Consider the following 111,711-nt stretch of genomic DNA (forward strand, 5'->3'; position numbering starts at 1 on the left):
GGCGGCGGTTCTGCCGAGAAGCCCTTCTCTCCGCCACGATCCAGAAGTGGCAGGCACCGCGATCCGAAACCGAGGGGTGATGGCCTTCACGTGGTCATCAGACGATGACAATGTGCGGCTAGTCATTCAGCCAACAGGACCCTCGCGAAGCCGGAACATTTCTGTCCAGCGTCGCAATGTGTCGAGATCTAGAAAATATCCTGTAAACAAAACCACCCGACCGCCGCGCAATGTGTGCGCTTTTATCCTGCCATCAAGCTCCCTCGCTCCGTCGGGAATAAACGAGATCACGTCACATCGCTGCGATACTATGACAGAGCTGCAGAAAACGCTCCATAGGCGCCGAGCGCTACCAGCTGTTCGTCAAGCTCTCCAGAAATGCGCTGCCAGACTGCTGCAGGGGCCGCCAAATGCACCGCGAGCTCGCCGCGCATAGCCTCGCTTGACGCGAAGCCGCTGTCGGTGAGGCGCAACCAAACCGCGTAGGACCAGCTATCCCGTCGCGGATAAGCTGCAAAAGAACAGCGGCCAAACCGCGTTGAAGCCGCAGCGATCTTGCACAGGAGTTGCGGTAAGTGAGGCCTATTCCGGCGCTGACGGCTTGCGGAAGCGCACACCGGCGCCGCCGCCGTTTTCCGGAATGAACTCAATGCCGGCGGCTTCGAGCGCCGCCTGAAGACGCTCAACTGTTGTCGCTTTCAATGCCTCGCCGCGTTCGAAACGGGTCACGGTTTGTGTGGAAACGGCAGCCTGGTTCGCCAAATCGCGCACGCCCAAACCGAGAGCGGCGCGAGCCATTTTGCATTGCGCAGCATTCATATGAATCACGACACTGTAGTGATTTTTGATTGCTGTTGATTCATGTCGTCGCTATCCTTCTGCGCCTTAGGCGGCCGGACACGTGTTTGCCCCACGTATCCGGCCTGACCACAACCAAGCTGCGTGGAGCTCGGATCATGGCTGATTCTGAGATTAGCATGAGTCTGTCCCGACCATCCCGGAGGGACCTTCTCTCTGCCGCCCTCGCGATGGTCGGCGGCTCTTCCTTCAACAGTTCGGCTGCAGCCGCACCGCAGGATGGCGGCACGACAGATGCCGCCATCGGTGCGTGGAAGGCGTGGCGCGCAGCGCATCGGCGCACGCTCGCTCTGTGCCGGAAACAGCAACGTCTGGAGTCCGAACTCGCGCGGACGATCGGCTTTCCGCAGGTGGTTCTGGCTGCAGCCGAACTGCCGTCACCGGTGCGCATCAACTCCCTGCGGCAGTTCGACGAGCTTGCGGCCGGTCTGCCGTCGCTGTGTGTTCGGCGCGATGAAGTCGCAACCGCCCTGCGCATACATCAGCACCGTTGGGACGACGCGGATCGCGCCATCGGCTACTCCGTCGCCCGGCAGGAAGAGGCGGCGGCCTCCGCCGATGAAGAGCGACTGACTGCAATGCTCTTTGCCGCAGACGCGACGTCTCTGCGTGGCCTCTCAGCAAAACTTGACGTTCTGATCGCAATCGGAGCCGATGGCGCTGAGGGGCGGGATTTCCCGTGGCCGGAGCTGCGGCACCTCCGCAGGGATGTTGCGCGATTGGTGCAGTTGCAAACGCAAAGGGAAGCCACCGTTACTGCTTAGCAATGCTCACGATGCCAGCGGCGTAGCGCGGCGGACGCTTGAACGCCCCTTCGGAGCAACGGCGCGCCGACTTTGGTTGACGCGCCTCACCATCATCGATCGCGTGGATCATCCCTTGGGCGGGCGCTCGAGAGCAGTTTCGGTTTAGTCCATCGCGCTCTTCGGCAGCGGGCCGAAAGCCATGGCAGTTCCCTGGCGGGGCCTGTCTCCGCTTATTCCCACCTTATCGCGGCTAGATGCGCAGAAGCGTGGCGGCCCTTCAGCTCAGGTGGGCTTCGGTCACGCAGTCATCGTACTGCATCTAACGTGAGCGAAAATATCACAAACGCACAATTTATTTGCATTGATATGCTTATAATTAAGTCAGCAATGAAATTGACGACGCGGACGTCATCAACAATGATGCGCCATCAGCAGTATTGCTGAGAAAATCCCCCAAAATTGGCCACTCAACGCAGGTGAGAACCTGCGTCTAGGGCTATTCGACCGAGGCGTTGCTTGCGCCGCGATCGCAGAGGTGTGCCTCCATGCCGGTTTCCAGCCTTGTCCGCGTCGCCTGCATCCAGATGGAACCGCGTTTCGGCGACACGGGCGCCAATGTTGCGCATTCGCTCGGCCTCATCGCCTGCGCGGCCGATGGCGGGGCGAAGCTCATCGTGCTGCCGGAACTCGCCAATACCGGCTATGTGTTCGAAACCCGCGAGGAAGCCTTCGCGCTGGCCGAGACCATTCCCGACGGGCCGACCTGCCAGGCCTGGGCGGCCATCGCCGCCGAGCGGGGCCTCCACATCGTCGCCGGCATCACCGAGCGCGAGGGCACGGCCCTCTACAACAGCGCGGTGGTGATCGGCCCCGACGGGCATATCGGCACCTATCGCAAGATGCATCTGTGGGGCAACGAGAACCTGTTCTTCGAGCCCGGCAATAACGGCTTCCCGGTGTTCCAGACCCCGCTGGGGCGGATCGGCGTCGCCATCTGCTACGATGGCTGGTTCCCCGAGACCTACCGGCTGCAGGCACTGCAGGGCGCCGACATCATTTGCGTGCCCACCAACTGGGTGCCGATCCCCGGCCAGGCGGAGGGGCGCGAGGCGATGGCCAACATCCTCGCCATGGGCGCCGCCCATTCCAACTCGCTCTACATCGCCTGCGCCGACCGCATCGGCACCGAGCGCGGCCAGCCCTTCGAGGGGCAGAGCCTCATCATCAGCTACACCGGCTGGCCCGCCGCCGGCCCGGCCAGCCGCGACGGGGAGGAAATCGTCTCCGCCGAGATCGACCTCGGCGCCGCTCGCCGCGCCCGCAACTGGAACGCCTTCAACCAAGTGCTGCGCGACCGCCGCACCGATGTCTATGCCGAGATGCTCGGCTCCGACATTTCCCGGGGCTGGTACTGAGCCCCGCTTGCCCTCCACCACCGAAGAACAACCCATAACCTTCCGGAGAAAGCCTATGTCCCGTAGCTCCCTGCTGATGGCCGGCGTGTTCGCCACCGGCCTGCTTGCCGGCCCGGCGCTCGCCGCCGACGACATCATCACCATCGGCATCCCCGTCGGCCTGTCCGGCGCCAATTCGGTGGTCGCGCCCTCCGTCGTACAGGCTTCGGAGTTGGCGGTTGAGGAGATCAACGCCAAGGGGGGCATCCTCGGCAAGAAGGTGGTGCTCGAAGTCGCCGATGACGCCTCCGGTGCGGCCGGCGCGCAGAAGGCTTATGACTCACTGATCTTTCAGAAAAAGGTAGATGCGATCGTTGCAATGGAGACCTCGGCCGCCCGCAATGCCGGCCTGCCAATCGTCAACCGCGGCAAAATCCCCTATATTTACACATCGTTTTACGAAGGGCGCTCCTGCAATCCCTACATGTATATCAATGCGTGGGTGCCTGAGCAGCAGGTTGCCCCGATTGTAGATTTCTTCAACAAGGAAGGTGCCAAGACCTATTTCCTGATCGGCTCGGACTACGCTTTCGGGCGCGGCATGCTGGCCTTCACCAAGGAATATATCGAGAAGACCGGCGGCAAGATCGTCGGCGACGAATACGCCCCGATGGACGCCACCGACTGGACCGCCATCCTCGCCAAGGTGAAGGCCGCCAATCCCGACGCCATCATCACCTCCACCGCCGGCGGCGCGCCGAATGTGACGCTGACCAAGCAGCTGCGCGCGGCGGGCATCAAGTCGCTCTATGGCAACCTCGCCGTGGATGAGGGCACCGCCAAGTCCATGGGCCCGGATGCCGAGGGCATCTACATCGCCGGCTCCTACTTCACCAATATCGACACCCCGGCCAACAAGGCCTTCCTCGCCGCGATGGAGAAGAAGTTCGGCGCGGAGCTGAGGACGCCGAATGAACTCTCGGTGCCGCAGTATGAAGCGGTCTACGCCTACAAGGCGGCGGTAGAAAAGGCCGGCACGACCGAGGCCGCCAAGGTGATCCCGGCGCTGGCCGAGGTCGCGGTGGAAGGCCCGCGCGGCACCATCGTCATGAACAAGCAGCGCCACGCGCCGCTGACCATGTATCTCGGCCAGGTGAAGGGCGACGGCTCGGTCTCGATCATGTCGACCTTCAAGGACGTCGATCCCGGCGACCAGTGCCCGAAGCTGAAGTGAGCGTGCGCCCCTTCGCCTTACGGGTCCCGATGCGACGCGTCACTCCCGCTGTAGGGGCAGAGTGACGCCAAGCGCCCGGTGAGAGGCGGCGGCTTCCGTGCCCGCCCGCCGCCTCTCACGCCCACCGATCTGGGATGCCGGGCTCCGTGCGCACCGTCATCCCGCCGTGCCTCCAACTCCAAGGACCCTCGCATGATCGGCCAGACGCTGGACATCGTGACGACCGCCGCCATCCTCTATGCGGTGGCGACCGGGCTGCTGCTCGTGTTCGGCGTCATGAAGATCATCAATTTCGCCCATGGGGGACTGATGACGCTCGGCGGCTATGCCGCGCTCGTCACCACCCAGGCGGGGCTCAATCCCTGGCTCGCCGTCCCCATCGCCGCTCTGTTCGGCGGCGTGGTCGGCATGGCGATCGAGCGCTTCGTCGTGCGCCCGCTCTATAACCGCCCGCTCGACGCCATTCTCGCCACCTGGGGCCTATCGATCATCATCGGGCAGCTCATCACCATCGCCTTCGGCCGCGGCGTGCAGTTCGCGGAATCGCCGCTGAACGGCACGCTCGATCTGTGGGGCGAGAGCTATTCCGCCTACCGTCTCGCGCTCGTCGGCATTGCCGCCGTGCTCGGCATCGGCCTCACCGCGCTGCTCCAGGGCACGCGGCTGGGGCTGGAGACACGCGCGGTGATCATGAACGAGGATCTGGCGCGCGGGCTCGGCATCAATAGCGGGCTGGTGCGCTTCATCACTTTCACCCTCGGCTCGGCGCTGGCCGGTATCGCCGGCGCGCTCATCACGCCGCTGTCGAGCGTCGACCCTTCCATGGGCGTGCCCTGGCTCGTCAACGCCTTCATGCTGGTGCTGGTGTCGGGCGCCTCCCTGGTCAGCCTGCTCTTCGCCTGCCTGGTGCTGGGCGGGGCGCAGGTGCTGGTCGCCACCCATTTCAGCCCGGTTCTCGGAGGCCTGACCATCGCCGTGCTCGCCGCCATCATCCTGCGCATTCGGCCTCAGGGGTTCGCCCGTGACTGAAGCGCGCCGCCTCTCCCTCATCCTCGTCGTCGCCCTGCTCGCACTCGCGGCGATCTTCGCCGGGCCGTATGTGCTCGACACCTATTCGGTGAACGTGCTCACCCGCTCACTGCTCTATGCCGTGGTGGCGCTGACGGTGGACCTGCTCTGGGGATTTCTGGGCATCCTCACCTTTGGCCAGTCGGTGTTCTTCGCCTGCGGCGCCTATGCCGCCGGCCTCGTCTTCACCCATATGGATTTCTCCACCTCTAACGCCTTTCTGGCGCTGGGGCTCGGCGTCGGCGGCGCGCTGCTGGTGGCGGCCATCGTCGGCTGGCTCGCCTTCTGGCACGGCGCATCGGCGCTTTATGCCTCGGTCATCACCCTGGTCCTGCCCATCGTGGCGACGCAGCTGCTCTATTCCGGCGGTACCTTCACCGGCTCGTCGAGCGGGCTGTCCGGCTTCATGAGCTTCGACCTGTCGATGGAGGCGTGGTTCTGGCTATCCGGCAGCTTCCTGGTCGGGGTGACGACGCTCGCCTATATCTTCGTGAAGAGCGATGCCGGCCGGCTGCTGGTGGCGGTGCGCGAGAACGAGCAGCGCTGCAAATATCTCGGCCTCGACACCTCACGGCTGAAGATCCTGGTCTATCTCGCCTGCGCCGCCATCGCGGCGGTCGCCGGCTACATCTATGCCGGCTATGCGATGGTGGTGGCGCCCGAGCTTGCCGGCTTCGTCTTCGGCACCGAGCTGGTCATCTGGACCGCGCTGGGCGGGCGCGGCACGCTGCTCGGCCCGGTGTTCGGCGCGCTGATCGTCGATTACGAGAGCGCCCAGCTCGCCGGCGACTATCCCTTCGTCTGGCAGCTCATCATCGGCGCGCTGTTCGTAATTGTCATCGTCGCCTTCCCGCGCGGCCTGCTGCCTGTGGTGTTCGACCTTCCCCGCAAGCTGCTCGGCCTCCTTCGCCCGCGCGTCGCGACGCCTGCCGCCAGCGTGACGCTCTCCACCCTCGACCTCGCCGATACCCAGGGCGTCGAGCCCGGCGAGGGGCCAGCTTTGGCGGTGGCCGGCGTGGTCAAGCGCTTCGGCAGCCTCACCGTGCTGGAGGGGATCGACTTCGAGGCCCGCGCCGGCGAACTGGTCAGCCTTGTCGGCCCCAATGGCGCCGGCAAGACCACGCTGATGCGCTGCATCGCCGACGGTGCCGAGCGCACCGCCGGCACCATCGCGGTCAACGGCTACGACATCGGCCGCAAGCCGCCGGAGGCCTGCGTCGCGCTGGGCGTCGGCCGCAAGTTCCAGATGGCGAATGTGTTCGAGACGCTGACCGTCGCGCAGTGCCTGCAGATCGCCCGCGTGCGCCACGCGCGGCCCTCGCTGTGGTGCCGGGCCCGCGACCTGCCGTTGCCGGAAGCGGCGATGCACGTCATCGCCACCACGGGGCTCGACAAGCAGCTCTCCACCCCCGCGCATCTGCTCTCGCATGGCATGAAGCAGGCGCTGGAACTCTCCATGGTGCTGGCGCTGGAACCGCGCGTGCTGCTGCTCGACGAGCCGACCGCCGGCCTCACCAAGACCGAGCGGATGCAGATCGGCGCCATCCTGATCGACCTGGCCAGGAAGCAGGGCCTGTGCGTGCTGTTGGTGGAACACGATCTCGACTTCGTGCGGGAGATTTCCTCGCGCGTCATCGTCCTTCACCAGGGCCGCATCGTACTGGACGGCTCGGTGGAGGAGGTGGTGGCCTCCGAGCTGGTCAAGCAGGTCTATGCCGGCTCCGGCCATGCCGGCATCGACCACGAGACGGCGCCCGCCCCGAGCCAGGAGATGCGGGCATGAGCGCGCTTTCCGTCGACAATCTCTCCAGCGGCTATGCCGGTGCGGTGGTGCTACGCGAGGTCAGCCTTTCTCTCGCGCCGGGCGAAATCCTCGCCGTGCTCGGCAAGAACGGCATGGGCAAGTCCACCCTGCTGAAAGCAGTAATGGGTTTCCTGCCGAAGATGACCGGCACGGTGGCCATATCCGGCAGCGAGGCGACGCGCCTCTCCCCGCACCGCGTCGCCCGCCTCGGCGTTGGCTATGTGGCGCAGGAAAAGGCGCTGTTCCAGGACATGAGCGTGGAGGAAAACCTCCGCCTCGCCGTGCGGCGGCCCGACTTCGAGGCGGCGCTCGCCGAGGTGGAGGCCTCCTTCCCCTTCCTGCTGCAACGCCTCAAGCAGCGCGCCGGCACGCTCTCGGGCGGCGAACAGAAAATGCTGCTGATGGCCCGCTCGCTGGCCACGGGAGCGAAGCTGCTGCTGGTGGACGAGATCACCGAGGGGCTCCAGCCCTCGGTGATCGACCGCCTGGCCGGCGTCATCCGCAGCGCCCGCGACCGCCACGGCACCACCATGCTCTTGGTCGAGCAGCATCTGCCCTTCGCCCTAGCGGTGGCCGATCGCTGGGCGGTGCTGGATCGCGGCGAGATCGCCGAGATGGGCGCCGCCTCCGAGCCCGACGCCCGGGCTCGGGTGCTGAAGCATTTGAGCGTGTGAGGACCCGTCATGTATCTGACAGCAAGAGAACAGGAGCGGCTGCTTGTTTTCCTCGCCGCCCAGCTGGCGCAGCGTCGGCGCGACAGCGGCCTGCCCCTGAACATGCCGGAAGCGCGGGCACTCATAGCCGATGCAGTGTTCGAAGGCGCCCGAAACGGGAGATCGGTGTCGGAACTCATGTCGCTTGGCAGGTCGATCCTGTCGGAATCGGACGTAATGGAGGGGGTCAGGGAACTCGTCGACACTCTGATGGTCGAACCCTTCTTGCCCGACGGACAGAAGCTCGTCTGCGTACATGATCCCATTACGGCCGACGGCATGGGCAAGGTGGATGCCTTCACCAATCGGTGGCGCCTCGCCGCCGATGCCATCGAGATCAACCTCGGCAGGGCGAGCATTTCAACCCTTGTGAGGAGCCTCGCCGACCGGCCGATCCAGGTAGGATCGCATTTCCATTTCTTCGAGGTCAATCAGGCGCTCGAATTCGATCGCCGCCGTGCCTTCGGCTTCCGGCTGGACATTCCCGCTGGAACCACCATCCGCTTCGAACCAGGCGACGAGAAGACCGTCGACCTCGTGACCATTGGCGGCCGTCGAGAGGTCCACGGACTCAATAGGCTGACCGAAGGCTCGCTCGACGATCCGGCTATTCGCGAGCGCGCTTTCGAACGCGCGGCGGCGCGCGGCTATCGGGGAATATAGGATGGCTCAGTCGTTGACCCGACGCCATTACCTGGAGCTCTACGGACCGACGACCGGCGATCGCGTCCGGCTCGGGGACACCGAGCTGTGGGCGGAAGTCGAGACGGACCTGACCCATTACGGCGACGAACTTGTCTTCGGCGCCGGCAAGACCATGCGGGCGGGCAGCGGATGTGACGGGGCGCTGTGCGCCTCCGAAGGTGTGCTCGACCTCGTCATCACCAATGCGCTGATCATCGATCCCGTGGTCGGGATCATCAAGGCAGATATCGGGATCAAGGACGGCCGGATCGCCGGGATCGGCAAGGCAGGTGATCCGCGGATCATGAACGGCGTCTCTGCTGAACTGATCGTCGGTGTGAACACCGACGTTCGGGCGGCCGAAGGGCTTATCGTGACGGCCGGCGGAATCGACTGCCACGTCCACTTCATCGATCCCGGCCAGTGTCAGGAGGCGCTCTCCGCCGGAGTGACGACCCTGATGGGCGGAGGGCTGGGGCCTACCACGGTCCCCATCGCCTCCACCGGAACAGTCAATCTCGGCCTGATGCTTCAGGCCTCCGAAGCCTTTCCACTGAACTTCGGATTCTTCGGCAAGGCGGCCTCCGATGTTGCTGCGCCGCTCGTCGAACAGCTTGCCGCAGGTGCGGCAGGTCTCAAGATCCACGAGGATTGGGGCGCGACGACTGCGGCTATCGACAGCGCGCTCGATGCGGCCGACCAAGGCGCGGTGCAGATCCAGCTCCACACGGACACGCTCAACGAGTTCGGCTTTCTGGAGCAGAGCCTCGAAGCCATCGGCGGGCGCACCGTCCACGCCTATCACGTCGAGGGAGCGGGCGGCGGCCACGCGCCGGACATCATACGGGTCTGCTCGCACCCGAATGTTCTTCCCTCGTCGACCAATCCAACCAATCCGTTCACGGTCAATACGTTCGAAGAGCACTTCGACATGGCCATGACGAGCCACCACCTCAATCCGAGGGTGGTGGAGGATGTGGCATTCGCGGAATCGCGGATCCGCAAGGAGACCATCGGCGCGGAGGATGTCCTGCACGATATCGGCGCCATCAGCGCGCTCGGCTCGGATTCGCAGGGCATGGGCCGCATCGGCGAGACCATCGCCCGAACCTGGCAGCTCGCCTCAATCATGCAGCAGACGCGCGGAGCTTTGCCCGTGGACGCAGGCAGCGGCAACGACAACGGGCGGATCAAGCGCTACATCGCCAAATACACCATCAATCCGGCCAAGATTTTTGGCATCGATCACGAGGTCGGGTCAATCGAGCGGGGCAAGCTGGCCGATCTTGTCTTCTGGAAGCCCGCACTGTTCGGCGTCAAGCCGGAGCTGGTGCTCAAATCCGGCTTTCCTGCATGGGCGGTGACGGGAGAGGCGAACGCCTCGCTGCTGGTCTGCGAACCGCTCCTCTATCGGCCGCAATGGGGTGCGTTCGGCCGGGCCGCGCGAAGCCTTTCGATACGGTTTCTCAGTCCACTGGCCTTGGAGGCCGGCCTGCCGCAGCGGCTTGGACTGGAGTCGCGTTGTGTCGCAACCCGCTCCACGCGCGGTCTGACCAAATACGACATGGTCCACAATGACTCGCTCCCGGAGATAACTGTGGATGCTGACACCTACCGTGTCTCCATCGACGGTGAGACCTGTGTGTCCAGTCCTGCCAGGACCGTGCCCCTCGGCTCCCTATACATGTTGAAGTAACCATGCAGAGACAGGCTATACGCATCGGCATCGGCGGCCCGGTCGGGAGCGGAAAGACCCGCCTCGTGGAAAGGTTACTGCCGCTGGTCCAGGCCGCCGGCCTGAAGGTAGCGGTCATCACCAATGACCTTGTGACGCTGGAAGACGCGGAGCGGATTCAGAAGGGCGGCCTGATTGATCCCCGCCTTGTCGTGGGCGTGGAAACCGGCGCGTGTCCGCATACAGCGATCCGCGAGGACCCTTCTGTGAACATCGAGGCGGCCGATCGGCTTGAACGCCAAAATCCACTCGATCTCATTCTGATCGAGAGCGGTGGAGACAATCTGGCATCGTCGTTTTCCCGGGAACTCGTCGACTACTGGATCTTCGTGATCGATTGCGGGGCGGGTGACGATATTCCGCGGAAGCGCGGGCTGGGCTGCCTTCAGGCGGACCTTCTGGTTGTGAACAAGATCGACATCGCCCCTCATGTAGATGCCGATCTCGATCGTATTCGAGCGGACGTGGCGATGATCCGGCCGGAGAGGCCGAGCCTGTTCACCAATTTGAGGGATGCTGCGGGAGCAGAAGCCGTTTTCGATCATCTCCAGCGCTCCCTGCTCTTCCATGCGCCCATATGACCGACGAGGCAACAACCGACGGATGGCTGCATCTCGACTTCGCTCGCACCGGCTGCGGGCAGACCGAGATCATCGGTCGGGACCAACGTTTTCCCCTTCACGTCACGTCGCCGTTGCGCCTGGATCCGGCAGTGCCGGACATGGCGTTCGTCTATGTGCACAATCCCAGTGGCGGCGTATTCGAAGCGGATCGGCTCATCGTCGAGCTACGACTGCGCCGCCATGCGCGGGTGCATGTTTCGACGCCGTCAGCGACCAAGATTTTTGGCGCCGAGGGTGGTGTGAGTGCAAGCCAGCGAATGACGATCGATATGGAGGAGGGGGCCTATCTGGAATATGTGCCCGATCCTGTCATTCCGCTGAAAATGGCCTGCTACGAGCAATATACGCTTATGAGGATGGCGACGGGCGCGACGGCCGTGCTGAGCGAAATCGTCGCCTGCGGGCGCTTCGCGGCGGGCGAGGTATTCGCCTATTCGCGGCTGCACTTCCGCACGACTGTCGAGATAGACGGCGTGCCGACGTGCAAGGACGCGTTCGAACTTGTGCCCGACAGCATGCCGCTCGGCGGGCCGGGGCTGTTCGCCGAACACCGCTTCATCGCCACAGTGTTGGTGCTTGCCCCCGGCACGCTGCCAGCGACCCTGGACCGGAGCCTTGATGATGCGGCTCGCTCCGTTGCCGGCGTCTATGGCGCGGCGTCGATCCTGCCGAAGGGCGCCGGTGTCATTGTGCGGGCGCTGTGCCGCACGCCATCTGCCGCCCGAGAGGTCGTCGATCTCGCCTGGGGCGAAGCCCGACGGTCGCTGCTCGGCCATCCGCCCCCTCCGATCCGCAAATGAGGAAAAGCCATGAGGCAAGTAAACGCCATCATCGGACACTTCGATGATCCCGGGTTCCGCGGCCGGGCGCGTGAAGTCGTGCTGCTCGATGCCGACAATGCCATGCGTCGCCGCCAGCTTGCTCTTTCCGAGGCCGGAAGCGAGGTCGCCATCGACCTTCCTCATGGCAGCTATCTCCGTCATGGCGCTGTGCTGGCCGACGACGGCGAGACCATCCTCGTGGTCGAGCGCAAGCCACAGCCGGTGATGGCGATCCGACTGAGCGCCCTGGACACCTCATCGCTGATCACTGCTGCAGCGCGCATCGGCCATTGCTTCGGCAACCAGCATGCACCCATTGAGGTGAGCGGCGGATCGATCTTTGTCCCGGTCACAACTTCGCCAACAGTCATGGCAGCGGCGGTCGAACGCCTCGGCCTTGAAGGGGTGACGTTCAGCTTTGTCGGCGTTCCGCTCGGCCTCGATCGGCCGCTGGCGACCGGGCACGCGCACTGAGATGCCCCCCTCGCCGCAGCAACTGCTGGCCGTGATGCAGCTCTCTGATAGCGGACTGCCAATCGGTCGCTTCGCCCATTCGGGCGGCCTCGAAGCGTGGCTGCATCCCCGCGGGGATGTCTGCGAAGGCGACCTCATCCGGTGGATCGAGACGAGCCTGCGGTACGCAGCAGCCCGGACGGACGGCGTAGCAGCGGCGCATGCTCACCGGTCGGCCGAATGTGGCGATGTTGCCGGCATGCTCCGCGTGGATGCCGAGTTGGGCACCTGCAAGCTGAGCGAGACGGCCCGGCGTATGTCGACCAGTTGCGGCCGCCAGCTGGCGGTCCTCGCTCCTCAGTTGTTCGATAATGGACCCGTGGCGGAATTTTGCGCCTCCATCCGCGCCGAGCGTTCCTCCGGTCATCTTGCGGTCGTGTTCGGCGCTGTGGCTGCGGCTTCGGGATTGACGGCGGAGCAGACGGTGTTGATGGAGGTCAGGAGCGTCGTCAGCCTGCATCTCTCAGCCGCGGTCCGCCTGGGGCGTCTTACCGCATCGCGGGCGCAGGTTGTTCAGCGCCTTCTGGAGCCTGCGGTGATCGTGGCCGTACAGGATGCGCTGAGCCGCGACCTGGATGCCATGAGTTCCAGTTCCTTCGAAATCGAAATCGCGATGATGGCGGTGCGTCGGCTCGACGGACGGATGTTCGCGACATGAGACACTCAGCCCCTGCGCAGCATCTCGATGACCGGAACTGCTTTTCCGGCGAGTATGTTCTCCGCGACGCTCGCCGCGGTGACGCGGCCTTCCATGGCGGCGCGCCGGATCGCCTGATGGCACGCTTCAAGTGTGCCGAAGCCCGAGGCGGAAAGAGCTTCGGCGGCGCGATCGATCAACCGCCGCGAGCGCAACGTTTCCTCGATCTTGTCGGTCTTCGCCTTCTGTCGCTGGCTGAAACGATGAAGCGAGCGGGTCAGCAGCAGTGTCGACAGGATACCGAAAGCTCGGATCGGCTTGGTGACGATTCCGTGGGCGTTCGAGTCCAGAAGGCTGCGCACGACGACCGGACTTTCGTATTGGAGGATCGCGATCAGCGCGACATCCGGCCAGTCGGGGAGCTGCTCTCCCGTCTCGGAGAGAAGGCAAAGCGCGATGTCGGTTTCGCGTGTCGGATGCGTCGGGATCGGCCAGTCGGCATAGACCGTGCAGCCTATGCGCCGGATGTGAAGCATCAACTCTTCGCGGTCGCCATCGGCCGGATGGAAGACCGCAACCCGAAGCGACCGCAATTCCCGGATCATGATTTGAGAGAAGCTCATCGGTGCGGCTCATTCACACCGTTCGGGCGCTTCATAATAGACAAGGTAGGGGTCGGGCTTGACCGGTTCTGGCGCCTCCTCGACGATCCTAAAATCGGCACGACCGGTCGTGACCGCGATACGCGGCCGGATATAGGTGTGGCTGTTGTCCGGATCGACGGTGATCAGTCCTTCGGGGGCCAGATAGTGCTGCCCCAGCACCGCCGCCCGCACCCGTTCCGGATCCGTCGTGCCTGCATCGGCAAGCGCCTTCGCGAACAGATGGACGGTCGAATAGGCCGCCTCGGCCGGGCCGTCGGCCGGCCGCGCGCTGCCGTACCGCGCGCGGTAGCGCTCCACGAAGCGGAGATTCTCGGCGGTCTTCAGCGATTCGAAATAGGGCGCGCAGACCAGGTGACCGGCTCCCACCGGCGTGCGCATGGCGCGCAGATGCACCTCGCTGGTGGTCAGCGCCGCGATCGGCATACGGCGCGCGTCGAGGCCGGCTTCATTATGCGAGTCGTACAGATGGGACGTCCCCGGCCCGATCACGGTCGAGAAGATGACGTCGGCATCCGCCTCGGCCGCGCACGCTACCGCCTCGGCATAGGTCTCGTATCCCGCGCTCAGGGGAACGTAGTGCTCGCCGAGGATGGTGCCGCCCACATCCTCGACGATGTCGCGTATCACGCGGTTGGATTCCCGCGGGAAAAGATAGTCCGAGCCGATGAGAAAGAACCTCTTCCCGACATGGCGGAAGAGGTAGTTGGCCAAAGGAAGGTGCGTCTGGTTGATGGTTGGGCCCGTGTAGATGATGTTGGGCGAATATTCAAAACCTTCATAAACTACCGAGTACCACAGCAGGCCGCCTCGGCGCTCGATCCATGGGAGGACCGCCTTTCGGCTGAACGAGGACGAGCAGCCGAAGATGTTGGCCGCCCCTTCCTCCAGTATCAGGTTGGCGGCGAGCCGTGCATAGGCCGTGGGATCGGACGCCGGGTCCTTGATGATCGGCTGGATCGCCCGCCCCCCCACGCCGCCTGCGTCGTTGATCTCGTCTATCGCCAGCAGCGTTCCCTGCAACTGCGAAATTTCCGACATCGACGTCACACCGGAATGAGAAAAAAGTACGCCTACCGGCCAGCCTTCCAATTCGACCTCCATCAGCCCGCTTCGGCCCTGCCTTCAGCCGCCAAGCGACCCTCCCCGCCATATAGCCCAATCCTTCCGAAACACAAAAAGAAAGTTAAATAAAATGGCCGCTTCAGAAAATACTCTAAATATAGGACTGGATTGGGAAGTCGATCTTATTGATCCTCCATGTTCATTTGGAGGCTGGAATACTGGGCGCGTCGTCCAAAACATATTCGAAAGCTTGATTGAGGATGATCTCGAAGGTGAGATCGGTGCCACCACGGCACTCATACCTGCACTCGCCGAGCGGGTAACGGTCTCGCCGGACGGCCTCACCTATCGTTTCGATTTGCGGCAAGGCGTCCGCTTCCACGATGGAGCCGCCTTCGATGCCGAGGCGGTGCGCCTGAACTTCGCCAGGATGCGGGACACTCTCAGTCCGGTCTATTCGCCGATCGCCGCCAATTACAACCGGATCGGCATCGAGTGGATCGACGCGATCAAACTGGTCGACCCCTTCACCGTGGACATCGAGCTCGGCAAGCCGTTCCCGGACTTTCTCCGCTACATGACCCAGGAGGATGCGCCCGGGGCGCAGGTGTTCGTCAGCCCTGCGGCGCTGGAGACGTTCGGGCCGGACCTGTCGGACCGCGCGCCGGGAACCGGGCCGTTCATCTTCGAAGAGCGCTTTCAGACATCTCGCGGCAGCGGAGTCACGCTGCGCCGAAACGATGCTTATTGGGGCGAGGTGGCAAAGCTGGAAAAGCTGCGCTTCCTTCCGTTTCCTGATGCGACCGAGCGCTTGACCGCCCTGCTCGACGGCACGGTCGACCTCGCCTATGGCCTCGACGGAGCCGATCTGGAGGACCTGCAGCAGCGCGGCTTCGTCGTGCATTCGGGCAGCGTTCCCTATGTCTGGTACCTGATCTTCAACATGAGCGATCCGGTGCTGGCGGACCGGCGCGTGCGTCAAGCCATCGCCCATGCCTTCGATCGGGAAGCGCTGAGCGACGAGGTGTTCAGAGGACAGACCCGTACGGCGAAGGGAATTCTACCTCCTGCGTCTCCGGCCTATGATCCAGAGTACGTCGATCCGTACCCCTACGACCTCGACCAGGCACGAAGGCTCCTCGCACAGGCGGCTCCACCCCCGGATTGGGCCCTGCGAGTCATGTTTGCGACGGCAGGCTCGGCCCAGCTCCAGCCCACTGCAATCATTGGTCGATTGGCCTCAGACCTCGCCAAGGTCGGCATAAATCTAGAGCTGTGTCCGCACGAGGATTGGGTTGAGTACTGCAAGCACTGGCAAAACGGTATGCCCGCCGGGGTAGGGATATCCGAGATGAGTTGGGGTATGTCCTGCGACGTCTGGCTTGATCAGGTTCTACATTCGCGGAACGTCTCCCCTCATGGGGTCAATGCAGGATACTGCCGTATATACGAGCTTGATTCACTGCTAGAGGCTGCCCGTCATGAGCGCGAAGATGCCGAACGGACGAGGCTTTACCGTTGCGCAAATGAGCTCGTCATGCGTGAATTGCCAGTGCTGCCGGTGCTCACCGTTAATACCGGAACGGTTGTGCACAGCCCTCGAGTATCCGGCTTTCGCTATGCCAGACAGAATTGGCATTCATTTCGCAATGTAAGCCTTTCTGGTGCCATCCGCAGGCCGCCACCCTGATGGAATGGCCGAGTCGGAGACATGGATTTACGAAAGGTCTCGACGAAGGCCAGGCTCGCGTTCTCCATCAGTCGCCAGCGATCAGCGACCTGTGTCGCTGCTGAAGGCGCCCTGGCCGCGGCCAGGGCATAGCGCCGCCCCGGTCCCGGGTAATGATGGGGCCCGTGGCTGTTGGTAAAGCCGTGTCTGCACAGCCGGATCGGCAACAATCCGCCGATCACGCTCCTGAATGGCTCTCCGGCGCCCGTGCCGGCATGAGGCTTAAACCCGGAATTTTCCAGCTCTGGCTGGCCCAAATTCGGGTTGCACCTGAGCCGATTGGCTCTTTCTGCTTGCGAATGCGGGGAGGGGGCGGTTCGGAGTCCAGCGCCGACGCCTTGTCTCGCTCGTCGCTTTGGAGCTTGTCGGCCAACTAAATAAGCGGAATCTCAATCATATACGTGTTCGCAGTTTCACCTTGGTCGGCGCGCCGCTTCCGTAAAAACTGGTCACCGCGGCCACAGCCGCGCCGCTCATCACCAGACGCTCCAAAACATCGCGCCGGGCGTGCCGTTCGGTTCGTGCAGCCGGCGCTTCCATTCCATATCGGCAAGATAGCGTTCGCGGTTGATAAACGGCACTGTCGTGAGGCGCGTCAGCGGCGCGCAGATCATCGCGGCGCTGTGTGAAGCCAAAGGCGTTCCTGCCGCCCCTGCGTGGAACCGGATGAAGAAGGCCGAGCTGGCGGCGCTGGCTGCCCGCGAGGGGCAAGGTACGCGGCTGGCTGCCGGACGTGCTGCGTGTGCGGTGAGCGACCTTGAAAACGCGACTTGAGCTGCAACGGGCCGCGGCATCCCGGCGCGGTCCGTTCCCTGATCGGAGTCCGGCAAGGCGGCAGGAAAGCTGTACGGGTTCTCGCGGGACGCTTCGATCGTCCGGCGAAGCCGCTAACAATCCACAGCTTGTCCCGGTCGGCGAAAGGTTGGCGCATCCGAAACTCATGAAATCATGATATTACGACTACATGAGTACGCAAGACAGGATCGCTTCTGCTGTTATGGCAAAGGACCAAACCCGGGGGCAAGGACGGGCGAAGGCGGCTCCCATGGAATCGCCGCAGAAGGACGTGCCGCTCCAGGTCATGGTCCCTACGCCGGTCCGCCGCCAGCTCGCTCTTCTCTGCGCCGAGCGGGGCGAATCGATGAGGACGATCGTCCTGCGGGGCTTGCGGACCCTTGGCGTTGAAATCGACGAGGCAGAACTCGTCGATCGACGCGGAAGGCGCCGGGGATAGCGTTATGGCCCGCAGCGATCTTCTCATAAGCCTCGTGAAGGCCGGTGTCACGGGCGATAACCGGACCCTGCGGCGGACCGTCGAAGCGATTGTCGCCGAAGAGCGGGCCAAGCAACACAATGTGTTGGCGGACCGCCTGGAAAAAGTTGTGGAGATGCCACCTGTGAACGGTATGGCCAACGTCCCGCGCCTCCCCGTCGAGCCCAATGGCCGCGGCGCGCGGGAATTCATCATGGAAATTTCGCCGCGGCGCCGTCTGGACGAGCTTGTGCTGCCCGATCTTACGAAGCTGGCGGCATCACAACTGATCGAAGAGCAGCAGCGCGCCTCACTGCTGCGCTCCCACTCGCTTGAGCCGCGCCATCGCGTGCTTTTGGTGGGCCCACCGGGGAACGGTAAGACCACGCTGGCGGAAGCCATCGCTGAAAGCCTCGCCGTGCCGTTTTTCGTGGTGCGCTATGAGGCGATGATCGGCAGCTTTCTCGGGGAGACCGCCGCGCGGCTTCGGCGGGTTTTTGACTATGCACGGACGACGCCCTGCGTGCTGTTTTTCGACGAGTTCGACGCCGTCGGCAAGGAGAGGGGCGACACGCATGAAACCGGCGAAATCAAGCGGGTTGTGACTTCGCTCTTGATGCAAATCGACGATCTTCCCAGCTATGTCGTGGTCCTGGCTGCGACCAACCACGCGGAGCTTCTGGACCGCGCGGTCTGGCGGCGGTTCCAGCTGCGCTTGACGCTGCCCGCGCCGACGCAAAAGCAGCTCGCATCCTTCCTGTCTGCGAAGGCGCAGCGCCTTGAGCTAAAGCTCGGCGTCAGCACCGAGCAGATCGCCAAGACGTTGGGGCGCGTCAGCTATAGCGAGGCCGAAGAATTCTTCGCGGACGTGCTCCGTCGCCGGGTCCTGTCAGGGGACGGGCAGAGCGTGGTGGAAACAGTGCGTGAACAGATGAAAATCTGGATCGAGCGCGCCGGCAGGGGCACACACCGAAGCAAGGTTGAGAGCGATGCCGGATCGTCCTCTTCTTAATCTTCCGGCGCCTGAACCTTTTACGATGCGCGGACGCGGCGGCGGCGGGGCGAGCATCAGTCGCCCCTCGCGGGACCGGCAGCGGGAGCGCATTGATCCGCGCTTTGAACGTCTCAGCCGCCTGATCGATGATCCGCAGCGCATCCTGGAGCTAACCGGCGATCCCGCTTCCATCGCGCCGGAGCGGGCGATCGTTTTCGAAGTCGAAGGAGCCCTTGAGGACTTTTACGCGCAGGCGCGCGCTCTCGGCTTCGAGTATCTGGGAGATTACGAGGACGATTTCGATCCCAGCGACGATTTCTTTGACGAAGATCATCCGGATAAGATTCTCGGCGGGCGCGTCTATCTGGCTATGCCGGACGTTCAGGCGCTCCGGGAGCTGCTGAGCCTGTGGAACCGCTTCAAGACCGGTCAGCGGATGCCGAACGGACGGGGCGCGTGGCGCGAACTGTTCTCCCGGCTCATCGATGTCCGCGCGTGGGGACCCCAAGACCGGATTCCGCTGGAGACGGTGCGGGCGTTTGAGGAGGAACTGGAGCGCGACCCGGGCGCGCCGGTTCGCTTTGAAGTGGAACTCTGGTTTCATAGCAATGAAGCCCGGCGGGCCCAGGCGCTTGACCGGCTTACGGCAGAGCTCGCCGGCGCCGGCGGGTCGCTGATCGATCACGTCGTGGTGCCGGAGATTCATTACGACGCGGCGCTTGTCGATCTCCCCGCGGCGTCGGTGAGAGACCTTCTGGACAATCCCGATGTCGGCCTCGCCCGCGCCGACGAGGTGATGTTCCTGCGTCCGCAGTCTGTAGCGCGGGCGCCCGCGAGCGAGAATGATGGCGAAGACGGGCCCGCCGCTATTGACGCGCCCGTCTTCGTGTCGAACGAGCCCGTCGCTGCGCTTCTTGACGGCCTGCCCGTCGAAAACCACGCGCGGCTTGCCGGACGCCTGCGGGTCGATGATCCGGAAGGGCTTGCCGCGATATATCCGGTGGCGCAGCGCGAGCACGGCACCGAGATGGCCTCCCTCATCCTGCACGGCGATCTCAATCACGGGGAAGCGCCGCTGCCGCGGCCGCTTTATGTCCGGCCCGTGTTCCAGCCTACCGGCAATGGCGAACGCACGCCCTACGACCGGCTTCTCGTCGATGTCATTCATCAGGCCGTGCGCCGCATCAAGGCGGGGGATGGAGACGAGCCGGCAGCGGCGCCGCAGGTCGTCCTGATCAACCTTTCGCTTGCGGACGAAAAGCGCCCCTTCGCCCGCATCATGAGCCCCCTGGGCCGCCTGCTCGATTATCTGAGCTGGCGGTACGGTGTGCTGTTTCTCGTCAGCGCCGGGAATATCACCGACCGTTTGCCGATCGACGGATATGCCACGTGGGGAGACTTCGAAGACGCCACGCCCGAGGATCGTGAAAGGGCAGTGTTCGCGTCCTTGAACGCGCAAAAGAGCCAGCGCACCTTGCTGTCTCCGGCTGAGGCGATGAACGCCCTGACCATCGGGCGGCGCACGCGGGATCGGCGTTCAACGGCACCCTTGCGGCAGGGCGCATCGATCCGTTCACGACGGACGACGTCGCCAACATCATTTCCGCGATGGGGCTGGGCTTCAAGAAAGTCGTCAAGCCCGAGCTGCTTTTCAGCGGCGGCCGGGCGCCCGTGACGATGGTCGCTTCCGGAGAACAGCTAGAGGTCAGGCCGGTCAACGCCGGCGCCCGGCAGTTCGGATTGAAGGCGGCCAAGCCGTCGCCTGCGGGAGCCACCAACTACGAAGATTTCACCTGGGGCACGAGCGCGGCAACGGCGCTTGCCACCCGTGCGGCACATCGCATCCACGATGCGCTGATGGACCGCGCGGGCGGCTCGATGCATGCTGACGCCACCATTGATCAGCTCCCTCTGCTGCTGAAGGCATTGATGGTCCACGGCGCGCGCTGGAGCAACAAAGGCGCCATGCTGGACGGGTTTTTCGGTCCCCAGGGACAGGGTTCTCATCTGGCGCGCCGGGACGACATCGCGCGGATTCTCGGCTATGGCGTCCCGGATATCCAGCGAGTTATCGACTGCACGGAAAACAGGGCAACCCTGCTCGGCGCCGGATCAATTAGCGCCGACAGTGCCGTGCTGTACCGGATACCGCTGCCTGACGGCCTCGACGGCGTCCGGGCCCTGCGCTCGCTCACCACAACGCTGGCCTGGTTTTCGCCGATGAACCCGCGCCACCAGGGTTATCGCATGGCGGCGCTCGATATCAGTGCCGCAGGGGACGACAGGTATTGGATGGCCGATTCTCGCGATTCCGCACAGCCGACCGATAAGGCCATCGTTCGGGGAACGGTCTGTCACGAACGCCGGACAGGGGAAGACGCGCGCGTGTTCGTTGACGACGGACATCTGCTGCTGAGGGTTTCTTGCCGTGCTCCTGCGGGCGTGCTCGCCGGCCCTGTTCCCTATGCCTTGGCCGTCAGCTTTGAAGTTGCTGTAGGGGCCGGAATCCAGGTCTACGAACAAGTGCGGGCCCGGCTGGCCGTGCCCGTACGGGCGGGCGCCCCTAGCTGACGGGGCTATGAGATAGCAGGAGCCGAGGCGAAGAGCGGGTATCGACAACGCAGTCCCCAGGGGCGCGACCGTCGCGATATTCCACAGAGGAACCCAGATGAGAGAGTGGGCGCATGGCGGACGAGACCAAGCTGCTGGAATTGATTGCCGTCTGCGACGACCCCCGAAAGCTGCGCGTATGGATCGAAAACGCGCGCAAGGAACGGCGCGCCGATATCGAAGCCGCCGCCTTTCGCCGGCTGGTGGCGATCCTTCCGAAGGAAAAGCCCGGGACGGTAGAGCACGATTTTTGGAGGACCATCCACGCCTTCGAGCATGTCCTGAGCGAGGAACGCGGCAAGACCACGCGGCTTGCGAGGACGCGGCAGAAAGTGGCGCGCGTCGGCGAAATCGCGACGCTGACGGACTGGGCGACCAGCACCAAGAGCACGGACGGCTTCGACATGCTGCTGGAACGCAAGATGCCGGAGCTCACAGGAGAGGCCATCGTGCTGCGGCACGCAGAGCGGTTCGACACTGCGGTCGTGGAGGCCGCGCGCCGGCGCCTTGAAGGGGCGGGCATCGATGTAGCGTCCCTGCCTGCCAGCGTTTTCTAACCAGGGCGCATCCCTTACGGGCCGGGCTCTACGATGCTGCGGCGCAGCTGTGCGGAGCCGTCCCATCTCCGGCCCATGCGGGTGACGATCCCTTGCGCGAAGAAGAAGCTCTGGAACCCATCACCAAAGCAGGAGCTTTCGTCCAGATCGCCGTCGCCCTCATCGGGTGAGGCGACGGACGGCTCCAGACGAAGCAGGCTTTGCCGGGACATGGCAAACTGCGCAAACGTTGAGCCCGAGGCTCATTTTGTACGCTGAAGGACGCGGTAGATATCCTCATACGTGAAGGCCGTGCTGCGGCCGATCAGGAAGGATGGGGCGAACCTCTCGATAAGGCCTTGGCCTGGGTCGAGAATCGCCCTGATATCTCTCCGTATCTGCTTTAGCTGCGCACTTGTCCGGTCAGCGATTCGATCCCGTTCCAGAATGGCTGTGACCATTCATCCTGACGGCGTTCGCGCGCCTTGCCCCGGCAATGCGTGCGGATGTAACGCACCGGCGCTTGCAGGAATATGTAGAGCGCCGTCGTGCACCCACCCACAAAGACGAGCCGGGCACGGAGCTCATCGCCGAGAGCGACGGCCACGGCTTTCAACATCTCCTTGAATTGGCCTTGAACCGTCATCCCAGCCTCTGTGCGAGCAGATCGGCGGCCAGCTTGGCTTCGCGCTGATTGCCCAACCTGATGGCGTCGATGAGCGCGAGATAGGCGTAGAGACGTTCGTCCTTCTCAGCTGCTTCCGGCACGCTCTTAAACAATGGCTCGATCGATTGGCCCATTTCCTTTCCGTGGGCATACGGCCACACGCTTAAGAGGGTGCCGGCGCTATGCAGGGATTCCCTGAGGATCGGTGCGGCGAATGCCGTGGGCAAACCACGCTGCATGGCGCCGGGCACCGCAGGAAAGACGAACTTCAAGCCATGAACAATGAACTCGCGCAGGCCGCGCCGGTTTGGCTTTGGACGGCCGGTCTTTCGGTCTTTGGTCGCGATGCCGGATGCAATGCTGCGGTTGATGGAGGCGCTGACTTCGGTCTTGCTGATCCCGAGCGCCGCCTCGATGGCGCGCACGGAATAAGGATCCTCTCCCAGAGTCGATCCATGGCGAGCAACTTGTGAATCGCTATATTGCCCGTCGTCCTCCAAGCTTGCCAGCTTGAGCAGGACGACCACATCCTGGCTCTTCATCATCAGTCGGCACCCGTCCCTTGTCCTAGGACAGAGGACAGAGGACAGAGGACAGAGGACAGAGGATCACGGTCAGCGTTCCGGTGTCAACGGGATTGGCGGTTCTCAGCTCTCCTCGTCAGCCTCAACTTCTTCCCCAAGCTCCTCGTCGTCCGGCTCACCTGCCATTAGCCCGAGCGGGATATCCCCCGCCAGCAGCATCTCCTTGCTGAGCAGGCCGGCATCCTCGAGCGCTTCCATATCGGGAAGATCGCGCAACGTGTCGAAGCCGAAATGCGACAGGAATTCCCTGGTCGTCACATAGGTGTAGGGTGCGCCGGGATGCGGCGAGCGCGGACCGGCGGCGATGAAGCCGAGCCGGCGCAGATGACCGATGGTGTCGCGACTGATCTCCCGGCCGAAGAATTTTCCCAGCTCGCCGCGGGTGATCGGCTGGAAGTAGCCGATGCACAGCAGCACCAGCGCCTCGGACTGCGACAGCGGCTTGGCCTCGCTGGTGCCGAGGCCGGTGGCCACCTTGATCGCCTCAGCAAAGCTCTTGCGGGTGCGGTGCTGCCAGCCGCCGGCGACGGCCACCAGTTCATAGGGCCGGCCGCGCAGCTCGGCGCGAATGTCGTCGATGAGATGATCGAGGCTGCAGTCGCGGCCGACCACTTTTGCCAGCACCTCGCGGGTCACTGGCTCGGGCGAGGCGAAGATCACCGCCTCGACTCGCCCCATCCATTCGCGCCAACGCAGCTCCGGCGGCAGCTGCTTGAGCTCGGCGTCGAAGCTCACCGGGGTTGTCGCACGCCGCGCCATCTCAAAGACCGTAGAGCTTGAAGCTGGAGCGGCCGGTGAGCTCGCGCACCGCGCCCAGCGCCTCGAGGCGTTCGAACAGCCGCCGCGCGCCCCAGCGCGAGAGCTTTGCCGTCGCCAGCGTGCCTGGCACCGCATCGTCGTCGAGCAGCCGGGCGATCGCCTCCCCTGCCCCCTTGGCGCGCAGTTTTGGGGCGACCGCCTGCAGTCGGCCGGCGCGCGGCACGATCTCGGCGGCACAACGCAGGGCTCGCGCCGCGCCCTGCGCCACGGCGAGGCAGACGGCGGCGTCGAAACCGGCGTCATTCGAACGAAGGCGCCCTCCCCGGCCGGCACCGCGGAAGGCGGCGCCGTGCGCCTCGGCCATCAATAGCGGCACCGGCAGCGGCCAGCGCAACCGCAGCGCCACCACCTGGTCGGCCAGCCACCAGCCGAGCAGGCCGGCATTCGGCGCCGTGGTGTCGACGGCTCGGAGGATCGCCGCGGCGACGAGCGGCGCGGGACGACCGCCGCTGAGCTGGCGGTCGATCTCTTCCGGAAGAGAGGCCAACCCTTCACCCCGGCTGATGCCCAGCAGCGCACCGGTCGATTGAAGGACTGTTGCATCGACGCCCGGGGAGCGCTCGGCGAGGCGCCGCCAGGCGGCCAGCAGCCGGCCGGCGGGACCCGGATCGCCATCGGCGGGGCGCAGCATCCAGGCATCGCGCAGCGCCGCCTCGTCCTCGGCACGACCCGACTGGCGCACCGCCGCGGCGGCGCAGCTCAGCGCCAGCCGCGCGCGCCAGGCGCCGGCCCAGGGCGGGTTCGATCGCACCAGATTATCGAGGGACGTCAACGCTCCGCCGGCGAGAAACGCCGCCTCGACCGGGTCGGTCACCGGGCCGCGCGGGACCGCCCAGCCGGGGACAGTTGGCACGGCGAGCGGCGTCGGAGAGAGCGGAATCGGCGCAAGATCCATGACGGAAGCCTAGCCGCGTTGTGCGCTTTCGTCTAGGTTATCGAGCATCAACCGCACAACCTGTCGTCGAATAATAATGTCCGATAATGTTGCATTATCGGTCGTATTGCTCTTTATAGAGGAGATGATCGATGACGTTTGTCAGCAGACCGGAATTCGTGAGACTCGGCCGCCGTCGAGCCGTTTTTTGAAGCGGTTTTCGTGAGACAGCCTGCCAGATCCAGAGCTGGGCGCGTTGCTAACAGACTGAAATCGTTGGTTTCCAGACGCCTTTCCCAGCCAGAGGCGCGCCTTGTTACGCAGTCTCACGATTTCCGGTTTGGATGGACATTGTCTCGGGAATACCGCCCCGATCAGCGCGGAAGCCCGGCCAAGCGCGGCTCGCACATCTTGAAGACAGCCTGCTGTTCGGTGGACGTCGCCGGATGCGGACGCAGACCCCATTCCATCGACCTCGTCAGGAGGCCGCTGAGGCCGATCGAACGGGTTGGGCGAGGCAAGGGTCGGAAAACGGCTAGTGGCCGCCTGCGGGCTTCTGAGCGGCCTTGGCGGGCCTCCAGCTTTTTTGGGGGATCAGGAGAGCGCTTGAACCCGTTGATGGCTGAAACGGGCACCTGTCACCGCTCTTCCGGCCTCCCCGCTGTGCCTGGTGCAGGGAGCGGCACGTCCGACAGCGTAGCGGATTGCCGCCGGCCATCCGTCGATCAGCGCCATTACCTTCTTTCGGCCGAACTCGTCGGAAACCTCCAGGACACGAACGATCGCGCCGATCGGATTCTTCAGAACCCGGGCAACGCCGATGGCAAGCGCGTACCGCTCCGCCCGTGGCGCACTCGGCAGATCGGCGATGGTTGAAGACAGACGCTGATCGCTGATCGGCACCGCAGTCCTGAATTCCGGCACCACGACACTCAGAACCGGGCGCCGGCAGGGTCGCGACAGAACGGAAGGATCGCGCTGATGCGGGATCGGCAAGTGCGCGAGTTCCCACGGTTCCGGAGGCGACGATTTCCGAGACGGCAAAAGCAGCAGCGACAGCACCGAGCCGACAGGAATCGCGGCAATCTCCCTCTCCATTGCCCATTGAAGCAGGACTTCCGCACCCCGACGGCCTGATGCTTCATCGCCGAGCGCGCTGACGCCGCTCATTTCGCCGCCGAATAGTGGCTCACGGTGCCGATCGCACCAGAACGCAAAGGCAAACGACCAGCCTCTCAGACGCTGCGGTCGTTGCGTGCCGCGCGAGCAGGCCGGGCAAATCTCTCTGGAGCTGGGTCGAAGCAGGCTGCGATAGCGCGGCGGTGCGCCACGGAAGGTCATGGCGAACAGACGTTCGGCCGAACTGTTCGTCGCGACTGCGATGCGCTCCATGTCGGCCTGCACAGGCTCGAACTCAAGCTGCAATGCCGGACGAACGCAACCAATATGCGCTTGCAGCTCGTCCAGGGACACCAGATAGACGTCGGCGATCCGCTCCAGCCAGGAACTCAGCCGCTCGTCTCGAAAGGGCGGCGGCACGATCGGCAGCGGCGCCCTCCCCTCCCCCGTCACGGTTTAGGCCGCGGCGAAGGTCGCCGGCGCGGCGACACGATGATCGAGGATCGCAGTCGGCGTGATCCGCTCGGTTCCCGAGAGGATGGCATCCGTGGCGAGCTCGATCACCATCCGGAAGATCGATGCCGTGATGCCGCCATTGGCTTCGACAAGCCGCTTGAGCGCGCTGTCCGTCATCTCGGACGGCAGGCGCAGCGGCAAGGAGTAGAGGAGACCGCCGATCAGGCCATGGAAGTCGGCATCGTGCCGCCACGGCGGCAAGCCGTACGGCTCAAAGCGGCTGTTGAGGTGGGCATCGCCCCGGATCGCATCACGCGCCTCGTGCGAGCCAAGGCAGATCAGGGGAATCCGCAGTTCGTTACCGAGGAAGCGCAGCAGATTGAGCATTCGGCGCTGTTCCCGGTAGGTGCCCGCAATCAGATTCTGAACCTCGTCAATGATCAGCATGCGTGGCGCGGTTTCCTGAAGCAGCCGCAGCGCCTGCGTTTCGAGCTGTCCGAGTGTGGCACGGGTTGGCGGCGGCGCGCCAATCACCGACAGAAGGCGATGATAAAACCGCCCCTCATCCGGGGAGGGGACCATCTGCACGACGATGACAGGCCGGTGATGGATTCCGCTGCGCTCATCGAACCGAGGCGGATGAGCGCGCACGAACTTCTCGATAATCATCGTCTTGCCCATGCCCGAGGCGCCGAAGATCAGCAGGTTGGGCATGCGGGCGCGCTTGGGAAACAACAGCAGCTCTTCGAGCTTGTCGAGCGCCTGGCGGGCACGCGGATAGTCGATCCATCGATCCACCCGGATGTGCTCGATGCGCTCCCGCGCGGGCAGATCGGCATAGGCCTGAACGGCGGGATCGAGATGCGGATAAGCCGTCATTCCCATACCTCCACCGGGAAATGCGGCAAGGCGATCACCGGCTCGTCCGCCGGCGCGCTTGCCGGAAGCGCTGGCCTTGCCTGCAGATGAGCGCGCCGCGCGCGCAGCCTGCGGGCTTGTGTGGTGTCCCGGGTTGCCTGTTCGACCAGGGCACGCTGCGCAGCGATCGTCTGGAAGATCGTTTCCTCATCGATCTCCCGGCGGCCGCGCGCCCGCTGCACGCGCAGCGCCGCCTTCTGCTCCCACAGCGTGATGGCCGGGCGTCCAGGGTTGCGCGTGGGCGCCATCAGATAGTTCCCACCCAGCTTGACGAAGACCCGATGCAGATCCCGCGGATCGTACTTGACGAGAACCTTGTCGCTGCTCCGGCCGATCCAGGGGGCAAAGCCGTCCGACCAGTAGCAGATGTTGTTGATGTGGATGCCGGTTCGCCGCAGTACACGCGGCTCAAATGGTAGAAAGTCGATCAGGAAGGCGAGCGGATCGCGCACCTGCCGCGGAGGGCGCCCGGATATGGCCTCGTGCCAGGCCGCACCGGGCGGCCGGCCGATACCGCGGTGCAGATCGGAATGGTAGGCGATGATTTCCAGCGCCAGCCAGGCCTCGAGCTCGCGCATGGTCATCACGGCGCGCGCCTCGGGATCATAGTCGCCGCGGTCCAGCACATTGGAAAAATGCGTGCCGGGCAGCAGATGGACCGCCCCCATCATCGTGCCGATCAGGCGCTCGACGTGCCCCCCGAAACGCGGTGTTCCCGGCGGACGGTAGGAGATGGCAATATTGTGGTCGTCGCAGCCCCTCTTGAAGGCGCGCGCGTGGAATTCAGCGCCGTTATCGACATGAATGCACTCGGGCAGGCCGCTCGTCGGCCAATCCAGCGAAATCCCCCGACCCTGCAGCCAGCGGGTCTTGTCGATGATCACGTGCGTCAAGCAAAGCGCCACCGACGTCACCGACGGCGCCTCCAGAGACAGGTAAAAGCCCAGCACCATCCGGGTACAGACATCGATCGCGATGGTGAGGATCGGTCGACCGATCGGCTGCCTCTCGATCGGGTCGACCACCGTCACGTCGACCTTCGTATGATCGATCTGGACGATCTGCAGCGGATGCTGCGCTGAAAGCTCGCCGGGTAGTGCCAGGAACTGCGCGTCGGCCCGGGCCTTGCCCTCGCGACGGCGCGTCATAGCTTCCGTATCGAACGTCGCAAGGTATCCTTTCAGGCGTCTGATTGAGGGCGGCGCCAACTCGCTCACCCGGCAATCGGCCGAGATTCGCTTCCACAGGCGCGTCAACGTGGGCTTCTCGGGTGTGGCGTAGAATGTCGTGATGTTGCGGTCGACGATCGCCTTCAGGGCAGGATCAAAGGCGTCGATTCCGGCACGCCGCCCTGGCTTTCGACTAATGAGCGCAGTGGCGCGCTCCTCCGTCCGGTACCGCTTTAGCCACCGTAATAAGGTCGCGCGACTGACGGCAAGCTCCGCCATAGCGTCCGCGACATCAGCTGCACTCGGGCGTTGTGGCATCCGTCGTAGAACATCTGCATACCTGAGCGCGTTCTGCCATTCCTGTTCGTCGAGCTGGTCGCGTTCCATGCCTATTCACGCGGATGGTCGATCAATCTAGTCTCACCATAACTGAATCGCGTGACGGTTCCGTCTCAGCAGATCCGACTCGGTCTCACAAATTCTGAATCGGCTAACCCATTGAAAATAAGCGATCGCCAGTCTCATGAAAAACCGTCGGCTGACACCCGCGAATGGCCATCGGCCGGGCCCAGGGCCGCGAGAATCCGCGTCCGCAGGTGTCGTGCATTTCATCACGGCATCGCGTATTAGGTAGAATATCGCCAATCAGGAACCTGGGCATAACGAATGGCTCTGAGCATCAAGGATCCCGAGACGGAGCGCTTGGCGCGCGACCTCGCCGCGCGTACCGGCGAGACGATCACCGTCGCCACCCGCCGGGCGCTTGAAGAGCGCCTCCGCCGAGTGGGATCCAACGCCCGCAAGGCGGCCCTGCTGGAGGACCTGGCGGCGATCCAGCGGCGCTGGAACGCCCTGCCCGTCCTCGACACCCGCAGCCCCGACGAGATCATCGGCTACGACGAGAACGGGCTCCCCTCCTGATGGTCATCGACACCTCCGTGCTCGCCGCGATCGCCTTCAACGAGCCGGAGGCGGCTCGCTTCCGCGCGCAGATCGCCGATGATCCCATACGGCTGATCTCAGCCGCCACGGTCCTCGAGGCGGCGATGGTGATCGAGATCCGTCTTGGCGAGGCCGCCGGCGCCGATCTCGACCTGTTCCTGCACAAGGCCGAGGTCGAGATCGTTGCGGTGAGCACCGAGCATGCCGATCAGGCCCGCCGGGCCTGGCGCCGCTATGGCAAGGGTCGCCATCCGGCCGGCCTCAACTTCGGCGACTGCTTCTCCTATGCCCTCGCCGCGCTCAGCGGCGAGCCGCTGCTATTCAAGGGGAATGACTTTTCACAGACGGACATCAAGGTGGCCTGAGGATGACCGACGGCGCCTCCACCGAACAACCGCTGGAAAACGGAACGCCGGCGCCGCCGGCCCTGGTCCCCTCCCCTGCCCTTCCCGCGCATTTGGAGCGGCTCACGGAGCGCGCGCGCGACTACGTCGATGCGGCGAGCTCGGCGAACACCCGCCGGGCCTACGGCTCCGACTGGAAGCACTTCTCGGCCTGGTGCCGTCGGCAAGGCCTTGAGGTTACCCCGCCCTCCCCTCAGGTCGTCGGCCTCTACATTACCGCCTGCGCCTCCGGCGCCGTTATCCCCGGGGGCAAGCCCAACGCGGTCTCGACCATCGAGCGCCGGCTGTCGGCGATCGGGTGGCACTACACCCAGCGCGGCACGCCGCTCGACCGGAGCGATCGGCACATCGCCACCGTGCTCGCCGGCATCCGCAACACCCACGCGTCCCCGCCCCGGCAGAAGGAAGCGGTGCTGCCCGAGGACGTCATCGCCATGCTCGAGACGCTGGATCGCGGCACGCTGAGGGGATTGCGCGATCGCGCCATGCTGCTCATCGGCTTCGCCGGCGGCTTGCGGCGCTCCGAGATCGTCGCGCTCAATATTGGCCGCGATCAGACCGAGGACGGCCACGGCTGGGTCGAGATCCTCGACAAGGGCATGCTGGTCAGCCTGCGCGGCAAGAATGGCTGGCGCGAGGTCGAGATCGGTCGCGGCTCCTCCGATTCAACCTGCCCGGTCGTCGCGCTGCAGACCTGGCTCAGGCTGGCGAAGATCGGCCATGGGCCGCTGTTTCGCCGCGTGACCGGCCAGGGCAAGGACGTCGGTCCGGATCGTCTCACCGACCGGCAGGTCGCCCGCCTCGTCAAGCGTACCGCGCTCGCCGCCGGCGTGCGCGCCGATCTCAGCGAAGGCGAACGGGAGGAGAAGTTCGCGGGCCATTCGCTCCGAGCCGGCCTCGCGTCCTCGGCCGAGGTCGAGGAGCGCTTCGTGCAAAAGCAGCTGGGCCACGCCAGCGCGGAAATGACCCGGCGCTACCAGCGCCGGCGCGATCGCTTCCGGGTCAATCTTACCAAGGCCGCGGGCCTGTGATTTCCGGGCAAACTCATTCGGGATAGGCGTCTGCGCCCGCCGATGTTGCACTCTTGAAAAGAATGAACCCCAACGGGTTGCCGGGCTCGCAGGTCGCATCGCTGCGGAGTCCCGCGACCCTGCCATTCACGCCACTGGTATATTCCGCCACGACCTCACCGAATGTGTTGCGCTGAATTGCAACCTTCTGCCCGGCCGTGACCTCCTCATCCATCTGCACGAGGTGCTCAACAAAGCCGCCCTGGCTCGCGATAATCGGAAACGCGCTGTTGCCGACGAAGACATTGCTGTCCGCGGCGGTACGGCCCACGGGACCGGCGATGATCCCGTAGTTCTTGAGCACGTTCATCGTGCCCTCGACGAAAAGAGCGATCTTGTCGGGGTCGAGCTCGCGCGCGGCGCCGACTTCCGGCGTGAAACACGGGATGCCGACGTCGACAAGCGCGTTGTGCAGGACGCTGGGATAGGCCGGATAGTCCCAGATCTGGCCGATCGGGTAAAGCTCCATCATTATCTTGACGTCCGGCAGGGTACGGTCGCCGATGTTGAATGCGGCAACCTTGAACCCCGTCGCTCCCGTGTGGAAATCGATGGCGAGATCAGAGTTCGGCTTCAGCAGCCTGTTGAAGAGCAACCCGGCGTGACGGCTGGCGGCGCTGATGCCGTTTTCGTTTCCCGGCCATTCTCGATTCATGTCGATCAGATCGATGCCTCTGCCCGAATTGGGCCAGCGGCGCTGCATGCTTTCGATGGCCGGTCGCGCAACGTCGAGGACGGCCATCACCGAACCCGACATCTCCTCGGGATTAAGCTGGTTCATCACCGTCTGAACCGTGTGTATCGAGCTCATCTCGTCGCCGTGCACGCCGCTGACCAGCGTGATTCGTTTCCCTGGCCGCACTCCCTTGGCGACGATCACCGACACGTTCCAATGCTGACCGGTGGGCATTTGCGCACCCTGGAAATACAGCAGGTGCTTCCTTCCGGGCCCGAGATCGCCGATGTCGAGCGTGCTGGCGACCAGCTTCCCCAGGATCACGTCGCCGGTATAGACGGATCTCTTCAACCCGCTTGCTGCCGTCTCAGTGGAGGGCGCAGCGACATTCTGCGCTTTGGCCGGGCCGGCGCTGGCTGCGAGGACAGCCGAAGCGCCGACCGTGGCAATAGACGCCCTCATGAAGTCGCGGCGATCGAGGGTGTCCTCGGGTTTGTCCGACATCCTGAATGTCCTTTGAAACACAGCGGGCCGTAGCTGACCGCAGACCACTGTTTGGACCGCTGGAAGCTCGTTCGCAATTGTCGATGGCCGTGCTGCCCGCAATGTGAGGTTTGCTGCATGCGCCGATCCGGCGGCATCTTTGCGCGCAAGGCCTCCGAAATCGCCAAACCTCCAATGTCGTGCCGCGGCTCCTCCCCTGCCCCATCTCGGTCTATTTGCCCGAGCTCAGCATGGCGTACCGACATCTCAGTACCCAGATAGAGGCTCGCGTTTTCACTCTACCCGCCTCGCACGGCGGCATCCTGACATGCACCAAAATTCTTCGGGACCTCAGCGGCGGCAATGGTCGCGGTCATGGTCAATCTCCTATGTTCCGGGTGAAGCAGCTGAGCCGTGCCGCGGCCCAGATGATCCAGCGCTACCAGCGCCGCCGTGATCGCTTACCCGTCAACCTTACCAAAGCGGCCGGGCTGTAACTTTTCGTGGAAGTCATTTGGGATAAGCATCCACCCTCGGCGGTCGGTACTCTTCATGATCTCGAATGGAGAGTTTCTTGAGGTTGGAGCGACCTTGACATATACAAGCATATACACACGGAGGCGCACTTATGGCCGAGCCACATCAATCCCCTGCCAAAGAGGTCCGGCTGTTTCGAAACAACCGCAGCCAAGCCGTTCGCATTCCCGTGGAGTTTGAACTGCCGGGCGACCGTGCACTGATCAGCCGTGAGGGCGACAGGATCATCATCGAACCCGTGCGGCAGAGCACGGGCCTGCTGGCGCTGCTGGCGACATGGGAACCGCTCGACGAGGATTTTCCCACGATGGGGGACACGCCGGTCGAACCGGAGGATATATTTTGACGCGCTATCTGCTGGATACGAACATCATCAGCGACATGGTGCGCAATCCAGCCGGCAAAGCTGTCCGACAGCTTCAGAAGGTCGGTGACGGTAACATCTGCACCAGCATCATCGTGGCCTGCGAATTGCGGTACGGTTGCGCCAAGAAGGGCTCGGCGAAGTTGCTGGGCAAGATCGAGGAGCTGTTGGCGACGATCCCGGTCCTGCCGTTGGAGGTCCCCGCAGATGGCGAATACGGCGGCATTTGCGCTGAGCTTGAGGCGGCAGGGCAGAGCATCGGCCACAACGACCTTCTGATTGCTGCGCACGCTTACACGTTAGGAACGATCTTGGTCACGGCCAACGTGGGCGAGTTCAGCCGAATCAGAGGCCTGAAGGTCGAGAATTGGCTCGGGTGATGCCCGGTCCTCTATGGCAAGGGGCTGGAAATGATGTAGCCGATCCATCTTCCTGACGTTGCCTCGGTAGAGGCTGTGCTGCGAGGCTTGTCGCCGGCGTCGGCGGTCTCCGATCTTGCTCCAGCGCTTTGTACTGCTATGAGCACCGCGGCGAACGTGAGATCGACTTCATCACCCGGCCGTTAAAGCAGCCGAGCGAACCATCATCACAGCCGATAAAACTCAGCGCTGTGCATGTGCTGATGGATCGCATCGCACGGATCGACGCAGAGATCGATCTTCCGTTTGGATGGTTTATCGTGATGCAACTGGGTCGACCCGGAAGTCGGGCAAGCCATCGCGGCAGGTTTGCGTGCCGCTCGGGTCCGACTTCCAGATAGGGGCGCCGAGACGCTGCTGCGTTGGTCAGCCAAGCCCTACGATTTCTAGCACGACGCCGTCCCCGCATCGAAGGCGTTCGATGGGTCACAACGATCGCCGACATCACCCGGTGATCTGCGCGTTCCAGTCTTCGGCTTCAGGCCAAAGGCGCAGGAATGCCGCTCCGGCGGTGGCAGCAATTTCCCGCAGTCGTGCAGCGTAGACGTCGCCCTGATCGTTTGCATCGCACGCCGCCACCACCAGGGAGCCTGGACGAGCGGCGAGGGCTCGGATGAACTGGTCGGTGGCCGGCGCCCACCCTCCCCCGGTGCTGGCATAAATGGTGTCGACGCGACAGCCTTCGATTGCGGCGAGGCTCATTGCGTCGATCGCCGCCTCCGTGACACAAAGGCGCTGGGCCCCTTCTTCGCCCAGCCGAAATAGCGTCTTTGAGCCGCCAGCAGCGAAGCCCCGCCATTTCGGACCACGCTCCTCCCAGCCTACGACGCTGCCTGCAGCGTTTAGGTGTGCCGCCCACATCGACCCCTTCGGCCCTTCGCGCAGCCTGCCCGCCGCCACAGCTCTCTCAACGACCGCCGCGGGGATGCCGCGTGCTTCGGTTAGATAGGCCCACACGTCGGATCCGGAACTTGGAGGAGACCGATCGGCCCAACGCTTCGCAGGTGCGACACTGGCACTCCGGCGCGATCTGCGTTGCCATACCGGATCGCGCGGTACGAAGCCCACGAGCTCGTTGACAACCTGCATCGCACTCGGAAATCCATCGGCCCCGAGGTGCTGGGCAAGATCGTACACGTCGCCCTTGGCCTGTGACTTCGGATCGAACCAACCTCGGCCCTGATGGTTGACGATGATGATTTCGCCGTCCGCGCGTCGATATTTAATCGAGCGGGGCGTGCTTTCTCGAACGTCGACTTTCCAGCCGTGGCTCTCCAGGAGGGCGGAGCAGGGCACTTTTTCCTTGATCTGATCTCGGTCGTTGTCAGCCATGAGGGAAGTCCTTTCCCTGGCGGTCGGCCAGCGACGCCGTTACAGCTGTTACCCCACCTCGCCAACCCATTGACGTCCCGTACGTTTCTTCCATTTTAGGATAGCCAGCCCGCTTGGAAGCCCCGCGGCGCCGCCGAGCTGGTCGACAAGTTACAGCTGTAACCCCCATCGCACGGTTCATGAGGCGCTACCGCGTGCCCGCTTTAGGGCGCCGTCCGCAAGTCCGAAGAGGCTCTTTTCGAGATGCAAGCTGCCCTCGACGGCACGGTCAATCATTGCGCGGAAGTACCCTCCCGGACTCGAAATCTGCTCCGGGCTCCTCATCGACTTTTCGAGAACCGTGATCAGGATGGCGGCCGCGGCGTAGCGACCAACCTTCCCCGCACCATCCACCCAGGCCGCCTCCGACAGCCCGATCATAACGCGCATGATTTCGGCGGCGCCGGTGAGGTCCGGCCAGCTCTTAAACGATCGGCCTGTGATCTCGCAGGATTCCGGACATGCAGAGCGAATTAGGCCGACCGAGACAGATGAAAGAACCTCGGACTGGATTTCGTCGGTACTCCGCGAGGCCCTTGCCCCCGGCAGGTGTTGCCCGGACCGACGATTTGCTCCAGATTTTCTTTCGGTTGGAGGAACGACCGCTGCGCGGTCGTTGTCTGAGGTAAGAGAGTCTCGCTCGTTAGAGCGAGGCCGTTCATATTTACTTTCAAATGAGTTTTGATGGGTTGTATTAATATTAGGCGCGACATTCATGTCACCCTCGCATGACATTTGATTAGAAACGACGTCGTCAGTCACCTCGGTGATGATCCGACGATGGAGCTCTTCGAGCGCTTGTGCTTCGGTCTCATTTCCCTGCCCCCGCCGCTTGATCTGCTCAAGTTCAGCCAGCCAGCCCTCGGCCTGATCCGGATAGGCGTCGCAGGCGTCTACGATCGCCCTCGCGAGCCGCGTCGTCGCCCTCCGGGCCTCTTGCTCGCCGTTCAGGCGTGCCTGAAACTCATCGACGAGGCGCTTCAGCTCGTGGATCCTCACCCGCGCCGGCGTGAAGTCCAGGCCATAGCCTTTGCCGATCTCGCCATCCTTGTCGCGATAAACGAAGCGGCGCCCTGTCGGGCTGTCCCGGTAGGCCACGATTCCCGCCTCAACCAAACGCCGGATGCAACGAGAGACCTGGCGCACCGATCGCGCCGTGTACTCGGCGAGCTTCGCATTTGAAATCGCAACGATCGGGCGGCTGGCACCCTTCCAGTCATCGGCTCGTGAGAGACCGATCAGGATATCCATTATGTGATAGGTCGCTCCGTCGATCCCCAGGACCGGCGCTGCCTTCTTGAGGATAACCGCGACTTCCGCCTTCGAGACCTGCGGTATGTCGTTTGCCATCGCGAGCCGCGCGCTCGCGAGAATCCCCGGGGTGACGCGCCGAAACGACGCAATTTCCGTAGCTTGGGCCATAACCAGCTGTTCCGCGACCCAAGGGTTGCGGCTCCATCGCTCGAGTGGATGAAAAGCCAGCAAATCGGCGCACATCACCATGCCCCGACTGGAAACCAGGGCTTGATTGTGCCAGTGCCCCGTCATAGAATCAGTTTGTCACCGCTGATGCTGACGGAACGAGACCGTTCTGTTGGCTAGGGATTAAGGGCTTGCCGATTGCCGTCGGTGAGCCCTTTTCCTATTTGGGGTATCAGGTCATGATTTCGCTCCTTGTTCCGAGCGCCTGAATTCCTCCACCAGCTGGGGCAGCCGCTCGATCAGCCAAGCTGAGAGGCCGGGTGCCGGGGCATGTGGAATGGAAATCTGTGTGACCTTCGACGTTCGCTTCGTTGTCACCGAAAGCCCGTCGCCGAGATCAAGCTCTCCTGGCGGTTCCTGTGCGTCGGCGCGCCGATCGAGAATCTGAAGCACCGCAGCGAACCGGTCGTCGCTGCTCAAGGACTGCCATTTCTCTGAAGCCACCAATCCATTGACGGCGGAATTCGCATCGGCTGGAAGCTTCTGATCCTTGAAGAATGATCCAAGCTTCTCCCATTTCGGCCGGCCGATAGAGGGAGCCGGCCCGATCTTGCGAACGAGCCCCTCCGGCAGTGCGGCGGCGACCGCCGTCAAAATCGAAATGTAGGCGAGGCCTTTCTCTTCGCTCCGGCCCAGTGCCCTGGCGATCATCTCTCGCGTGAAACCTTGCTTCTTCAGCTCGCCCGAGAAGAGCGCCTGCTCGATGAAGGACAGGTTCGCGCGCTCGGCGTTCTCGATGCCTTGGGCGACGAGGAGCTGCTCGTCGGTGAGCTCAGCGACGACGGCTCGAACGGGACGTCGGAGAATTTGGCAGGCGCGCCACCGACGATGTCCAAAGGCCACCTGATGGACGCCGACCTTGTCGGGGACGGGGCGAACAAGAATGGGTAGCTTTTGCCCGTTGCTTCGTATGCTTTCGACAAACAGTGGGAATTCCGGGTCGCCTTCAATGTCGAACCGGTCGCGGACGAAAGAGGGGACGATTGCATCTGGATCGAGTTCCACCACCGCCTCGGCCGACTGCAATTGCGCGCGCAGGCGCTCGTTCTCGGCTTCAACCGTCGAGAACGATTGCTGCATCGACTTTACCGCCCCGGACATACCGGCCGAGCTCGCACGCGACTTGTCGGCAGCAGGGGAGGGGAGGTGTTTCTCCAACTCGGAGTGGTCGACATTGGCGAACAGGTGCTTCATGCGATTGGAGCGATCTTTCGCGTTCGTCACGTGCGCCCCCATACCTGCTTGATGTGGTTCAGGATCTCCCGATTGACTGCATCCACCGATTCGATCGCGCGGGTGAGCGTGTCTCGTCCCACTGCCCCCCGCGCCATCTCGTAGAGGCTCTTCTTCTCCAGCCCCGCATTGGCAATCGCCGTCGTCTCCACCACCACCGGCGCCAGCACGTCCTCGCCGAACAGCGATCGAAGGAGTGCAACGATGTTCACCTGGGGCACATCATGGGGATTGTGCCGCGTCAGGACATAGCGGATGAAATCATGTTCGAGATTCCCGCCGTTCTCCTGGAGGACCTGCAGAATGTCGCTGGTCATCTTGAGAAACTGGCTCATGCTCGACACATCGAGCATCGCTGGATGAACCGTCACGAGCAACGCTGTTGCGGCGTAGAGGGCCCCAAGCGTGAGATATCCCAACTGCGGTGGCGCATCGATCAGGACAACGTCGTAGTCTTCCTCGACGCTCCCGATAACCGATCGCAGCCGGCGGAAGAACATCGCTTCGCCGCGGCCGTCGCCCCGGGCGATCGCCTGCGGCGTCTCGTGCTCATACTCCATCAGCTCGAGATTGCCGGGCACAAGATCGATGCCGTCGAAGTAGGTCTTGCGGATGACGTCCTTCAAAGGCACCCGATGATCGTCGTCATAGCGGATTGCACCGTAGACGGTCTGGTTGTCGCCGACGTCAAGCTCGGGCTGAAATCCGAACATCGTCGAAAGGGATGCCTGTGGGTCGAGATCGATCGCGAGAACGCGCAATCCCTCAAGCGCAAGGAAATGCGCCAGATGGATCGCGGTCGTCGTCTTCGCCGACCCGCCCTTGAAATTGGCAATTGCAACGACTTGCAACTTGTCGCCGGCGCGGCGCCGCGGCAGGAAGCTCAGAGCTTCTTTTGGCCGCTTGTTCGCGAGATGCACGCGGATCTCGTTGATCTGCGCAAGGGTGTAGGCGCGGCGACGGTTGTCCTTCCCGTATAGTTCAGGAACAGCGCTCTCTCCGTCCAGGGACATTTGCCTCAATGTGGATTCAGCAATCCCCACCATGGCAGCCGCCTCGCGCGAGGTGAAAGTCTTGAGCGACTTCTTGGCCTCCGGCGGGTAGAGCTGCGAGCGCAGCGCCTGCAGCTGCGCGGCAAGCAACCGCGAGTGCCGCGTGATCTTCGCGATCGAGGGCTCGCTCTCCAAACTTTTTGCCATCGCTCCGGTTATCGCGCTCACGACGGAAAATTCCTGATAATCGAGAAAAAAGCGTCGAAGGACGTTTGCCCGATTCCCAGCGTGGGTCAAACTTTATTTGGTTAACAAGTCGTTAACACCAGACCTTGTCAGACCTGGCATCCTACTCAGTTTATTCTGTCGAATCAGATCTCTAGCCGGCCGTTTGGCTCGCGCGCCGCGAGCGCCGACGGGCAAATCTCTTAGTCCCGGAGTTTCGATTTCGGACGTTTCTCCGCCGCGATCTGCTCGTTCTCGTGGGCGACTCGGCGCAGCTTCCGTCGAGACGCACTCATAATTTCGCTAGTCGCGGCCCGGTGCGCAAACGTGCCCCTTGTCTCCGAACGCACTCGAATCGGAGCAACACTGATGCGTGCACTGGCTATTCCTGCCGATACGCATGACGACTTCGCTGATCTCGTCGATTCCATGCATCGACTTCGTGCCCGCGTCTTCAAGGAGCGATTGGGCTGGGCGGTCGACGTGCGGGACGGTCGCGAAAGCGACCAGTTCGACGGCCTCTCGCCGACCTACATCGTCGCGCTATCGTCCTCTTCGCAGGTGGCCGGCTGCGCGCGGCTGCTGCCGGCGAACGGGCCGACCATGATGGACGTGCTCTTCCCGGACTTGGAGGCCTCCGGCCTCTACAAGCCCAACGCCGGCATGATCGAAAGCTCTCGCTTTTGCGTCGACACGACGCTCGACGAGGGCAGGGCAGGGGGTTCTCTCCATGACGCGACGCTCACCATGTTCGCCGCGATCATCGAATGGGCGATGGCGAACGGCTATTGGGAGATCGTCACCGGCACCGACCTTCGCGTCGAACGCATCCTCAACCGTGCCGGCTGGCCGATGAAGCGGCTCGAAGAGCCGCGGCGAATCGGCGAGACGACCGCCGTTGCCGGCGTCCTGCCGGCCGACCGACGCAGCTTCGAGCGCGTCCGGCCTCCCTCGTATTACTCGACCTTCTGCCCGCAGCTGCGCGCGGCCTGAGCAAGGAGGACGGACATGGCCCAGCTTCGCTCTCATCCGCGCCTGGTCCGCAAGCTGCAGGAGGCACTCGGCGACCAGCTCTGCATCGCCCTCGATGACGCGACCGTCGTCGAGATCATGCTCAATCCCGATGGTCGCCTCTTTATCGAGCGCCTTGGTCACGGCATCGCGCCGGCCGGGGAGATGAACGCCGCGACGGCCGAAATCGTGATTGGAAGCGTCGCGCACGCTCTGCATTCGGAGGCCGACGAGGATCGCCCGATCGTGTCGGGCGAGCTCCCGATCGGCGGCCACCGCTTCGAAGGCCTACTGCCGCCGGTGGTCGCGGCGCCGGCCTTCACCATCCGGCGGCGGGCATCGCGGCTTATACCGCTCGACCACTATATCGCGGCGAAGATCATGACGGAGCATCAGGCCTGTGTGATCCGGAACGCGATCACCTCGCGGATGAACATCGTCATCTCCGGGGGAACGGGCTCGGGCAAGACCACGCTCGCCAATGCGGTGATCGCCGAGATTATTGAGTCCGCTCCGGACGACCGCATCCTTATCCTGGAGGACACGGCCGAGATCCAGTGCGGGGCGGAGAATGTGGTCGCCCTTCACACGAGCGACTCGATCGACATGGGCCGGCTTCTCAAGAGCACGATGCGCCTGCGCCCCGACCGGATCATCGTCGGCGAGGTCCGCGACGGCGCTGCCCTCACATTGCTCAAGGCCTGGAACACCGGCCACCCGGGCGGCGTGACGACCATTCACTCCAACACAGCCGAATCCGCGCTTCGCCGCCTTGAGCAGCTCACTGCCGAGGCGAGCCAGCAGCCGATGCGCGAAGTGATCGGCGAAGCCGTCGACCTCATTGTCTCGATCGAGCGCACGCCCAAAGGCCGCGTCGTCCGCGACGTCCTGCACGTCGAGAGCTACGCCGATGGCCACTACCGCACGGAATCCTATTCGCCGAAGGAGGAACGCCATGTCGCATGAACGTCTGTACAGGCTCGCGCTCGCGGCACTGGCGCTCGCGCTGGTGCTTTCCGAGCCGGCCTTCGCCTCGGGTGGGGGCAGCCTGCCGTGGGAGGGGCCCCTCCAGCAGATCCAACAGTCGATCACCGGGCCGGTGGCCGGCTTCATCGCATTGGCCGCGGTCGCTGTCGCAGGTGGGATGCTCATCTTCGGCGGCGAGCTCAACGATTTCGCGCGGCGTCTGATGTATGTCGTGCTGGTCGCCGGCATTCTTCTCGGAGCCACCCAGATCGTCGCCCTGTTCGGTGCGAGCGGCGCCTCGATCGGCGACGTCGCATCCTCGGCCGCGGTCGATCGGGCAGGGGAGGGCAGTCGTGGCTGAGCCGGGATCGAATCTCGACCGTTCGCGCATCCACCGGGCGCTGTCGCGGCCGAACCTTCTCCTCGGCGCCGACCGCGAGCTGGTGTTGCTGACCGGCCTTGCCGCGACCATCCTGATCTTCGTCGTCCTGACGCCCTATTCCGCACTGTTCGGGATCGCGGTCTGGACCGTCGTGGTGGCGGCGCTGCGGATGATGGCGAAGGCGGACCCGATGATGCGGCGCGTCTACGCCCGCCATGTCGGCTACCGGCCCCATTACCGTCCGACGTCGACGCCCTGGCGCCGGTTCTGAGGCCCGGTGATGGTGGCGCTGCGCTCCTTCCGGCATTCCGGACCGTCCTTCTCGGACCTCGTGCCCTACGCCGCGCTCGTGGCGAACGGCGTCATCCTGCTCAAGGACGGTTCGCTCATGGCTGGCTGGTACTTTGCTGGGCCTGACTCCGAGAGCTCGACGGATGCCGAGCGCAACGAAGTGTCCCGGCAGATCAACGCGATCCTGTCGCGGCTCGGCACCGGGTGGATGATCCAGGTCGAGGCCGTGCGGGTTGCCACGTCGGACTATCCGGCGCGCGAGGAGTGCCATTTTCCCGACGCCGTCACACGGGCGATCGACGACGAGCGGCGCGCGCGTTTTCAGGAGGGCAGGGGGCATTTCGAGAGCCGGCACGCGCTCATCCTCACCTGGCGGCCGCCGGAGCGCCGGCGTTCCGGGCTTGCCCGCTATGTCTATTCCGACAGGGAGAGCCGCACCGCGCGCTACGCCGACACCGTCCTCGACAGCTTCCTGACCTCGATCCGCGAGGTCGAGCAATATCTCGGCAATGTCCTGTCGATCCGCCGCATGGTGACAAGGTCGGTCGAGGAGCGCGGTGGCTTCCAGACCGCCCGCTATGACGAGTTGTTTCAGTTCATCCGCTTCTGCATCACCGGCGAGAACCATCCGGTGCGCCTGCCGGAAATCCCGATGTACCTGGATTGGCTGGCGACGGCCGAGTTCAGCCACGGCCTCACGCCAATGGTCGACAGTCGATATCTCGCGGTCGTCGGCATTGACGGTCTTCCGGCCGAGAGCTGGCCGGGCATCCTCAACTCCCTTGACCTGATGCCAATGACCTATCGCTGGTCGTCGCGGTTCATCTTCCTCGATGATCAGGAGGCCCGCACGCGCCTCGAGCGCACGCGCAAGAAATGGCAGCAGAAGGTCAGGCCCTTCTTCGACCAGCTTTTTCAGACCAGGTCAGGCTCCGTCGACCAGGACGCCATGGCGATGGTGGCGGAGACCGAGGACGCCATCGCCCAGGCTTCATCTCAGCTCGTCGCCTACGGCTATTACACGCCGGTGATCGTGCTGTTCGACGACAACGAGGCCAGGCTGCGCGAGAAGGCGGAGGCGGTCCGCCGTCTCGTCCAGGCCGAAGGGTTTGGCGCCCGGATCGAAACCATCAACGCCACGGAGGCCTTCCTCGGCAGCCTGCCGGGCAACTGGTACGCAAACATCCGCGAGCCGCTGATCAACACCCGCAACCTCGCCGACCTGATCCCGCTCAATTCGGTTTGGTCGGGCGCGCCGACGGCACCTTGCCCGTACTATCTGCCGGGCTCGCCGCCGCTGATGCTGGTGGCGAGCGGCTCGACGCCCTTTCGCCTGAACCTGCACGTCGATGATGTCGGCCATACGCTGATCTTCGGCCCGACCGGATCCGGCAAGTCGACGCTGCTGGCGCTGATCGCCGCGCAGTTCCGGCGTTACGCACAGGCGCAGATCTTCGCGTTTGACAAGGGCCGCTCGATGTTGCCGCTCACATTGGCCGCCGGCGGCGACCACTACGAGATCGGCGAGAGCGACGGCGATGGCGCTCCGACGCTCGCCTTCTGCCCGCTCTCCGAGCTCGCGACGGACGGCGACCGCGCCTGGGCGTCGGAATGGATCGAGACGCTGGTGGCGCTGCAGGGCGTGGCGATCACGCCGGACCATCGCAATGCCATCTCGCGCCAAGTCGGCCTGATGGCGTCGGCGAACGGACGCTCACTCTCCGATTTCGTTTCCGGTGTGCAGATGCGCGAGATCAAGGAAGCGCTGCATCACTACACGGTCGACGGGCCGATGGGTCAGCTGCTCGATGCGGAAAGCGACGGGCTGTCACTACGCTCCTTCCAGACCTTCGAGATCGAGCAGCTGATGAACATGGGCGAGCGAAGCCTCGTGCCCGTCCTGCTCTATCTGTTCCGCCGGATCGAGAAGCGGCTGACCGGCGCGCCGAGCCTCATCGTGCTCGACGAGGCCTGGCTGATGCTCGGTCATCCGACCTTCAGGGACAAAATCCGCGAATGGCTGAAGGTGCTGCGCAAAGCCAACTGCGCGGTGATCCTGGCAACGCAATCGATCTCGGACGCCGAACGCTCCGGTATCATCGACGTGCTGAAAGAATCCTGCCCGACTAAGATCTGCCTGCCAAACGGCGCGGCGCGCGAGCCGGGCACGCGCGAGTTCTACGAGCGCATCGGCTTCAACGAGCGCCAGATCGAGATCGTCGCGACCGCACTGCCGAAACGGGAATATTACGTCGCGTCGCCGGAAGGCCGGCGCCTGTTCGACATGGCGCTCGGACCGGTCGCACTCTCGTTCGCCGGCGCTTCCGGCAAGGAAGACCTCAAGCAGATTGCCGCGCTGAAGTCCGAGCATGGTGACGGCTGGCCGGAACGCTGGCTCCAACAGAGAGGAATTGGCAATGCCGCAGCACTTCTCAACGGTTAGACGTGTCGCCGGCGCGACGTTCCTGGCGATGATGGCCCATGCCTCGCCGGCCGTCTCCGGATCGGCGACCGGCGGAGCGACCGAGTGGACGCAGCTTCTGAACAATGGAGAGCTGGTGACGCTCGTGACCAAGTCGGCCGAACAGATCAACAACCAGGTCACGCAAATCACGCAGCTGGCCCAGCAGATCCAGAACCAGCTGCGCATCTACGAAAACATGCTTCAGAACACGGCGCAGCTACCGAACCAAATCTGGGGGCAGGTGGAGAATGATCTGAACCGGCTGCGGAGCTTGGCCGCGCAAGGGCAGGGCATCGCCTTCTCGATGAGCAATGCCGACGACGTGCTGAAGCAGCGCTTCCAGAGCTATGCCGACTTCAAGACCAATCTGCCGAGCGGGGCGAGCTTCGCCTCGACCTATCAAAACTGGTCGACGACCAATCGCGACACGATCGCCGGCACGCTGAAGGCGGCCGGTCTCACCGCCGAGCAGTTCTCGTCGGAAGAGTCGACGATGAGCTCGCTCCGCACGATGTCGCAATCGGCTGACGGGCAGATGAAAGCCCTGCAGGTCGGTCATCAGATCGCGGCGCAGCAAGTTGCGCAGTTTCAGAAGCTGCGAGGGCTTGTATCCCAACAGACGACGATGATGGGGACCTGGCTGCAGTCCGAGCAAGCGGACAAGGATCTCGCGCAGGCCCGGCGCGAGCAGTTCTTCAATGCGCCGGTGAACAGTGTCCGTGGCGGTGAAACCATGGAACCGCGCTGGTGAGGCGGCCGGTGGTCATGGCGGCGCTCGCAGCCGTCCTCGCTCTCGTCGGGCTAGCGGTGATCTGGTTCGTCGTCACCCCACGGCCGGACGCCATGCGGCCGGCCGCACAGGAGCAACGCCAGCGCGCCGAGGACTTCCTCTGCGGCGATCCCGATCGTCCGGTGCGCGGCGGGCAGGAGATGAAACCAAGATGGTAGTCACCCGTCCATCCCGCGCGCTCGAGATCAGCTTCATCGTCATCGCCCTTATCCTGCTCGCCAGTGTGCCGGCGCTGGCCCAGCAGGGCAGCGTGCTGACCACGCTTGAGAACCAGGTCTCGACAGCCGCAAAAGGCTGGGAGACGACGGTCATGAATGCCGCGCGCTCCCTGTTCTGGATCCTCGCCGGCATCGAGGTTGGCATCGCCGCGGTATGGCTCGCCCTGCAGGCGGCCTCGCTCGACGCCTGGTTCGCCGAACTCGTCCGCAGAATCATGTTCATCGGCCTGTTCGCCTTCATCCTCGACAGGGGACCGGCCTTCGCCAAAGCGATCGTGGACAGCCTGTTTCAGATCGGCGCCAATGGCGGCTCGGCCTCGCCGGCGAACATCTTCGACGCGGGCATTCGCGTCGCCTCGAAGATGTCGGAGCAGGCGAAGTTCGGCCTGTTCGAGGACAATGCGCTGGCCATCGCGGCCGTCTTCGCCATGGTCATCGTCGTCATCGCCTTCAGCCTGGTGGCGGCGATCTTCGTGGCGGTGATGGTCGAGATGTATGTTGGTCTTCTCGCCGGCATGATCATGCTCGGCCTCGGCGGCTCGTCCTTCACCAAGGATTTCGCGGTTCGCTACCTGATCTACGCCTTCTCGGTTGGCATGAAGCTGATGGCGCTGGTGATGATCGCCCGGATCGGCTCGGACGTCCTGCTCGGCCTCGCCGAGGCGCCGACGGCCACATCCGACCAGTTCATCACGACGCTCGCCATCGCCGGCATTTCGGTCGTGGTGTTCATCATCGCCATGTATGTGCCGCCCATCGTGCAGGGCGTTGTGCAGGGCGCCTCGATCTCCGGCGGCATGGAAGCGATCCGACACGGCGGACAGGCCGCGACCTTCGCTGCCGGCGGCGCCTTCCTCGGCGCGAGCGCGGCGATGTCCGGCGCGTCGGCGGCGAGGAGCGCGAGGGCAGGGGGCTCCTCGATGGCAGGAGCGGCGCTGCGCGGCATGGCATCCGGCATCGGCAATGCGGGATGGGCGGCCGGCTCGGCGGCGAAAGAGAAGGCGATTGCATCGCCGGGCGCCTATGCCGGATCCCTACTCGGACTGGCGAACGCCAAGCTCGATCAGTCGCGCCAGAGATCGCCGGCGCCACCACCACCGCCACCGCCGATTCAGGACAAGTGAGGGGAGACGCGCATCAGCATGGCCGCCAGTCCGCCCGACAATCCCTATATCGCCGCCCGCCAGGAATGGAACGAGCGCTATGGCTCCTATGTGAAGGCCGCGGCCGCGTGGCGCGTCGTCGGCATCACCGGCATGCTGATGGCCGTTGTCGGCTTCAGCTACGCGCTTTATCAGAGCACGCAGGTCAAGCTCGTTCCCTACATCGTCGAGGTCGACCGCCTCGGCACGGCGGTGACGGCCGGCTTTCCCCAGCAGATCGAATATGCCGATCCCCGCGTCGTGCGCGCGACGCTCGGCACCTTCGTCTCGAACTTCCGCAGCGTGACGCCCGACGCGGTGGTGCAGAAGCAATATATCGATCGCACTTACGCGCTGCTGCGCACCTCCGATCCCGCGACCGAGAAGATCAACGCCTGGTTTCGCGGCAACTCCCCGTTCGAGAAGGCGAAGAACGCGACCATCGCGATCGAGGTCAACAATGTCGTGCGGCTCTCGAACCAGAGCTACCAGATCGACTGGACCGAATATGAGCGCGACCGGAAGGGCAAGGAGACCGCGGTGCGCCGCTTCCGCGGCATCGCAACCGTCACGCTCACACCGCCGCAGGACGAAGGCGTCATTCGCCTCAATCCGATTGGTCTCTATTTGCGGGACTTCGAATGGACCGCCCAGCTGTGAAAGGCCCGCGCATTCCGATGGCTAGAGAAGGAACGATTATTCTCGGCGGGCTGCTCGCCCTGTCGACGCTCGTGGTGGTGTCTTTCGCTGCACTGCCCGTCGCCGCTCAGGGGATGAGCGCGAACGAGGCGAAAGGCACGAATATCTCCGGACATTGGCGGGGCTCGCGCGGGCTGGTCACGAGGGGAGCGGACGGCAAGGTGATCTTCCTCTATGGCGAGATCCAGCCCTCGGTCGTGTGCTCGCCTCTGCAGGTCTGCGATATCGAGCTGCAGGCCGGCGAGGTCGTGCGTGACGTGCTCGTCGGGGACACGGTGCGCTGGAAGGTCGAACCGGCGACGTCCGGAGCCGTGGGCGGGCAGGCGATCCATTTGATCGTCAAGCCGGCCGAGCCGGGGCTGGTCACCTCGATGGTGGTGACGACGTCGCGTCGCACCTACCACATCCAGCTCAAATCGCATCAAAGCCAGTACATGGCGCGCATCGGCTTCGAATATCCCGAGGATGTCTCGACCCGCCTCTCCGACATCAACGCGCGGCTCGAGGCAAGCACGATCCAGGGCGCCGGGGTGCCGGCCGAGCAGTTGAACTTCCAGTACAGCGTCAGCGGCAATGCCGGCTGGCGGCCGACGCGTGTCTATTCGGACGGTGAGAAAACCTACATCCAATTTCCGCGCTCGATGTCCGGGCAGGACGCGCCGGTCCTCTTCGTCGTTTCCGGCGGCCAGAACCGTATCGTCAACTACCGCATGAAGGGCAACATGATGGTGGTCGACTATCATGTCGATCGCGCCATTCTCGTCTCTGGTGTCGGCTGGCATCGGGACAAGATCACCATCAGCAGGGGAGGGTAGGCGATGAGCGCCCGGCATCTCGTCCCCCGCCTCATTGCCGTCGGGCTCGCCGCCGCGCTGCTCGCCGGCTGCCAGACCCTCGGAGCAGATGGTCTCGTGGTCAGCTCGGCGCCGCAGGAGATCTCCGGCCCTGCAGCCAGTGCCATTGCCGGCGATATGGTCAGCCGCCTTGCCGAACATGTCGGACCCGGAACCGGGACGATTCTGTTGAAACCGGACGGCTCCCCGTTTGGCGGTGCGCTGGAAGCCTCGCTGAAGACCTGGGGCTATGCCGTGGTCAGCGACCAGAAGGCCGAGGGCGAGAAACTGATTCCGCTTGCCTATGTGATCGACAGCTATGACGGCCAGGTGCTCGCGCGCCTCTCGACCGGCTCGCTCGACCTCGGCCGCGCCTACACCTCGACCTCCGCCGGCGCGACGCCGACGAGTCCGCTGTCGGTCATGCAGCGCGGGTGAGGGGAGGGAAGCATGGTTCAATCCCTCAAGCTCGGCGGCGAAGCGGCGGAGCCGAAGATCCGGCGGATCAATCGCCTGCCGATCGTGATCGCGATCGTTCTCGTCGTCGCCTTTCTCGCCGTGATCATCTATGGGCTGAGCTCGCGAGGATTGTACTTCTCGCGCAACCCGTCGATCGAGCAGGCCGGTGGCGCTCCGGCATCCACCTATGCCGACCAGTTGAAGCGTGGCGTGTCGGATGGAATCATTGGCGAGCCCGCAGAAGCGCCGGTATTTCAGCCGGCGCCGCCGGAGCGGACCGAGCCCGCGGCATCGCCAAAGCCGGCCGTGGTCCAGCCTGAGCGCCAGACGACGGAAGGGGAGCCGGAAGCCGTCTGGCGAGCGCGGCTCGAGCGCGAAGCCCAGGAACAGTACCTTCGTGAGCTCCAGCGCCAGCGCATGGCCCGGATGCAGGCGAACGACACGGCCTACGACTCGCCAATCGCCGTCAATGTCGACAAGCTGCGGACTGCGCGGACGGATCCCGCAGCCACGCAGCGCGCAGGCGCCGGCGCCACGGGCAGCGGCGGGGCCTCCGACCTCTATGCGGCGGCGCTGCGGGGAGGCCTCACCGGCCAGAACCTCGATCCGAACGCCCAGCGCACGAAGGAGGACTTCTTCAATGCCGACATCAAGGAGCTCGGCTACCTCCCGAACCAGGTCGTGCCGCAGCGCTCGCTCTTTGAGCTCAAGCGCGGCTCGGTGATCCCTGCGACGCTGATCACCGGCATCAACTCCGATCTTCCCGGACGGATAACGGCACAGGTCAGCCAGAACGTCTACGACAGCGCGACCGGGCACCGCCTGCTCATCCCGCAGGGAACGAAGCTGTTCGGGCGCTACGACAGCAAGGTGTCGTTCGGTCAGTCCCGCGTGCTCGTGGTCTGGACCGACATCATCTTCCCGAACGGATCGACGCTGCAGATCGGCGGCATGGCCGGGACGGACGCCGAGGGCTATGGCGGCTTCAACGACCAGGTGAATAACCACTATCTGAAGACGTTCGGCTCGGCGATCCTGCTCGCCGTCATCGGCGCCGGGATCGACATGGCTGTCCCGCAGAACAACAATCCATTCGACAATGGAAACTCTGCCGAGGACGCCGCGCGACGGAATTTCGCGGAGACCTTCGGGCGGGTCGCCGAGCGCACCATCAACAAAAATCTCGACGTCCAGCCGACGCTGGAAATACGGCCGGGTTACAAGTTCAACGTCCTTGTCGATCAGGACATCATATTTCCGGGGATCTATCGTGGATGAGTACAGGAAAGGACTGGTACTTTGGCGGTGTGGTTTAACTGGATGAGCGAGACCCTGTCCGAAGCAACGTCGGCTGCGCGCTGTCCAAGGCCGAGTGGCCTGACACAAGCGACAGCTCTCGCCACGGCGCTCAAGCTCATGTGAGCGGACCGTTGTTGTCAGTCTGCCGGCACCAGCGGGATGTGACCCAGCACGTCGAGGAGCGTTGAAAGGAGGGTCTGTTGGACATGCATGTCGATCATCGCACTCACATACGCGATGCGGGCGGGACCGACAGTGTCGCAACTGGAAACGGGCGGGGCGTTGCGCCATTCCTCATATTTCGCCTCGGCTGCGTCACGAAGGTGCCGATACGTCATGATCGCCTGAATCGTGATTTCTTCGAGATCCCGCTTGGGCAGAGTCTCGGTCAGGCCGACGACCGGCCTCAGCGTTATCTTGTGCTCTGGCTGCACAGCGCAGTTCGTGTCGTTTCCCATCCGTCTTCTTCTTCAAAGAATGTCCGCGGTGCGCCCCCGCAAACGTCAATCCCTGATCCCAAGCCGGGGGTTAGAAAACCGCGACTAGACGGTCCCTATGACCTTTAGCACCGAGGCGCCTGGACATACGTCACAGGCCCCCGGCCACGATGGTCAGAGGATCCTGGCGCCGCAACGGCCGACGCCAACCGCTAGTCGAGGGCTTTCTAAGGCCCCGGGCAGCGCGTACTGCCCTAGCCGCCCTTATAGTGAGGAGACAACGGTATCGCTAGAACGAAGCGGTGAATCGCACTAGTTTGCGCGGAGGCTGCTCACCGGTGCATGGACGGCACGTCAACGGCACGTCATAGGCGCAATTTCTGGTAGCGAGCCGACTGCAAGAATGGATAGAAATGGCAAGACCACAAAGCGGCTGCCGCAGACCATCGTCACCGCGCTGCTTTCCGGTCGTCATGCGCGGGTTGGCGGCAGAACGCCGCGCGAGCGTGGCTGCAATCTCACGCTCATTGCCGCGTCATACGCGCGAGACGAGATTCTCTGCGAACGCGGGATCGGACCCGCGAGCGCCGATCGCATCGAGCAATGGTTGTCGGCACAAGGACTGGCTTTCCGCCGACCCGCCGATCAGGTATCCGATCTTTCCCAACATATTGAAAATATTCCATAATTAAGCTTATGCGACTCGCGATTCTGGCCCTGTGACAAGGGCTTGGCGGGTCTCGGTTCCATAACGGCCGCGCCCCCGCGCCCTGCTCACCATCCTCCAGCGCCGGCGAAGCGGCCTTCGCCGGTTCGGCTTCGCGCGCTCAGCCATGATAAGGCTGGACTCTGATTTCTCCACATCTTAAACAGGCTGTAATATGATTTCAGTTCATTAAAATCAGATTGTGATTTAAATCAGAGAGTGTGAAATAAGGTCCTACTATGAGAACGGACATCCGCCAGAAGGCTAGGCAGCGGCTCGACGAACGATTGCTGGCGCTGAAGCCGACCGATCGCTTTCAGGTTCCGCCCAAGGGCTGGATCAGGGCGATCCGCGAGGCCTTGGGCATGACCGGGGTGCAGTTCGCCCGGCGGCTCAATGTGAAGCCGCAGAGCATCGACGCGTTGGAGAAGTCCGAGGCCAATGGCGCGATCAAGATCGAGACGCTGCGCCGGGCGGCCGAGGCGCTGGATTGCACGCTCGTCTATGCCCTCGTGCCCAACAGCACGCTCGAGGACGCGGTGCGGGTGCGCGCGCGCAAGATCGCCCTGCGCGATCTCGGCCGGGTCGCACACACGATGAGGCTGGAGGCGCAGGGTACGGCTGACGCCGATCTGGAGGCACGGATCGATGCCTATATCCGCGACACGCTGCGCGATCGTGATCTTTGGGAACAGCCATGACAGACCTGTTCCAAGAGCCCGACGATGCGACGCCCCTGACGCCGGCGGAGCGCGAAGGGCTGCGGCAGGCCTGGATCACGCATCGCCGCGATCTCAACGAAGCCGAGCAGGAGAACATCGTGCTGGGCGCGGCCTGGGCGCGACGCCAGCGGCGCCTGCGGGCCGCCGAGCTTCTCGACGAAGGCTTCGTGCGCACGCTGCATCGGCGTATGCTCGGCGATGTGTGGAGCTGGGCCGGCGCCTATCGCCAGACCGAGCGCAACATCGGCGTCGCGCCCTATCGCATCGCGCCCGATCTTGCCGCCCTGCTGGACGATGCGCGCTATTGGGTCGAGCACCAGACCTACCCGGCTGACGAAATCGCCGTTCGGTTTCACCATCGAATGGTCTCGATCCATCCCTTTCCGAACGGGAACGGCCGCCATGCGCGGCTCATGGCCGACCTGCTGGTCGAGAAGTTGGGCCGCGAGAGCTGCAGTTGGGGCGGCGGCAGCCTCGCCGACGTCGGCGAGCTCCGCGCACGCTACGTCGCGGCCCTCCAGGCCGCAGACGCTCACGATATCGCACCGTTGCTGGTCTTCGCGCGATCCTAATGACGCCGTCGGGCGAGGTGGAGCCAAGCGACAACGTGAACGAGGGATGATGCTGAAGCTCGACCATCTGACAATCATCGCACCATCCCTTGAGGCTGGCGCAGCTCATGTCCGCGATCAGCTCGGGATTGACATGCCAACGGGCGGCAAGCATCCCCTGATGGGGACACACAACCTTCTTCTGCGCCTGAGCAACGCGGTCTTCCTGGAGGTGATCGCAGTCGATCCTACAGCGGATCGCCCTGACAGGCCTCGCTGGTTCGGACCGGACAATGCTGATGCCGTTCAGTCGGCCTGGGACGATGGCCGCCGACTTCGGGGATGGGTCGTACAAGCAAGCGATCTCGATGCTGTACTCGCGCAGCATGGCCCCACGCTTGGACGGAAGACGCGCCTCTCGCGCGGCGATCGAACGTGGCTATTCGCCGTTCCGCCTGACGGTTCGCTGCCCGTCGACGGCATCGCGCCATCGGCCATGGACTGGGAGGAGCGGGGAAGCCCTGCACCTACGATGCCGGAATTCGGCACAAGCCTGCTTTCGTTCCAGATCGAGCATCCCGACCCCGGCCGGGTGAGCAAGCTCTATGCGAGATTGGGCGTGGTCAATCCATCGGAGGTCCGAAAGGGCGACCAATTCTGTTATCGCGCGCTGATCAACACACCCACCGGCGTGAATGAGCTCAACTGATCGGCGAAGCTGCCCGCGTTGCTGGGCACCTTGGTCCGCGAAAACACGTCCGCACCATCCGCGAGTCAGGAACGGTGATCAGTCTTTTGGTGGAGATCTGCCACCGATTCCCGAGAGATCGATGCGGATGCCCGCCTTGTTGGGATCACCAGCTTCGGGTTTCGCCTGTCCCGTCGCCTCGGGTGCGGTCGGGTCTGTCGCGGGCCCCTTTTCGGTCGCCGGAACGGCGACTTTCACATCGCCGGGATCGGGTTCGCTGAATATCGCCCTTCCCTCAAAGCTTCCCGTCTGCCACGCATCGATCGCGTCGTCGAAGGCCTCGTCGACCGCGTTGCCGTACCATTTGGTGACGATCCGGTAGACCTTGGCGAAGAGCTTCGTCCCCATGCGGATGTTGGCGCAGGCGTCGACCAGATCGGGCTTCAGCTCCGATACTTCGGTCACGCCCACCCCCGCCGGATATTGCGTGACGCCGACGCGCACGACGGCCTTTCCGACATGCTGGCGGACAAGAGCGATGGCCTCGTCCGCGGTGCCCGGCCGCGGCACCAGCACGACGCGGGTGCCGGATCGGACGGTGACCGCCAGCGGATCGGGCGAGCCCGCCTTTGCGATGAACGTCTCGACGATCGCCGGCTTCAGGCCGGGATCGGCGCATTGCTGGATGAGTGCGGCGTCTATCATAAGAACTCCCTGTTCATCGGTTGAAGGCGGTGACGAGCGGCAAGCCGAAGAGACGTGCCCAGGCGAGCGTGCTGGCGTTCTGGATGGCCACGATCGAAGTGCCAGCGGTCCACCAGCCATTGCCAGTGGCGACGATCGCGTCCGGCCGGTGCAGCATCGACTGCAGGATGGGCCAGATGACGAGCTGCTCGTAGCAGATCAGCGGCGCGATCCGCCGGCCGGCGAGCTCGACGATCGGGTTGGCGAGGAGATGCGCCCTCGCCCCTCCATCCTGTCCCAGCCAACGGCGCCAAGGCTGCCACATGGAGACCGGAACCGGCATGCGCTCGCGATAAAGGATGCTGGCCTCCTGCGCCGAGATCTCGACGAGAACATTGTCGTAGCCCTGCCGATCGACGAGAGCGGCCCCGGCGACCACGACGAGGTCGCTGCCGCTGAGCGCGTTGCGCCAGAGCTGCTCGACGCTCGGCGTCCAGAATCCGAGAGCGCTTTCGGGGAGCACGACGATCCTACCGCCCTGCCCTTCGGCCCGCATGACCGAAGCGATCAGGTCGCGCTGCCGTTCGAGCGTGCCGTCGCGTCCGAGGCTCTGGCCCATATCCAGATCGACACCCCGGAATCCATCGGGGAGCGTCGGCGCCTGCCATGAGCCGGCCGACCACAGCCAGACCCCGCCGAGCACAATGGCGGCGATCGGCCAGGCTCGGGTCGTCATCGCGGTGAGCCCGACCACGGCGGCCGCAAGTCCCAGCCAGCCCCATCCGGGAAACAGCACGCCGGCGGCGGTCAGGGGGTGCGCCCAACCGACGATCCCGAAGGGCGGTACCGCCATCAGAGCCGCCGCCAGCACGAACCGGACCGCCCTGCCTCCTCCCGGCCGGCTCGTCCAGAGCAACCCGTGGACGGCGACGAAGGCGAGCGATGCGACAAGCCAGAGGAACAGGCCCGGGCCAAGGTCGGCGCCGTAGAAGTTGGCGACTCCCTGCGGCAGACCCCGCGAGGCCGCCAGGAAGTAAGCCGCCGCGACCAGCGCCGCGACGAAGCGGCTGCGCGCCAAGGCCCACAGCGTCGGGAACAGCATCGCGAGCGGCAGCGTCAACGGATCCCCAATCCAGCCGATGACGCCGACCAGCGCGGCGATCACGATCAGCACCACGCCCCGCGCCATGTCACGGCTCGAAGGTGAGGAGCGGATGGGCGCGACCGAGCAGGCCGCTGGCCGGGATCGGCCCGAAATAGCGTGAGTCATAGGAGCCCGCGAAATCGGAGTGAAGGAACAGCGAACCGTAGGAGACTGGCCCGCCCGCGAAGGCCGTGAGCTCCCTGCCCGCGGCGTCGGTCCGCCGAAGATCGGAATGAGGAAGCGGATGGCCGTCGATCGAGACGCCGGCACCGATGGCGATCGTCTGTCCTTCCGTCGCCACGACCGTCTTGATCAGCGGGCTGAACCAGCCTCGACAGAGCCCACGGCCGAGATAGCCGCGCTCGCGCGCCATGCGGAACGCGGCGCTGTCGGGCGGGCAGATGAAGACGAGATCGCCTACGGCGGGCGGCCCACCGAGCGGCTCGATCCGCCAGAGGCCGAGCGGATAGCTGCGCGTCAGATTGATGCGCAGTCCGGCGAACCAGGCGATGCTGGCCAGCATGATGAGAGACGAAATCGCGGCCGGGAGGACGACGATGATGCGCCGGCGCCTCATTGTTTCATCACCGGCGTCTGGCGCTGCGTCTGGCGCAGGTTCTCCGACTGCTTCAGGGTCGCTGCTGTGCGTTCATGGGCGGCGAGCTGCTGCGCGGTCCTCATGGTCGGCCAGGCCTCGGCGAGCTTCTGCCGCTCGCCCGGAGCAAGCCCGTCGGCCGCCTCGTCGAAGATCTTGCCGGAGGGTTCGCGCGCGGCATTGGTGAGCAGCGTGCGCTCGCCGAACCGCTCCGCGATGGCCTTGTTGAAACCGTCGATCTCTGTCTTCGCCTCGCGGTTGGAGATCGCGTAACCGAGGGCTGCCGGCAGGTCGTTGCGGTCGATGGCGTCGCGGACCCGCTCGAGCACGCGATGCGCCGCCGGCGACAAGGCCGGGATGTCGATCGAGACGCGATGGCGCATCGTCTGCTCCTCGGCCTGGAGCTTCTGCACGGCGGCCTCGCGCAGGTTGAGATAGCGTTCGATGTCCCGCTTCAGCGCGGGGACATTGAGCTCGGCGATGCGCCGGTCCTCGCGATCGGCCTTGCCGGCGAGAAGCCCGGTCCTGCCCTTCAGGGGACCGAGCGCCTGCGGCTCCGACACCAGCCGGTCCAGCGTCGTCTTCGCTGCGGCGCGATCCGACAGAACCGCGTCGAAATTCATGGCGCGGAATGCCGTCTCCGGATCGGCGAAGACATAGCGGAAGCGGGTCGAGACCTCGTCCCACTGCTTGGTGACGGCGGGATCGGCGCGCAGCTTCTCCTCGACCGTGTCCTGGATCGATTTGGTGAACGCGGTGACGCCGGCGACCATCGCTGCGGCCTCCTTCGGGCTAGGTGTCTGATGGGGATCGAACAGGCCGAGACGCGCGCCGACGCCGCGCAGGCGCTGGGCGAGATCGGCGAGCCTCGCACTCTGCCGGACCGACCAGTCGAGGCGGTCGCGCAGCAGCGTGCGGGCGACCTTGACGATGTGCAGGCCGCGGTTCTCGGCGAAGCGGAGCGCCTGCCGGTAGAGCGTCCCACGCTCATAGTCGAGCGTGGTCTCCTTGGCGTTGCGCCGGGACAGAACCTTGGCGAGGCCGCCATTGAAGGAGAAGGAGCGGCGCCCGTAATAGAGCGCCATGTCCTCGCGGTGCCGGGTCAGCGCGACATAGGTCAGGTGGCGGTCGAGCGAGAGCGAGGCGAGCACTTTCACGCGGTCGACGGTGGCGCCCTGGGCCTTGTGGATCGTGGTGGCGTAGCCGTGGTCGAGATTGCGATAGAGGTGCTGATCTACCGTGACCTGACGCCGCTGATCCCCCTCGCCGATCGTCGCGACGATGCGGTTCGGTGCGGCCTCGACCACCTTGCCGATCATGCCGTTCTTCACGCCGAGGGCGCTGTCGTTCTTCAGGAAGACGATCTGGTCCCCCGCATCGAACTTGCGGGCGCCGTCCTCGGTGCGGAACGCGTGACCCTCACCAACGAGGCCGCGTTCGACGAGCTTATCGCGCGCCATCGTGTTCAGCATCCGCACGTCGCGGCGCAGATGCGCGAGGATCAGCGAGCTCCTGGCGGGATCATAGTCCCGGTTCCAGTCCGCGATCAGACTGGCGACGGCTTCGGCCTTCAGAACCGAGCCGAGCACCCTGCCCTGCTGCTGATAGGCGGAGAGCGCCTCGGCGATCCGGCCGCGCGCCAGGTCCATCGAGGCGGCGCGCATCCATTGCTCGCGCTGACGATAGATGGTCTCGAGCTCGGCATAGCCGATGCGCTCGACGATGGCGCGGAACGCCGCCCCCGCCTCGATCGGCTGCAGCTGCTCGGGATCGCCCACCAGCACCAGCTTGGCGCCAGCCTTCACCGCCGCTTCGACCAAGCGCGCCATCTGCTTGGAGGCGACCATGCCGGCCTCGTCGAGCACGAGCACGGTGTCCGCGGCGAGCGTGTCCCTGCCCTGCTTCCAGCGCAGCTCCCAGGACGCCAGCGTGCGGCTCGCGATGCCCGCTTCCTTCTCGAGGCCCTCGGCCGCCTTGCCCGCGAGCGCCGCGCCGACGACACGGTAGCCAGCGAGCTCCCAGGCCTCCCGCGCCGCCTTCATCATGGTGGTCTTGCCGGCGCCGGCGCGTCCGACCACGGCCGCAATCCCGCCCGGTTTCGTCACATGCTCGATCGCCGTGCGCTGCTCGTCCGACAGCCGCTCATGGCGGGCGAACACCTGCTCCAGAGCGCGCTCGCGAACGCCATGCGACCCGTGCTCCGACAGCCAGATCGCCTGGCGCGCCATCCTCGCCTCGAGGCGGATGAGCTCGCGCGTCGTATAGCGCGCCGGCAATCTCTCGCCGGTGGCGAAGTCGACGCTCTCGCGCTCGATGCGCAGGAGCTCCGGCCTCTGGAGGATGCGGGCCATCAGCTGCTGGAAGGTGCCGGCATCGTCGACATAGCGGTGCAGCACCTTGGCGATGTCGCGGTGATCGAAGACGCTCTTCTCCGACGTCAGCAGGTCGAGCACGATCTCCGGGCGATTCAGGATTCGCCGGCGGTTTTCGGCGCGTTGCGTCTCGAACAGCGCCAGCCGTTCGAGGTCTGCGGCCTCGCCGTTTTCTGCAGACTTGCGCTGGATCGCCTTGGCGCCGACGCCGATATGCGTGGTCGGCACCAGGTCGATGCCGCGCTCGGCATAGGAGCGCCCGTCGACGCGGATCTCCAGGCCGGCGAGCGCCAGATGCTGGTTCTGCAGGTCGAGCCAGCCATTGCGCTGCTCCAGGAACTCGGTCTTCTCGCCCGACCAGAGCCGGTAGACGATCTTGCCGGCCCTGTTGCGCAGCACCTCGCCGTCCTCGCCGATGACGGGGATACGCTTCGGGCCGAAGCCGTCCTCGGTCAGTGGCCGCAACGTCGTCATCAGGTGGACGTGCGGATTGCCCGGCTCGTCGTGATACACCCAGTCGGCCACCTGCCCGCGCGCCAGCACCTGCTCGAGCACGAACTGGCGCATCAGGGCGATGTTCTGCTCCTGGGACAGCTCCACGGGCAGCGCGATGATGAACTCGCGGGCGAACTGCGCGTCCTCGCGCTTTTCGAACGCCTCGACCCGGTTCCAGAACGCCTCGACGGCGCCGGCGACGGAACGGTCGGCGATCAGCGCCCTCGCCCATTCCGGCGCGTCAGCCGGCAGAAGGAATTCCTCATGGGCGAGATTGCGCTTGTTGGAATAGTCGACCGTGCGCGCCTCCGCCTCGTACTCCATCCGCGCGCAATGGCGATACGCGGCCGACAGCACGGCGCTGCGGCCATTCCCGCGTCCGATGAGCTGGGGCGTGAAATGCGTGATCGCCACGGTGACGGCGTCTCCCATCGAGGCCTCGAACGGCGTGTTCGTCGGGAGAGGCCGGCCCCGCCAGGGCCGGAGCAGCACGTCGCGCCAGCGACGTATTACTGCGCCGTTGGAAGCCGCTCCTTCGGAACGGCCGGGATGATCTCAAGCGGCGTCGGCTTCGCCGACTAGCTTTTTTACTAGTCGCCGCTGGCGCTCATCCGGGGAAAGCTGGGCCTCAATCCAGCAGAAACCGGACAGCGGAAGGTCGACCGGAATGAAGAAGCCGTCACGACAGATCAGGGAGGAAATCGCCAGGCTGCAGGATCAACTGCGCCAGGCCGAGACGCGCGAAGCCGAGCTCATCGGCCGGATCGCGCTGAAGGCCGGTCTCGGCGAGATCGAGATCGAGGAGACGGCGCTGCTCTCGGCCTTCGAGGAGGTGGCGAAACGGTTTCGCGACGGCACCGACGCGTCGACCGGGAGAAGGAGCGTTGCTGGCCGGCAGCCAAATGGCGAGGCGTCCACGACGCTCGCAGTTGGCGCGGCTCCGAGCAGCGATCGCGAGGCTTGAGCGCATGCACCGGTCGAGCTCATCGGACGCCCGCAAGAAGGACACGCGCGAGAAGATCGAGCTCGGCGGGCTGATCGTGAAAGCTGGGCTGCGCTACGAGAAGCGCGCCGTGCTGCTCGGCCTGCTCGTCGATGGACATCGCCGGATCGGCGAGGACGATGGCGAGCGTGCGCGGCTCAGCGCCATCGGCGCGGAAGCCTTCGGGCGCGATCATGAATAAGGTGCTATTGGCCGGGCTGCATGCGGCGATCATGATCGCCGTGGCGATCGCGACGACCGGCGCCGAGCACTGGCTGGCGGGCTTCGGCAAGACCGAGTCTGCGCGGCTGATGCTCGGCCGTGCCGGGCTTGCGCTCCCCTACGTGCTGTCGGCCGGGGTTGGCGTGATCCTGCTCTTCGCGGCGGCCGGCGCGATCGCCATCCGGGCGGTCGGATGGGGCGTCGTGACCGGGAGCGCGGCCGTCATCGGCATCGCCACTATCCGCGAAGGCGCGCGCCTCGCCGCTCTCGCGGGCCGCGTGCCGGCGGGGCAATCTGTGCTCGCCTATGCCGATCCGGGAACGATGATCGGCGCGGCGATCACGCTCGTCTGCGCGATGTTCGCGCTGCGTGTCGTCATCAAGGGAAACGGCGCTTTCGCCGCGGCGTCTCCGCGCCGGATCAAGGGCCGGCGCGCGATCCATGGCGAGACCGACTGGATGCGGATGGAAGCGGCCGGCAAGCTGTTCGGCAATGCCGGCGGCATCGTCATCGGCGAGCGTTACCGGGTCGATCGCGATTCCGTCGCCGGCAACGCGTTCCGCGCCGACAGCCGCGACAGCTGGGGTGCCGGCGGACGCTCGCCGCTGCTCTGCTTCGACGGCTCGTTCGGCTCCTCGCACGGCATCGTCTTCGCCGGCTCGGGCGGCTTCAAGACGACGTCGGTGACGATTCCCTCGGCGTTGAAATGGGGCGGCGGCCTCGTGGTGCTCGACCCCTCCTCGGAGGTCGCGCCGATGGTGATCGGCCATCGGCGCAAGGCGGGCCGCAAGGTGGTGGTGCTCGACCCGGCCGATGCCGCCACCGGCTTCAACGCGCTCGACTGGATCGGCCGTTTCGGCGGGACGAAGGAAGAGGACATCGTCGCGGTCGCGACCTGGGTGATGACCGATAGCGCGCGGCAGGCTTCGGCGCGCGACGACTTCTTTCGCGCCTCGGCAATGCAGCTTCTGACGGCGCTGATCGCGGATGTCTGCCTGTCGGGTCATACGGAAAAGAAGGACCAGACGCTCCGGCAGGTCCGCGCCAATCTCTCGGAGCCGGAGCCGAAGCTGCGCGAGCGGCTGACCCGGATCTATGAGCAGTCGGGATCGGACTTCGTGAAGGAGAATGTCGCGGTCTTCGTCAACATGACGCCGGAGACCTTTTCCGGCGTCTACGCAAATGCGGTCAAGGAGACGCACTGGCTGTCCTATCCGAACTATGCCGCGCTCGTCTCGGGCGACAGCTTCGCCACCGACGAACTCGCCGACGGCGGGACCGACATCTTCATCGCGCTCGACCTGAAGGTGCTGGAGGCGCATCCGGGACTCGCCCGGGTCATCATCGGCGCGCTGATGAACGCGATCTACAACCGCAATGGCGAGGTGAAGGACCGCACGCTGTTCCTGCTCGACGAGGTCGCGCGGCTCGGCTTCCTGCGCATCCTGGAGACCGCCCGCGATGCCGGCCGCAAATACGGCATCACCATGACGCTGCTGTTCCAGTCAATCGGCCAGATGCGCGAGGCGTATGGCGGCCGCGACGCCACCTCGAAATGGTTCGAGTCGGCGTCGTGGATCAGCTTCGCCGCGATCAACGATCCCGAGACCGCCGACTACATCTCGCGGCGCTGCGGCGACACTACGGTGGAGGTCGATCAGCTCAGCCGCTCGTCACAGATGTCGGGCGCGTCGCGGACGCGCTCCAAGCAGCTGGCGCGCCGCCCGCTGATCCTGCCGCACGAGGTCCTGCGCATGCGGGCCGACGAGCAGATCGTGTTCACCGCCGGCAATCCGCCGCTGCGCTGCGGGCGCGCCATCTGGTTCCGCCGCGAGGACATGAGAAGCTGCGTCGGCGAAAACAGGTTCCACCGGAAAGAGGCGGTGCAGGGAGGAGCGCTGTGAGACGGCTGCGCATCGGCGATAGCGAGGTGGAGGACGCCTCCGGCGACTTCGCGGTGCGGCTGGCGGACGCATTTGCGCGCCGCGAACATCCGCTGTGCCTGTGCCAGCCGGAGGGCGTGCCGATGTATGTCGCGCGCGCGGGCGGGCGCCATGTGCTGAAGCGGATGCCGGGCAGCGGACCGCGGCACGATCCCGACTGCGATTCCTACGAGCCGCCGCATGCGCTCTCCGGCCTCGGCGCCGTCGACGGCGAGGCGATCGTCGAGAACGCCGAGGATGGCGTCACCCTGCTCAAGCTGGATTTCAGCCTGTCGAAGCAGGCCGGGCGGACGGCGCCGACGCCGCGGGAGGCGATCGATGCCGGCGCGGTGAAGACCGACGGTTCGCGCCTCTCGCTGCGCGCCCTGCTGCACTACCTGTGGGAGCAGGCCGAGTTCAATCGCTGGCGACCGGCGATGACCGGACGGCGCAATTGGGCGGTGCTGCGCAAGTTTCTGCTCGAGGCGTCCGAGGGCAAGACCGCGAAGGGCAAGGCGCTCGGGGACGTCCTGTTCATTCCCGAAATGTTCGACGCCGATCGCGACGCCGCGATCGCGCAGCGGCGCGAGACCTTCCTGAGCCGCGCGTTGAAGGCAGACGGAAAGCGGCGGTCCCTCGCCCTGCTGATCGGGGAGGTGAAGGAGGTCGCGCCGGCGCGCTTCGGCTACCGGCTCGTAATCAAACATCTCCCGCGCTTCCCCTTCATGCTGAACGAGGACGCGCACCGGAGGATCAACGCGGTGTTCGCCCCCGAGCTGGCGCTGTGGGACGCGACGGCGGATTCGCATCTGATCGCCATCGCCACCTTCGGCATCGATACTGCCGGCATCGCCTCGATCGAGTCGATCGCGCTCATGGTCGTGACCGATCGCTGGCTGCCGTTCGAGAATCGCTACGAGGCGGCGCTGATCGACGCGCTGGCGAAGCGCGGCGCGAGCTTCGTCAAGAGCCTGCGCTACAACATGCCGGCAGCGCAGCCGATGGCCTCCGCGGTGCTGCGCCAGGACGGCGCGACGCCGCTCGGCATGTATATCGTGCCCGACGAGGCGGGAACGGACTATCGCGAGAAGCTCGACGAGCTGATCGCCGAGAGCGGCATCGCATCGTGGATCTGGAGCATCGGCGACGGCGCCATGCCGGAGCTTCCGGCATGAGTGGATCGCGCGCGGCCCCAGTACGAACGCGCGAGGTTCGATCGGGCCCGCCGCGCCCTCGGCCGGGGCGAGAACGAGAGGCGGCCATGCCGCCTCTCGTCTGCGGCTCAAAAGCCGCTCGGCTCCAGCGCGCCGGAGCCGTAGACGATGCGCCGGGCGTGGAAGCTCACGCCGGTCTCGCAGGCGATCTGGTCAATGATCTGGCGCAGGCCGCAAAGGCTGTGGTCGCTGACCTCGTGCAGCGACGGGCCGGATTCGGCGAGCGGGTACCAGCGCTTCGTGCGGGGATCGAAGATCTCCTGCGTCGCCAGATCGATGTCGAGATGATCGAGAAGCGGCTGCGCTTGCCCGATCCAGCGGTGCTCGAACTCCGCCTCGATCCAATAGAGGTTTTCGGCGGCGTGCTCGGCGCGCGTCGGATCGGCGCCGCCTTGCAGGTAGCGCTTCGCTTCGACCGCGCGTGTCATCAGCTCGATCAGCTCGCCGAGCTTGGCGACGAGCCGGTCGTGAGCGCAGCGCGCGAGATTGTTGTCGCAGGCGACACGATTGATTCTTGCGGTGAGCCTGAAGCCGTTCAGGCGCGTGAACAGCGAGAGATAGTCGATGTCGGACATGAGATGTCTCCTTTCGGTCTGACGGAAGGAGGCCGCACCGTAGCCGCGAGGGGTCAGGGATCGCGAAGCGACCGCCAGCGGCGGCGAGCAAGGGTGCCGATTTTCCGGCGGCGCCTGGCGGGCGGCGGCGGAAAATTGGGGGAACCGCGATGTCCTTGACGCCGGAGTGGCGGGTGCACAATGGGCCGTCAGAGAGAGGAAAGCCACGGCGCCGGCCAGGCGCCGTGTCCGCAGCCGGCGGAGCCGGCCGGGTGCGCGAGGGTTGCCCTCGCGACGGGGTGCCCGGTCGATCCGGTCGATCGCGTCCCGCGAGAGGGTCGTCACCCGAAGGGCGGAGACCGCGCAGCGGGCTCCGTGAGCGAAGCGAATAGAGCCGTACGCCGAAGGCGGATCGCCCAAACCCCTCTCATCATCACGCCGAACATTGAACCACGAGGGATCGCGACTTCGACGCGACTGCACCCGATCTGCGCAACTCACGCTCAACATCGCCAGCCGGGAAAACTCGCGGGCGCCGCGCGGCCGTGCCGGCGACGCACACGCACGAGAGGCGGGAGCTCCTGGTGCCGCCAGCGCCGCCGCCCGGTCGATCCGGGCGGCGGCGCTTCGGACACGGCAAAGAGCAGAGGCGGCGTGAGCCGCCTCTGCTCTGGATATCAATCCCTGTCCGGGCCCCAGAGCGGATTGTTCACCGGATCTTCGATTGGATCCTCCTCCAATCGCGCCACCGCGAGGATCACCTCCGGGATCGGGCGGCCGCCGATGCGGGTCCGGCGCTGCGCCACCAGAATGCTGACGGCCGTCTCGTTGGCCTCGATCGCCCGAACCGCCTCCTCCATATCGTCGTGCGGCTCGAGATTCTCGACGGGGATGACGTCGCCGTCTTCATCGTATCCGCCGTGGAGATAGAGCGGCGCTGTCTCGAGACGCTTCGCGCAATCCTCCGCGTCGCGGATCAGGCGGAAGGCCTCGGTCCGCTGCTTCCAATATTCGGCGCTGCCGCCATCGATGGACGTCACGGTTTGATGTGTCATGAGATTTCTCCTTTCGTCTTCTGACGGAAGGAGGCCGCACCGTAGCCGCGAGGGGTCAGGGATCGCGAAGCGACCGCCTGCGGCGGCGAGCGGGGGTGCCGATTTTCCGGCGGCGCCCGGCGGGCGGCGGCGGAAAATTGGGGGAACCGCGATGTCCTTGACGCCGGAGCGGCGGGTGCACAATGGGCCGTCAGAGAGAAGAAGAGCCCGCGGCCCCGACCAGGAGCCGCGTCCGTGTGGTCGGGGAGGTTTGGAGGGGGTGGACCACCCCCTCCATGGGTGGGGGAGCTTGAGGGGGCGGGGCTCTGCCCTGCCCCTTCATGGGAGAGGTTGAGAGGGGACTCGCCCCTCTCATTGGGACCGCAGGGCCGGTCGATCCGGCTTTGCGGTCCGCCTGCGCGGAGAAGGCGACAGGCGGCCGAAGCCGCCTGCCGCCCTCGGACGTCAATCCGCAGCAGACGCCGAAAGGATTGTCGGCGCGACACCCTTGAGCCTCACGTTGAAGCCACTGACGCGGCTTCCGAAGACGTTCGGCCCACTGAGCACCTCAAACGCGGGCGACAGGACCGGATAGAGGATCGTCAGCATCCCGGCGAAATCCTCGATCGGACGCCGGACCGAGACCGTCTCGCCATCGTCGTCATTGCCGATGATGAGCAGGTTTCCCGCGAGCGGACTGCCATAGTCCTTCAGTTCGGTGAAGCATGGCAGTTCGCCGGTGAGCCCGTTGTCATTGACGACGACGGAATGGAACCCGTCGATGCGCACCATGTCGATGAGCGCGCATCCAATGTAGCCCCGGATCGCAGTGAGAGTATTTTTGGGGTAGACCGTCACGGCGCGGATCGTGCGGCGTTCGACCTCTACGAGATAGGCAGTAATGGTCATTGTCATGCTGATCTCCTTTCATTGCGATGACGGAGATCGGCCAGGGCAAGTCGAACATCGGGTCAGGGATCGCGAAGCGACCGCCGGAGGCGGCGAGCGGGGGGAGCCGATTTTCGGACGCCGCCCCTTCGGGTGGCGGCCGAAAATTGGGGGGACCGCGATGTCCTTGAGGCGATGTGAGCGGCCCGTAAGATGGGCAGTCAGAGTGAATGCAACCACGGCGCCACCAGGCGCCGTTCCGTATCCGGCGACCAGCCGGCTGCTCCCTCGACGCCAGGCTCCACACGGGAAAAGGGGAGACGACCGCAGCCGCCTCCCCGTCGCCGGATGGCAGTCCCACGTCATCCGGGTTGGGCGGCGGCCCGCGTGCTGCGCGCTTCCTCGTCGAGAGAGAAGGCGACCAGCGTGTCCTCGTTCCAGAAGACGCGCTCGATGCTGAAGCTGATGCCGAGATCGCGCTCGATCCGGTCGAGCAGCGCGGCCAGCTCGCCGAGCTCCTCCGTGGTGACAGGAATCCGGATCGGATAGCCCGGCTCCACGCGATACCATCGTCCCATCGAGGGATCGTATGCCCTTCCGTTGCCCGCGAGCGGCGCGGGGTCCAGGAGCTCGGTTCCGCTCCAATCAATAGCGAAGGCGTCGGAATAGTCGCACCAGCCGGGTTCGGCGTGATCGTCGCGTGCCCGCTCGGCAGGCGTCGTCCTTTCGAGATAATCGCGATCGGCGGCGAGGATCTCCTGCTCGTAGTCCAGCATATCGTCGAGCACCGCTATCAGGCGGCGGCGAACCTTGCGTGCGACGGGGCGGCTCTCCTTGCTGCGCCGGCCGAGATGAGCGGCGCGCAGGGAGTGCGCCAGCAGCGCGATCCGGTCGATGTGGAGCTGGATGAGGTCTTCGATCGTCATGGTGATCTCCTTCATTTCGATGACGGAGATCGGCCCGGGCAAGTCGCGCATCGGGTCAAGGACCGCGGAACGCGGCCGCAGGGCGGCGAGTGGGGGAGCCGATTTTCTGACGCCGCCTTCTGGGCGGTGGCTGAAAATTGGGGGGACCGCTCGTCCTTGAGGCGATGGAAGCGGCCCGTAAAATGGGTCGGCAGAGTGAATGCAACCACGGCGCCGCCAGGCGCCGTGTCCGCATCCGGCGACCAGCCGGTCCCGCTGCCCTCGCCGCTTTCCGACGGTCCCATGCTCACGCCGCCGGTGCCGCGCCGCGAGAGGATCGTCACCCGAATGGGCGGAGACCGCGTGCGGGCTCCGTGAGCGGAGCGAGTAGAGCCGTCCGCCGCAGGCGGCTCGCCCAACCGGATCGCGAGGTTTCGCCGCGGCGCACGGAGAACCGTTTCCACGCGACGAATGGGTCGAGAATGGCTTCAAGGCGCCCGAGAACGCCGTCGAGGGCTAGATGCCGGGGGGCGATGACGGCACGGCCAAGGCACCCCTACGTGGTTGGAGCGAACGCATCGATGCCGGTCAACGCGGCGGACAACCGCCAGAGTCGAGCCGCCTGTTCCGGATCGACGGCGTGGCGGCGCACACCGACGAAGGAAGGCTCGACTCCCTCGTCGAGAGGCGCAACATCGCAGTCTTCGCAATATACACCACCTAGCCCACTCAGCTGAGGCGATGTCGCTGCCCAGACCTGCGTTGCGGCTCCCTGCTGGGGCGTCTTGAAGGTCGGGTCGGCGGGGTTGCCGTTGGTGTCGAGCCAACCGGCCGCGATCATCTCGTCCTTGGTCAAATGCCGTTGAAGCGGCGTGAAGATCTTGCCGGGGTGCAGGGAAAAGGCACGCACGCCGGAACCGCGCCCGAGTGCATCAAGCCGCACGGCGAACAAGGCATTGGCGGTCTTCGACTGCCCATAGGCCAGCCATTTGTCGTACCCCCGCGTGAACTGCACATCGTCCCACCGGATCCCCGAATTGTGGTGTCCAGCGGACGAGACCGACACGATCCGCGCGCCGCCCGCAAGCGCCGGCCAGAGCAAATTGACGAGGGCATAGTGGCCGAGGTGATTGGTCGCGAACTGGGCCTCCCATCCCGGTCCGAGCCGCGTTTCGGGACACGCCATGATGCCGGCGCTGTTGATGACGATATCGGCGTGACGACCGGACGCAAGGAAGCGCCCCGCGAAGGCGCGTACACTGTCCTGGTTTCCAAGATCGAGTTCATCGATCTCAACGCTTGGCATCTCGCCGAGGGTCTCCCGCGCGACGGCCGGCCGTCGCGCCGCGACGAGGACATGCGCGCCGCCACGGGCGAGCGCGCGCGTCGTCTCCAGGCCGAGACCGGAATGGCCGCCGGTGACAATGGCGAGCTTCCCAGTCATATCCTGGCCGGCCAGGACCTCCTCGGCCGTCGTCGCGGCGCCGAAGCCCGAGTGGATGGGAGTCTGCAGGCTGGGCATTGGAAACCTCCAAATGGGTCGGACGCGGGCGGCTGCTTTCGTCGACAAGAAGTACAGGCATGTGCTCGGCACGATCCATGCGCTAGGGTGCGCCATTCTTTGTTGATCGTACGGAACTTGGCCTTGGACCCTCTTTCCGATGTGCTCTCGCTGCTGAAGCCACGGAGCTATATTTCCGCCGGCCTCGATGCCGGCGGCGAGTGGTCGCTCGGTTTTCCCGCCCATGAGGGGATCAAGTTCAACGCCGTGATGCGCGGCGCCTGCTGGTTGTCGGTCGAGGGCGATCCAGAAACGGTGCGACTGGTCGAGGGTGACTGCTTTCTTCTGACGCGCGGCCGTCCCTTCGTACTGGCCTCGGACCCGTCGCTCGATCCGGCTGATTCCCAGCCGGTCTACGAGGCCGCCCGGCACGGGATCGCGACGTGCAACGGGGGCGGCGATTTCTTTCTCGTCGGCGGACGGTTTGCTTTCTCGGGCGATCACGCGAGCATGCTCTTTGGTGCCCTGCCGCCGATCGTGCGTGTGCGGAAAGCGTCCAACCAGGCGACCGTGCTGCGTTGGTCGCTGGAGCTGCTGGCATCCGAATTGCGCGACCGTGAGCCTGGCGGCGCGCTGGTGACGGAGCATCTCGCCCACATCATGCTGGTACAGGCCCTGCGCCTCTACTTGGCGAACCCGGCCGATATAGGCGTCGGATGGTTCTTCGCCCTCTCCAATCGGCAGGTTGGCGCCGCGGTGAGCGCCATGCACGCCGATCCGGCCCATCGATGGACACTGGGAGACCTGGGGCGCCTGGCGGGGATGTCTCGGACAACCTTCGCCCAGAAGTTCAAGCAGCTAATCGGCATGACGCCGATGGAATATCTCGCACGATGGCGAATGCTTGTCGCAGCCGAGCGGCTGCGCAACTCGGACGAAACTGTCGCCTCGATTGCGTTTTCACTCGGATACCAGTCCGAGGCCGCGTTCAGCACAGCGTTCAAGAGGACAATGGCCAGCACGCCGATGCAGTATCGGCGTGGGCGGCCGTACACGCGTGCGAGCGGATAGATCGCGACGGGTTTTATCGCCGACGATTGAGCCTTCTCGCGGAAGAGGAGAATGCATCATCGGAATGAATCGGTCGCCCCTCATCGATTCATGAAAGTCGTTGGACGCCGCTTCCGGAGGAAGGGAGACTCCGGCCATGGAGAAGTTGGAAACGGGTCCGGTTCATCTTCACCGCATCGATCCGTCGCGGAACATGCGGCGGTTCTATACGCTCGCGATCCAGCCGACGCTGTTCGGCGGGGCGACGGTCATCCGCAACTGGGGCAGGATCGGGACGAACGGCCAGTCGATGATGGAGACCTTCGATCAGCCTGAGGAGGCTGTGGGCGCGTTCTCGCGCCTAGCCCGGACGAAACGACGTCGCGGCTATGGCGACGCCGGCGTCAACGGAAACGGCTGACCTCGGTGAAGGCTTTCCAGCGGGCGATGAACTCGCGCAGCAGCGGCAGGAAGAAGGCCTTGCTGAAGCGGCCGATCGGCGGCTCGGGCTCGAGATAGAAGGACCGACCGACAAGATCGGTGTTGAATTCGTCGAGGATGATCCAGAGGCGCAGATCGGTGTCCAGCCCGGCACGGCGCTTTTCGATGGCCGGGATCTCGGAAAAGAATCGTGATGCTTCCGGTTCCTTGGTGGTGATCGGAAAGAAGAGCACCAGATCACCGTCCGGGCGGACGATGCGCACGCCGACAGCGACGGGCCGGTCCTTGCGGCCCTCGGTCTCGCCGGCACGTGCCTGCCGCGCCCACAGATAGGGATAGCGGATAACGGTCGCGGTCTGGATGTCGTCGAAGCTCATGGCTTTCCGGCCTCATCCTCCCGCGCATAGGCGTCGACGGCGTTCTCGAACTCTGCGAGAAGGCTGTCGGGCATCGTCTCGATGGTCCCCGCCGAGCGCGCGTCCGACTGGCGCATCAGCCGCTCATAGTCCTCGATGTTGAGGAGCACGAGGCGCGGCTTGTTGCGCTGGGTGATCGTCACCGGCCGGCGGAGCGCCTCGGCGATGATATCGCCGGACTTCCGGGAAAGCTCGCTCGTGGAATAGGACCCACCTGAACGCGGCATAGCGGCCTCCTGTAATTGCTGCCTTTGCTGTCATATACAGCATTCACAGCAACTGTGCAACGGCGGTCCGTCCGAAGCGCCGTCGCCGGGCCGGCAGCGCTTCGGACAACGCGACATGGCGAAAGCCTCCCTACAAGGGAGGCTCGCCGCTCAGCAGACCCTCCAGCTCGGCCCAGATGAGCTCGCACTCCGCGAGAGCCTTTTCCAGCTCGGCCTCGATCTCGCACCGCTCCACGGCGTCGACGGCGTTTCGCAGCTCGGCGCGCAGTTCCTCGATGTGCTGATCGATCGACATTGGTCGTCTCCTTGATGTTGGTGAAAGACGACACCGGCGGTCATGGCGGGCCGGAGGGGTCAAGGAGCGCGAAGCGACCGGCGGAGCCGGCGAGTGGGGGAGCCGAAATGCGCAGCATTTTGGGGGCACCGCTCGTCCTTGAGGCCTTCGGTCCGGCATGGCATCCTCGGACGAACTGAGCAGACATCCCCGCTCCCGGTTGTGCACCCGACAGACCGGAAGCAGGCTCGATGCCTGCTTCCGGCTGCGACACCGTGGGAGCCGGCTAGAGCACGTCGTCCGCGATGCCGAGGGCCGCGAGGCGAGCGTGGTCCTCGATCGGCACCACTTCGTAGTCATCGGACATCCAGGCGTAATCGCCGTTCCAGACATCGCCGAGCTCGGCCCATGTTCCGTCAGGCCAAACCGCGATGTCGTCACGGTGGTGCGCCTTTGCGCCTGTGAGATTTGTGGTGGTGGTCATGTGTGTCCTCCTGGCTGTGGCCGTTCGTCGCCGAAAAGGCTGAAGGCCCCGCCTTGCGGCGGAGCCCTCTGGTCGGAGGCTCAGTCCCGGTTCGGGCGGGACCAGATCAGCTGGAGGCCTTCCTCGCCTTCCACCTCGATCAGGGTGGCGTAGATCGGGGCGGGGAAGGACGGGTCGTCGAGCTTGACGGAGAGGTAGTCGCGCTCGGTCTCCTTCGCGGTCTTCTGCCAGGCGGCGCCGAACTCCACGTTGCGGCTGTCGAGGATGCGGAAGTCGGGGGCCTTGTCGGAGGTGCGCTCGGCGCGAACGATCTTGGCCTTGACGTTGAGGTTGAGGGTCTTGATGGCGCCGGTGAAGCCGTTGCCGGTGGAGGTGAAGGTGCCGATGGAAGCCATTGTCTCATTCCCTTGGTTTTCTCGGGCCGCGCCCACCGCGACCTCGATGGCGGTCGACAGACCGGAGGCGATCGACCCGCACCCGAAGGGCCGGAATGAAATGGAGGGCGGCCGCGGCTGGCTTTTTTGCCTCGCGATGCAAAGCCGGCTTGCCGGCGGCGGAAAAAAGCCCGACGCGGGCGTTGCGGGGATAAGAGCGAGACGAGCGTAGCGAGATCGGCCTTCGGTCAGACCAGCTACATCGAGGACGCAGGTGGGTGTGCCCGTCGCGAAGACAACCGGAATGAAGACAGGCGTTTGCCTTGGCCGTTCAGCTCAGGCGACGGCGCCGGCCCGCTCACGACCTCGCCCACGACAAGGCCCGTGACGCCAGGACCAACTACCTCGCCACGACGGCAACCCGACATCCACCCGTCCGCTTGCAACCAATGCGGCAGCAAAGCGCCGGGGAAGTCCGCTGCAGGAGCTCGCGCGACGTCCCTATCAAGCACAACGTCCACCCCCTCGGAGCGACCATCGTCACAGCTCGAAGGTGGGGGCAGCGGGACCAGCGATCCGGCGCCGCCGGCGACGAGCCCCACGAGGGCGGGTCACAAGGCGGGGCCTTCAGCCTCTTACCCCGGACGGCCGCGCCAGCGTCAGACACCACACATGCCCTCACACTCATTGGGCCAAAGATCGAGCTGGCCATGATCGGCTTCAATCGAGAGATCGGCCTCATCAAGCGGCAGGGCGGAGCGATGGAGATAGACCTCCCCGCGAATCCCGCGCAGGCCGCTGCGGATGGCACGGTCGATCGCGACGGCGTCGCCCCAAGCGTCGGGATCATGGTCGCGGATGCGCCTCCACGCGGCGTTGCTGTGGAACGGGCAGCCGATGCACGAGCTCTTCGGCGGAATCGGATAGTCGTGCCGCCGGAGCCAGGCGAGGCAATCCTGCCGGCTCATGCGCCGCTCGATCAAGGGCCAGCGGTTGACCTGCCACGGCTCGAAGCTCGGCTTGATGCGCACGGCCTCGTCGGTCGAAATGCCGATCCATTGCTCGGCGACGGCAAACGGGGGCGACCTTTTTCGGGTCAGGCCGAGCAGTTCGCGGACCTTCCTGCGGATCGGCGCGATCTTGTAGTCGCCGGTGCATTGACGGCGGATCATCCCGATCTCCACCCGGCCGCCGCGCTGGATCACGCGGGTGAATGCCGGGATCGAGGCCCAGCGCTCGCCGCGCGATGCATCGAGGAGATTTTCGCGGATGTTTCCGGCGGAGACGATGTGAACCGGGAAGGGCAGGACGTTCGGCGACATCAGCCAGCGCAGATGCTCGTAGACCGATGCCGGCTCCCAGCCGGTATCGGCGAATATGGCAAGGTCCGGCATCGGCCCGACGATGCCGTGCGCCGCCATCAGCGCCAAGGTCGTGGATTGGACTCCGGCCCCGAGGCTGAGCACACGGAGCCGGATGGGGGATGGCGCACAGCCATCCCCTTCGACGGTTGGTGCGCGGAACATCAGGCCGCCTCCTGCACCGTCTCGGCCTGCGGCTGCAATCCATGCAGGAAGGTGACGGCTCGCTGTGCGTGGGCGGCGGCAGAGAAGATCGCCCGCTTGTCGTTGGCCAGGACCTTCAGCCAGCTTCCGAGATAGGCGGCGTGGTCGAGCCTGGGCTCGAGCTCCGGGACGATACCGAGATCGGCACAGAGGAGCGCCGAGCCAATCTCGGCCACGAGTTCTTCGCGCGCCCTCTCGCTGCGATCCTTCGCGTAGCGGCTGAAATCGCGGCCGACGCGGCGCGGATCCGCCGTCCAGTGCACCGATTCATGGCTGAGAACCGCCACATACGACGCCGCATCGCGAAACGTCTCGAACGGCGGCATCTGGATGTGGTCGGTCGACGGCGAATAGAATGCCGCCGAGCCCCCGTGGCGGATCACGGCGCCAGTATGCGCAAAGAAACGGTCGGCGTGCTCGATCCGCGCCATCGGATCGAGAACGGGCGGCGGCGCGAGATAGAAATTCGCCGGCAGGTCCTCGATCTGGTCGACGTTGAAGACGCTGTAGGTCTTCAGGAACGGGATATCCCGCTCCACCTCCCCGCCGTGAGCGTCCGTCTCGGTCTTCGTGAAACGACTGGCGTAGATGACGATCGAGCCGGATTCGCCCTTGCGAACATGGCCACCGAGCTCGACCGCCTGTTTGAAGGTCATCCAGGTCGGCGAGGCGAAGCCCCGCGCCATGGCCTCCGACCACAGCAGCAGCACGTTCATGCCGGAATACGGCTCTCCGGTATGACGCAGCGGGCGGGTGATCCGGCCGGTCGCATTTGCCGCGCTCCATGGCCGGATCCACGGTCGCACGCCCTTTTCGAGATCGGCGACAATCCGCTCGGTAATCCTGGCGTAGATGTCGCCGCGCTCGCCAATCTCTTTCCTGCTCATTTTCCTGAACCTCCGTTGTGGAGGCCGCGCCGATCGCGGCCCCGTCACGGGGTCCGGTTGCCGGGGGAACAGGCGAGACCGCGCACCCGGAGGCGCCCGACCGCAGGGCGAGGCGCGACGGGCCGCAACGAAGTGGAGGACGGCGAAGCCGTTGCGCTGACCGCCGGCCCCGGCAGGACCTCCTTCCAGGACGGGACGCGCACGGCGCGCTCTCCTGCCATTCCTCTTCCTTCCGCGATCGACTGAGCTTTGGTTGCGACATGCGAAAAGGCCGGCGCCTGGAGGGGCCGGCCTGGTCTCATTCAAGCGATGGGATGGGCGGAGCCGAAGCTCCGCCCGGGCGGCTCAACCGAGAGCCGCCATCTGGAGCTCGGCCGCCTTGCGGTCGACGCTCTGGCCGGCATTCTCGACCGGCCGTTCGAAGGGCTTCCAGCGCTCGCCGACGACCTGCTCGTAGGCAGCGACGGCGCCCTCCGCCGCCATGCACAGCACGTGGGCCTGGAGCCCCATGTCGGCCGCGAATTCGCGCTTGCGCTGCGCAGCGCTCGAGAAGCCGACCGGGCCGTCGAGATCCTCGTCGCGGGCGTCATTGGCGAGCTTGGCGGTCGCGTCGCGGGCTTCGGTGACCGCGCGGGAATAGAACTGGCCGGCTCCGTGGGCGGATCCGACATAGGCACCGACGATGCGCTGGAGATGGATCTGCATCGCCCGCTCGCTGAGCCCTTCGCCAAGGCTGTCGGCCGTCTCGACGATCAGTCGCAGGTGGAGCTCCCGGATTCCGTCGCTGTCGGGGACCGGAAGCCCGAAGCTTTCGGAGATGAGGATGGTCTGGTGGGCGTCGGGGCAAGCCAGCCGAACCATTTCGAGCGTGGTGCCCTTGCGGAGTTGGACGACGCGGGCGGACTGGCGGGGCGCGCGAGCGGTCTTGGTCATGTGAAGTTCCTTTCCTTCGGTTTCTCCTCGGGGCTAGGGCCGGCCCTTGCCGGTCATCCCTTCGGGTGCGGTCGAGAGAAACCGGCGAAAGGCGGATGCTTCAGGGTCCGGAGACGGCGAGGCGAGCGAAGCGGGCCTGCGGACAAGCAGGGCTTTCAGCCCTCGCGCGGGACGCGGGTCCGCTTTGCCGAGCCTGACGGGTCCGGCCGCCAGGCGGCGCGGAACGCGGCCTTGAAGCGGCCGGCCGCCGGTTTACGACCGCAGCAAAACCCGAGGGGATGACCGGCAGGGACCTGTGCCCGGGCTTCGAAACCGATATGGGAAGGCCGACATGACCCGCTACCGCGGACCTGCTTTCCCGGTCGGCCAGGACCAGGTGCAGGCGAAGAGATCGGCCGGAGAGCCCCCGCGCAGCGCTCCACATCCGAACGCCATGGCCGTCTGTGACAGCGATTTGGAGAGAGCCACACAGCGATCGTCGAGATGGACGGCAAACGGCGAATGCGAGACAGGCGAGGATCCGCTGCAAGCAGACGGACCGTTAGAGACAGCCCGGAGGCGGGCGTCACACCGCTTCGGTTGCCTTCGCCCACACGTCCGGCCGCCACTGCTGGATGACGTCCTCGATCTCGGTCCGGTAGGCCTCGGGGTACTCCGCCACAGGTCGGCCGGCGACATAGGCAAAGACCGTCGCCATGTCATGGGCGATGGCCTCGTCGACGGCGAAGAGGTCCGCGATGTCGAAGCCGCCGAGATCGACCGCGTTCCACCAGGCGAGGATGAAGCCGGCGACACGGCGCGACTGCCCGGTGTCGCTGCGGGCGATGCTGAGGAGCCGCTCGAACGCGGCGCGCGTCGTCTCATCCATGATGGAGTTTCCTATGACTCCGGAAGGTTAGCTCAAGCTCGATCCGCGTGCACGCTCAATGCTGCAACCGGACGGCCCAGCCGGCGGGTTCTCACGAGAGCGCCTCGATCTCGTCGCGGCGCTCGAAGGTGAGGCGTTCGACATGCTCGCGGAAGAGCCGCTCATCCGCCGGCGTCCACCCGGCCCGACAGCGCCTCGAAGGCCGGGCTTTTGCCTTTGCGGTGTTGGTCTTGCGTTCCGCACGGTACTCGATCTGCCGCTCGATGCGCGCGATCTGGCGGCGGACCTCGGAGCCGGCCGGGGGATTCATGACGAACTCCGTCGGGCCCGGCTCCGTGAACATCCCGCCGGCCATGCCGGAAACGGGCTGGTGTCCGGTGCATAGGAGGCGGGCAACACGACCGGGGTGATCGAGGATGCGAGATCCTCGCCAGCAATCGCCCAGTCGACCAGCGGGGATCGCCCGCCGGCATTCTGCCGCATGGCATCGCTGAGGATGTCATGAAGAGCCGCATCGATGGCGACGCGTGGCTCCGGCCCCGCCTCGACCAGCAGATGAACGGCGACCAGGTACGTGGTCATGGCCGATCCTCCCTGCGGAGCAGCGGGTGCGCCGACGGCGACCGGATCGACAGCAGGACCGCCTGCCTCCAGGCGTCTGTGCCGGAATAGTGGCGGCACAGCTAGGGGTGCCAGACGACGAGAAGATTCTCGTCGTCGTCGTGGGCGGCCTTCCATCCGAAGGCGGAAGCGATGATTTTCCAGGGCATCGCCGCCTCCTATCGGGTCCAGCCGAGGAAGCTCGACGGGCCGGAATAGATCCGATGGCGATCCTCATCGATGACGAAGCCGAAGGGGCCACTTCGGTACTCTTCCGACGGGACGAGGAAGCGACGCTCCTTGATGCCAGGGCCACGTCGACCGCCCAGCGTCGCGACGATTTCGACCATGCCTTTCTCGTTGTTCGAGGTGATGTCCGAGATCACGATCCAGTCGCCGGCGTGCTTCTGCTCGAATGCCCGGCGATCCTTCTCGCGGGATTGGCCGGGGGCGAGGATGGTCCCGAAGATCCCCTCCCATGCCTCCGGCCAGCTGTCCTTGATCGTCTGCTCGGCGCAGCGCCGCTCGAAGGCGGTGAACAGCTGCGGGAAGGTGATGGCGACGATCGCCCAGGCTTCATCTTCCTCGTACCAGCCGCCCTCGGCACGAAGCATGGGATGGACCATGCGGTTGCGCGCCGCCGAGAGGTGGATGCCTCCATGACCGGCCGTGGAATGGAAGACGACATCCTCGGCATAGAGGGTCGCGCCCTGCGACGGGCCCCAGGGCGTGCTTGCCGTCGCGCGGATCTCGCGGCGGCGCAGCGCAGGCTTCTCGCGCTGATGCTCGGCGTTCTCCATGACCTTCGCGCGAAAGGCCGCCTCATCGGCGAGTTCGCCGGAATGACCGTAGAAATCGGCGCGCACCCATTGCTCCATGGGGCGGCCGATGCGCCAGCCACTCGCGAGAGTGAAACGTCCGTCGCGCGAGGGCAGCATGGCGAACGCGGTGTCGGCCACGCGGGCGACGGCAAAGCCGTCGGCGCTGTGGCCGAACGCCACTTCCGGAAATCCGGTGGTGGGGTCGGCAGCTTCGTTCGGAGACGCCAGCATGGTCATGCGACGATCCTCCCCTCGACGATGTCGGCGCCGACCTCGTCGGCGGTGACCTCCTCGAGCACGGCGCGCGGATAGCCATGACGGGAGAGCCACTCTTCGGCAGCCTGCCGATGCGCAGCGAGATGGACGAGCTCGGCGCCGGGGCCGGCGCGGTCGAAGATTCGCACCGCGCCGATGGCCGGGCGCTCGAGGATCGTGAAGTGGAGCTTCGAGTCGATCGAGAACGTCCGGTGGACGCGCATCGCGATGACGCCGCCAGCGCCATAGTCCGCCTCGTGCAGGGTGAAGCTGGCGGACAGGCCGACGCTGCCGATCCCGCGCTCCCCCTGCTTCTCGATCAGGCGGCCCTTGCTGTTGTGGGTCTGCCAGGCGGACAGCTTCCTGGTGAAGCGGTCGGGCGGGCGCGGCGTTCCGTCGGACCAGGCGACGAGGGAGCCGATCGGCGCGTTGTCGTAGATCGTGTGCGCGGACATGATGTCCTCCGTGATTGCGCATGCGTGAAAACGAAAGCGCCGCCGGCAGAGCCGGCGGCGGGATGGATTCGCAGTGCGGAAAGGTGGGCCGGCTATTCGGCCGCGACGCCGTAGGCTCCCTCGTCGGGCGCCTCGTCCGGCTCCGTGCTGTCCGGCTCGCCCGCCCCCTCGTCGAGATCGTCGTCCTCGCTCGCCTCGTGCTTCACCAGCCAGCTCGCGAGCTTCGTCGCGTCGGGCGCGAACAGCGCCGACGGATGAACGAACCGCTCCTCCTTGAAGTGCTCGACGAGAGCGGCGCGGGTGTCCTTCACCTTCTGGCGCGGCAGGACAGGGGTGTCCTTGCACGAGCCTTCGAGCGCGGCGCGGGACAGGCACGAGAGGAATTCGTCCGTGCCCATGTTCGGAAGGAAGCCGTCGGCGCCGATGGCGTCGCCGGCGAGCCGTGCGACGATGCCGGAGTCGGTGCGGTTCTCCCGGCAGGACAGCACATCGATGAGGACGCCGCGGGCCGCCTGCTGCAGCGTCTCGCGGTCGAACTCGAGCTTGCCTTCACTGCCGACCAGCCGTGCGGCATGGCGATCCATGCGAGCGTAGCCATAGACGTCGCCAGACGCGCCGGACGCGATGGAGATGTTTCGGCCGGCGAACGCCAGGACGAGCAGCGCCAGCAGCGTGTCGTCCTCGATCGGGGCCCGGGCGAGCGCTTCATGCAGCGCATCGGTCCGGAAATCCCCGACCATTTCGATGCCCCTACGGGTCACGTCCGGGCGCGGCTTCGTAGCCACGATGGCGTCGTCACCAGGAGCGCCACCGGCCGGTCCGGCCTTGCCCTTGGCCGTCTTCGGCTCAGGCATCCGGTAGTGGACCGTCTGCACCTTGCCTTCGCGATCGACGAACATCGCAGCGTGGTCGGACTTGCCCGGCTTTCCGTAGACCCGCTCGGCCTTGGGAGGCAGCTTCGCGCGTCCCCAGGTGTCGGCCTCGACGATGACGCCGCGCTTGGGCAGGTGGTTCGACATCCACTCCTGCTGGGCCCCGAGAAAGGCCTCGACATCGGTGGTGTAGCGGCTGTCCTCGTCGGCCGATGCGAACAGGTCCTCGACCCAGGCGATGCCGTAGGCCTTGGCGAGTTCGTCATCGAAGCTCGCATCCTTCGCGTACATCCGGGTCTTTTCCAGACCGTTCGCGACGTTGTACCAGGCGACCTGCGGATCGGCCTTGGACGGCTTGTGCTTCTTCCAGACCTCGTGCTGCTCCTCGAGCGAGGCCGCCGCAATGGTGCGCAACTGCTTTTCGTTCGGCATATCGCCCTTCGCCATGTGGTCCAGCATGGCCGGCAGGACATTGGCGAGAAGACGCAGCTTCTTGATCTGGCGGACCGGCAAAGCAAGCGCGACGCCGATCGCCTCCTCGGTCCAGCCGAGCGCGACGAGGCGTTCGATCGCGCGCCACTGGTCGACCGGGTTCAGCGGCTCGCGGGCGATGTTCTCGACCATGGAGCGCATCGCGCCATTGTCGTTCGACGCCTCCTCGACGAGGACCTCAATCACATCGTGGCCGGCGGCGATCGCCTGCCTCACACGGCGATGGCCCGCATTGATGATGTAGCCGTTGCCGCCGCCGGTCTCGGGGGCGACGACAGGCGGCTGCACGATGCCGACAACCTTGATCGTCGCCAGCAGCAGCGCATCGGCCTGTGCCGTCGACTTGGTCCGGCGCGTCTTGTCGGGATTCTCCTTCAGCGCGCGCGGATCGACCTTGATGAGATGCATGGGAAGCTCCTTGTGGGGGATTTCGGACCCCGCCCTTCGCGGGTCCTTTCTCGTCTTCTTCTCGAAGACCTCCCCCGGCCCGCGGAGCGGACGGGCCGGTGCAACTGCAGCCGAGCATCCCTGCCCGGCCGGCCAAGCGGGGCGTCAAGCCCTGCGCAGGACGCCGTGGCCGGGATCGCGCAGGCCGCGGTTGAGCTTCAGCGTCGCCGGTTCGGCCGATCGGCGAGCAAGGTTTCTCTCCTTCCCATTTTCCTTTTCCCTCTATCTGATGGCGCGCGCCTCACGCGGCGCAACGGAAACGGATCGCGGAGGCAGCCTTGCGCGGCATTGATTTCAGCTCCTGGCAAAGCGTGCTCGTCACGCTGATCGGGCTCGCGCTGTTCACCCTGATCAGCATCGGCATCCGCCTGCTGATGATGTTCACGATCCAGCAACGGCGGGAGCGCATGAACCGCCAGATCAATGAGCGGCTGCGCACGCTGATCGCCGCCTACAAGACGCTCGGAGGTTCGTTCACCGGCAATCTCACCGTCGATCCCAGGCATCTGCGCGATGTGAATCGGCAGGATCGCGAAGCTGTGGGAGACGAAGAGCCGGACGACGAGGGCGAGGATCCGGGTGCCGAACGCAGTGGCCCCTCGGACCGGAGGCGCCGTATTCGCGATGCGGTGGAGGCGGCGCTTTCCGACATCATCCTGCTCGGCACCGAAGAGCAGGTTCGCCTCGCAGAACGTGCCGTGCGTGAGCTGTTGGCCGGGCGCCCTGTTCGCACGGATGAGCTCGTGGTGTCGCTGCGCAGCTTCATCCGCGAAGCGCTCGATATCGGACCGATCCCGACGGACCTAGCCATCCCTCAGCAAGGCCCTACCCGGCCCTCGAGCTCGGGCGGGCGAGGCAAAGGCGAGAGCGGGCGGGAGGGCTCGGGGAAGGGCTCCGGCGCCGGCGCCGGAATGGGCGGCGGCATGGGGATGGGCGGCATGGGCGCTGGCTTCGGAACCGGCGTTTCTCCGGACGACGACCCCCCAACGGATCATCGCACATAGACGATGCGTCTGACGGTCGACACGCTTCCTCACCTCCACAGCGCGAGCCGACGCGATCGCCAGGCGACGTCACTACGCCGCAATCCGACCGCCTTCGGCGCCCTCCCCGTCGGCGCCGCCCTCGCCCGCGTTCGACGCGAGCTGCGCCTCGACCTCCGCCAGTTGCTCGCGTTTCATCTCGAGTTCCGCGTCGAAGGCGAAAGCTTCGCCGACGCGCGCCTGGTAGGAGGCGAGGCGCTTGCGCGCGCTTTCCAGCCGCCAGCCATAGTTCTGCCGCTCGTCCTCGAAGCCGGACAGGGCGTGCTCGAGCCGGGCGACGGCGCCGATCGGCGTGACGGTGACGGGCAGCTCGATCTCGTACTCGGCGCCCGTGCGCAGCAGCATGGTGCTGTAGTGGAAGCCGTCCTTTCCGAAGCGCTCTCCGCAGAATTCGAGGTCGAAGCCGCCGATCGTGGCGATGCCGGCCTCTCCTTCGTGCTGGAGCTGGACGAGGGTGAGGATCTCCTTCATCAGCGCCCGGCCGGCGAGCTTGCGCTCGTTATAGGCCGTGCCGGTCACGGTCATGACGAAGCTGTCTCCGGTCGTGGGCACAAGGCGTTCGATGTCCTGCCCGATCTCACCGATCCGCCGTGCCGAGATCTCGATGTCGCGCTCGGCGTCGCGAATTTGCCGGCGAATGGCGTGCTGGTCATCGACATGGGCGGCGCGAAGGCGATCGAGACGGGCGATCTCGGCCTCGAGGCCGGCTTTCTGCATCAAACGCTGGTCGCCGCTGGCAATGGCCTTGGCCATGGCGAACTGCGAGGCCTGTCCCTCGCCCATATCCTCAATCCTGCGGATCGAGGTGTCGCCCGAGAGCGCCGCAGCAATGAAGCGGGCCTTGCGCTCGTTGTTCTGCCACATGGTGGCGTCGAGCGATCCGAGCGTGGCATAGGCGAAGATGTCGACGACATCGTGCTGATTGCCCTGGCGAGCGATCCTCCCCTCGCGCTGCTCGATCTGTGACGGCAACCAGGGCACGTCCATGTGGTGCAGCGCCTTCAGGCGAAGCTGCACGTTGACGCCGGTGCCCATCGTCTCCGAGCTGCCGAGAAGGAAACGAACCTTGCCGGCCCGGACGTCGCCGAACAGCCGCTGCTTGGCCTCCGACTTCTTGAAGTCCTGGATGAAGGCGATTTCGGAAGCGGGCACGCCGAGCCGGACGAGTTCATCCCGAATCCAGCGATAGGCTGAGAAGCCGCGGCTCTTCTCGACACTGAGCGTGCCCAGGTCCGAGAAGATCATCTGCGCGGCGCCGGGCAGCTCGTAGGGCTTCCCGTCGGCCCGGACATAGGTATTTACCGCCGTCTCCTGCCAGATGCGGAAGGCGTTCGCGACGAGCTGGTTGAGCTTGTTGCCCGGTTCATTGTCGTTGTCGGGATCGACCAACCTCAGGTCGATCGCGGCATGGCGTCCGTCGGTGATGACGGAGAGCAGGATGTCGTCGCCGGGCTCGGGCGGGCGGTCGCGTTGCTCGATGGCGGTGATGCGGGCGTCGAGCTGGCGCTGATAGGCCTTGAACGCCGCGCTCGGCGGCGCGGTGATGATCTGGCGCTTGCCGCCGGAGATTTCCGGCACCTTCACGTAGTGGCGAAGGTCGGCCGGCATCACCACGTCCGCGAAAGAGCGGAACATGGCGATCAGTTCGGCGACGTTGACGAACTGGGCGAAGCGCGTCACCGGCTTGTATTTGCCCGAAGGTTGCAACTCGAGTTCGGTGGACGCATCGCCGAAGGTCGAGGCCCAGGCATCGAACTCGTGCAGGCCGCGCTCGCGCAGCGCCGCGTGGCCGAGCAGCCGCTGCACGGTGAACATTTCACCCAAGGTGTTGGTTATCGGCGTGCCCGAGGCCAGCACCAGCGCCCGGCCCGGGTTCTTCGTCTCGATGAAGCGGGCTTTGACGAACAGGTCCCAGGCCCGCTGCGAGCCATTCGGATCGATGCCTTTCAGCGTGCTCATATTCGTCGCGAAGCTGAGCTTGCGGAACTCCTGGGCCTCATCGACGATGATCTGGTCGACGCCGATCTCGGAGATGGTGAGGAGGTCGTCCTTGCGCGTCGAGAGCGCCTCCAGCCTTTCCTTCAGACCCTCCTTCAGGCGTTCGAGCCGCTTGCGCGACACGCGGTCGTCGCTCTCGACCTTGGTCAGCAGCTCCTCGTAGAGCTCAAGCTCCTCCTGGATCATCTGCTGCTCGAAAGCCGACGGCACGCCGATGAAGCGGAACGCGCTGTGGGTGATGATGATGGCATCCCAGGTCGCTGTTGCCGCGCGACTGAGAAACCGGTGCCGCTTATCCTTGGTGAAGTTGGTCTCGTCGGCGACGAGGATGCGGGCATTCGGGTAGAGCGCCAGGAACTCGCGCGCGGCCTGCGCCAGGCAGTGGCCGGGAACGACCAGCATGGCCTTGGCGATCAGGCCCAGCCGGCGCTGCTCCATGATCGCGGCGGCGATAGACATGGTCTTGCCGGCGCCGACGGCGTGGGCGACGTAGGTGCTGCCCGACGAAATGATGCGCCAGATGACCCGCTTCTGGTGGCCATAAAGCGAAAAGGCGCCAGAGGCGCCCGGAAGCTGGAGATGATCGCCGTTGAAGGCGCGGGGCGCGATATTGTTGAAGCGGTCATTGTAGACCCGCGCCAGCCGGTCGGTTCGGTCTGGATCGGACCAGATCCAGTTCTGGAAGGCTGTCTTGATCTTGGTAAGCTTCTCCCTGGCGGCTTCCGTGTCGACGACATTGAGCACGCGGCGCTCGGTGTCGCCGTCCTTCACGATGTCGAAGATCTGCGGCACCGACGAGTTCAGCGCATCCGATAGGAGCTGGCCGGCGTGCCGCCGGTCGGTGCCCCACTCCGACGTGCCGGCCGCCATATATCCGAGCTGCCGGGCCTCGACGGTCCAGGATGCCAGCTCCGGCGTGTGATGGATTTTGATCTGGGCGCCCATCGTCTCCTTGATGAAGGCGACGATATCGGCGGCCGGAATCCACGGTGCGCCAAGACGCGCGGTGATGTCAGAGGGCCGAAGGTCGGCCGGCTGGACGGCCTGCAATGCGGTGACATTGCGCTGGTACGCCGGATCGAGCGCGGCTGCGGCCTGCGCGGCGACGAGCTTCGAACGGACCGCCCCCGAGAGATAGGCGTCGGCTGTCTGCCAGGAGCCGTCGGCCGGGTCGCGGAAGATGGCGTTGCCGAGCTCTGCGATGACATCCTCGACATCGCGGTGCAGCAGCTCGGCAATGTGGTCGGGATCGACATGACCGCGCTCGTTAAGCACAACGGCGAGCCCATCGGCCGGAGACGTGATGATCGGCGCCGTCGGCGGCGCAATGACGCGCTCGGTGAAGATCGGGCCAGGTTTGGCGGTGTTGCTCTCGAGGTCGTAGTCCTCGATCGAAGCGACCAGCCAGCAATCGGGATCGTCGAGGAAAGGCTGGATGTTCGGGCGGCGATGCGTCTCGCGCACTTCGCCGGTCTCCTCATCCTCGCTGGTCGAGACGACGGTGGTGTTGATCGGACCGAAGTCGCGCACGAAGTTTGACCAGGCGATGCGCAGCTTTACCTGTGCCGGCTTCCATGGCTGGTCGAACTCTTGCGCTTTCAGCACCTCGCGGACCGCGTCGCGGATCGGGATCAGCTTCCGGATGATGCGGACGTGCTTTTCCGGAATCCCATCACCGCTGCGCCCCTTGCGCACATGAATCGCGACCGGCGCGCCGTCGACGAGCTGCATGAGGCCATGCCGGCTGTCGACGAAGTAGCTTCCCTCCCGCACTCGGGACGCGCCGGGCAGCTCAGCGGTCGGGCTCGGCTCATCAAGATCGGCGTCGATCGACTCCGGATCGCCGTCATAGATGTCTTCCGGAAGGAAGGTGAGCGCAGTGGCGAGCGCGGCATCGAGATCCTCGCCGTCGCGTGGGCGGCAGGTGTAAGTCTCGCCGAAGGGACCGGAGGTGAGGCCATGCGTTCCCAGCACCATGCCGGGATGGCGCGCGAACCAGCGGTTGATCCGGATCGCCGCCTCGTCTTCCGTCGCGGGCCGGACCTCCTCGAGGTCGAGCCAGCACAGGTCGCCCTCCGGCTCGCCATCCCGGCGCCGACGGAAAAAGAGGATGTCGACGACCACATCAGTTCCGGCGTCCGCGCGAAAGCTGCCCTCGGGCAGGCGGACCGCGCCGACGAGATCGGCCATGGTCGCGATATGCGCGCGGGCCGAGCTGTCCGCCTTGTCCATGGTGCCATGCGAGATGACGAAGGCGGCGAGCGCTCCCGGCTTCAGCCGGCTGATCGCCTTGGCGATGAAGTAGTCGTGCAGCCGCAAGCCGAGCGAGCGGAAGGCTCGATCCGAGCGCACGGTGCGGTCGGAGAAGGGCGGATTGCCGATCGCCAGGTCGAAATGTGCCGACAGGTCGGCGCTGGCGAAGTCGCCGGTGATGATCCGGGCGCGGGGCTGAAGAAGCCGGACGATCCGAGCTGTGACGGGATCGAGCTCGACGCCCGTGACATGCGACGACGCCCGCAAACCCTCCGGCATCAGGGCGGGGAACAGTCCTGTGCCGATGCCCGGCTCCAGAACGCGGCCACCGCGCCAACCGAAGCGCTGCAACGCTGTCCAGATTGCCCGAACGATCGGCTCCGGCGTGAAATGGGCGTACTGCGTGCAGCGTGCGAGCGACGCATAGTCCGCGTTACTTACGGCTTCCACCAACCCGCTGCCGAGCGTCTCCCAGCCCTTCCGGAACCCGTCCTCGCCGGGCCGGCGAAACATCCCATTGGCGAGATCGGAGGCGCCGAAGCCGGTGAACTTGATCAGCGCCGACTGTTCCTCCGATTTGGCTGAGCGCTGCGCCTGTTCGATTTCGGCCGAGAGGCGTATCGCGGCGAGATTGTCGCGGGCGCGGTCCTTCCACGAACGGGCAAGCTGGCGCGTCCCGATGAGATGAAAGTTCTCGCCCCTCTCGGCAGGGGGCGCGGCGGGTCGCCGTTCAGCCGCACCATTCAGCATGGCCGGCGCGGGCGTCGTGGGCGGTGGATCGTCGTCATCCGGTCCCTCGGTAGAGCTTGGGGCGAATGCGGTGACGCCGAGGCCGAGGCCGGACGACAGCGCGGTGTTCCCGAAAAGGTCGAGGGTGAAGGGATCTTGCGCCATTGTGGCGATCTCCTGTGATGATGGCGCGCGCCATCGACCCCGCCGGAGGCCGGCGAAGGCGTGACGCGCTCGATGGTTGGGAAGGACGTGCCTGGCTGGCCTGCCGGGTCAGCGACGGATCAGGGAGAGCGACAGGCTGGTGTCGGTGGCCACGATCGTCAGGTGCGTGGCGCCGGGTGCGGCGGCCATCAGCCTCTCGAGCTCGACGGCGTCGAGGAATTCGATCCCATCATCGCCGCCGAAATGCTGGCGCTTGTAGTGCCAGTAGTCGGGATTGGTCTTCGGGTCGCACTCCTCGGCGTAGCAGACGAGGGCCCGCTGCCCCTCGGCGAGCTTGCCATTCGAGAGGAGGTAGACCCCTTCATCGCCCACCAGCCACAAGCCGGGCTGTTCGTCCTTGCCCGGCGCGAGACCGTAATGGGGATTGCGGTAGCCGCCATTGGTCGCGGCGTCGGATTTTCCGCGTGCGATGACGGCGCGGACTTCCTCCACGGAGAAGGTGAACATGACCCCCACCTCACGCCGCGATCGCGTCGGGAAGGTAGCGCAGATGCACCGGCAGCTTGGCGGAGATCTGCGCGTCGGTCAGGCCGTCGAGCAGGATCAAGCTGGTCCCTTGCCGTCCGCCGTAGAACAGCACGGTGCGCTTGCCGCGATCGGCCTCCGGCCAGCGGTCCCCGGCATAGCTACGATAGTCGTCATGCGTTGCGCTCCAGATGTGCTCGAGGCGCTCGGTTCGCGTCATCGCCTTCACCGGCCGCGATTCCCGGTCGATGATCGTGGCACGCATCCGCTCTGGCGAAGCCGTGTCGGCGAGATCGCAATAGCCATGAAAATGACGCATGCGGCCATCGATCATCAGCGCGAAGAAGACGCTGGTGACGCTGCCGGTCAGGAATTCGCGCATCGCGAACATGTCGCCGCGCATCCAGAGCGGCGGCAGGATCTCGAACATATAGTCGTGGTCGATCTGGCCGATCTCGAACCATTCGCCGGCGTAGAGCGCGAGCGCATCGCCCTCGCAGCGGCTGGGTCGCTGAGTGTGACGGTCGAACATCCGAAACATCTGGCGGCGGTCGGGGACGCCCTGAAACACCTTGCGGACAGGGGTGGAGAGGGTCATGTCGGGGCTCCTTCAGCCTCGTCGGGCCGGAGCGCGGCGCATCCTCCTGGATCACCATCATCTTCAGCCCTTCAGGACCTCTCCCCGCGGCCGCATCGAAGCCCGGGCGGGTCAAGGGCCGCGCAGCGGGCGAAGCTTCACCCTTGACGCGGCCGGCGGGCATGCGGCAGCCGGTTTCCTCCGCTCTCTCTTTCCCTCCTCTTCCTTGCGCGCAGATCTTCGTTCCAATCCTCCTGCGCAGGCTTTTGCCGTCTGTAATCTGCGGCCGCCGCTGCGGCGATCGTCGCGATTCGCTCGGCATAGACCTCGCCCTGCGCATTGTTGTCGGTGGCCGCCACAAGCAGGGCGCCGGGACGCGACGCGAGCACCCGGATGGCGGCTTCGGTCGCTGGCGCCCATCCTCCGCCGGTGCTGAGATAAAGGCTGTCGGAACGCTGGCTTTCGATTGCGAAGAGGCTCATCGCGTCGATCGCGGCCTCGGTGACACAGAGCCGACGGGCAGCGATCGGCCCGAGCCGGAAGAGGACTTTGCCGCCGCCGGTGGCGAAGCCGCGCCATTCCGGCCCGCGTTCCTCCCAGCCTGTAACCGCGCCGGTCTCGTCGACATGGGCTGCCCACATGCTGCCGCGCGGTCCCTCGCGCAGCCGGTCCTGCTGGATGGCGGCGCGGATGACGGACTCCGGAAGGCCGCGCTCGTCGCGCAGATAGCGCCAGGTCATGGAGCCGCGCCATGGTTTGCGGCATGCCCGCCAACGCTCAGGAATGCCGATATCGGGATCGCGCTCGCGGGCCTGCCTGGTCCAGACGGGCTCGCTCGGCACGAAGCCGACGAGGTCCGAAACGCGCTGCGTGGCCTCTGCAAAGTCGATGCTGTCGAGATGCATGACAAGGGAGAACACGTCACCCTTGGCCTCGGACCGGGCGTCGAACCAGCCCTTGCCGTCATGGATCACGATGATGATGTCGTCGCCACGCCGATACTTGACCGCCTTGCGGGTGCTCTCCTTCAGATCTATCGCAAACCCCGCCTTCTGGATGACGGCCGCACAGGGCACACGGCTCCTCAGCTCCTCGATATCCTTCTTTTCCATTTTCGTTTTCCGCCACGCCTCCGGGTCGGACCTTTCCTGCTTGAGATTTCCCGTCCCGCACCTCGCGGGACCATCCCCCGGCGCCGCGAAGAGCGAAGGGGGCAAGGGCGCGGCTGGCAACTGGTGAATCCTGCAGGGTGTGCAGCACCCTGGCTTTGGCCAGCTGCGGCGCAGCCTCCCTTGCGGCCGCCCGCTCGCGAGCGGCACGCGCTCGTCCGGGCGAACCCGGCTCAATGAGCCGGGCCGAACTGGTAGGGATCGTATTCGTGGACGACGACCACGTCGGCATCGTCGAGTTCGTCGCTCGGCATCACGCCGAACTCTCCGTCGACCTCGAACAGCGTGACCGGGACCATCAGGGTGCGGGCGAGCTGGAACGCGTGGGACTGTGCGAGGGAAAGATCGTGCGACATCTGAGGGCTCCATCTTGGAGCGAGGCCGATCCCCGCTCGATGGCGTCCGTCAGTGTCCTCAACCGGCCGCGATCACCGCGCAGGCAAGAGCCGAAGCGGCGGCATGCATCGCATAGCCGACCCCTTGCGTTGATCGTGGAAGGCCGGGCGGAGGACCAGGAAAGCCATCCAACGAGAGCGGGGTCGGGCTCGTCTCAGAGAGGGGTCCGGACCCTCTTGCACGCTCTTTTCCCGGACGCCGAACCTCACTGCGGCGCGAGAACAGATCCAGTCCCGATCAGCCTCTCAGGTCGAATGGACGGCTTCAGCGCCGAAGCGACGTCGGCCCAGCCGTCCGTTCAATCGCCCTGGTAGCCGGAATCCCTCGCCCGCCGCGGCTCATTGTCGACGATCGCCTGGACCACCGCGAGATCCATCTGCGCATGCGGCGAGATCCTCGCCACTTCGGCCGCCACCTTAGCCCAATGGATGAATTCGCCGGCTTGCCCGAACGCGCGGGAGCGCGCCGCCAAGCGCTGCGCCTCATAGTAGGCGTTCGGTTCATCGTGTTCGATGAGGCGGCGGGCGTCCGCCTGCCACCTCCGGCGGATTTGCTTACGGTTCTCCATCCATCGCCGCAATGCAGCCAGCATGACGTTCTGCCCCTCCGACAGGATTTTTCTCGTTTCGCGTCAGGGATGGAAGCCCTTGGGGTGAAGGCGGCTTGCTGGCTTCAGCGCAGCCAACAGCCCGGCCCGCGGGGCGACGCCATTGCGTCAGGCTCGAGTGCCCTTCGCTACTCGCCTCAGAACAACCGGGGATCGAGCGAGAAGGACACCTCGCCGACGATGCGGACCTCGGCCGCTGCCGGATGGCTGTTGTTGATCAGCACGTTCAGGTCGGGAGAGCCGACGATCGGTACGATCGCCGAGGGCACGCGCAGCAGCAGGGTGGCGCGCGTCTCATGCCAAGTGTCGCCCTTCTCCTGGCTCCAGGCCTCGTGCCGCCGCCAATCGGTCGGAAGGCCTTCCAACGGCAGGTCCTCAATCGCGATAGTGTCGGGGATCTCATAGGTGACCATGACCAGCTCCGGCAGGAGCGAGGGATCCTCCACATGGACGAGCTTTTCGAGGACGCAGAGCGCGGGCGATGTCGCGCAATAGGTGACGGCATGGCCCACGGTGTTCCAGCGGCCGTCGAAGTGCAGGCCATAGCCGCCGTCGAGCGCCCGCGCATGCTGCTTGCCCGACAGGCGCCAGAGCAGCATCAGGCGGCCGCGCCCCAGGCGATCTTGCCGAGGATGGTCTCGATCACACGCGCGCCGGCTTCGGTCTGCGCCACGACGAGCGGCGTCTCGCCGCCCAGCTCGGTGAGCGGGCGGCGCAGCCAGCGATTGGCCTTGTCGAGCTCGCCAAAGGTCTGCTCAGCGAGGGATTGGACGCGGAGCAGACGCACGGCCCGGTCCGATTCATCGACCGTCAGCGGCTGCTGCTTGTCGGCGCGGTGCCGGCGGGTGCGTTGCGGGATCACGAACCTCTCGATCTCCTGCTCGCTCATGCCCGCCTGGCTGAGCCCACGAAGTGCGGACAGGGGAAGCCTGTTGCGGACGGCGAGGGCCAGATCGGCCTGCGAGCGCACGACCGTGCCGAGCACGCTCTGGCCTCCGAGCTTGCGGGCGACTTCCTCGACGATGGCGATCGACATGAAAGCCTCCTTTGCTATTCGGCAAGGTGCCGTAGACATAGGCGGCATGTTGCCGAATAGCAAGGGGTCTGCCTTGTCTGGTTCTGCTTCCGAGCCGCGCAGTACCGACGCGAGCCAACCCTTTGAAGTCGGATTCGTCCCGACCCGGAACCAGAGGCTCGCCGGACCGTTTGTTGACTCGCGCTGGTTGTGTCGGAGTGTGCGTGATGGCGACGGCAAAGGCCAATTGGAAGGGCTTCATCAAGTTCGGAGAGGTCGCCTTCGCCGTCGGCCTTTACACGGCTGCCTCCTCGTCTGAGCGTATCGCCTTCAACACGCTCAACCGCGCGACCGGCAATCGCCGAGAGTTCGTCGACAGCGAGACCGGTGATCCCGTCGAGCGGGAGGAGCAGGTCAAAGGCTACGAGATCAAGAATGGCGACTATGTCGTGCTCGAGCCCGAGGAAGTCGCGGCCGCGATCCCCTATAGCGACAAAACGCTGAAGATCGAGGCGTTCATGCCCAACAGACGCTCCTTTCGATGCTCCTCGACGTGCTGCGTCGTGTCCCATCGGTGCCGGTGGACGGACGAAGGCGGGTCCGCTCAGATGAGCTTGAGCTTCGTGGCGAGAGCCGTTGCCTGGGCCAGGCTTCCCGCATCGAGCGCCTTCCGGGCATTGTTCAGATGGAAGTTCACGGTGGCGAATGACATGCCTGAGGTGGTCCCCGAAATCCGGACAGGGAGTTAAGCTTGGTTCGGCCTGACGGAAGGACGAGCCCGATGACCGGGAAGAGGAAGCGATATTCATCGGATTTCAAGGCGAAGGTGGCCCTGGAGGCACTGCGCGGGGAACAGACGGTGGCCCAGTTGGCGGCGAAGCATGGTCTCCACCAGACCATGATCAACGCTTGGAAGAAGCAGGCCATCGAGGGGATGGCCGCAGTGTTCTCCGGCAAGGCGGAAGCGGCCGACGCCGCCCGCGAGAGCGAGATCGACCAGCTCCATGCCAAGATCGGCCAACTGGTGGTGGAACGGGATTTTTTGCGTCGGGCCTCCGGGCGATGAGCGTGGGGGCAAAACGCGACATGATCGAACCGGATCACCCCCGACTACCGATCACGCGCCAGTGCGCCCTGGTCGGCATCAGCCGGTCGGCTTTCTACGGCGGGCCGCGGATCGAAAGCCCCGAGACTCTTGCCATTATGCGGGCGATCGACGGCCAGTTTCTCGAGACGCCGTGGTACGGCTCGCGGCAAATGGTGCGCCATCTGCGCCGGCAGGGGCACGAGGTTGGGCGCAAGCGTGTGCGGCGCCTCATGGCCCGCATGGGGCTGGCCACCATCTACCAGCGGCCGAAGACCACGGTGCGCCACCCGCAGCACCGCATCTTCCCCTATCTCTTGCGCACCATGGCGATCGAGGAGCCCGACCAGGTCTGGTGCGCCGACATCACTTACATCCCGATGCGGCGCGGATTCCTGTATCTGGTCGCCATCATGGACTGGCACAGCCGCAGGGTTCTCTCCTGGCGGCTCTCCAACACCATGGAGGCCGACTTCTGCATCGAGGCACTGGAGGAGGCCTTGTCCCGGTTCGGGCGGCCGAGCATCTTCAACACCGACCAGGGAAGCCAGTTCACCAGCCCGCGCTTCGCAAAGGTGCTGCTGGACGCTGGCGTGCGGATCTCCATGGATGGCCGCGGCCGGTGGATGGACAACGTGTTCATCGAGCGCCTCTGGCGGTCCCTGAAATACGAGTGCATCTACCTCAACGCCTTCGAGACCGGGTCCGAGGCCCGCGCCGGGATCGGCCGATGGATCACCTACTACAACCGCACGAGGCCCCACTCGGCTCTCGGCGGCAGAACGCCGGAGGAGGTCCACATGGCCTGCGACGGCATCAACAAGGCGGCGTGACACACACCAGAACCAAGCTTAGCGAAGCCGCCAAAATGTCCGGCGAATGGGGACCACCTCATGCCCTCTATCGAAGCGATGTCCTTCATCGTCTTTCCCTCGGCTGACCATTTCAGGCAGAGGGCCTGCTTCGCCTTCAGGTCGATCTCCACGCTGGCCGTCGGTTCCGCATCCTGCTGCTCCATCTTCGCGTGAAGCTGGGCGACCGCCGTCACGGCCGCGATCTGATCGATATCGGTATCCAGGCACAGCGACGGCTTGTGCGATGCCAGCGTCAGCATTGACATATGCCCGAACGCGGCCCTCACTGGGATCGAGATTCCGGACCTGATTCTAAAGTCACCCGCCTCTGAATAGAATCGACGCAGCGACTTGGACAGGGAGCGCGGTGGACCGGCGGCCCATGCAAACGCCTTCATCTGCTCCTTTGCCATGGAGATGACCGGATCGATCTTGGTGTAGTTCTCGGTGAGATATCGGGCCTGCCATTCGGGGGCGTAGTTGGAGACCGCAAAGATGCGCACCGGCTGGACGTTCAGATAGGCATAGCAATCGAAGCCTAGATCCTGCACCAGCTCCGCGAGCGCCTCTTTGAGCGTCTGCTCCGTTTGCGCCAGGGAGGAGACATCGGTCAGCCGTTGGAACCAGGTTCTCATCACATTTACCTCCCTGTCGCATTTGCTCCGGCGTGTTTCCTTAGCCCGGTGGGTTTACCCCCCCGTTCAGGTTCGCAGTGGCAATCAAGGGGCGCTTGCCTTGCATCATCGCGTTCATGGCGACGGTCGGACACGAAACTAGGATTTGGCAACCCACCGGATTGCGCGTCGGGATTCCTTGGGGCCGCGCCAATAGCATTGCGTGCCTCAGATCCCTTCATAAGCTATGCGCTCAGTTGCATTGACTCTACTGCCCGAAATCGCAGACATTGCATGCGCAAGCGGTGAACGGCCAATCCATTCTCAAACGGTCTCTGAGAACATCGTCTCGCCACCTTGCCAGGTTCCCCGATTGTGCGGGACCCCATTGCGCTACCGATTCCGTCTCAATCAGGCGTGGCCGCAAGATTGTATGCTGTTTCCGCACCGGTCTGCAGATGTATTGCTGAGAGTTCGGGGTCGCTTGTGCTCCGCACCAGTTGACGTGCGCCGATCATCGTAGCGACGATCGCGGCAGCCCGTCGCTCGCGTACGATCACTGGCACCTGCGGCAAGCGCTGTGCGACCAGGGTAATGCGATCAGCCAATTTCTCGGCGAAGAGCACACGCATCGCCGTACCGAGAGTTCCGAGCGTTAGAATCAATTCACCATTTGCGAAATATCGCAGCTGTTGATTTAGGTCAATTGAATAGTTCGTTCGAATGATATATTTCCCTCTCGAGGAGCGACGCCGATGAGCCCCCATTCAGCCCCGCCGAGCGGACACGAAGTTCGAAGCGCGAAAACCCGGTCACAGCTGATCGACGCTGCTATCGAGGTGATCGGCGCCGTCGGCTACGAAGGCGCCAGCACCCGCGCGCTGGCGAAGACGGCGAACACCACGCTCTCGGCCATCCCCTATCATTTCGGGGGCAAGAAGGAGCTTTACATCGCCGCGGCCCACATGATCGCGGACTATGCGGCGGGTCGCTTCGGGGAAGCGGTCGCCGTTCTCGAAGACGACCATGTCTCAGACAAGGCTGTCCGCCTGGAGCAGGCGTTCACGAACTTCCTGCAGGTCATCCTGGAGAGTGCCGAGCCGCATTTCTGGACGTCGTTTGTCGCGCGCTGCACCTATGACAACGACGAGGCCTTTACCGTCATCTATGAGCGGGCGATCGCCCCGCTGATTGAGCGCCTTGTCCGGACCGCAGCCGAAATCTCCGATCGCCCCCCCGACGACGAGGCGCTTCGGCTGCGCATCAGCGCGATCGTGATGGCCATCGTCAGCTTCAGGTTTCTTCGCGGCATCATGTTGCGCGCGATGGCGTGGACGGAGATCAGGCCCGGTAGCGTCGATCAGATCGAGGACATGGTTCGCGATCTCTGCCGCGGCGACTTTCTTGCGATCAATCGCGCTCAATGACCGTTCAATCGGTCAGCGACGTCGTACCAATGCCCACAGCGAAAATCCTATTGAACAGGAAAGCAAACACACCATGAGCAACCAATCACAGGCACATGAGACCGTCGCCTGGGCAAAGCAGCGTCTCGACGATGTCGACGCGATCATCTCGGAAGTGGAGAAGACTGCCGGCAAGTTGAAGGACGGTGCCCGTGTGCAAGCCGACGCGGCACTCGCCCGTCTTCAGGCGTCGCGCGCCAAGGTGCAGGATTACTACGACGTGCTGCGGTCGGAGGCCGATGCCGTAAAAGGCGGCGCCGAGGAGGCTCAGCACGCACTCGAAACGGAATGGGTCGAAGTCGAATCCGCCTTCCAGTCTTTCCTGTCCGCCGCAAAGGATCAGGCCGAGACCGTCCGTGGTGTCGTCGTGGCACGTGCCGAAGCCCAGCGCAGATCCTGGGCAGCTTCATTTAATAAGCTGCGCGAGCAGGCGGAAGACGCCGTGGAAAAGGCGCGCGGCGAGTTCGACGCCGCCATCAAGCGGCTGACCGACGAAGCTGAGAAATTCCAGGCGCGCATCGGAGAGGCCAAGGATGCCGGCGACGAATCCTGGACCGCCGTGAAGGCCGGACTGGCCGACGCCAAGGCGGTCCATGACCGTACGATCCAGAAAATCAAGGACGCCCTGTCGAAGGTGCTTTGACTGGAACGCTTCGGACCGTCGCGAGACCAGAAGCTCAAGGAGACAGGAAAATGAAACTTCGACTATTTGTGGCCGGCCTCGCCCTTCTCGGCCAGACCGCGCTGATCACGGCTCCAGCCGCATTCGCGCAGGACGCCGGCTCACAAACCCGGCCCGCCGCTCAGGATGATCCCTCCCTCGCGCGGCAGGCCATCGAATGGTCGAAGGACCGCCTTGCCGAGCTCGATGCCAGCATTGCGATACTGGAGCAGGATGCCGCAAGGCTCCAAGGCGAGGCCAAGGCAAAGGCCGACGCGACGCTGAGAACGCTTCGTGAGCGTCGCGATGCATATCGCGCCAAGGCGGATGGAGCTGTGGCGGGCGCCAAATCCTGGACCGATGCACAGGTCACCGAGGCACGCAGATCGCTCGACGAGAACTGGACCGCATTCCAGACCGCGCGCGACGACTATCTCGACGCGGCGCAAGCCGATCTGGCCACTCGCCGGGCGATCCTGGAAGCCGAGCTCGAGGCCCGTCAGAAGGCATGGCGGAAATCGATCGAACAGCTCAAAACCGACACTGCAAAGCTCGCCGCCGATCAGCGCGCGGCGATCGACGGGCGGATTGCGGCGCTCAATGCCCAGATCGACGGAGCGAAAGCCCGCGTCGCCCGTCTGCAGAATGCTTCCACGGAGGCCTGGGAGACGACGAAGAAAAGCTACGCCGATGCGCAGCAGCTCTTCCTCGATACCTACGCCTCGATCCGCAATTCCATAGAGGACGCAAAAAAATAGTCCCTATGGGCCGGAGGTGGGAGAAAGCGCGCCCGTCTCCCGCCTCCGGCATAACTCAAGGAGAACCCGTATGAGTCTGAAGAGCGAAATCCTGGCACTTCGAGCGGAACTTCGGGCGCAGGCCAACAACACCGCGCCAGCATCGGAAAGTGCGGACACAGGCCACTCTTCCGACAAGCCATCGGTGGGAGCGGCGGATGCTGGCACTGATATCGACACTTTCCTGAAAGCGGTAAATGAGACCCTAGACGAGTTCGCCGACGAACTGGACCGGTTTCCGCGTTTGACGGCGCTTGCCGCACTCGGTCTCGGCTTGGCCGCCGGGATCGTGATCGGACGCCAGCTTCGCTAATAGCTTCCTGCTCCGCTTGAGAGATTAGACGTTTTCTGTTTCGTCCGACAGGTCAACCATGTCCCCTGTAGCGTCTGCGAAACTTTACGGTCGAGTGGCTCTGCTGCGCCGTCAAGTTCTACTTCGGCAACTGATCAGGCGCGCGATCGCGGGCTCCCTGGCAGTTGCCGCTTTCATCGTGACCGCCGGATTTGCGACCTATGCACTGTTTCTGGCGATCAGGGTGCCACTGGGCGAGCTCAACGCGACATTGACAATCGCGGCATTCTATCTCGCCATAGCGCTGATCCTGTTCGCCTACACCTTGCGGGAGCCGCACTCTCCGGAGTTGGACGCATTAGCGGAAATGGAGGCCGCCGCCCTCGAGACGATCTCCGCTGACGCGCAGACCGTGATGCAGATGGTCAACTCCGCCGGCCAACGTGTCGAGAGCTTTGGCAGCAGCCTGACACTCGGCGTCGGCATACTCACCGCGCTTCGTAAGTTGATGGCGTCCCGTAAGACTTGAACACGGGGACAGCCTAACAACGGGCACTAATTCCTAGTGTTCTGAGGCAGGCTTTGAGGTCATTGACGCCGCGCTAAACTTCGATCCAGGTCCCGCGCTCGCGATGCACGATGGCGAGCGCATCGGCGAGCCTCCCGATCGCCGCTGGTTTGCCGGTCTGGGCGGCGAAGTCGGCGGCAGCGGCGATCTTCGGCCCCATCGAGCCGGCCGGAAAGCTACCGGCGGAGATGTCAACCGGGTTCATCTGTAGGATCGGCCGCGCCGCTGGCGTGCCGAAATCGGCATAGACCGCATCGACGTCGGTGAGCAGCAGCAGCATGTCGGCGCCGAGCTGGCGGGCCAGCAGGGCGCTGGCGAAGTCCTTGTCGATCACCGCCTCGACGCCCATCAGGCTGCCGTCGGCGCGCTCGACCACCGGGATGCCGCCGCCGCCGGCGCAGATTACCAGCACGCCGTGCTCGACCAGCAGCGCGATGACCCGCGCCTCCATGATCTCCAGCGGGCGCGGCGAGGCCACCACCCGGCGCCACGCATTGCCGTCCGGCGCCACCTGCCAGCCGCGCTCGGCCGCCAGCCGCCGCGCCGTCGCCTCGTCATAGACCGGCCCGATCGGCTTGGTCGGCCGGCCGAAGGCGGGGTCGTCGGGGGCCACGCGCACCTGGGTGAGCAGGGTGGCGATGAGCCTGTCCTGTGCCAGCGCGCCGAGCTCCTGCTCGATCAGGTAGCCGATCATGCCCTCGCTCTCGGCGCCCAGCACGTCGAGCGGATAGCTGCCATCCGCCGGCCCGGCTGCCGCCTGCAGCGCCAGCAGGCCGACCTGCGGGCCGTTGCCATGGGTGACGATGAGCGAATGCCCGTCGGCGATCAGCCCGGCCAGCGCCTGCGCAGCGTTGCGCACATTGGCGCGCTGGTTCTCGGCGGTCAGCGGCTCGCCCCGCCGCAGCAGCGCGTTCCCGCCGAGCGCGACGACGATGCGCATGGCTCAGCCCCCGATGGTGGCGACGAGGATGGCCTTGATGGTGTGCATGCGGTTTTCCGCCTGGTCGAACACGATGGAGGCGGCGGATTCGAACACCTCCTCCGTCACCTCCATGCAGTCGATGCCGAAGCGCTTGGCGATATCCGCGCCCACTTCGGTCTCGGTGTTGTGGAAGGCGGGCAGGCAGTGCATGAACTTGGCGTAGGGGTTGCCCGTCGCCGCCATCGCCTCGCGCGTCACGCGGTAGGGCGTGAGCAATTGGATGCGCTCGGCCCAGGCGGATTCGTCCTCGCCCATGGAGAGCCAGACGTCGGTGTAGATGAAGTCGGCACCATGGACCGCGTCCTCCATCTTCTCGGTGATGGTGAAGCGCCCGCCGCTCTGCCCCGCGAGAGCGTCGAGATGCTCGATGAAGTCCTGGTCCGGCCAGAGCGAGCGCGGCGCGGCGATCCGCATGTCGATGCCGACCTTGGCGGCGCCGACCGCGAGCGAGCGCGCCACATTGTTGCGGCCGTCGCCGAGGAAGGCGACCTTCATGTCGGAGAGATGCTTGTGGGTGAATTCCCGCATCGTCATGAAGTCGGCGAGCGTCTGGGTCGGATGCGACTCGTCGGTCAGGCCGTTATAGACCGGCACGCCGGCATGCGTGGCGAGTGTCTCGACCAGGGCCTGGCCGAAGCCGCGATACTCGATGGCGTCATAGATGCGCCCGAGCACGCGGGCGGTGTCCTTCATCGATTCCTTGTGGCCGATCTGGCTGCCGCTCGGGCCGAGATAGGTCACATGGGCGCCCTGGTCATAGGCCGCCACCTCGAAGCCGGTGCGGGTTCGGGTGGAGTCCTTCTCGAAGATCAGCGCGATGTTCTTGCGGACGAGGCGCGGCTCCTCGAAGCCGCCGGCCTTGGCGCTCTTCAGCTCGGCGGCGAGGCGCAGCAGGTGGCGGATCTCGGCCGGGGTGAAGTCGTCGAGGGTGAGCACGCTGCGCCCGTGGAGATTGGTCGGCATGGGATGCACTCCGGAGGGTCAGATGGCGTCGCGGACGATCGGGCAGGTCATGCAGTGCCCGCCGCCGCGCCCGCGGCTCAGCTCGGCGCCGTCGATGGTGATGACCTCCACCCCGGCGCGCCGCAGCAGCGTGTTGGTGTAGACGTTGCGGTCATAGCCGATGACCACGCCGGGCTCGACGGCAACGACATTGTTGCCGTCGTCCCACTGCTCGCGCTCGGCCTCGTAGGAATCCCCGCCGGTGGTGACGATGCGCAGCGGCCGGCCGAGGCCCATCGCCTCGCTCACCACGTCGGTGAAGCCGGCGCTCTCCTCGGTCACCTCGACCGCGCCCTCGGCGGAGCCGGGCCGCAGCGAGAAGCTGCGGATGCGGTTGACCACCGGCGGGTAGAGCGTCACCAGATCGCGGTCGCAGAAGGTGAACACGGTGTCGAGATGCATGAAGCTGCGGTCGCGCGGCATCAGCGCCGCCACCACCCGCTCGGCCGTGCCGGTGGCGAACAGCCGGCGCGCCAGCGCGCTCACCGCCTGCGGCGTGGTGCGCTCGCCCATGCCCACCAGCACCACGCCCTTGCCGACCGGCATGACGTCGCCGCCCTCGAGCGTGGCGCCGCCGGGCTCCGAGAGGAAGGAGACGTCCTCGTCGCGGAAGCGCGGATGGAAGCGGTAGATCGCCTCCACATTGGCCGCCTCCGGCCGGCGCGCCGGCCAGTACATGGAGTTGACGTTCACCGCGCCGTAGATCCAGCAGGAGCTGTCGCGGGTGAAGAGCTGGTTCGGCAGCGGCGGCAGCACGAAATCCTCCGGCGCCAGCGCCCGGCCGCTGAGCCCCGTGGGGGTGAAGGGCAGCTCGGCCCGGGCGATGCCGCCGACGAGATAGGTCGACAGCGCCGCCGCCGGCATGGCGTCGAGCCAGCCGCGCAGCTCATCGACGAGGTCCCAGCCGACCACGTCCGGATCGACGCGCCGGTCGAGCAGCCAGCGCCTCGCCTCGCGCAGCTCCATGGTCTCGGCGAGCAGCGTGCCGAGGTCGTGCACGATGACACCGCGCTCGCGCAGCGCGTCGACGAACACGTCGTGCTCCTGGCGAGCCCGCTTCACCCACAGCACGTCGTCGAACAGCAGGGCGCGGCAGTTTTCCGGCGTGAGCCGGCGCAGGCTGAGGTCGGGGCGATGGACGAGCACCTCGCGGAGCTTGCCCACCTCGGAATGAACACCGAGAGCGGTCATGATCGATCCTGTCAGAGCGGGCTGACGGCGCCGGTCCACATCTCGTAGGCGGCGAACAGGCCGACCGCGAGCAGCGCCAGGGCGATCAGCGCCTCGACGGGGTGGAAGGTCCGCTGGCCGGCCTCGCGCCGGGCCCAGATGTAGAAGGGGATGCCGAGCGCATAGAGCACGGCGCACATGAAGAGGTAGGAGGGGCCGGCGGCATAGACCAGCCAGAGCCCGTAGACGGTGGCGAGCAGGCCGAGCAGCAGCGCGCCCGTGCGCCCTTCGCCGGCCTTGTAGCTCTCCCCGGTGAGCGCCAGCTTGGCGGCATAGGCGCCGGAGAAGATGTAGGGCACCAGGATCGCCGCCGAGGCGATGGAGAACAGCGCCTGATAGGTGCTCTGCGCGAACAGCGTGATGACGAGGAAGAGCTGCACCAGCAGGTTGGTGATCAGCAGCGAGGTCGAGGGCACGCCGCGCGCGCTCTCCGCACCGAAGAAGCCCGGCATGGTGCCGTCGCGCGCCGCCACGTGCGGGATCTCGGCCGCCAGCAGCGTCCAGCTCAGGAAGGCGCCGAGCACGGAGACCACCAGCGCGAGATTGATCAGCACCGCGCCCCAGGGGCCAACCACATGCTCCAGCACGCCGGCCATGGAGGGGTTCTTCAGTGCCGCGAGCTCGGGCTGGGTGAGGATGCCGAGCGAGAGCAGCGAGACCAGCGCATAGAGCGCGAGGCAGGTGAGGAAGCCGAGCACGGTGGCCATAGCGATGTCGCGCCGGCGCTCGGCCCGCGCCGAAAACACGCTCGCCCCCTCGATGCCGATGAACACCCACAGCGTGACCAGCATGGTGCTGCGCACCTGGTTGGTGATGCTGCCGAGGTCGGCATTGCCGAGCCCGGTGAAGTCGAGGCTGAACACGTCGATCTTGAACGCCACCGCCACCACGCCGGCGAACAGCACGATCGGCGCGATCTTGGCCACGGTGACGATGAGGTTGACGATCGCCGCCTGCCGCAGGCCGGAGAGGATCAGCGCGTGGATCACCCACAGCATGACCGAGCCGCCGAGCACCGCCTGCCAGGTGTTGCCGTCGCCGAAGGCCGGGAAGAAATAGGACAGCGCGCTGAACACCACCACGGCGTAGGAGACGTTGCCGACCCAGGCGCTGATCCAGTAGCCCCAGGCGCTGTTGAAGCCGACGAAGGGACCGAAGCCCGCCTTGGCATAGGCATAGGGGCCGGCGTCCAGCTCGGGCTTGCGGGTGGCGAGCGACTGATAGACGAACACCAGCGCCAGCATGCCCACCGCGGTGATCGCCCAGCCGATGAGGATGGCCAGCGGCCCGGCGCCGACCGCCATGTTCTGCGGCAGGCTGAACACGCCCGAGCCGACCATGGAACCGATGACGAGTGCGGTAAGTGCGCCCAGCCGAAGCTTTTGTCCGGCGGACGGTGCTGCCGCGACGGGCGCGGTTGCGTCGAAATCCCTTGCGACCATGGCGCGTTCTCCGGGAAGCCCTACGCTGGGCCTGGAAGATTTCAGGCGAGACATCGACCGAGGTCGCTGCCCAAGCACGAAGCTGGCGGTCGCGAGGCGGAAACAGAATGCACCAACTGGCGCGTGAAATCCGCAAGTCGCACTCGCGATTCCTACAGAACTTATCGCGAATGAAGACTACCGCTTTGATTTGAGTCAACAAATGATGATTAAGACAATTTGCTAGTCGCCCTAGAAAAGGCGGGAAGATATTGTCTCTGCTATGAACGGAAGTTCTTAGTCATCACCCGTTGACTTGTCGAGTGAGGCAACGCCATTTCCACGCCGACGTCAACCCCTACCGCGAGTGAAAATGCCGAAGATCGCCATCGACGCCCGCCCCGACGACACCACGCGCGAGCGCATCCTCAAGGCTGCCATGCTGCGCTTCTCGACCCATTCTTACGAGGAGACAGGGTTGCGAGATCTGGCTGCGGATGTCGGCGTCGATTCCGCCTATGTGCACCGCTGCTTCGGCTCGAAGGAGAAGCTGTTTTATGAGGCGGTGAAGGCGACGCTGCAGCCCGAGCGCATCTTCGCTGGCGAGGCGAGTGATCTTTCCTTCACTCTGGCCAAGGAGGTTATGGTGGAGCGCGGCGCCAACGAGATACGTCCGCTCGATATTGTCATTCGCTCCTTTTCCAGCCCCGACGCCTCGCGCGTGCTCCGCGACCTCTTAATGGAGGATTTTATTGCACCGCTCACTAAAAAGCGCCGGTCATTGTCGCCGCAGGGTGCAGCGCTGATTGGCGCGTTCCTGGCTGGAGTCGGAATCCTTCGCGATGTTATCCGCGCCGATCCCCTGATGGAAGGCGAGGGGGGCGAGGTCGAGAAGATCATCGCGCGAACCATTAGCGGGCTCATGAGTGGCGATCCGAATGACAGACAGGAGGTGCCCGTCCGGCCCGTTGCGGAGAATAGGCCGCGGCAAAGAAGGCCCCAATGACTGCTCCGCTCTTCGCCCGGGCGCCGAGAGTGCAAGCAGATCCGACGATGCACGGCATGCCTGTCATTTGCTTCGGTTTAACCGTCCCGCTCGGCGGCGGGCAGCCGATCGACCGTCTAGACGTCGATCTTCTGCAGGCACGTGCGCGCCACAACCCATTCTCTCAGATATGCGGCTGATCATCGATAAAAAGCGACCAAACCGCGATAAACATGGCCGCGATCAGCGGGCCGACCACAAAGCCGTTCATCCCGATCAACGAAATACCGCCGATCGTCGAGATCAGGACAGCATAGTCCGGCAGACGCGTTCCTTTTCCCACGAGCGGGGGCCGTAGCACATTGTCGATCGTGCTGATGATCAGAGTGCCGACGGCCAGCAGTATCAGCCCCTTCACATAGGATCCGGACAATAGGAGATAGATTGCGGCGGGCGCCCATACCAACGCGGCTCCGATTGCCGGGAGGAGGGAAAACGCGCCCATAAGCACCCCCCACAACAGCGCGGCTTCTATGCCCAGTGCCCAGAAGGCGATCCCGCCGATCCCACCTTGAATTGCCGCAATGATCACACTGCCCTGGATCGTCGCCTTCACGACGGAGACGAATTTCTCGAGGATATGGTTCGTGTGGCGTGGATTGAGAGGGCTTCCGTCGCGGATAATACGCGTGAGGTCACCCCCGTCCCGGAGCAGAAAAAACAGCAGATACAGCATGATGCCGAAGCTGACGAACAACTCGGCCGTATTCTGCCCGATGCTGAGCGCGCGGGAAGCGAGCGATTGGCTGACCTGCATCAGCCACGATGCCAGCCGGCCCTGCAATTCGGCGAAATCGCCCAGATCAAACCTCTGGAGCAGATCGAGGACGAAGGGAGGTAGCGCCGCCTGAAGCTGCGCGAGGATGACGGCCGGGTCGTGCTGGTTGGCATTGATCCGGTTGTAAAGGCCGGTCGCCTCCCGGGCGAGCGATGCCAGGATCAGCGAGACCGGAACGACCGCCATGCCGATGCACGCAAGCACGCTGATCGCGGCGGCCAGATTGCGGCGCTGGCCCAGCCATGCGACGAGCTTCAACTGCAAGGGATTGAAGAGGATCGCCAGGATGATGGCCCATAGGATGGCGCCGTAATAGGGCAGCAGGAGCCAGATCATCGCCACCGTCACGATGACGATGACGGCGATGAAGCTCAAGGTCTCGATCATCTCTCGTTGCATCGGACGGAACTCAACTCCAGCACCGCGCCCCTATTCGGGGTCCCACGCGGACACTGACGCCATAGCCGGAATCCGCAATCCTTCGTTCGTCTTCTTGTACCGGCGATCTGCCGATGGCCTCGAAAAGGAACGGAAGCGACGATCAACCGCTCGCGAACCTCGCCTCGATCAGGTCGAGCTCCCGGACGAGCTTGCGCGCCATATCGTCCGAGACCCGCCTTTTCCTCGCCAGCCGATAATACATATCGCGCTCGGCGCGGATGCCCGAGAGACGCAATTCGCGTTCGATATGGTCGACCTTGCGGATGAGATCGGCTTCGTCTCTGCTCTTGGAGCCCCGGTCGATGCGCTGGCGGTAGAGTTCCATGATGCGGGCGCCGGCGTCCGCATAGAGATCCGCGTCGCTGCGTCCTTCTCCGAGAGCGTGCTGTGCCTGCTCGATCGACCTGATCGCGGCTCTGGCGGCGACGAGCCGCGCCCGATCTTCCTCAGCCCGTTGGGACGGCTCCGGCGGCAGCGCGAGGCCCTTGAGGAGAACCGGCAGCCCGAGGCTCGCGGCTACCAGCGAAACGATGATGACGCCGGCGGCGAGCAGAATGGCGAGGTCGCGGGCCGGGAAGGCGGACCCGTCATTCAGGGTGAGCGGCAGGGTAAGCACGCCGGCAAGCGTGACGGCACCACGCACGCCGGCAAGCGACGTCGCAGCGACCAGCCGCCAGCTCGGCCTCTGTATCGCCTGCCCCCTGCGAGCCGCCCGGTAAAGCGTGAAACGCAGCGACACCCACACCCACAGGAACCGCAACGCGGCAAGCGCCGCATTGATGGCGATGATGTAGACGACAAGCCAGACCGGCTCATGATGCCCGGTCTGGCTCACCACCTGCGCCGCACCGGCGAGGATGGTAGGCAGTTGCTCGCCGAGGAGCACGAAGATCACGCCATTGGCCGCGAACTGGATGGTATCCCAGAACGCCGTTCGGCGCATGCGGGTGGTGGCGAGCGCTTGGCCCGTCTGCTCCGAATAGCTCATGGTGATGCCGGCGCCGACCGCAGCAAGGATACCCGAGCAATGCAGACGCTCGGCCAGAAGGTAGGCGCCGAAGGGGATCAGCAAGCTTATCAGGATCTGCGAGCCGGTCTCCTCGCCGAGCCGGCGCGAGATCCAGCCCTTGGCATAGGTCACACCCGAGGTGACGGCGACGCCGATCGCTACGCCGCCGATAGCGACCCAGAGGAAGGTGCCAACGGCGTCGACGAGCGAGAACGTGCCGGTCAACGCCGCGACGACAGCGAAGCGCATGCAAACGAGGCCCGAGGCGTCGTTGAGGAGGGATTCGCCTTCCAATATGTGCATGAGGCGACTGGGAATCGGCACCCGCGCGGCGATCGCGGACACGGCGATCGGATCGGTCGGCGACACGATGGCGGCAAGCGCGAAGGCGACCGCCAGCGGCATGGCCGGGATCATCCAGTTGATGAGAAAACCGACGCCGATCACAGTCAAGACGACTAGCCCCAGCGCCAGCTCGAGGATTGTACCTTTGTCGTGGAACAAGCCTTCCTTTGGAATGCGCCAGCCATCGAGGAACAGGAGCGGAGGAAGGAAGAGGAGGAAGAAGATCTCGGGCTTCAGCTCGACTCCGAGGTCGGCTACCGAGGCGATGAAGGCACCGAGCGCGATCTGCACCAGCGGTAGCGGCACCGGCACAGGAAGAGCGCGGGTCAAGGAGCCACTGACGACCACGGTTAGCAAGAGAATCAACGCGACAGTGACGGAGTTCATGTGGGTCTTGCCAAGCCTCGGTGCAGCGACGGGAACAGGGCGGAGAAGCCGGGCGAGCACGTATTACGCACCTTTTCGCCCCCATAAGCCGACACCGATATCGCCCCAGGGCAGACTGCTCATCACGGCCTTCTCCATTTCGCGCAACCACAGCACCGAGCTTGCGACCGCAGCGCAGAAAAACCAGTCGCCGGCACTGAGTGCGACGGTGGAGAACGCATCCTGAAGAACTGGCGTGTAGATCACGACGGCATGGAGCAGCAGCGAGACGACCACGGCGACCAGAAGCCACCGGTTGCGGAACGGACGATGAAGGGCGCTGCTCTCGTCGGAACGCGCATTGAAAACGTTGAAGAGTTGGAACATGACGAGTGTGGTGAAAGCCATCGTCTGGCCGTAGGCTATCGTGCCCGATCCCTCGATCCAACCGCCGGGAAGCGCGGCGTCGAGCACGATGAGCGTGCCGGTCGCCATGATCGCGCCTACGAAGATGATCCCGGCCCACATCCGGCCGGTGATGACGCCCTCGCCATGCGGACGGGGCGGGTGGCGCATCACGTCGTCATCCGCCGGGTCGACGCCGATGGCGAGCGCCGGCGCCCCGTCGGTGACGAGATTGATCCAGAGGATCTGCGTCGCCAGCAGCGGCAACGCCACATTGCCCGTCGCGGCGGTCGAGAGCCCAATCGCCTCGGCAAGCAGCACGCCGAAGAACATCGTCATGACCTCGCCGATGTTTGAGGAGAGGAGATAGCGCAGGAACTTGCGAATGTTGGAGAAGATCGCCCGGCCCTCCCCGACGGCGGCGACGATGGTGGCGAAATTATCGTCTGCCAGCACCATGTCCGCCGCCTCCTTGGAGACGTCGGTGCCGGTGATCCCCATCGCGATGCCGATGTCGGCCGCCTTCAGCGCCGGCGCGTCGTTGACACCATCGCCGGTCATGGCAACCGTCTCGCCGCCGCGCTGGAGCGCCCTGACGATCCTGAGCTTGTGCTCGGGATTGACGCGGGCATAGACCGAGACCACCCGGACAGTACGGTCGAGATCCTCGTCGCTCATGTGCTGGAGCTGCGCGCCGGTGACCGCGCGGCCCTCTCCGGCGATACCGAGCTCTCCCGCGATGACGGCCGCCGTCTTGGGATGGTCGCCGGTGATCATGATGGAGCGGATGCCGGCGGCCCGCGCCCGCGCCACTGCCTCGTGTGCTTCCGGCCGCGGCGGGTCGATCATACCGATCAGTCCGATGAAGACGAGGTCACGCTCGGCCTCCTCCTTGAAAGCATCGGCCTCCCGTCCCTCGGCCGGCAGCGAGCGGAACGCGACACCGAGCGTGCGCAGCGCCTCCTCGGCGAGCGCGTCGTTGCCGGCCATGATCTCGGCCCGGCGCGCGTCGGTCAGCGCGACATCCTCCTCGCCGACAAGTTCGTGGGTGCAGTGCGCAAGAAGTACGTCCGGGGCGCCCTTGGTCACCATGATCAGGCGCTCGGGCCGCTCCGCGTCGGTGTGGATCGTGCTCATCAGCTTGCGTTCGGAGGAGAACGGCAGCTCGCCGACCCGACCGAAGCGGGCATCGAGCTTTGCCTGCTGCAATCCGGCCTTGCGGGCGGCGGCGATGAGCGCACCCTCCGTCGGGTCGCCCTGAACCATCCACCCGTCGTCGCCCTCGCGCAGCACCGCATTGTTGGCGCGTTCTGCCGCCGTCAATGCGCGGACCAATTCGAGCTGGACCCGCTCGCCGGACCCGCCTCTCCCCACCAGCTCCACCTCGCCATGGGGCGCGTAGCCGGTTCCCGACAGGTTCGCGCGGCCGCTCGCCGTTACCACCCGGCGCACCGTCATCTCGTTCTTCGTCAGGGTACCGGTCTTGTCGGAAGCGATGACAGTCGCCGAGCCCAGCGTCTCGACCGCCGACAGACGGCGGATGATCGCCCGGTTTCGGGCCATGCGTTGCATGCCGACCGACAGCACGGCGGTGACCACCGCCGGCAATCCCTCCGGGACCGCGGCGACTGCGAGCGCGACGCCGAGGATGAGCACCTCGAAGACCTCGGAGAAGGTCCGGATGTCCTCGACCAGGAAGATGGTGCCGATCATCGCCACCGCGATGACGACGACGATGAGCGCCAGCACCTTGCCGACCCGATCGAGCTCCCGCTGCAGCGGGGTGACTTCGTTCGGCGCCTTCTCCAGCATGCCGGCGATCTGGCCCATTGTGGTGCGCATGCCGGTCGCGGTCACGACCGCGGTGCCGTGCCCGTAGACCGCCGTCGTCCCGCTGAAGACCATATTGTGCCGGTCGCCAAGATCGGCCGCGCCGGGGATCGCGACGATGTCCTTCAGGACCGGCACACTCTCGCCGGTCAGCGCCGCCTCGACCGTCTGCAGCGCCGTCGACTGGATCAGCCGCGCATCGGCCGGGATGGTATCGCCTTCGGTGAGGACGATGATGTCGCCAGGCACGAGATCGGCCGCCGGAAGGCTCTGCCGGACGCCGCCGCGGACGACGTTGGAGCGGGTGGCGGAGATTTGCCGCAGGGCCGCCGCCGCGCGCTCCGCCCTAGCCTCCTGGATATAGCCCATCAGGGCGTTGAGGATCACGATCGCAAAGATCGCCAGGGCCTCGTAGGGGACAGGCGCGTCGCCCTCATAGAGCCAGATCGCCGCGGAGATCAGCGCCGCGACAAGCAGGAGCAGCACCAGCATGTCGGTGAACTGGTCGAGGAACTTCAGCCATTGCGGGCGAGGCGGTGCGACGTCGAGCTCGTTGGCGCCATATTGCGCCAGACGGCGCTTCGCCTCGGCCGGATCGAGACCGGTGCGGGGCTTGCTCCCGAGGGCGGCAAGGACCTGTTCGGCGGGGTGCCGGTAGGGATCGTCAATCGTCGGATGGGCAGAGGTGGCGGGCATGGCGTCAGACGGCGTCCTTGGCTTTTCGTGTCGTGATCCACGCCGGCTCGCGCCAACCGGCCTGAAGGCGCCGATAGGAACGGCGTGCAGCATCGGAGGTGGTTAGGGCGCAGGGCCTTCAACCAGATGGACGATGCCCGTCACGGCCTCCACCGGCACGATGAAAGCAAGGCCATTGCCGGGCACGGTGAGCTCCGCCGCTTGGACGATCTCCTGAAGCATCGTTTCCTTCAATTCCTCGTCGATCACCGTCAGGACGATCTCCTTCTCCGGTTCGATCTGGATGCCGAAGACGCGCTGCTGCTCGTTGCGGCCGATGCCACGCCCGAACAGCACCGTGCCGCCGTGGGCGCCGACGTCCATCGTGGCCTTCAGCACCGTATCGCCCCATCCCTTGCGGACGATGCTGACGATGAGGCACGGGTTCTGCATGTCCCCTACTCCTTGATAGAGCTCTTCAGCTGGACGAGAAATCCAAGTGCCATGACCGATGTGATCGGCGCGAGCGCGATCAGCGCCACGAAGCCGAAGCCGTGAACGACGGGATCCTGGTCGCCAATCGCCGCGGACGCGCCGAGGGCAAGGGCCAGAAGGAAACTGTTGGCGAGCGGTCCGGTCGCGACACCGCCGGCATCCGCGGCGATCATGACGAAGTCCCTGTCGCTGAACCACATAAGGACGATGACCAGGAGATAGCCGGGAACTAACAGATAGAGGAGCGGAATCCCATAGGCGATCCGCAGCATGCCGAGGCCGACCCAGACAGCGACGCCGATGCAGACGGCATACAGCACAAGCCGGCCTCGGATCGAGCCGCTCGAGGCTTCTTCCACCTGACGGGCGAGGATACGCACCGCCGGCTCCCCCCATGCCGTGAGCAACCCGAGCAGGAGCCCGGCCAGCACGAAGAGCCACGTCTCTTCCAGCCTGCCGAGGGCCGCGCCCACCGCCCGGCCGAACGGCAGGAAACCGATGCCGATGCCAAGCAGGAACAGGAACAGCCCGACCGCCGCGATCACCGTCCCCTTGAGGATATCGGCGACCTCCCGCAGCGGCAATTTGAGCAGGAAGACCTGAAAGAGCAGGAAGAGCACGCAAAGCGGGATAATGGCGACCACCACGCTCACGCCCGTGCTTTCGATCTCCGCGATCCATTCCCCGGTCATCGCTGCATGATCCCCATCAGCAGCACGATGATGATCGGGCCGACGGAGGCGAAACCGAGGAGCCCGAAGCCGTCGGACACCGCCGAGCGGCCCGCGAGCACCGAGCTCATGCCCACCGCCAGGGCGATCAGTACCGGGGCCGAAAGCACGCCCGTTGTCACGCTGCCTGCATCGAAGGCCAGGGGAACGATCGCCGCCGGTGACACCAGGGACAGAGCTATGACGAGCCCGTAAGCTGCCGCCAGCATGACCCGCATCGACCAGCCGAGGATCGTCCGCACGATCGCCATGGCAGCGAACAGGGCGACACCGAATGCAATGAGCACGACGGCCGCGCCCCCCGACGCGGCACCAGCGAGCGCCTCGACCTGGCTGGCGAGAACGAGCACATCGGGTTCCGCCACGGTTGTCGCGAAGGCAAGGGCGAACGTCACCGCGGCGACCAGCGCGACCGATCCCTTCTTCGGCATCTCGGCGCCCACGAAGCGGCCCATGGGCAGAATCCCGAGATCGATTCCCACAAAGAGCAGCATCATGCCCACGACCGTGAGGGCAGAACCGGCGAGAAACTGCAGGAACAGATCTGTTGGAGCCTGCACGATTGCGACCTGCAGCACGCAGATCATTCCGACAAGAGGCGCGACGGCTTTGAGTACGTCGACTAGCCTGCCTCTCAACGATATCCACATGACGTCGCCGCTCCGTCTTCCTGGCGTTGTCGATACCCGCATCTGTGATTGCCCGGCCTCCGCAATATCGCGCGCCCGGCAGGGTATCGTAGCTATTCTGCCGGCCTTCGCAGCGAGTAGCCAAAACGAGCGATCGACACGCCATACATCGAAAGATCGACACACAGAACGATATCGGGATCGATCCGCATGGCCGCGACACGCGTGGCCACGAGCCAGACCACACAGAACAGTCCGGTGCCAGCCCCGGCCGTGAGCCATACCCTCCCGTTGTCATTGGCGCAGGTTGTGCCGAGCCATAGGCGCAAAAGCGCGGAAACGAGAAAAACCGTGCAGAACAGGACGAAGCTTTCGGTTGGAACCAGCCCGGGCTGCCCCGACAGGAGGACGCCGAGCCCTGTATAGATGAGCCCGACCATGATCCAGTCGAGGTAGAAAGCTGGCCTGGCGATGCGGAAAATCCCGATACTGAGCAACGCGCCTCCGAAGATCGCCGCAATGCCGGGGATGTAATCGGGAATCCAATTGCCGAAGACGAGATGTGCCAAGCCCAGCGCCGCTGACGTGATCAGCATCGCGCCAAGCACAACAATGCGTCGCGGGTCGGAGGGGTTGGGAAAACGTCGAGCAGATCGTTTGCGGCCCGCCGCGGCGGCGGCCTGACAGAATTCGAGAAGGCCCGGGAAGCGCTTCTGGAAGATTGCGCGTCCGGGACGATGAGCGATGAGGCGTGAGCGTTTGGACAACGCTTCTCTCCTTACGCGTCATGAGAAGGGGAGAGGACGGTATGCTTGGACTTGAACAGGCCCTTGATCTTCTCGCGCAGCGTCTGGAAGGTCACGTAGAGCATCGGAATCAGGACAATGCCGAGCGTGCTCGACGCGATCATGCCCATGAAGACGGGTGTGCTCACATTCTGACGCGCCAGCATCGAGGCACCGTTCGCCCAGACCAGCGGGACAAGACCGAGGATGAAGGCGATGGAGGTCATCATCACGGCGCGGAAGCGCAGCCGCGCACCCATCTCCGCCGCATCGCGGATGCTCAGCCCGCGCTCGCGCTGCTCCTTGGCGAACTCGACGATGAGGATACCGTTCTTCGCCGCCAGGGCGATCAGAACGACGAGGCCGATCTGACCGTAAAGGTCGAGCGTAAGGTGCCACCAGACGATAGCGGCAAACGCCCCGAGCACACCGACGATCACGGACAGCAGCACGGGAACCGGGATCATCCAGCTCTCATAGAGCGCGACGAGGAAGAGATAGGCAAAGAGCAGCGCCAGTCCCAGGATGATTCCGGTCTGACCGCCGGCCTGCTGCTCCTGGTAGGACGTTCCGGTCCATTCGAGGGCATAACCGGCCGGCAACACCCTCGCTGCGAGCGACTGAAATGCCTGCATGGCGTCGCCGGACGAGACGCCCGGAGCAGGCGAGCCGTTGATCGTGACGGCACGGTAGTTGTTGTAGCGGGTGATGACGCCGGGACCCACCATGGTCTTGAGCTCGGCGATCGCCTGGAGCGGCACCATGTTGCCGCCCCCGCTGCGAACATAGATGTTCCACAGCGCGGGAATGTCGCGGCGGTTGTCCACGTCCCCCTGCACCTGCACCTGCCAGGTGCGCCCGAAAAGATTGAAGTTGTTGACGTAGGAGCCGCCGAGCGTCGCCTGCAGAGCAGAGAAGATGTCGTTGATGCCGAGCCCGAGCGCCTGGGCCTTCTCCCGGTCAATGTCGAGATAGAGCGAAGGAGCGTTGGCGGCATAGGTGGTGAAGACGCGGCTTAGCGACGGGTCCTGGTTTGCGGCGCCGACGAGCGCATTGGCGACGCTGCCCATAGTGGCGGGGTCGGCACCCTCCAGGGAATTCACCATCGCCTCGAAGCCCCCGCCGGTGGACAGGCCGATCACCGGCGGCAGATTAAATGGCAGGATCATGGCCGACCGGATCTGCTGGACGCTGCCGAACACCTGCGCAACGAGGACCTGCACCTTGTCGCTGGCGGCCTTGCGGTCCGCAAACGGTTTCAACTGTGCGATCATCAGGGCGCTGTTGCTTGCCGAATAGCTGTCGAGAAGGGAATAGCCCACGACGGAGGTGACGTTGGCGATTTGAGGAAGTCCCTCGAGCAGCTTCTCGACCTCGCGCACCGCTTCGCTTGTGCGGGCAACCGAGGCGCCGTCCGGCAATTGTATATTGATGAAAAAGGCGCCTTGGTCCTCCTCCGGCAGGAAACCGCTCGGCGTCACCCTCGACAGACCGAAGATCGCGAAGGCGCACAGGCCAACGACGGCGATGGACAGGATGGAAACCCGCAGCGTCTTGCGAACAATGAAGGCGTAGCCGTCGCGCAGACCGTCGATCCGCCGGCTGATCCAGCCCATTATGCCGCGCTTCTCGCCGCCATGGCGCAGGAATACCGCGCAAAGTGCAGGCGACAGCGTCAACGCATTGAGAGCGGATATCAGCATGGCGACGCTGATCGTCACCGCGAATTGCCGGAACAGCTCGCCGGAAATGCCGGGAATGAAGCCGACGGGCACGAACACCGAAAGCAGCACAAGGGTGATCGCGATGATCGGTGCCGTCACCTGCGCCATAGCCTTCTTGGTGGCGTCGACGGGCGATAGGTCCGGCTCCTCCTCCATCACACGCTCGACGTTCTCCACCACCACGATGGCGTCGTCGACAACGATGCCGATGGCGAGCACGAGGGCCAGAAGCGAAACGGTGTTGACCGAATAGCCGAGGGCGATCAGCGCGGCAAAAGTACCGATGATGGACACCGGAACCGCGATGACCGGGATGAGCGTCGCCCTGAGGTTCCCCAGGAAGATGAAAACCACGACAGCGACGAGGATGAAGGCCTCGATCAGGGTTTGCACCACCGCATTGATGGTGTCGTAGACGAAGTCGGTCGAGTCATACATGACCTCGGCCTTTAGCCCTTCGGGCATGCGGGACTGCAGGACGTCCAGCTTGGCCTTGATGGCCTCGGCGGTGGTGAGCGCATTGGCACCGGGGGCCAGGTAGAGGCCGATGGCAACCGCTGGTTTGCCGTTCCGCCGGCTGAGGGCATCCTCGTTCTGCGCTCCGAGCTCGATGCGGGCGACGTCCCTGACCTTGAGGACCGAGCCGTCCGGATTGGCACGCAGCACGATGTCGCCGAACTCCTGCGGCGTGGTCAGGCGGCCCTGGGTCTGGACGTTCAACTGGAATTGCTGGTCATCAGGGACGGGCCGTGCGCCGATACGGCCGACCGGCGCCTGGACGTTCTGAGCACCGATGGCCGAAACGACGTCCGACGGCACCAGCCCAAGGCTTGTCAGGCGCTCGACATCGAACCAGATTCGCATCGAGTAGTTCATCCGGCCGAACAGCGCC

At 65.0% G+C, this 111,711-nt stretch carries 116 protein-coding genes and 1 pseudogene (1 of these 117 only partly in view); 54 read left to right on the plus strand and 63 right to left on the minus strand.

Translation table 11 applies throughout. The features are described from left to right. Positions 1 to 582: 582 nt before the first annotated feature. Positions 583 to 798, minus strand: coding sequence for a helix-turn-helix transcriptional regulator (locus AAC979_RS22370; RefSeq protein WP_244451452.1), 216 nt, complete (start codon positions 796 to 798; stop codon positions 583 to 585). 158 nt (positions 799 to 956) lie between these two features. Here AAC979_RS22370 and AAC979_RS22375 point away from each other — a divergent pair, with 158 nt between their 5' ends. The 12 genes from AAC979_RS22375 (at position 957) to AAC979_RS22430 (ending at position 12,851) form a co-directional block, all read left to right on the plus strand. Further along, positions 957 to 1,622 carry a hypothetical protein gene (locus AAC979_RS22375; protein WP_371349309.1) on the plus strand — a complete coding sequence of 222 codons (666 nt, stop codon included), beginning with the start codon at positions 957 to 959 and terminating at the stop codon, positions 1,620 to 1,622. A 527-nt stretch (positions 1,623 to 2,149) separates the two neighbouring features. Next, on the plus strand, positions 2,150 to 3,019 hold the full coding sequence (locus AAC979_RS22380) for a nitrilase family protein (protein WP_371349310.1): 870 nt from the start codon (positions 2,150 to 2,152) through the stop codon (positions 3,017 to 3,019). Positions 3,020 to 3,095: 76 nt separating this feature from the next. Beyond that, positions 3,096 to 4,232 (plus strand): substrate-binding protein, encoded by a 1,137-nt coding sequence (locus AAC979_RS22385; protein ID WP_371349347.1) that lies wholly within the window; start codon positions 3,096 to 3,098, stop codon positions 4,230 to 4,232. A 192-nt stretch (positions 4,233 to 4,424) separates the two neighbouring features. Beyond that, a complete protein-coding gene (locus AAC979_RS22390) occupies positions 4,425 to 5,261 on the plus strand; it encodes a branched-chain amino acid ABC transporter permease (RefSeq protein WP_244451449.1) in 837 nt (278 codons plus the stop codon). After that, entirely contained in the window at positions 5,254 to 7,083 is a 1,830-nt protein-coding gene (locus AAC979_RS22395; protein WP_244451448.1) for an ATP-binding cassette domain-containing protein, read from the plus strand. Before AAC979_RS22390 ends, AAC979_RS22395 begins: the two co-directional genes overlap by 8 nt. Further along, positions 7,080 to 7,778 carry an ABC transporter ATP-binding protein gene (locus AAC979_RS22400; RefSeq protein ID WP_244451447.1) on the plus strand — a complete coding sequence of 233 codons (699 nt, stop codon included), beginning with the start codon at positions 7,080 to 7,082 and terminating at the stop codon, positions 7,776 to 7,778. The genes AAC979_RS22395 and AAC979_RS22400 overlap by 4 nt, the downstream gene beginning before the upstream one ends. Positions 7,779 to 7,787: 9 nt before the next feature. Continuing rightward, positions 7,788 to 8,480 carry an urease subunit beta gene (locus tag AAC979_RS22405; RefSeq protein WP_371349311.1) on the plus strand — a complete coding sequence of 231 codons (693 nt, stop codon included), beginning with the start codon at positions 7,788 to 7,790 and terminating at the stop codon, positions 8,478 to 8,480. A 1-nt stretch (position 8,481) separates the two neighbouring features. After that, positions 8,482 to 10,197, plus strand: a complete 1,716-nt coding sequence (ureC, locus tag AAC979_RS22410; protein WP_163078406.1) for an urease subunit alpha — start codon at positions 8,482 to 8,484, stop codon at positions 10,195 to 10,197. Positions 10,198 to 10,199: 2 nt separating this feature from the next. After that, complete coding sequence (gene ureG, locus AAC979_RS22415) at positions 10,200 to 10,817, plus strand: urease accessory protein UreG (RefSeq protein ID WP_163078003.1); 618 nt, start codon at positions 10,200 to 10,202, stop codon at positions 10,815 to 10,817. Continuing rightward, positions 10,814 to 11,659 (plus strand): urease accessory protein UreD, encoded by an 846-nt coding sequence (locus AAC979_RS22420; RefSeq protein ID WP_163078006.1) that lies wholly within the window; start codon positions 10,814 to 10,816, stop codon positions 11,657 to 11,659. The genes ureG and AAC979_RS22420 overlap by 4 nt, the downstream gene beginning before the upstream one ends. 9 nt (positions 11,660 to 11,668) lie before the next feature. Beyond that, complete coding sequence (locus AAC979_RS22425; protein WP_126278341.1) at positions 11,669 to 12,154, plus strand: urease accessory protein UreE; 486 nt, start codon at positions 11,669 to 11,671, stop codon at positions 12,152 to 12,154. 1 nt (position 12,155) lies between these two features. Then, positions 12,156 to 12,851 (plus strand): urease accessory protein UreF, encoded by a 696-nt coding sequence (locus AAC979_RS22430; RefSeq protein ID WP_163078009.1) that lies wholly within the window; start codon positions 12,156 to 12,158, stop codon positions 12,849 to 12,851. A 5-nt stretch (positions 12,852 to 12,856) separates the two neighbouring features. Here AAC979_RS22430 and AAC979_RS22435 read toward each other — a convergent pair whose 3' ends face one another. Both AAC979_RS22435 and AAC979_RS22440 read right to left on the minus strand, forming a co-directional pair. After that, complete coding sequence (locus tag AAC979_RS22435; protein WP_244451446.1) at positions 12,857 to 13,453, minus strand: ANTAR domain-containing response regulator; 597 nt, start codon at positions 13,451 to 13,453, stop codon at positions 12,857 to 12,859. Positions 13,454 to 13,462: 9 nt separating this feature from the next. Next, entirely contained in the window at positions 13,463 to 14,596 is a 1,134-nt protein-coding gene (locus tag AAC979_RS22440; protein ID WP_163078011.1) for a transporter substrate-binding domain-containing protein, read from the minus strand. Positions 14,597 to 14,807: 211 nt separating this feature from the next. Between AAC979_RS22440 and AAC979_RS22445 the strand changes: the two genes are divergently transcribed. After that, positions 14,808 to 16,247: an ABC transporter substrate-binding protein gene (locus AAC979_RS22445; protein WP_244451444.1), complete on the plus strand. Its 1,440-nt coding sequence runs from the start codon at positions 14,808 to 14,810 to the stop codon at positions 16,245 to 16,247. Between the two features lie 515 nt (positions 16,248 to 16,762). On the opposite strand, the gene AAC979_RS22450 is transcribed toward AAC979_RS22445, so the two are convergent. Continuing rightward, the gene (locus tag AAC979_RS22450) at positions 16,763 to 16,921 is read right to left on the minus strand and encodes a hypothetical protein (protein WP_156034105.1); all 159 of its coding nucleotides are present in this window, start codon (positions 16,919 to 16,921) and stop codon (positions 16,763 to 16,765) included. Positions 16,922 to 17,524: 603 nt separating this feature from the next. Here AAC979_RS22450 and AAC979_RS22455 point away from each other — a divergent pair. From AAC979_RS22455 to AAC979_RS22470, 4 genes are all read left to right on the plus strand, one after another. After that, entirely contained in the window at positions 17,525 to 18,550 is a 1,026-nt protein-coding gene (locus AAC979_RS22455) for an AAA family ATPase (RefSeq protein WP_371349312.1), read from the plus strand. After that, the gene (locus AAC979_RS22460; RefSeq protein ID WP_371349313.1) at positions 18,528 to 20,207 is read left to right on the plus strand and encodes a S8 family peptidase; all 1,680 of its coding nucleotides are present in this window, start codon (positions 18,528 to 18,530) and stop codon (positions 20,205 to 20,207) included. The genes AAC979_RS22455 and AAC979_RS22460 overlap by 23 nt, the downstream gene beginning before the upstream one ends. After that, a complete protein-coding gene (locus tag AAC979_RS22465) occupies positions 20,096 to 21,103 on the plus strand; it encodes a hypothetical protein (protein ID WP_371349348.1) in 1,008 nt (335 codons plus the stop codon). The genes AAC979_RS22460 and AAC979_RS22465 overlap by 112 nt, the downstream gene beginning before the upstream one ends. Before the next feature lie 113 nt (positions 21,104 to 21,216). After that, a complete protein-coding gene (locus tag AAC979_RS22470; RefSeq protein ID WP_371349314.1) occupies positions 21,217 to 21,699 on the plus strand; it encodes a hypothetical protein in 483 nt (160 codons plus the stop codon). A gap of 14 nt (positions 21,700 to 21,713) precedes the next feature. Here AAC979_RS22470 and AAC979_RS22475 read toward each other — a convergent pair whose 3' ends face one another. The 8 genes from AAC979_RS22475 to AAC979_RS22510 form a co-directional block, all read right to left on the minus strand. Then, entirely contained in the window at positions 21,714 to 21,911 is a 198-nt protein-coding gene (locus AAC979_RS22475) for a hypothetical protein (RefSeq protein ID WP_029349410.1), read from the minus strand. A gap of 170 nt (positions 21,912 to 22,081) precedes the next feature. Beyond that, on the minus strand, positions 22,082 to 22,324 hold the full coding sequence (locus tag AAC979_RS22480) for a hypothetical protein (RefSeq protein WP_371349315.1): 243 nt from the start codon (positions 22,322 to 22,324) through the stop codon (positions 22,082 to 22,084). Continuing rightward, complete coding sequence (locus AAC979_RS22485) at positions 22,321 to 22,887, minus strand: hypothetical protein (protein WP_029349413.1); 567 nt, start codon at positions 22,885 to 22,887, stop codon at positions 22,321 to 22,323. The genes AAC979_RS22480 and AAC979_RS22485 overlap by 4 nt, the downstream gene beginning before the upstream one ends. A 105-nt stretch (positions 22,888 to 22,992) precedes the next feature. Further along, entirely contained in the window at positions 22,993 to 23,688 is a 696-nt protein-coding gene (locus tag AAC979_RS22490) for an SMC-Scp complex subunit ScpB (RefSeq protein WP_029349415.1), read from the minus strand. A gap of 1 nt (position 23,689) precedes the next feature. Beyond that, positions 23,690 to 24,643: a DUF1403 family protein gene (locus AAC979_RS22495; RefSeq protein ID WP_029349416.1), complete on the minus strand. Its 954-nt coding sequence runs from the start codon at positions 24,641 to 24,643 to the stop codon at positions 23,690 to 23,692. Between the two features lie 573 nt (positions 24,644 to 25,216). Continuing rightward, positions 25,217 to 26,194 (minus strand): TniQ family protein, encoded by a 978-nt coding sequence (locus tag AAC979_RS22500; protein WP_371349232.1) that lies wholly within the window; start codon positions 26,192 to 26,194, stop codon positions 25,217 to 25,219. Between the two features lie 3 nt (positions 26,195 to 26,197). Next, a complete protein-coding gene (locus AAC979_RS22505; RefSeq protein WP_371349231.1) occupies positions 26,198 to 27,076 on the minus strand; it encodes a TniB family NTP-binding protein in 879 nt (292 codons plus the stop codon). Continuing rightward, positions 27,073 to 28,671 carry a Mu transposase C-terminal domain-containing protein gene (locus tag AAC979_RS22510; protein ID WP_371349230.1) on the minus strand — a complete coding sequence of 533 codons (1,599 nt, stop codon included), beginning with the start codon at positions 28,669 to 28,671 and terminating at the stop codon, positions 27,073 to 27,075. Before AAC979_RS22510 ends, AAC979_RS22505 begins: the two co-directional genes overlap by 4 nt. A gap of 279 nt (positions 28,672 to 28,950) precedes the next feature. Here AAC979_RS22510 and AAC979_RS22515 point away from each other — a divergent pair, with 279 nt between their 5' ends. From AAC979_RS22515 to AAC979_RS22525, 3 genes are read left to right on the plus strand one after another with little or no spacing between them, the layout of a single operon-like run. Then, positions 28,951 to 29,205 (plus strand): type II toxin-antitoxin system VapB family antitoxin, encoded by a 255-nt coding sequence (locus tag AAC979_RS22515; protein WP_371349316.1) that lies wholly within the window; start codon positions 28,951 to 28,953, stop codon positions 29,203 to 29,205. Beyond that, positions 29,205 to 29,591: a type II toxin-antitoxin system VapC family toxin gene (locus AAC979_RS22520; protein ID WP_371349317.1), complete on the plus strand. Its 387-nt coding sequence runs from the start codon at positions 29,205 to 29,207 to the stop codon at positions 29,589 to 29,591. Before AAC979_RS22515 ends, AAC979_RS22520 begins: the two co-directional genes overlap by 1 nt. A 2-nt stretch (positions 29,592 to 29,593) precedes the next feature. After that, a complete protein-coding gene (locus tag AAC979_RS22525; RefSeq protein WP_371349318.1) occupies positions 29,594 to 30,661 on the plus strand; it encodes a tyrosine-type recombinase/integrase in 1,068 nt (355 codons plus the stop codon). 13 nt (positions 30,662 to 30,674) lie between these two features. Here AAC979_RS22525 and AAC979_RS22530 read toward each other — a convergent pair whose 3' ends face one another. Continuing rightward, positions 30,675 to 31,880 carry a succinylglutamate desuccinylase/aspartoacylase family protein gene (locus AAC979_RS22530; protein ID WP_371349319.1) on the minus strand — a complete coding sequence of 402 codons (1,206 nt, stop codon included), beginning with the start codon at positions 31,878 to 31,880 and terminating at the stop codon, positions 30,675 to 30,677. 607 nt (positions 31,881 to 32,487) lie between these two features. Between AAC979_RS22530 and AAC979_RS22535 the strand changes: the two genes are divergently transcribed. Further along, a complete protein-coding gene (locus AAC979_RS22535) occupies positions 32,488 to 32,742 on the plus strand; it encodes an antitoxin (protein WP_371349320.1) in 255 nt (84 codons plus the stop codon). After that, the gene (locus tag AAC979_RS22540) at positions 32,739 to 33,140 is read left to right on the plus strand and encodes a type II toxin-antitoxin system VapC family toxin (RefSeq protein ID WP_371349321.1); all 402 of its coding nucleotides are present in this window, start codon (positions 32,739 to 32,741) and stop codon (positions 33,138 to 33,140) included. The genes AAC979_RS22535 and AAC979_RS22540 overlap by 4 nt, the downstream gene beginning before the upstream one ends. Before the next feature lie 483 nt (positions 33,141 to 33,623). Here AAC979_RS22540 and AAC979_RS22545 read toward each other — a convergent pair whose 3' ends face one another. From AAC979_RS22545 to repA, 4 genes are all read right to left on the minus strand, one after another. Continuing rightward, complete coding sequence (locus AAC979_RS22545; RefSeq protein ID WP_371349322.1) at positions 33,624 to 34,511, minus strand: DUF3991 and toprim domain-containing protein; 888 nt, start codon at positions 34,509 to 34,511, stop codon at positions 33,624 to 33,626. Positions 34,512 to 34,688: 177 nt separating this feature from the next. Then, positions 34,689 to 36,098, minus strand: coding sequence for a plasmid replication protein RepC (repC, locus tag AAC979_RS22550; protein ID WP_371349323.1), 1,410 nt, complete (start codon positions 36,096 to 36,098; stop codon positions 34,689 to 34,691). Positions 36,099 to 36,209: 111 nt separating this feature from the next. Then, positions 36,210 to 37,268 carry a plasmid partitioning protein RepB gene (repB, locus tag AAC979_RS22555; RefSeq protein ID WP_371349324.1) on the minus strand — a complete coding sequence of 353 codons (1,059 nt, stop codon included), beginning with the start codon at positions 37,266 to 37,268 and terminating at the stop codon, positions 36,210 to 36,212. Then, positions 37,253 to 38,464, minus strand: coding sequence for a plasmid partitioning protein RepA (gene repA / locus AAC979_RS22560; protein WP_371349349.1), 1,212 nt, complete (start codon positions 38,462 to 38,464; stop codon positions 37,253 to 37,255). The genes repB and repA overlap by 16 nt, the downstream gene beginning before the upstream one ends. Before the next feature lie 387 nt (positions 38,465 to 38,851). Between repA and traI the strand changes: the two genes are divergently transcribed. From traI to trbI, 12 genes are read left to right on the plus strand one after another with little or no spacing between them, the layout of a single operon-like run. Further along, the gene (gene traI, locus AAC979_RS22565) at positions 38,852 to 39,475 is read left to right on the plus strand and encodes an acyl-homoserine-lactone synthase TraI (RefSeq protein ID WP_371349325.1); all 624 of its coding nucleotides are present in this window, start codon (positions 38,852 to 38,854) and stop codon (positions 39,473 to 39,475) included. 15 nt (positions 39,476 to 39,490) lie between these two features. Then, positions 39,491 to 40,459, plus strand: a complete 969-nt coding sequence (gene trbB / locus AAC979_RS22570) for a P-type conjugative transfer ATPase TrbB (RefSeq protein ID WP_371349326.1) — start codon at positions 39,491 to 39,493, stop codon at positions 40,457 to 40,459. Beyond that, positions 40,449 to 40,820, plus strand: a complete 372-nt coding sequence (locus tag AAC979_RS22575; protein ID WP_371349327.1) for a TrbC/VirB2 family protein — start codon at positions 40,449 to 40,451, stop codon at positions 40,818 to 40,820. The genes trbB and AAC979_RS22575 overlap by 11 nt, the downstream gene beginning before the upstream one ends. Next, a complete protein-coding gene (locus tag AAC979_RS22580) occupies positions 40,813 to 41,112 on the plus strand; it encodes a conjugal transfer protein TrbD (RefSeq protein WP_371349328.1) in 300 nt (99 codons plus the stop codon). The genes AAC979_RS22575 and AAC979_RS22580 overlap by 8 nt, the downstream gene beginning before the upstream one ends. 9 nt (positions 41,113 to 41,121) lie before the next feature. Further along, positions 41,122 to 43,575, plus strand: coding sequence for a conjugal transfer protein TrbE (locus AAC979_RS22585; RefSeq protein ID WP_371349329.1), 2,454 nt, complete (start codon positions 41,122 to 41,124; stop codon positions 43,573 to 43,575). Next, the gene (trbJ, locus tag AAC979_RS22590; protein ID WP_371349330.1) at positions 43,550 to 44,347 is read left to right on the plus strand and encodes a P-type conjugative transfer protein TrbJ; all 798 of its coding nucleotides are present in this window, start codon (positions 43,550 to 43,552) and stop codon (positions 44,345 to 44,347) included. Before AAC979_RS22585 ends, trbJ begins: the two co-directional genes overlap by 26 nt. Before the next feature lie 14 nt (positions 44,348 to 44,361). Next, positions 44,362 to 44,544, plus strand: coding sequence for an entry exclusion protein TrbK (gene trbK, locus AAC979_RS22595; protein ID WP_371349331.1), 183 nt, complete (start codon positions 44,362 to 44,364; stop codon positions 44,542 to 44,544). Continuing rightward, positions 44,538 to 45,728 (plus strand): P-type conjugative transfer protein TrbL, encoded by a 1,191-nt coding sequence (trbL, locus tag AAC979_RS22600; protein WP_371349332.1) that lies wholly within the window; start codon positions 44,538 to 44,540, stop codon positions 45,726 to 45,728. Before trbK ends, trbL begins: the two co-directional genes overlap by 7 nt. Positions 45,729 to 45,746: 18 nt before the next feature. Then, positions 45,747 to 46,406: a conjugal transfer protein TrbF gene (locus AAC979_RS22605; protein WP_371349333.1), complete on the plus strand. Its 660-nt coding sequence runs from the start codon at positions 45,747 to 45,749 to the stop codon at positions 46,404 to 46,406. 17 nt (positions 46,407 to 46,423) lie between these two features. After that, positions 46,424 to 47,260, plus strand: a complete 837-nt coding sequence (gene trbG / locus AAC979_RS22610) for a P-type conjugative transfer protein TrbG (protein WP_371349350.1) — start codon at positions 46,424 to 46,426, stop codon at positions 47,258 to 47,260. A 3-nt stretch (positions 47,261 to 47,263) separates the two neighbouring features. Next, positions 47,264 to 47,716 carry a conjugal transfer protein TrbH gene (gene trbH, locus AAC979_RS22615; protein WP_371349334.1) on the plus strand — a complete coding sequence of 151 codons (453 nt, stop codon included), beginning with the start codon at positions 47,264 to 47,266 and terminating at the stop codon, positions 47,714 to 47,716. Between the two features lie 12 nt (positions 47,717 to 47,728). Continuing rightward, a complete protein-coding gene (gene trbI, locus AAC979_RS22620; RefSeq protein WP_371349335.1) occupies positions 47,729 to 49,015 on the plus strand; it encodes an IncP-type conjugal transfer protein TrbI in 1,287 nt (428 codons plus the stop codon). A 158-nt stretch (positions 49,016 to 49,173) separates the two neighbouring features. Here the strand turns inward: trbI and AAC979_RS22625 are convergent, their stop codons facing one another. Further along, the gene (locus AAC979_RS22625) at positions 49,174 to 49,494 is read right to left on the minus strand and encodes a transcriptional repressor TraM (protein ID WP_371349336.1); all 321 of its coding nucleotides are present in this window, start codon (positions 49,492 to 49,494) and stop codon (positions 49,174 to 49,176) included. Between the two features lie 382 nt (positions 49,495 to 49,876). Between AAC979_RS22625 and AAC979_RS22630 the strand changes: the two genes are divergently transcribed. The 4 genes from AAC979_RS22630 to AAC979_RS22645 all read left to right on the plus strand — a co-directional run bounded on the left by AAC979_RS22630 (position 49,877) and on the right by AAC979_RS22645 (position 52,161). Further along, a complete protein-coding gene (locus AAC979_RS22630; protein ID WP_371349337.1) occupies positions 49,877 to 50,161 on the plus strand; it encodes a hypothetical protein in 285 nt (94 codons plus the stop codon). A gap of 257 nt (positions 50,162 to 50,418) precedes the next feature. Continuing rightward, positions 50,419 to 50,880 carry a mobile mystery protein A gene (locus AAC979_RS22635; protein WP_371349338.1) on the plus strand — a complete coding sequence of 154 codons (462 nt, stop codon included), beginning with the start codon at positions 50,419 to 50,421 and terminating at the stop codon, positions 50,878 to 50,880. Continuing rightward, the gene (locus tag AAC979_RS22640; RefSeq protein WP_371349339.1) at positions 50,877 to 51,473 is read left to right on the plus strand and encodes a mobile mystery protein B; all 597 of its coding nucleotides are present in this window, start codon (positions 50,877 to 50,879) and stop codon (positions 51,471 to 51,473) included. Before AAC979_RS22635 ends, AAC979_RS22640 begins: the two co-directional genes overlap by 4 nt. Before the next feature lie 46 nt (positions 51,474 to 51,519). Beyond that, positions 51,520 to 52,161: a VOC family protein gene (locus tag AAC979_RS22645; protein ID WP_371349340.1), complete on the plus strand. Its 642-nt coding sequence runs from the start codon at positions 51,520 to 51,522 to the stop codon at positions 52,159 to 52,161. Positions 52,162 to 52,239: 78 nt separating this feature from the next. Here AAC979_RS22645 and AAC979_RS22650 read toward each other — a convergent pair whose 3' ends face one another. Genes AAC979_RS22650 through traA form a run of 4 tightly spaced genes read right to left on the minus strand, consistent with a single transcriptional unit; the run spans position 52,240 to position 57,844 of the window. After that, positions 52,240 to 52,845: a TraH family protein gene (locus AAC979_RS22650; RefSeq protein ID WP_371349341.1), complete on the minus strand. Its 606-nt coding sequence runs from the start codon at positions 52,843 to 52,845 to the stop codon at positions 52,240 to 52,242. Positions 52,846 to 52,858: 13 nt separating this feature from the next. Beyond that, the gene (locus tag AAC979_RS22655) at positions 52,859 to 53,998 is read right to left on the minus strand and encodes a conjugal transfer protein TraB (protein ID WP_371349351.1); all 1,140 of its coding nucleotides are present in this window, start codon (positions 53,996 to 53,998) and stop codon (positions 52,859 to 52,861) included. 16 nt (positions 53,999 to 54,014) lie between these two features. Continuing rightward, a complete protein-coding gene (gene traF, locus AAC979_RS22660) occupies positions 54,015 to 54,545 on the minus strand; it encodes a conjugative transfer signal peptidase TraF (protein WP_371349342.1) in 531 nt (176 codons plus the stop codon). After that, positions 54,542 to 57,844 (minus strand): Ti-type conjugative transfer relaxase TraA, encoded by a 3,303-nt coding sequence (gene traA / locus AAC979_RS22665; protein ID WP_371349352.1) that lies wholly within the window; start codon positions 57,842 to 57,844, stop codon positions 54,542 to 54,544. Before traA ends, traF begins: the two co-directional genes overlap by 4 nt. A 253-nt stretch (positions 57,845 to 58,097) precedes the next feature. Here traA and traC point away from each other — a divergent pair, with 253 nt between their 5' ends. Genes traC through AAC979_RS22685 form a run of 4 tightly spaced genes read left to right on the plus strand, consistent with a single transcriptional unit; the run spans position 58,098 to position 61,731 of the window. Next, entirely contained in the window at positions 58,098 to 58,394 is a 297-nt protein-coding gene (gene traC, locus AAC979_RS22670; RefSeq protein ID WP_371349343.1) for a conjugal transfer protein TraC, read from the plus strand. Between the two features lie 4 nt (positions 58,395 to 58,398). Continuing rightward, positions 58,399 to 58,614, plus strand: coding sequence for a type IV conjugative transfer system coupling protein TraD (traD, locus tag AAC979_RS22675; protein WP_371349344.1), 216 nt, complete (start codon positions 58,399 to 58,401; stop codon positions 58,612 to 58,614). Beyond that, positions 58,607 to 60,538, plus strand: a complete 1,932-nt coding sequence (gene traG / locus AAC979_RS22680; RefSeq protein ID WP_371349345.1) for a Ti-type conjugative transfer system protein TraG — start codon at positions 58,607 to 58,609, stop codon at positions 60,536 to 60,538. The genes traD and traG overlap by 8 nt, the downstream gene beginning before the upstream one ends. Then, positions 60,535 to 61,731: a DUF1173 domain-containing protein gene (locus AAC979_RS22685; RefSeq protein WP_371349346.1), complete on the plus strand. Its 1,197-nt coding sequence runs from the start codon at positions 60,535 to 60,537 to the stop codon at positions 61,729 to 61,731. The genes traG and AAC979_RS22685 overlap by 4 nt, the downstream gene beginning before the upstream one ends. A 107-nt stretch (positions 61,732 to 61,838) precedes the next feature. Here AAC979_RS22685 and AAC979_RS22690 read toward each other — a convergent pair whose 3' ends face one another. From AAC979_RS22690 to AAC979_RS22710, 5 genes are all read right to left on the minus strand, one after another. Beyond that, positions 61,839 to 62,345: a hypothetical protein gene (locus AAC979_RS22690; protein WP_371349257.1), complete on the minus strand. Its 507-nt coding sequence runs from the start codon at positions 62,343 to 62,345 to the stop codon at positions 61,839 to 61,841. A 656-nt stretch (positions 62,346 to 63,001) separates the two neighbouring features. Further along, positions 63,002 to 63,562, minus strand: a complete 561-nt coding sequence (locus AAC979_RS22695) for a hypothetical protein (protein ID WP_371349258.1) — start codon at positions 63,560 to 63,562, stop codon at positions 63,002 to 63,004. A gap of 261 nt (positions 63,563 to 63,823) precedes the next feature. Continuing rightward, positions 63,824 to 64,273, minus strand: coding sequence for a DUF3846 domain-containing protein (locus AAC979_RS22700; RefSeq protein WP_371349259.1), 450 nt, complete (start codon positions 64,271 to 64,273; stop codon positions 63,824 to 63,826). A gap of 335 nt (positions 64,274 to 64,608) precedes the next feature. Continuing rightward, positions 64,609 to 65,187, minus strand: coding sequence for a hypothetical protein (locus AAC979_RS22705; protein ID WP_371349260.1), 579 nt, complete (start codon positions 65,185 to 65,187; stop codon positions 64,609 to 64,611). A gap of 520 nt (positions 65,188 to 65,707) precedes the next feature. Continuing rightward, positions 65,708 to 66,673 carry an SDR family NAD(P)-dependent oxidoreductase gene (locus AAC979_RS22710; RefSeq protein ID WP_371349261.1) on the minus strand — a complete coding sequence of 322 codons (966 nt, stop codon included), beginning with the start codon at positions 66,671 to 66,673 and terminating at the stop codon, positions 65,708 to 65,710. Between the two features lie 123 nt (positions 66,674 to 66,796). Between AAC979_RS22710 and AAC979_RS22715 the strand changes: the two genes are divergently transcribed. Then, complete coding sequence (locus tag AAC979_RS22715; protein ID WP_371349262.1) at positions 66,797 to 67,723, plus strand: AraC family transcriptional regulator; 927 nt, start codon at positions 66,797 to 66,799, stop codon at positions 67,721 to 67,723. Positions 67,724 to 67,859: 136 nt separating this feature from the next. Continuing rightward, a complete protein-coding gene (locus AAC979_RS22720) occupies positions 67,860 to 68,123 on the plus strand; it encodes a WGR domain-containing protein (protein ID WP_371349263.1) in 264 nt (87 codons plus the stop codon). Here AAC979_RS22720 and AAC979_RS22725 read toward each other — a convergent pair. From AAC979_RS22725 to AAC979_RS22745, 5 genes are all read right to left on the minus strand, one after another. Continuing rightward, on the minus strand, positions 68,107 to 68,520 hold the full coding sequence (locus AAC979_RS22725; protein WP_371349264.1) for a hypothetical protein: 414 nt from the start codon (positions 68,518 to 68,520) through the stop codon (positions 68,107 to 68,109). The two genes, AAC979_RS22720 and AAC979_RS22725, sit on opposite strands and share 17 nt — an antisense overlap. Beyond that, the gene (locus AAC979_RS22730; protein WP_371349265.1) at positions 68,517 to 68,786 is read right to left on the minus strand and encodes a type II toxin-antitoxin system prevent-host-death family antitoxin; all 270 of its coding nucleotides are present in this window, start codon (positions 68,784 to 68,786) and stop codon (positions 68,517 to 68,519) included. Before AAC979_RS22730 ends, AAC979_RS22725 begins: the two co-directional genes overlap by 4 nt. A 130-nt stretch (positions 68,787 to 68,916) precedes the next feature. Further along, positions 68,917 to 69,081 (minus strand): hypothetical protein, encoded by a 165-nt coding sequence (locus AAC979_RS22735; RefSeq protein WP_371349266.1) that lies wholly within the window; start codon positions 69,079 to 69,081, stop codon positions 68,917 to 68,919. A 265-nt stretch (positions 69,082 to 69,346) separates the two neighbouring features. Next, entirely contained in the window at positions 69,347 to 69,544 is a 198-nt protein-coding gene (locus tag AAC979_RS22740) for a hypothetical protein (protein WP_371349267.1), read from the minus strand. Positions 69,545 to 69,624: 80 nt separating this feature from the next. Continuing rightward, positions 69,625 to 69,939, minus strand: coding sequence for a DUF736 domain-containing protein (locus tag AAC979_RS22745; RefSeq protein WP_267213678.1), 315 nt, complete (start codon positions 69,937 to 69,939; stop codon positions 69,625 to 69,627). Here AAC979_RS22745 and AAC979_RS22750 point away from each other — a divergent pair. Further along, complete coding sequence (locus tag AAC979_RS22750) at positions 69,929 to 70,150, plus strand: hypothetical protein (RefSeq protein WP_371349268.1); 222 nt, start codon at positions 69,929 to 69,931, stop codon at positions 70,148 to 70,150. The genes AAC979_RS22745 and AAC979_RS22750 overlap by 11 nt on opposite strands. Positions 70,151 to 70,577: 427 nt before the next feature. On the opposite strand, the gene AAC979_RS22755 is transcribed toward AAC979_RS22750, so the two are convergent. The 9 genes from AAC979_RS22755 to AAC979_RS22795 form a co-directional block, all read right to left on the minus strand. Further along, complete coding sequence (locus tag AAC979_RS22755; protein WP_371349269.1) at positions 70,578 to 71,444, minus strand: hypothetical protein; 867 nt, start codon at positions 71,442 to 71,444, stop codon at positions 70,578 to 70,580. After that, positions 71,444 to 72,370: an ArdC family protein gene (locus tag AAC979_RS22760; protein WP_371349353.1), complete on the minus strand. Its 927-nt coding sequence runs from the start codon at positions 72,368 to 72,370 to the stop codon at positions 71,444 to 71,446. The genes AAC979_RS22755 and AAC979_RS22760 overlap by 1 nt, the downstream gene beginning before the upstream one ends. Positions 72,371 to 72,715: 345 nt before the next feature. After that, on the minus strand, positions 72,716 to 73,303 hold the full coding sequence (locus AAC979_RS22765; RefSeq protein WP_267213681.1) for a hypothetical protein: 588 nt from the start codon (positions 73,301 to 73,303) through the stop codon (positions 72,716 to 72,718). A gap of 565 nt (positions 73,304 to 73,868) precedes the next feature. Then, entirely contained in the window at positions 73,869 to 74,171 is a 303-nt protein-coding gene (locus tag AAC979_RS22770) for a hypothetical protein (protein WP_371349270.1), read from the minus strand. A 91-nt stretch (positions 74,172 to 74,262) separates the two neighbouring features. Beyond that, positions 74,263 to 74,481, minus strand: a complete 219-nt coding sequence (locus AAC979_RS22775) for a hypothetical protein (protein ID WP_371349271.1) — start codon at positions 74,479 to 74,481, stop codon at positions 74,263 to 74,265. Continuing rightward, positions 74,478 to 74,753 carry a hypothetical protein gene (locus tag AAC979_RS22780; protein WP_371349272.1) on the minus strand — a complete coding sequence of 92 codons (276 nt, stop codon included), beginning with the start codon at positions 74,751 to 74,753 and terminating at the stop codon, positions 74,478 to 74,480. Before AAC979_RS22780 ends, AAC979_RS22775 begins: the two co-directional genes overlap by 4 nt. Positions 74,754 to 74,950: 197 nt before the next feature. Continuing rightward, positions 74,951 to 75,829, minus strand: a complete 879-nt coding sequence (locus AAC979_RS22785; RefSeq protein ID WP_371349273.1) for a hypothetical protein — start codon at positions 75,827 to 75,829, stop codon at positions 74,951 to 74,953. Beyond that, a complete protein-coding gene (locus tag AAC979_RS22790; protein WP_371349274.1) occupies positions 75,826 to 76,302 on the minus strand; it encodes a hypothetical protein in 477 nt (158 codons plus the stop codon). The genes AAC979_RS22785 and AAC979_RS22790 overlap by 4 nt, the downstream gene beginning before the upstream one ends. A gap of 92 nt (positions 76,303 to 76,394) precedes the next feature. Further along, positions 76,395 to 78,074, minus strand: a complete 1,680-nt coding sequence (locus AAC979_RS22795; RefSeq protein ID WP_371349275.1) for a ParB/RepB/Spo0J family partition protein — start codon at positions 78,072 to 78,074, stop codon at positions 76,395 to 76,397. Between the two features lie 317 nt (positions 78,075 to 78,391). Here AAC979_RS22795 and AAC979_RS22800 point away from each other — a divergent pair, with 317 nt between their 5' ends. After that, positions 78,392 to 79,117 carry a hypothetical protein gene (locus tag AAC979_RS22800; RefSeq protein WP_371349276.1) on the plus strand — a complete coding sequence of 242 codons (726 nt, stop codon included), beginning with the start codon at positions 78,392 to 78,394 and terminating at the stop codon, positions 79,115 to 79,117. Between the two features lie 72 nt (positions 79,118 to 79,189). Here AAC979_RS22800 and AAC979_RS22805 read toward each other — a convergent pair whose 3' ends face one another. The 8 genes from AAC979_RS22805 to AAC979_RS22840 form a co-directional block, all read right to left on the minus strand. Next, positions 79,190 to 84,301, minus strand: coding sequence for a helicase-related protein (locus tag AAC979_RS22805; RefSeq protein ID WP_371349277.1), 5,112 nt, complete (start codon positions 84,299 to 84,301; stop codon positions 79,190 to 79,192). Between the two features lie 108 nt (positions 84,302 to 84,409). Beyond that, a complete protein-coding gene (locus AAC979_RS22810) occupies positions 84,410 to 84,808 on the minus strand; it encodes a DUF3085 domain-containing protein (RefSeq protein WP_371349278.1) in 399 nt (132 codons plus the stop codon). Between the two features lie 10 nt (positions 84,809 to 84,818). Next, positions 84,819 to 85,424, minus strand: a complete 606-nt coding sequence (locus AAC979_RS22815; protein WP_371349279.1) for a DUF1419 domain-containing protein — start codon at positions 85,422 to 85,424, stop codon at positions 84,819 to 84,821. Between the two features lie 137 nt (positions 85,425 to 85,561). Continuing rightward, positions 85,562 to 86,515 (minus strand): DUF3991 and toprim domain-containing protein, encoded by a 954-nt coding sequence (locus tag AAC979_RS22820; protein ID WP_371349354.1) that lies wholly within the window; start codon positions 86,513 to 86,515, stop codon positions 85,562 to 85,564. A gap of 230 nt (positions 86,516 to 86,745) precedes the next feature. After that, the gene (locus AAC979_RS22825; RefSeq protein ID WP_069694193.1) at positions 86,746 to 86,928 is read right to left on the minus strand and encodes a hypothetical protein; all 183 of its coding nucleotides are present in this window, start codon (positions 86,926 to 86,928) and stop codon (positions 86,746 to 86,748) included. Between the two features lie 338 nt (positions 86,929 to 87,266). Further along, positions 87,267 to 87,560: a hypothetical protein gene (locus AAC979_RS22830; protein WP_371349280.1), complete on the minus strand. Its 294-nt coding sequence runs from the start codon at positions 87,558 to 87,560 to the stop codon at positions 87,267 to 87,269. A 152-nt stretch (positions 87,561 to 87,712) separates the two neighbouring features. Further along, positions 87,713 to 88,174: an RES family NAD+ phosphorylase gene (locus AAC979_RS22835; RefSeq protein WP_371349281.1), complete on the minus strand. Its 462-nt coding sequence runs from the start codon at positions 88,172 to 88,174 to the stop codon at positions 87,713 to 87,715. Next, the gene (locus tag AAC979_RS22840; protein ID WP_371349282.1) at positions 88,174 to 88,611 is read right to left on the minus strand and encodes an antitoxin Xre/MbcA/ParS toxin-binding domain-containing protein; all 438 of its coding nucleotides are present in this window, start codon (positions 88,609 to 88,611) and stop codon (positions 88,174 to 88,176) included. Before AAC979_RS22840 ends, AAC979_RS22835 begins: the two co-directional genes overlap by 1 nt. Positions 88,612 to 88,817: 206 nt before the next feature. On the opposite strand from AAC979_RS22840, the pseudogene AAC979_RS22845 reads away from it, so the two are divergent. Continuing rightward, positions 88,818 to 89,114: pseudogene (locus AAC979_RS22845) on the plus strand (Ku protein); the annotation flags it as partial. A gap of 257 nt (positions 89,115 to 89,371) precedes the next feature. After that, positions 89,372 to 90,507, plus strand: a protein-coding gene (locus tag AAC979_RS22850; RefSeq protein ID WP_371345425.1) for an IS3 family transposase whose coding sequence is annotated in 2 segments (ribosomal slippage) — positions 89,372 to 89,627 and positions 89,627 to 90,507 — 1,137 coding nt in all. Because the reading frame shifts where the segments join, the coding sequence is not laid out codon by codon here. Here the strand turns inward: AAC979_RS22850 and AAC979_RS22855 are convergent. Together AAC979_RS22855 and AAC979_RS22860 are read right to left on the minus strand one after the other, a co-directional pair. Next, positions 90,417 to 91,163, minus strand: coding sequence for an autoinducer binding domain-containing protein (locus AAC979_RS22855; protein ID WP_371349283.1), 747 nt, complete (start codon positions 91,161 to 91,163; stop codon positions 90,417 to 90,419). The genes AAC979_RS22850 and AAC979_RS22855 overlap by 91 nt on opposite strands. Before the next feature lie 386 nt (positions 91,164 to 91,549). Further along, positions 91,550 to 91,774, minus strand: coding sequence for a hypothetical protein (locus AAC979_RS22860; RefSeq protein WP_371349284.1), 225 nt, complete (start codon positions 91,772 to 91,774; stop codon positions 91,550 to 91,552). A gap of 123 nt (positions 91,775 to 91,897) precedes the next feature. Between AAC979_RS22860 and AAC979_RS22865 the strand changes: the two genes are divergently transcribed. From AAC979_RS22865 to AAC979_RS22885, 5 genes are all read left to right on the plus strand, one after another. After that, entirely contained in the window at positions 91,898 to 92,569 is a 672-nt protein-coding gene (locus AAC979_RS22865) for a CerR family C-terminal domain-containing protein (protein ID WP_371349285.1), read from the plus strand. 73 nt (positions 92,570 to 92,642) lie between these two features. Then, the gene (locus AAC979_RS22870) at positions 92,643 to 93,251 is read left to right on the plus strand and encodes a hypothetical protein (RefSeq protein ID WP_371349286.1); all 609 of its coding nucleotides are present in this window, start codon (positions 92,643 to 92,645) and stop codon (positions 93,249 to 93,251) included. Positions 93,252 to 93,301: 50 nt separating this feature from the next. Then, positions 93,302 to 94,027, plus strand: coding sequence for a hypothetical protein (locus AAC979_RS22875; protein WP_371349287.1), 726 nt, complete (start codon positions 93,302 to 93,304; stop codon positions 94,025 to 94,027). Between the two features lie 70 nt (positions 94,028 to 94,097). Further along, complete coding sequence (locus AAC979_RS22880; protein ID WP_371349288.1) at positions 94,098 to 94,379, plus strand: hypothetical protein; 282 nt, start codon at positions 94,098 to 94,100, stop codon at positions 94,377 to 94,379. 94 nt (positions 94,380 to 94,473) lie between these two features. Further along, the gene (locus AAC979_RS22885; RefSeq protein WP_371349289.1) at positions 94,474 to 94,887 is read left to right on the plus strand and encodes a hypothetical protein; all 414 of its coding nucleotides are present in this window, start codon (positions 94,474 to 94,476) and stop codon (positions 94,885 to 94,887) included. A 73-nt stretch (positions 94,888 to 94,960) separates the two neighbouring features. Here the strand turns inward: AAC979_RS22885 and arcC are convergent, their stop codons facing one another. From arcC to arcD, 4 genes are read right to left on the minus strand one after another with little or no spacing between them, the layout of a single operon-like run. Then, positions 94,961 to 95,866 (minus strand): carbamate kinase, encoded by a 906-nt coding sequence (gene arcC / locus AAC979_RS22890; RefSeq protein WP_371349290.1) that lies wholly within the window; start codon positions 95,864 to 95,866, stop codon positions 94,961 to 94,963. A gap of 3 nt (positions 95,867 to 95,869) precedes the next feature. Continuing rightward, positions 95,870 to 96,871, minus strand: a complete 1,002-nt coding sequence (gene argF, locus AAC979_RS22895; RefSeq protein ID WP_371349291.1) for an ornithine carbamoyltransferase — start codon at positions 96,869 to 96,871, stop codon at positions 95,870 to 95,872. Positions 96,872 to 96,889: 18 nt separating this feature from the next. Then, positions 96,890 to 98,101 carry an arginine deiminase gene (locus AAC979_RS22900; RefSeq protein ID WP_371349292.1) on the minus strand — a complete coding sequence of 404 codons (1,212 nt, stop codon included), beginning with the start codon at positions 98,099 to 98,101 and terminating at the stop codon, positions 96,890 to 96,892. 11 nt (positions 98,102 to 98,112) lie between these two features. Then, positions 98,113 to 99,582 carry an arginine-ornithine antiporter gene (gene arcD, locus AAC979_RS22905; protein WP_371349293.1) on the minus strand — a complete coding sequence of 490 codons (1,470 nt, stop codon included), beginning with the start codon at positions 99,580 to 99,582 and terminating at the stop codon, positions 98,113 to 98,115. Positions 99,583 to 99,934: 352 nt separating this feature from the next. Between arcD and AAC979_RS22910 the strand changes: the two genes are divergently transcribed. Beyond that, on the plus strand, positions 99,935 to 100,567 hold the full coding sequence (locus AAC979_RS22910) for a TetR/AcrR family transcriptional regulator (protein WP_371349294.1): 633 nt from the start codon (positions 99,935 to 99,937) through the stop codon (positions 100,565 to 100,567). A 163-nt stretch (positions 100,568 to 100,730) separates the two neighbouring features. Here AAC979_RS22910 and AAC979_RS22915 read toward each other — a convergent pair whose 3' ends face one another. The 8 genes from AAC979_RS22915 to AAC979_RS22950 form a co-directional block, all read right to left on the minus strand. Then, a complete protein-coding gene (locus AAC979_RS22915) occupies positions 100,731 to 101,771 on the minus strand; it encodes an AI-2E family transporter (protein WP_371349295.1) in 1,041 nt (346 codons plus the stop codon). Positions 101,772 to 101,925: 154 nt separating this feature from the next. Next, a complete protein-coding gene (locus AAC979_RS22920; RefSeq protein ID WP_371349296.1) occupies positions 101,926 to 103,566 on the minus strand; it encodes a Na+/H+ antiporter in 1,641 nt (546 codons plus the stop codon). A gap of 63 nt (positions 103,567 to 103,629) precedes the next feature. Beyond that, entirely contained in the window at positions 103,630 to 106,476 is a 2,847-nt protein-coding gene (locus AAC979_RS22925) for a cation-translocating P-type ATPase (protein WP_371349297.1), read from the minus strand. Between the two features lie 102 nt (positions 106,477 to 106,578). Next, positions 106,579 to 106,908 (minus strand): P-II family nitrogen regulator, encoded by a 330-nt coding sequence (locus tag AAC979_RS22930; protein WP_371349298.1) that lies wholly within the window; start codon positions 106,906 to 106,908, stop codon positions 106,579 to 106,581. Between the two features lie 5 nt (positions 106,909 to 106,913). After that, on the minus strand, positions 106,914 to 107,642 hold the full coding sequence (locus tag AAC979_RS22935) for a DUF1538 domain-containing protein (RefSeq protein ID WP_371349299.1): 729 nt from the start codon (positions 107,640 to 107,642) through the stop codon (positions 106,914 to 106,916). Continuing rightward, positions 107,639 to 108,373, minus strand: coding sequence for a DUF1538 domain-containing protein (locus AAC979_RS22940; protein ID WP_371349300.1), 735 nt, complete (start codon positions 108,371 to 108,373; stop codon positions 107,639 to 107,641). Before AAC979_RS22940 ends, AAC979_RS22935 begins: the two co-directional genes overlap by 4 nt. 50 nt (positions 108,374 to 108,423) lie before the next feature. Continuing rightward, on the minus strand, positions 108,424 to 109,077 hold the full coding sequence (locus AAC979_RS22945) for a hypothetical protein (protein WP_371349301.1): 654 nt from the start codon (positions 109,075 to 109,077) through the stop codon (positions 108,424 to 108,426). Positions 109,078 to 109,088: 11 nt separating this feature from the next. Beyond that, positions 109,089 to 111,711, minus strand: the 3' portion of a protein-coding gene (locus AAC979_RS22950) for an efflux RND transporter permease subunit (protein WP_371349302.1). The gene runs 527 nt beyond the window's last position; 2,623 of the gene's 3,150 nt are visible here — the last part of the coding sequence; its start codon lies beyond the right edge, outside the window; it ends in the stop codon at positions 109,089 to 109,091.

This window comes from Ancylobacter sp. IITR112 (genome assembly GCF_041415945.1).
Taxonomy (GTDB): domain Bacteria; phylum Pseudomonadota; class Alphaproteobacteria; order Rhizobiales; family Xanthobacteraceae; genus Ancylobacter.

Coding starts and splice junctions, on each gene's coding strand:
- AAC979_RS22815 (WP_371349279.1), bottom strand. CDS start 85,424: ATGACCCTCTCCACCCCTGTCCGCAAGGTGTTTCAGGGCGTCCCCGAC.
- AAC979_RS22370 (WP_244451452.1), bottom strand. CDS start 798: ATGGCTCGCGCCGCTCTCGGTTTGGGCGTGCGCGATTTGGCGAACCAG.
- AAC979_RS22820 (WP_371349354.1), bottom strand. CDS start 86,515: ATGGAAAAGAAGGATATCGAGGAGCTGAGGAGCCGTGTGCCCTGTGCG.
- AAC979_RS22835 (WP_371349281.1), bottom strand. CDS start 88,174: ATGCTGCTCTGGCGCCTGTCGGGCAAGCAGCATGCGCGGGCGCTCGAC.
- AAC979_RS22435 (WP_244451446.1), bottom strand. CDS start 13,453: ATGAGCTTCTCTCAAATCATGATCCGGGAATTGCGGTCGCTTCGGGTT.
- AAC979_RS22490 (WP_029349415.1), bottom strand. CDS start 23,688: ATGGCGCGGCGTGCGACAACCCCGGTGAGCTTCGACGCCGAGCTCAAG.
- AAC979_RS22460 (WP_371349313.1), top strand. CDS start 18,528: ATGCCGGATCGTCCTCTTCTTAATCTTCCGGCGCCTGAACCTTTTACG.
- AAC979_RS22805 (WP_371349277.1), bottom strand. CDS start 84,301: ATGGCGCAAGATCCCTTCACCCTCGACCTTTTCGGGAACACCGCGCTG.
- AAC979_RS22915 (WP_371349295.1), bottom strand. CDS start 101,771: ATGATCGAGACCTTGAGCTTCATCGCCGTCATCGTCATCGTGACGGTG.
- trbI (WP_371349335.1), top strand. CDS start 47,729: ATGGTTCAATCCCTCAAGCTCGGCGGCGAAGCGGCGGAGCCGAAGATC.
- AAC979_RS22855 (WP_371349283.1), bottom strand. CDS start 91,163: ATGAGAACCTGGTTCCAACGGCTGACCGATGTCTCCTCCCTGGCGCAA.
- AAC979_RS22375 (WP_371349309.1), top strand. CDS start 957: ATGGCTGATTCTGAGATTAGCATGAGTCTGTCCCGACCATCCCGGAGG.
- AAC979_RS22390 (WP_244451449.1), top strand. CDS start 4,425: ATGATCGGCCAGACGCTGGACATCGTGACGACCGCCGCCATCCTCTAT.
- AAC979_RS22385 (WP_371349347.1), top strand. CDS start 3,096: ATGGCCGGCGTGTTCGCCACCGGCCTGCTTGCCGGCCCGGCGCTCGCC.
- AAC979_RS22505 (WP_371349231.1), bottom strand. CDS start 27,076: ATGACGGCTTATCCGCATCTCGATCCCGCCGTTCAGGCCTATGCCGAT.
- trbG (WP_371349350.1), top strand. CDS start 46,424: ATGGCTAGAGAAGGAACGATTATTCTCGGCGGGCTGCTCGCCCTGTCG.
- AAC979_RS22690 (WP_371349257.1), bottom strand. CDS start 62,345: ATGTCCGACATCGACTATCTCTCGCTGTTCACGCGCCTGAACGGCTTC.
- AAC979_RS22760 (WP_371349353.1), bottom strand. CDS start 72,370: ATGAGCAGGAAAGAGATTGGCGAGCGCGGCGACATCTACGCCAGGATT.
- AAC979_RS22575 (WP_371349327.1), top strand. CDS start 40,449: ATGTCGCATGAACGTCTGTACAGGCTCGCGCTCGCGGCACTGGCGCTC.
- AAC979_RS22810 (WP_371349278.1), bottom strand. CDS start 84,808: ATGTTCACCTTCTCCGTGGAGGAAGTCCGCGCCGTCATCGCACGCGGA.
- AAC979_RS22770 (WP_371349270.1), bottom strand. CDS start 74,171: ATGGATGAGACGACGCGCGCCGCGTTCGAGCGGCTCCTCAGCATCGCC.
- AAC979_RS22920 (WP_371349296.1), bottom strand. CDS start 103,566: ATGAACTCCGTCACTGTCGCGTTGATTCTCTTGCTAACCGTGGTCGTC.
- AAC979_RS22940 (WP_371349300.1), bottom strand. CDS start 108,373: ATGCGGGTATCGACAACGCCAGGAAGACGGAGCGGCGACGTCATGTGG.
- AAC979_RS22420 (WP_163078006.1), top strand. CDS start 10,814: ATGACCGACGAGGCAACAACCGACGGATGGCTGCATCTCGACTTCGCT.
- repB (WP_371349324.1), bottom strand. CDS start 37,268: ATGGGGGCGCACGTGACGAACGCGAAAGATCGCTCCAATCGCATGAAG.
- AAC979_RS22900 (WP_371349292.1), bottom strand. CDS start 98,101: ATGACCGCTCTCGGTGTTCATTCCGAGGTGGGCAAGCTCCGCGAGGTG.
- AAC979_RS22755 (WP_371349269.1), bottom strand. CDS start 71,444: ATGTTCCGCGCACCAACCGTCGAAGGGGATGGCTGTGCGCCATCCCCC.
- traC (WP_371349343.1), top strand. CDS start 58,098: ATGAAGAAGCCGTCACGACAGATCAGGGAGGAAATCGCCAGGCTGCAG.
- AAC979_RS22535 (WP_371349320.1), top strand. CDS start 32,488: ATGGCCGAGCCACATCAATCCCCTGCCAAAGAGGTCCGGCTGTTTCGA.
- traD (WP_371349344.1), top strand. CDS start 58,399: ATGCACCGGTCGAGCTCATCGGACGCCCGCAAGAAGGACACGCGCGAG.
- AAC979_RS22875 (WP_371349287.1), top strand. CDS start 93,302: ATGAAACTTCGACTATTTGTGGCCGGCCTCGCCCTTCTCGGCCAGACC.
- AAC979_RS22795 (WP_371349275.1), bottom strand. CDS start 78,074: ATGCATCTCATCAAGGTCGATCCGCGCGCGCTGAAGGAGAATCCCGAC.
- trbJ (WP_371349330.1), top strand. CDS start 43,550: ATGCCGCAGCACTTCTCAACGGTTAGACGTGTCGCCGGCGCGACGTTC.
- AAC979_RS22520 (WP_371349317.1), top strand. CDS start 29,205: ATGGTCATCGACACCTCCGTGCTCGCCGCGATCGCCTTCAACGAGCCG.
- traF (WP_371349342.1), bottom strand. CDS start 54,545: ATGAGGCGCCGGCGCATCATCGTCGTCCTCCCGGCCGCGATTTCGTCT.
- trbH (WP_371349334.1), top strand. CDS start 47,264: ATGAGCGCCCGGCATCTCGTCCCCCGCCTCATTGCCGTCGGGCTCGCC.
- AAC979_RS22925 (WP_371349297.1), bottom strand. CDS start 106,476: ATGCCCGCCACCTCTGCCCATCCGACGATTGACGATCCCTACCGGCAC.
- AAC979_RS22775 (WP_371349271.1), bottom strand. CDS start 74,481: ATGAATCCCCCGGCCGGCTCCGAGGTCCGCCGCCAGATCGCGCGCATC.
- AAC979_RS22785 (WP_371349273.1), bottom strand. CDS start 75,829: ATGACCATGCTGGCGTCTCCGAACGAAGCTGCCGACCCCACCACCGGA.
- AAC979_RS22405 (WP_371349311.1), top strand. CDS start 7,788: ATGTATCTGACAGCAAGAGAACAGGAGCGGCTGCTTGTTTTCCTCGCC.
- AAC979_RS22765 (WP_267213681.1), bottom strand. CDS start 73,303: ATGACCAAGACCGCTCGCGCGCCCCGCCAGTCCGCCCGCGTCGTCCAA.
- AAC979_RS22645 (WP_371349340.1), top strand. CDS start 51,520: ATGATGCTGAAGCTCGACCATCTGACAATCATCGCACCATCCCTTGAG.
- trbK (WP_371349331.1), top strand. CDS start 44,362: ATGGCGGCGCTCGCAGCCGTCCTCGCTCTCGTCGGGCTAGCGGTGATC.
- AAC979_RS22720 (WP_371349263.1), top strand. CDS start 67,860: ATGGAGAAGTTGGAAACGGGTCCGGTTCATCTTCACCGCATCGATCCG.
- AAC979_RS22440 (WP_163078011.1), bottom strand. CDS start 14,596: ATGGAGGTCGAATTGGAAGGCTGGCCGGTAGGCGTACTTTTTTCTCAT.
- AAC979_RS22750 (WP_371349268.1), top strand. CDS start 69,929: ATGGAAGCCATTGTCTCATTCCCTTGGTTTTCTCGGGCCGCGCCCACC.
- AAC979_RS22495 (WP_029349416.1), bottom strand. CDS start 24,643: ATGGATCTTGCGCCGATTCCGCTCTCTCCGACGCCGCTCGCCGTGCCA.
- AAC979_RS22400 (WP_244451447.1), top strand. CDS start 7,080: ATGAGCGCGCTTTCCGTCGACAATCTCTCCAGCGGCTATGCCGGTGCG.
- argF (WP_371349291.1), bottom strand. CDS start 96,871: ATGCCGACCAATCTCCACGGGCGCAGCGTGCTCACCCTCGACGACTTC.
- AAC979_RS22730 (WP_371349265.1), bottom strand. CDS start 68,786: ATGCCGCGTTCAGGTGGGTCCTATTCCACGAGCGAGCTTTCCCGGAAG.
- AAC979_RS22485 (WP_029349413.1), bottom strand. CDS start 22,887: ATGAAGAGCCAGGATGTGGTCGTCCTGCTCAAGCTGGCAAGCTTGGAG.
- AAC979_RS22735 (WP_371349266.1), bottom strand. CDS start 69,081: ATGTCGATCGATCAGCACATCGAGGAACTGCGCGCCGAGCTGCGAAAC.
- AAC979_RS22470 (WP_371349314.1), top strand. CDS start 21,217: ATGGCGGACGAGACCAAGCTGCTGGAATTGATTGCCGTCTGCGACGAC.
- trbB (WP_371349326.1), top strand. CDS start 39,491: ATGGCCCAGCTTCGCTCTCATCCGCGCCTGGTCCGCAAGCTGCAGGAG.
- repA (WP_371349349.1), bottom strand. CDS start 38,464: ATGGCAAAAAGTTTGGAGAGCGAGCCCTCGATCGCGAAGATCACGCGG.
- AAC979_RS22380 (WP_371349310.1), top strand. CDS start 2,150: ATGCCGGTTTCCAGCCTTGTCCGCGTCGCCTGCATCCAGATGGAACCG.
- AAC979_RS22830 (WP_371349280.1), bottom strand. CDS start 87,560: ATGCTGGCTGCATTGCGGCGATGGATGGAGAACCGTAAGCAAATCCGC.
- traG (WP_371349345.1), top strand. CDS start 58,607: ATGAATAAGGTGCTATTGGCCGGGCTGCATGCGGCGATCATGATCGCC.
- traI (WP_371349325.1), top strand. CDS start 38,852: ATGCGTGCACTGGCTATTCCTGCCGATACGCATGACGACTTCGCTGAT.
- AAC979_RS22475 (WP_029349410.1), bottom strand. CDS start 21,911: ATGTCCCGGCAAAGCCTGCTTCGTCTGGAGCCGTCCGTCGCCTCACCC.
- AAC979_RS22630 (WP_371349337.1), top strand. CDS start 49,877: ATGGATAGAAATGGCAAGACCACAAAGCGGCTGCCGCAGACCATCGTC.
- AAC979_RS22935 (WP_371349299.1), bottom strand. CDS start 107,642: ATGACCGGGGAATGGATCGCGGAGATCGAAAGCACGGGCGTGAGCGTG.
- AAC979_RS22455 (WP_371349312.1), top strand. CDS start 17,525: ATGGCCCGCAGCGATCTTCTCATAAGCCTCGTGAAGGCCGGTGTCACG.
- ureG (WP_163078003.1), top strand. CDS start 10,200: ATGCAGAGACAGGCTATACGCATCGGCATCGGCGGCCCGGTCGGGAGC.
- AAC979_RS22910 (WP_371349294.1), top strand. CDS start 99,935: ATGCCGAAGATCGCCATCGACGCCCGCCCCGACGACACCACGCGCGAG.
- AAC979_RS22880 (WP_371349288.1), top strand. CDS start 94,098: ATGAGTCTGAAGAGCGAAATCCTGGCACTTCGAGCGGAACTTCGGGCG.
- AAC979_RS22865 (WP_371349285.1), top strand. CDS start 91,898: ATGAGCCCCCATTCAGCCCCGCCGAGCGGACACGAAGTTCGAAGCGCG.
- AAC979_RS22525 (WP_371349318.1), top strand. CDS start 29,594: ATGACCGACGGCGCCTCCACCGAACAACCGCTGGAAAACGGAACGCCG.
- AAC979_RS22840 (WP_371349282.1), bottom strand. CDS start 88,611: ATGTCGATCGCCATCGTCGAGGAAGTCGCCCGCAAGCTCGGAGGCCAG.
- AAC979_RS22530 (WP_371349319.1), bottom strand. CDS start 31,880: ATGTCGGACAAACCCGAGGACACCCTCGATCGCCGCGACTTCATGAGG.
- AAC979_RS22430 (WP_163078009.1), top strand. CDS start 12,156: ATGCCCCCCTCGCCGCAGCAACTGCTGGCCGTGATGCAGCTCTCTGAT.
- AAC979_RS22780 (WP_371349272.1), bottom strand. CDS start 74,753: ATGACCACGTACCTGGTCGCCGTTCATCTGCTGGTCGAGGCGGGGCCG.
- AAC979_RS22930 (WP_371349298.1), bottom strand. CDS start 106,908: ATGCAGAACCCGTGCCTCATCGTCAGCATCGTCCGCAAGGGATGGGGC.
- AAC979_RS22870 (WP_371349286.1), top strand. CDS start 92,643: ATGAGCAACCAATCACAGGCACATGAGACCGTCGCCTGGGCAAAGCAG.
- AAC979_RS22480 (WP_371349315.1), bottom strand. CDS start 22,324: ATGACGGTTCAAGGCCAATTCAAGGAGATGTTGAAAGCCGTGGCCGTC.
- AAC979_RS22515 (WP_371349316.1), top strand. CDS start 28,951: ATGGCTCTGAGCATCAAGGATCCCGAGACGGAGCGCTTGGCGCGCGAC.
- AAC979_RS22650 (WP_371349341.1), bottom strand. CDS start 52,845: ATGATAGACGCCGCACTCATCCAGCAATGCGCCGATCCCGGCCTGAAG.
- arcD (WP_371349293.1), bottom strand. CDS start 99,582: ATGGTCGCAAGGGATTTCGACGCAACCGCGCCCGTCGCGGCAGCACCG.
- AAC979_RS22745 (WP_267213678.1), bottom strand. CDS start 69,939: ATGGCTTCCATCGGCACCTTCACCTCCACCGGCAACGGCTTCACCGGC.
- AAC979_RS22705 (WP_371349260.1), bottom strand. CDS start 65,187: ATGAAGGAGATCACCATGACGATCGAAGACCTCATCCAGCTCCACATC.
- AAC979_RS22740 (WP_371349267.1), bottom strand. CDS start 69,544: ATGACCACCACCACAAATCTCACAGGCGCAAAGGCGCACCACCGTGAC.
- AAC979_RS22625 (WP_371349336.1), bottom strand. CDS start 49,494: ATGGGAAACGACACGAACTGCGCTGTGCAGCCAGAGCACAAGATAACG.
- AAC979_RS22700 (WP_371349259.1), bottom strand. CDS start 64,273: ATGACAATGACCATTACTGCCTATCTCGTAGAGGTCGAACGCCGCACG.
- AAC979_RS22710 (WP_371349261.1), bottom strand. CDS start 66,673: ATGCCCAGCCTGCAGACTCCCATCCACTCGGGCTTCGGCGCCGCGACG.
- trbL (WP_371349332.1), top strand. CDS start 44,538: ATGGTAGTCACCCGTCCATCCCGCGCGCTCGAGATCAGCTTCATCGTC.
- AAC979_RS22790 (WP_371349274.1), bottom strand. CDS start 76,302: ATGTCCGCGCACACGATCTACGACAACGCGCCGATCGGCTCCCTCGTC.
- AAC979_RS22635 (WP_371349338.1), top strand. CDS start 50,419: ATGAGAACGGACATCCGCCAGAAGGCTAGGCAGCGGCTCGACGAACGA.
- AAC979_RS22545 (WP_371349322.1), bottom strand. CDS start 34,511: ATGGCTGACAACGACCGAGATCAGATCAAGGAAAAAGTGCCCTGCTCC.
- arcC (WP_371349290.1), bottom strand. CDS start 95,866: ATGCGCATCGTCGTCGCGCTCGGCGGGAACGCGCTGCTGCGGCGGGGC.
- AAC979_RS22510 (WP_371349230.1), bottom strand. CDS start 28,671: ATGGAACGCGACCAGCTCGACGAACAGGAATGGCAGAACGCGCTCAGG.
- AAC979_RS22425 (WP_126278341.1), top strand. CDS start 11,669: ATGAGGCAAGTAAACGCCATCATCGGACACTTCGATGATCCCGGGTTC.
- AAC979_RS22585 (WP_371349329.1), top strand. CDS start 41,122: ATGGTGGCGCTGCGCTCCTTCCGGCATTCCGGACCGTCCTTCTCGGAC.
- AAC979_RS22725 (WP_371349264.1), bottom strand. CDS start 68,520: ATGAGCTTCGACGACATCCAGACCGCGACCGTTATCCGCTATCCCTAT.
- AAC979_RS22825 (WP_069694193.1), bottom strand. CDS start 86,928: ATGTCGCACGATCTTTCCCTCGCACAGTCCCACGCGTTCCAGCTCGCC.
- repC (WP_371349323.1), bottom strand. CDS start 36,098: ATGACGGGGCACTGGCACAATCAAGCCCTGGTTTCCAGTCGGGGCATG.
- ureC (WP_163078406.1), top strand. CDS start 8,482: ATGGCTCAGTCGTTGACCCGACGCCATTACCTGGAGCTCTACGGACCG.
- AAC979_RS22605 (WP_371349333.1), top strand. CDS start 45,747: ATGGCCGCCAGTCCGCCCGACAATCCCTATATCGCCGCCCGCCAGGAA.
- AAC979_RS22860 (WP_371349284.1), bottom strand. CDS start 91,774: ATGCGTGTGCTCTTCGCCGAGAAATTGGCTGATCGCATTACCCTGGTC.
- AAC979_RS22640 (WP_371349339.1), top strand. CDS start 50,877: ATGACAGACCTGTTCCAAGAGCCCGACGATGCGACGCCCCTGACGCCG.